The organism is uncultured Devosia sp., assembly GCF_964244875.1.
GTDB lineage: Bacteria > Pseudomonadota > Alphaproteobacteria > Rhizobiales > Devosiaceae > Devosia.
On record NZ_CAXTKA010000008.1, the window covers coordinates 1 to 111,336 of the forward strand.

Genomic DNA, 111,336 nt, shown 5'->3' on the forward strand with positions numbered 1-111,336 from the left:
TCAACCGCCGCTCCAAGCGCGCCTCAAAGACCCTTCAAATGCTCGATATCACCCTGACAATGTTCTTCAACCAATCCCTCATCCAGAGTCCCAAGTGAACACTCCCCTTCCAGGGGGAGGATCAAGGTGGGGGTCTTCGGAGCCCGATATCGGGCTCCCGTACCCACACCACTCTCCTCCGACCGAGGGTTGTTCAACTTCAACTGGTGTCTGGAGCCTCACCCACTTCTTCCTGCTGACACTCTCTCACCAAGACATTTCCTTATAAGACAGGTATAATTCCCTTTCTTATAAGGAAACGATTGGGAAAGGCTGGGTGGCAGATCGAAAAAGTATAGGAGATGGGTCTGCTCATCATCTCTTCCTCTTATAAGGAGTGAAGGATCGAGGTGAAGGCACGAGCACCACACCGGCTTGGCAAAGTCCGATATGAGCAGTCCCCTCGAGGGGATCAGTTTAAGCTGTGCCGCAGCACTACCCCACCCGGTCCAGGTAGCGCTTCTTGCTCGGCTGCAGGTGGTCGACGCAGAGTTGGGCCAGCACCCAGTTGTCGGTGCCCTTGAGCATGTCGATCATCATGCGGTGATGCTCGTGCGCGATGCGCAGCGAGTCGGTATTGCCCATCGAATTAGCCCGTACCGGCAGGCTCAGGCGCATGTAGAGCTCGATCGATTGGACCAGGTGCGCATTGTCGCAGGCGCCGAACAGGGTCAGGTGAAACCGGTCATTGGCTTCGTGTACGCCGCGCAGGAACCCCGCTTCGATATGCTTGCCGTGCTCCTCATGGATGGCGTCGAGCGCCGCGATCAGGCTGGCGGGCGCCGGCAGCGAAATCCAGAGCGCGGCCTGGCGCTGCAGCAATTCGCGCACATCGTAGATTTCGCCCACCTGCTTGGGGGTAAGCGAGCGCACGGTGGCGCCGCGATTGCGTTCGCGCACCACGATGCCCATGGCTTCCAGCTGGACCAGGGCCTGGCGGGCGAAATGCCGGGTCACGGCGAACCGCGCCAGCAGCGTATCCTCGGTCAGCCGCGTACCTGGCGCGAGGCGGCCGAAGATGATGTCCTCTTCCAGCGCCCGCGCGATGCTGAGATCGTCGTGCTCGATAAAGATCTGTTCGGCCTCAGTACCAGTGTCCACGATGGGGTCTCCGTGCAGCAGCGCAGTCTATAGTGGTTTTCGCGCCGGGTCGAACTGCGCCAGGCGATAGATATCCTCCACCAGCCTGAGCGTCTCCAGGTTGTCGGCAGGCGACGTCTCGAACACCCCTCCGGCATCGAGCCCGTCGAGGAAATGGGCGATGGCCGCGTCGTATGACCCCTGATAGCTCGCCTCGGGGTCGAAGACCTCCTCGCGCGGATCGGGCCCGAATGCGCTCAGGCGGTTGCCGTCGAGCGCCAGCGTGCCCTTGCTGCCGAACATATGCAACTGGTCGCGCGGCACCACCGGCTCGCCATGCACCGCCAGATTGCCCGTGACATGGACGAGCACCCCGTCGCTGCGGCGGCGCAGGGTAACGGCGGCAATATCCTCGGCAACGATATCGTCATTGCTGCGCTCGAGCCGGGCCGCGACGACGTCCATTTCCCCGAGCAGCGCCCGCAGCGTATCGAGCTGGTGGATCAGTACCTCCATGACCAGGAGGCGCTGCTGCTTGCGAAAAAAAGGCTGGCGCACCAGGGCGGGACGCTCGCCGTCGCGCATGATCATGCCGCTGGACAAAAATTGCAGGCTGACCTGGCGCAGCTCGCCCGCGAGGCCCTCCGCGAGCCATTGCCCGAGGCGGCGATACCAAACGCGGAACCGCCAGTTTTCATGCACCATCAGCGCGGTACCGGGTGGCAATCCCGCCACCAGTGCCTGCGCCTTGTCCAGGCTCGTGGCCAGGGGCTTTTGGCAGAGGATATCCAGTCCCCGCCCGGCCGCCAGTTGCACCAGTTCGGCATGCACTTCGCGCGGTGCGCAGATATCGACGATATCTAGCTGCTCGGCGGCTAGCATGGCCTGGGCGCTGGCATGAACGCCAGGGATGCCAAACGCGCGCGCCCGCTGTCCGGCCGCTTCCAGCGATGGATCGGCGATGGCCACCAGCTCGATCCGCTCGGACTGTTTTTGCCAGGCCGGCAGGTGATATGCACTGACCCAACCGGCGCCGATTATGCCCAGCCGCCGCTTGCTCATGATTGTCTCCGGCTTTACGCCACATGGTCATTTGTCAATAATAATTCACGGCACCGTCGTGGTGACTTGGACGCACCACTTAATTTCAGCCTATTCGGCCAAAAGCGCAAACCTTCTTTATTGACAATATGCCCAACCACTTTAGGTTGGCCCCCGACAACGACCCGCCCGGCAACGGGCCCGGGCAGGAGAATGAATTGTGTCGAACGGGCTGCGCCGCAAGCTGACGAGTTATGGGGATCAGGGATTTTCCCTGTTTCTGCGCAAGGCCTTCATCAAGGCGATGGGCTATTCCGACGACGCGCTGGATCGCCCAATCGTGGGCATTGCCAATACCTATTCCGACTACAATCCCTGCCACGGCAATGTGCCGCAATTGATCGAAGCGACCAAGCGCGGCGTGATGCTCGGCGGCGCATTGCCCATGGTGTTTCCCACCATGTCGATCCACGAGAGTTTTGCCGCGCCGACCTCGATGTATCTGCGCAATCTGATGGCGATGGAAACCGAGGAAATGATCCGCGCCCAGCCCATGGACGCCGTGGTGTTGATCGGGGGCTGTGACAAGACCCTGCCCGCCCAGATCATGGCCGCGGCATCGAGCGAAATCCCCGCCATTTTCCTGCCCACCGGCCCCATGGCCACCGGCCACCACAAGGGCGAACGGCTGGGCGCCTGCACCGATTGCCGCCGCATGTGGGGACGCTTCCGCGCCGGCGAAATCGACGATGCCGAAATCGTCGAGGTCAACAACAAGCTGGTCAGTTCCGTCGGCACCTGCACGGTGATGGGCACGGCCAGCACCATGGCGAACCTGACCGAAGTCATGGGGCTCTGCCTGCCCAAGGGCGGTTCGGCCCCCGCGACCCATGCCGAGCGCGTGCGCCTGGCCGAAGCCACCGGCGCCGCGGCGGCCAGGCTCGCAGCCGACGGCGGCAACACGGTTCGCGATGTGCTGACCCCCGCCGTCATCCGCAACGGGCTGGTGGCCTTACAGGCCATGGGCGGCTCCACCAATGCGGTGGTTCATCTGGCCGCCATCTGCGGCCGGCTCGGCTTCAAGCTCGATATGAACCTGCTCGACCAATTGGGCCAGCGCGTGCCATTGCTGGTCGACCTGCAGCCGTCCGGGCAGCACTACATGGCCGAATTCCACCAGGCTGGCGGTGTTCCGGCCCTGCTCAAGCAGGTGCGTGCCGAACTCGATACCACCGCCCCCACCGTTTATGGCGGCACGATCGGCGACATGATCGACGCCGTGGTCGACGAGCCCGGCCAGACCATCATCCGCACCATGGCCGCGCCGCTCAAGCCCATCGGCACCCTGGCGGTGCTCAAGGGCAACCTGACCCCGCGTGGCGCCGTCATTAAGCAGTCGGCCGCGTCCAAGACGCTGATGCAGCATTCCGGCCGCGCCGTGGTGTTCGACAGCGTCGAGGACATGGCCAATCGCATCGACAGCGACGATCTGGACGTCAAGGCCGATGACGTGCTGGTGCTGCGCAATGCCGGGCCCAAGGGTGCGCCGGGCATGCCCGAGGCCGGCTATCTGCCCATTCCGCGCAAGCTGGCGCGGCAGGGCGTCAAGGACATGGTGCGCATTTCCGACGCGCGCATGAGCGGCACGGCTTTCGGCACGGTGATCCTGCATATCTCGCCCGAAGCGGCCGATAATGGTCCGCTGGCCATCGTGCGCACCGGCGACCGCATTACCCTGGATGTGCCGGCACGGCGGATCGATCTCGATATCGACGCCGCCGAGTTCGACCGCCGCATGGCGGCGCTGCCCCCGGTCGTCGCCGGCCCCCGACGCGGTTATGGCCAATTGTATCACCAGCACGTCATGCAGGCCGACGAAGGAGCCGATTTCGACTTCCTGCAGGCCCCCCGGTGATTGCCGACGCCACGGCGCCGCTCTGCCTGCCCCCGGTGCCGATGGCGCAGCCGCCATCGAGCCCCCTGCCCGATGGCACGGTCGATACCCATTTCCATGTGTTCAAGGCCGGTGCACCGCTCAACACGACGCGCAGCTACACGCCCCAAATCGTTACCCTGACCGATTGGCGCCACTACGCCAAGGCGAGCGGCATCGCACGGGGTGTCTTGGTGCAACCCAGCGTCTATGGTTTTGACAATGCGGTGCTGCTGGAGGCGCTGGCCAGCGACCCGCAGAATTTGCGCGCCATTGCGGTCTTGCCGGCTGAAACCAGCCTCGATGCCCTACGCCGCCTGGATGAGCTTGGCGTGCGCGGCGTCAGAATCAATACGCGAAACAAGGGCGGTTTACCCTTTGACGCCATTGCCGATTTTGCCGGCAACCTGGCAGCGTTAGGCTGGACGCTGCAGTTTCAGATCCAGCCCGAACAGCTGTCCACCATCTCCAGCATCGCCCCGTCACTCGGCGTGCCGGTGGTGATCGATCATCTCGGCTTCATCGCGCTTGGCACCGATGCGACGGACGGCCATGTCGCCGACTTGCAGCGCCTGCTCGATGGCGGGCGTGGCTATGTCAAGCTGTCGGCGCCCTATCGGCTGACCACCGGCACCGACCATAGGGCCTTTGGCCAAATCGTCAGACGGCTGGTGGCATCCCATCCCGAGCGCCTGCTCTGGGGCAGCGACTGGCCCCATACCGAATTGTGGGAAAACATGCCCGACGACGCCGAACTCATCAACGAGATGCAAAACTGGCTTGGCAACGACCCCGTCAGGCGGCAAGTGTTCGCCAGCACTGCGCAATCGCTGTTTTTCAGCCGCTGAGGCGGCTCAATCTGGAGATCATCATGGCAATCCTCAACGAAGAGGCCAAGGGCGTCTATGTCATCGCGGTGACCCCGTTCACCGCCACCGGCGCGCTTGACCTCGACAGCGTCGACTCCATGGTCGATTTCTACGAGGGCGTCGGCGTGACCGGCATCACCGTGCTCGGCCAATTGGGCGAGGCTCCCAAGCTGACCACCGCCGAATCCGCCCAGGTGGTCGAGCGCGTGCTCAAGCGGCTCAATGGCCGCCTGCCCGTGGTGGTCGGCGTTTCGGCGCCCGGCCTCGCGCCCATGACCGAACTGGCGCAGACCGTGATGGACCAGGGCGCCGCCGGCGTCATGGTCGCCCCGCCCTGGACCACCAAGACGGACGATCAGAGCTTTGCCTTCTACCAGTCGGTCGGCGCAGCGCTGGGGCCGATCCCCTTCGTGCTGCAGGATTATCCGCTGACCACCAATGTGACCATCGCGCCCAAGGTGATCGAGCGCATCATCCGCGAGGTTCCCAATTGCGTCATGCTCAAGCATGAGGACTGGCCGGGCCTGAGCAAGATCACCGCGCTGCGCGCCACCAGCGACAAGGGCGAAACGCGCCGCATTTCGATCCTCTGCGGCAATGGCGGGCTGTTCCTGCCCGAGGAGATGAGCCGGGGCGCCGATGGCGCCATGACCGGCTTCTGCTATCCCGAAATGATGGTCGGCGTGGTCGATCAATGCGCCGCGGGCAATGTCGACCGGGCCCACGAGATTTTCGATTGCTACCTGCCCCTCGCCCGCTACGAGCAGCAGCAGGGTATCGGCCTGGCGTCGCGCAAATATGTGCTGGCCAAGCGCGGCGTGATCAAGTCGGGCGCCTTGCGCAAGCCCCGACCGGTGTTGTCCAATCTCGATATTGCCGATATCGAATTGCTGCTGGCGCGCCAAGGCAAGCGCCTTAAGGAGATCGGCGCATGAAACTGGGCATCGACGGCAAGAAAGCACTGGTGCTCGGCGCCAGCAAGGGACTGGGCGCGGCGATTGCCGTCGCCCTGGCCAATGAGGGCGTGCAGGTCGTCGGCGCGGCGCGCAGCACCGCGGCGATCGAGGCGCTGAACGCGCAGGTGGACACCGCCGCCGGCGGCAAGATCTGGGCGCAGCGGCTGGACCTGGGCGACAAGGCCAGCGTCGCGTCCCTGCTCGAGCAGGTGCTGAAATATGGCGGCGTCGATATCCTGATCAACAATTCGGGCGGTCCGGCTCCGGGCGAAGCGCGTTCGACCCCGCTCGATGCCTGGCAATCGGGCTTCGATGCCATGGTGGCCAGCGTGATCGACATGAGCCAGCAATTGCTGCCCAGAATGGTCGAGCGCAAATGGGGCCGCATCATCACGCTGACCTCCTCGGGCGTGGACACGCCGATCGCCCGGCTGGCGGTCTCCAACGGGTTGCGCCAGGCGCTGGTGGGCTGGAGTAAGACGCTGGCAAGTGAAGTGGCCGCCGATGGCGTCACCGTCAATGTGATCGTGCAGGGCCGCATTCACACCGGCCGTGTCGATCAGCTCGACGAAGCCGCGGCCAAGCGGACGGGCTCGAGCGTCGAGGACGTGCGCAAGGCCTCCATGGCCACTATCCCCGCCGGCCGCTACGGCCGACCCGAAGAACTGGCGGACGTCGTCGCCTTCCTCGCCAGCGAGAAGGCAAGCTATATCACCGGCGCGAAAATCCGGGTCGATGGCGGGATGATCAAGTCGGTTTAGCTAAAGCTCCCCCTCACCCGCCCTTCGGGCACCCTCTCCCACGAGGGGAGAGGGGTTTCAATGGCTACCATAAGAGTGGAGACTCCCTTCTCCCCTGGTGGGAGAAGGTGGCGCGCAGCGCCGGATGAGGGGGATGACCATGGCCGACACCTATGATTTCATCATCGCCGGCGGTGGCTCGGCGGCATCCGTGGCGGCGATGCGCCTGGTGCGGGAATTCGGCTTCTCCGTGCTTATCCTCGAGCGCGGCCCGCGCGACACCGCCAGGCTGATGGCCTTTCCCGCCGGCTACATGAAATACCTGGCGCGCGACGATTTTCTCGAAATGCACCATACCGTGCCCCAGCCCCAGCTTGGCGGGCGTGGACCGATCGTGCCGGTGGCCAAGGCGCTGGGTGGCGGCAGCGCCGTCAACGCCATGGTCTATATGCGCGGCCAGCGCGAGGATTATGACGGCTGGGCCGCCTATCTCGGCAACGGCACCGAATGGTCCTACGCCGATATGCTGCCCCATTTCACCGGCCTCGAAGCCAACAGCAAATTCAACAACCAGTTTCACGGCATAAGCGGCAATCTGCGCGTGTCGGAGCCCGGCCATATCGCCGACACGACGCAGGATTTCCTGTTGGCGGCGCAGGGCCTGGGCCATGCTTTCAATCCCGATTTCAACGGCGCCCGCCAGAATGGCGTCGGCATCATGCAGCATACCTATGGCCAATGGGGCCGCCGCAAGGAACGCTCTGACGCCAAGAAAGCATTCCTCGATCCGCTCGCTGGCGACAAGCGGCTGAGCATCGTCACCGGTGCGCGGGTGGACCGGATCGTTATCGAAAATGGCCGCGCCATCGGGCTCAGCTATACCAGGGACGGGGTGACCCGCACCGTTCATGCGCAACGCGAAGTGCTGATCGGCGCCGGCACTTATAACACCGCCAAGCTGCTGATGCTGTCCGGACTCGGCCCGGCCGATCACCTGCGCGAGCACGGCGTGACCGTGGTTGCCGACCTCCCCGGCGTCGGCGCTAATCTCCAGGATCATCACGAGGTCCCGGTGATTGCGACCACCAGAACCAGGTCCGGCTATTTCGGTCAGGACAAGGGCTGGCCCATGCTGCGCAACGGCCTGCAATATCTACTGTTCAACTCCGGGCCGGTAACCACGACCGGCATCGAGGCCTGCCTGTTCTACGATCCCGACGGCGGCGAGCGGCCGACGATCCAGCTTTACTGTGCTCCCATCGTCTATCTCGACCGCGACGTGTCCTCGGCCAAGCCCACTTACGGGGTGACCTTCACTTCCTGCCTGCTGCGACCCAAAGCGCGCGGCAGCGTCAAGCTGCGCTCGGCCGATCCCGGCGCCCAGCCGCTGGTCGATTGCAATTTCTTCGGCGATCCCGACGATCTGCGGCTGACGCTCGCCTCGGTCAGGCACGCCCGGGAGTTGCTGCAAACCGAACCGTTCAAGTCCAGCATCGCCGCCGAATTGCTGCCCGGCACGGCGGTGCAGGATGACGACGCCTTGAGCCAATTCGCGGGGCAGACGGTCAAGACCAATTATCATCCATCAGGCTCTGCGCGCATGGGCCCGGACAGCGATCCTCTGGCCGTGCTCGATCAGCGGCTGCGCGTTCGCGGCATCGATGGACTGCGGGTCATCGACTGCGCCATCATCCCCTTCATTCCCTCGGGCAATACCAATGCGCCCGCCATGGCGATCGGCTCCAAGGCCGCCGCAATGATCGCAGCCGATCACCGGCAGCAGCTGGTTTGATCACGCTTTGCCGGGTGTTTTTGTCTTGTCGGGAAGGCAATCCCAACCTGCCATCAAATTGCACACGTGCTCATGAAGAGCCCCGCCTTGGAGCTTGGCCAAAGCGCTCTTACGCGGAGTCATATTGGCCACGTAAAAACGCCATCTAGGCGCAATTGTTACAGTGTATATTTATATATATCAGATACTTAGATTGTCATAAATTCGTGGCCTAACTGCAATAAAACTGTCGCCAGGCCCTCATATGGTCTGCCTCGTCACAGGGCGGCAAAGGTTCCAACGGGATCGGCCTGCCACGTATAAAATGAATTCCGAAAGGGAAATCCTCATGAAAATCGCACTCTTCGCCAGTGCTGCCGTCATCACGCTCGCCATGGGCTCGACCGGCGCCTTTGCCCAGTCGCGCGACACCATTCAGGTCGCCGGTTCATCGACCGTGCTGCCCTTCGCTTCGATCGTTGCCGAAGAATTCGGCGCCGCTTTCCCCGAGTTCAAGACCCCGGTCGTGGGTTCGGGCGGCACCGGCGGCGGCTTCAAGCAGTTCTGTGAAGGCGTTGGCGACAACACCATCGACATCGCCAATGCCAGCCGTCCGATCAAGGACAGCGAGCGCGAAGTGTGCACCACCAATGGCGTGACCGACATCCGCGAAGTCCAGTTCGGCTTCGACGGCATCGTCTTTGCCTCGGCCGCCGCTGGCCCCGACTTCGCCCTGACCCCGGTCCAGGTGTACAAGGCCATCGCGGCCCAGGTACCGGTCGACGGCAAGCTTGTTGCCAACCCCTACACCAAGTGGAGCGAGATCGACCCGGCCCTGCCCGATCAGACCATTGCCCTGGCCGTCCCCGGCGCCAATCACGGCACCCGTGAAGTGTTCCAGGAAAAGGTTGTCGCTGCCGGTGCCGAGGAAGCCGGTCTTCCCGAAGGCCTGAGCGACGAGGAAAAGGCTGCTGCCCTGACGACCTATCGTCAGGACGTCGTCACCGAAATCTCCGGCGACTACACCGAAACCCTGGCGCGCCTGAAGTCCGATCCCAACACCGTTGGCGTGTTCGGCCTGTCCTTCTACGACCAGAACAAGGACACCCTCAAGGTTGCGACCGTCGATGGCGTCGTGCCGAGCAACGAGAGTGTCGCTGCCGGTGAATACCCGGTCTCGCGTCCGCTGTTCTTCTACGTCAAGGGCCAGCACCTCGGCGTGATCCCCGGCATCGAGGAATACGTCCAGTTCTTCCTGTCCGACGCGATCTCGGGCGCTGGCGGCACCCTGGAAGCTGCCGGCCTGATCGTGCAGCCGACCGACACGACCGCTGCTGCTTTGTCGGCCTTCGAAGCCGGCGCCGCTCAATAATAGTCTGGGGCCGCGCCTTCGGGCGCGGCCCCATCAATTTTCGGGGGCGTGCAGACGATGAATTCCCTGGTTATTGCCGGCCTGCTGCTGGTGCTTTTGGGTCTTGCCTACCAGAGCGGCTGGTCCAGGAGCCGCGCGCTGGCGACCTCCAATGGCGTCAAGGTTCATTCCCGGTCGCAATATCATGGCTCGCTCGTCGCCATCTGGGCGATTGTCCCGGCTTTGGTCATCGTTGGGCTCTGGGCCTGGTTCGGCGATGGCATCACGCACAACTTCATCATTTCGCAACTGCCCCAGGACACCGTCCTGGCGCTCGATCAGGGCGGCTTGAATGCGACCATCGCACGGGTCCAGGCGCTGGCCTCGGGTTATGGCGTGGCCGGCGAGATCCAGCCGTTCGAGCAAACCGCCGGCGATTCGTTGCGCTCGTTCCAATTCATCACCTTTCTGGCCGTCGTCGTCGCGGCGGCGGTTGCCGGCATCGCGGCGCTGCTCTACGCCCGCAGCAAGATTTCCGCGCGGCTGCGCGCCCGCAACACCGTCGAGCGCGTCATCAACCTGGCGCTGATGGCCTGCTCTGCGGTCGCCATCCTCACCACTGCCGGCATCGTGGCTTCCCTGCTCACCGAATCGATCCGCTTCTTCACCTTCATCAGCCCCATCGACTTCTTCTTCGGCACGATCTGGAACCCGATCAACGGCTCTACCGTCCCGGGTCAATACGGTCAATACGGTCTGCTGCCGCTCCTGGCCGGCACGCTGATGATCACCGCCATCGCCATGCTCGTTGCCGTCCCGGTGGGATTGATGGCCGCCATCTATCTCAGCCAGTACGCGCCGCGCTGGCTGCGTGCCGTCGCCAAGCCCATCATCGAAATCCTGGCCGGCATTCCCACCATCGTCTACGGCTTTTTCGCGCTGGTGACGGTCGGCCCGTTCCTGCGCGACGTGGGCAACGCGGTTGGCCTGTCCATCAATGCCACCAGCGCGCTGACGGCCGGCGTGGTGATGGGCATCATGATCGTGCCCTTCGTGTCGTCCTTGTCCGACGACATCCTCAACCAGGTGCCGCGCTCCCTGCGCGATGGCGCTTACGGCCTGGGCGCGACACGGTCCGAGACCATCCGCAGCGTGTTGCTGCCGGCGGCCTTGCCGGGCATTGTCGGCGCCTTCCTGCTCGCGGTCAGCCGCGCCGTCGGCGAAACCATGATCGTGGTGCTCGCTGCCGGCAACAGCCCGGTGCTGCGCGGCAATCCGTTCGAGCCGGTCGCCACCATCACCGTGTCGATCGTCAATCAGCTGACCGGCGACAGCGATTTCGCCGGGCCCCAGTCGCTGGTCGGCTTCGCGCTGGGATTGACGCTGTTCGTCATCACGCTTTGCCTCAACGTCTTTGCCCTCTTCATCGTCCGCCGCTTCCGGGAGCAGTACGAATAACATGACCGATACGCTCACCCTTGCGCGCCGGCCGTCGCTCGAACGGACCACGCTGATCCGCGCCAGCCTGCGCCGCCGCCATCTCAGCGAAGCCATCTTCAAGGGCCTCGGACTGGGCGCCATCATCCTGGCGCTCGGCTTCGTCGCGCTGCTGTTCGTGGACATCATCGGGCGCGGCGCTCCCGCTTTCCTGCAAAACGATCTGCACCTGTCGGTGACCTATGATCCGGCCATCATCAAGATCGAGCCGGCCCCGGTGCGTACGCAAGGTCAGTCCGATGCCGATTTCCGGGCCGCCAATATCAAATGGCAACGCGAGCTTGCGCTGCTGAACTGGAACAAGGTGGTGGAGGCCTCGCTGCGCGCCGCGGCTCCTGCCGGTTATGATATCGAGAGCCGCGACATCCTGACCATCGCCGAAACCGACGCCCGCCATGTCATTCGCGAACGCTTCGTCGCCGATCCATCGCTGCTGGGCAAGACCACCAGCATCGATCTGCTCGCCTCGGCCAATGCCGACAACTGGATCAAGGGCAATATCAACCGCGACCTGGGCGACGCCCAGCAGCAATTGTCCGCCCCGGCCCGCGCCCTGATCGACCAGTTCGTCGCCAGCGGTACGATCAGCACGGGTTTTGCCTGGTCGATCCTGACCAATGTCGACAGCCGCGCCGCCCCCGCTTCGGCAGGCCTGCTCGGCGCATTCGTCGGCTCGCTGTACATGATGCTGATCGTCATCGTCCTGGCCGTGCCGATCGGGGTGGCGAGCGCGATTTACCTTGAGGAATTCGCCCCCAAGTCCCGCGTCACCGACTTCATCGAGGTCAACATCAACAATCTCGCCGCGGTGCCCTCCATCGTCTTCGGCCTGCTCGGCGCCGCCGTGTTCATCAATTACCTGCACCTGCCCATCTCCGCCCCGCTGGTGGGTGGCCTGGTGCTGACCCTGATGACCCTGCCCACCATCATCATAGCTACGCGCGGTGCCTTGCTCGGCGTATCGCCGGCCCTGCGCCAGGCGGCGCTGGGCATGGGCGCCTCCAAGACGCAGATGGTGTTCCACCATGTGCTGCCCGTAACCTTCCCGTCCATCCTGACGGCCACCATTATCGGGGTGGCCCACGCCCTGGGCGAAACCGCGCCGCTGCTGCTGATCGGCATGAAGGCCTTCGTCGCCGCCGTGCCGGCGACACCCCTGGATCAGGCCACCGCCCTGCCCGTCCAGATCTATCTCTGGCAGGGCAATGAAAACCGCAATTTCTTCGAGGCCCATACCGCCGCGGCCATTATGGTGCTGCTGGCCTTCATGATCGTGCTCAACGGCATCGCCGTGCTGCTGCGCTCGCGGCTCGAACAGCGCGCCTGACCCGGCGGCGGACCAAGACAAAGGAGCTTAAAAATGGACATGATTGCTGGCAAGGTGAAGATGACACAGACCAATGTGAACAGTGCCATGAACCCCACAGATATGCTTGAGCGCCCGATCCGGCTCCACGCCAAGGACGTGACCGTCCACTATGGTCCCAAGCAGGCGCTCTATGGCATTTCCATCGATATTCCCGATCGTGCCGTAACCTCGTTCATCGGGCCGTCCGGCTGCGGCAAATCCACTTTCCTGCGCTGCATCAATCGCATGAACGACACCATCGAAGGCGCCAAGGTCGGCGGCCTGATCGAGCTGGATGGCGAGAACATCTACGATCCGAGCCTGGACGTAGTGGAACTGCGCGCCCGTATCGGCATGGTGTTCCAAAAGCCGAACCCATTCCCCAAATCGATCTACGAAAACGTCGCCTACGGCCCCAAGATCCACGGCCTGGCCAAGTCCAAGACCGATATCGACGAGATCGTGATTTCCTCCTTGCGCAAGGCCGGCCTGTTCGAGGAGGTCAAGGACCGCCTCAATGAGCCCGGTACCGGCCTTTCGGGCGGCCAGCAGCAGCGCCTCTGCATCGCGCGCGCCATCGCCGTGGGCCCCGAGGTCATCCTGATGGACGAGCCCTGCTCCGCCCTGGATCCCATCGCGACCGCCATCATCGAGGAACTGATCGACGAATTGCGCGAAAACTACACCATCGTCATCGTCACCCATTCGATGCAGCAGGCCGCCCGCGTGTCCCAGAAAACCGCGTTTTTCCACTTGGGCAAGCTGATCGAGGAAGGCGTGACCGAAGACATTTTCACCAATCCTGTGAACAAGCAGACGCAGGACTACATCATGGGCCGTATCGGCTGATCCGCGCCGCGGACGAAAGGATTTCGCCATGCCCAATTCCAACCAGGACCATATCGTCACGTCCTATAGTGACGAGCTGACCTCGCTGGCCCAGTTGATCGCCGAAATGGGCGGCCAGGTCGAAGTGGCCATCGAAAACGGCACCAAGGCCCTGCTCAAGCTCGACCGCGAACTGGCCGATGTCACTATCATCGCCGACCAGCGCATCGACGACATGCAGCGCCGCATCGACGACGTGGCAGTGTCGATGATCGCCCGCCGCCAGCCCATGGCCAGCGACCTGCGCGCCATCGTCACCGCCATCCACGTCGCCAGCGACCTGGAGCGCGTCGGCGACATGGCCAAACAATTGGCCCGCCGCTCGCTCAAGCTCGATGGGCTCAGCCTGCAGCCCACCTTCTACAACGGCGTGCGCAACATGACGGGCCTGGTGCTGCGCCAGATCAAGGACGCGCTGGATGCCTATGCCAGCCGCGACTCGGCGGCGGCCATCGAAGTGTGCAACCGCGACGACGAGGTCGATGCCATGCACACCTCCCTGTTCCGCGAATTGCTGACCTATATGATGGAAGATCCGCGCAACATCACCCAGTGCACCCATCTGCTGTTCTGCGCCAAGAATCTGGAGCGCATCGGCGACCACGCCACCAATATCGCGGAGCGCGCCTATTACCTGCAGACCGGCAAGCAACTGAGCAGCGACGTTCAGGAACTGCACCGGACCCAGATCAAGGCGTGACCGGCCGCTTGCCGGTCCACTTTGGGAGCTAACCGATGCCCGCCACCATTCTTGTTGTCGAGGACGAGGAAGATATCTCGATCCTCCTGCGCTACAATCTCGAGGCCGAAGGGTTCAGCGTGCTCACCGCCGAAACCGGCGACGAGGCGCAGCAACACATCCAGGACAAGCTGCCCGATCTGATCCTGCTCGACTGGATGCTGCCCGAAGTGTCCGGCATCGAGTTGTGCCGGCGCCTGCGCGCGCGCGAGGAAACCGCTCGCGTGCCGATCATCATGATCACCGCGCGTGGCGAAGAAGAGGAACGCGTGCGCGGCCTTGCCACCGGGGCCGACGACTATGTCGTCAAGCCGTTCTCGGTGCCCGAACTGCTGGCCCGCATCCACGCCCTGTTGCGCCGGGCCAATCCGAACCTGGTCACCGCCGCGATCAAGGTGGGCGACCTGGAGCTGGACCGCACCACCCACCGCGTCCGCCGTGCCGCCCGCGACGTGCATCTGGGCCCCACCGAATATCGTCTCCTCGAATATCTGATGCGCCATCCCGGCCGGGTCTATTCGCGCGAGCAATTGCTCGACGGCGTCTGGGGCAACGATGTCTATGTCGATGAACGCACCGTCGATGTGCATATCGGCCGCCTGCGCCGCGCCATCAATCGCGGCCGCGAAACCGATCCCATCCGCACCGTGCGTGGCGCCGGCTACGCCTTCGACGAAAGATTTGCCGTTCCGGTATAGCCCGTCGCGGCCCGGCTCCGACGCCGGTTTTCCCGCCGCGCCCGGCACCTCCGGCGTATGCGTGGCATTCAGCAGCCGCGAGCCGAACCGAACTTGTACGAGTCCCCGGCCTACACATCACCGTTACAAACCTTGTCTATCGATCGGAAATGGCCGGCACCCATGCGCGGCAATTTTTCGATGGGACATACGATGATCAAACTTGCACGAACACTTGTATCGACGGTGTCGGCGCTGGCGCTGGTTGCCCCTGCTTTGGCTCAGAGCGCCCTGCCCCAGGCGACCGACAGCTATTTCATGTCGGCGCAGGAAAGCCTGGCTGCCCTGATCGCCCAGCAACCCAATACCGGCAAGGCCAAGAACGTCATCCTGTTCGTTGGCGACGGCATGTCCATTCCTACCATTACCGCCGCCCGCATTTTCGAGGGCCAGGAACGTGGTGTCGACGGCGAAAGCAACAGCCTGTCGTTCGAAAAGCTGCTGCCCTACGTCGCCCTGTCCAAGACCTATACCCATGACAGCCAGGTCGCCGACAGCGCCCCGACCGCGACGGCAATGACCACTGGCGTCAAATCGGTCAATGGCACGATCGGCGTCAACCAGAGCGTTGTTCTCGAGGATTGCTCGACCCAGGCCAAGGCCACCGTCACCAGCATATTCGAGCAGGCCGAAGCCGCCGGGCTCGCGACCGGCGTCGTCTCGACCGCCCGCATCACCCACGCGACGCCGGCCGCCACTTATGCCCATAGCGCCGGCCGCGATTGGGAAAACGACACCAACCTGCCCGAAGGCACCACTGAATGTGCCGACATTGCCAGCCAGCTCGTGAACTGGCCCGCCGGCGACGGCTTCGAGGTCATCCTGGGCGGCGGTCGCGCCAACTTCATGACGGCCGAGACCGCCGATCCGGAATATCCGGAAAAAACCGGCTCGCGCAAGGACGGGCATGACCTGGTCGCCGAATGGCAGGCCAAGTACAATGATGGCGCCTATGTGTGGAACAAGGAGCAGTTCGACGCGGTCGATATCGCCACCACCAAGCACCTGTTCGGCCTCTTTGAAGGCTCGCACATGCAGTATGAAGCCGATCGCGCCAAGGATGCCGGCGGCGAGCCCTCCCTGGCCGAGATGACCGTCAAGTCGATCGAGATGCTGTCGCAGAACGAAAATGGCTTCGTACTGATGGTCGAAGGCGGCCGTATCGACCACGCCCACCATGCCGGCAACGCCGCCCGTGCACTGATGGATACCGTAGCCCTGTCCGAGGCCGTGCAGGCCGCCTATGATGCCGTCAATCCCGAGGAAACGCTGATCGTCGTCACCGCCGACCACAGCCACGTGTTCTCGATCGCCGGCTACCCGGTGCGCGGCAACCCGATCCTGGGCATCGGCGGCACTGCCGACGATGGCAAGGCCTATACCACGCTGGGATATATGAACGGCCCGGGCGCTGCGGTCTATGAAGGCGAAGCGCCGGTTGCTCCCGAGGGTGCCGAGGCCGATGCCCCGCTCACCATCCGCGCCGACCCGGCTGGTGTCGACACCACCGATCTGGACTACCTGCAGCAGGCCCTCGTTCCCCTGGGTTCGGAAAGCCATGCCGGCGACGACGTCGCCATCTTCGCGCAGGGGCCCTGGGCCCATCTGTTCCACGGTGTCGTCGAGCAGAACGTCATCTATCACGTCATGGCCAAGGCCATCGGCCTCGACGGCGCCGCCAAGTAACATTTCTGCCAATCTCTGGCCGCCGGAGCGATCCGGCGGCTATAGTGTTTTCCCAACGGGAGTTTCACCATGGATCGCCGCAGCTTCGTCTGTGCCGCTATCGCCGGCCTTGCACTGCCGGCCCTGGTGCGTCCCGCGTTTGCCGAAACACCCTCGCTCCGCTTCCGCGATCTCTACAGCCGCGGCATGGAGCTCGCGCCCGAAACGGCGGCGCTCGATGGCGCACAGATTGCCATGACCGGCTACATGGCGCCCCCGCTCAAGCCCGAAGTCGGTTTCTTCGTTTTGACCAAGCTGCCCATGGCCACCTGTCCGTTCTGCAACGACGCCGCCGACTGGCCGACCGATCTGGTTGTGGCCTATGCCGCGGACCCGATCGACGTCGTGCGCTTTTCGACGCTGATCCGTGTCGAAGGACAGTTCGAAACCGGCTTCAAGACCGACGCGGACACCGGTTTCGTCAGCTTCCTGCGGCTGATGAACGTCACCTACAATCGCGCCTGAGCCGAGCCGATGTCAGGCCTGGCCCTATCGGCAACCGCGCTGACGCTGCGCTACGATGACCAGCTCGTCCTCGATACGCCCCCTTTAGCCGCCGCTCCCGGCAGCCTGACCGTGCTCTCGGGCGCATCCGGTTCGGGCAAATCGAGCCTGCTCTATCTCCTGTCGGGCTTGGCGAGACCCACGAGCGGCAGCCTGGCCTGGGGCGAGACAGAGCTTTCGGCCTTGTCCGAGGCCGGGCGCGATCGTTGGCGTCGCCGCCATGCCGGCTTTATCTTTCAGGACTTTCATCTCATCGATGAAATGACGCCGCTCGACAATGTGCTGCTGCCGGCCTGGTTCGGGGCCTGGAACGCCGCGCCCCGGCGCAAACGCGCCGAAACGCTGCTTGCCGAACTCGCCGTGCCGCTGGAACGGCGGCAGGCCGGCCTGCTCTCGCGCGGCGAGCAACAGCGCGTGGCCATTGCCCGGGCACTTTTGGCGGATCCGGCTATTATCTTCGCCGACGAGCCAACGGCGAGCCTGGACCAATTGGCCGGGGCCCATGTGATCGCCGTGCTGTCTCGCCTCGCAGCGGAAGGCCGCACGGTCATCGCCGCCAGCCATGACCCCGATCTGCGCGCCGCGGCAACGGCGGAACTGGTCCTCGATCATGGCCGGGTGAACGCATGAACCCCTTGCCCCTCGTTTGGGCGATGCACCGCCGCAACCGCTTCACCAGCGCGCTGTTCCTGGTCATCGTGGCCTTGGCCGTCGCCTTGGGCATCACCATCAGTGCCCAGGAGCGGGCGTTGCGCCAAGGCAGTGCGCGCGCGGCGGATCGCTTCGATCTCGTGGTGGCAGCGCCCGGCAGCGCCAACGACATCCTGTTCTCGGTGGTTTATCTGCGGCCCACCGCCGTCGAACTGCTCGATCCCGCGGTCTTCGCCGACCTGCTGGCGCGCCCGGAGGCCGACTTCGTCGCCCCGATTGGCTTTGGCGACAATATCGAAGGCGATCCGGTGGTCGGCACCATCGCGCCGTTCGTAGACTACCTCTCTGGCGGGCTGGCCGAGGGCCGCATGTTCGCGGCGCATGAGGAAGCCGTCATCGGCGCGCTGTCGCCCCACGCCGTCGGCGAAACGTTGGCCGTGGGTCATGGCGAGATGGATGCAGACGCCGCGGCCGACGCCATCGCGGCGGAGGAACACGCCGACGAACACGACGAGCACGGCCACGTTCATGGTGCCGAGGGTCATGCCGACCTCACCGTGGTCGGCCGCATGCGCCCGACCGGCACGCCCTGGGATCGCGCCGTCATCGTGCCCATCGAATACAATTGGGAAGTCCACGGGCTCGATCTCGGCCATGCGCCGGGCGACGAGCGCATCGGCCCCCCATTCGCACCCGAGCACTTGCCCGGGGTCCCTGCCGTGGTGGTCAAGCCCCACGACGTCGCGGCGGCCTATGGCCTGCGCGGGCAATACCGCAGCGAACGTTCTACCGCCTTCTTCCCCGCCGAAATTCTGGTCGGCCTCTACGACGTTCTGGGCGATGCGACCCGCATCATGAGCGCCCTGACGCTGGTCGCCCAGGTGCTGGTGGTCGCCGCGATCCTCGCGGGTATCGTCGCCATTCTCGACCTGATGCGGCGTCGTTTTGCCGTGTTGCGGGCGCTTGGCGCGGGTCCGCTCTTCGTCTTCCTCACGGTATGGCTCTACGTCGCGGTGCTGATCATTGCCGGCGCGGCGCTGGGGCTGGGCCTGGGTTGGGCCTTGGCCGCAGCGCTTTCTGCCGGTATTGCCGCCGACACGGGCGTCGCCATGCAGGCCAGCATCGGCGGCTCCGAACTGCTGAGCCTGCTGGCCTTCTGCCTCGCAGCGCTGATCCTGGCGACGATCCCGGCTTTGCTGATCTATCGCCGCCCGGTGATCGAGGGATTGCGCTGACCTTTCGACCCCGCACTCGGGGCGGTCATCCCGCCCCAAGCCCAACTTTGCCTGTCAACAAACGCCGCTAACCCGCCGCGGTATAAGCCGTCTTGACCACGGTAAAGAACTCGTTGGCATATTTGCCCTGCTCGCGCGGCCCGAGGCTGGAGGCCTTGCGGCCACCAAAGGGCACGTGGAAATCCACCCCCGCCGTCGGCACGTTCACCATCACCATGCCCGCTTCCGAATTGCGCTTGAAGTGCGTCGCGTATTTCAGCGAGGTGGTGACGATGCCGGCGGAAAGGCCGAACTCGGTGTCGTTGGCGGTAGCCAACGCCTCGTCATAGTCCTTGACGCGGATGACGCTGGCGACCGGCCCGAAGATTTCCTCGCGGGAAATACGCATCTGGTTGGTCGCTTCGGTGAACAGCGTCGGCTGCAGATAGAAGCCTTCGGTTGCGCCCTTGACCAGTTCGCCGCCCGCCGCCAGCTTGGCGCCTTCGGCCTTGCCGATGGCGATATAGTCGGTGTCCTGCTTGAGCTGGCTGGCATCGACCACCGGCCCGATGTCCGTGTCCTTGTGCAAGGCATCGCCCACCCGCAGATTGCGCACCCGCTCGCCCAGCGCCTCGACGAATGCATCATGGATGCCGGCGGTCACGATCACGCGCGAGGACGCGGTGCAGCGCTGGCCGGTGGAGAAGAACGCCGATTGCGCCACCGATTCGACCGCTACTTTCAGATCGGCATCGTCCAGCACCACGGTCGGATTCTTGCCGCCCATTTCCAGCTGGAACTTGCGCCCCACCTCGATCGAAGCCAGCGCCACGCGCTTGCCCGTACCCACCGAGCCGGTGAAGGTGATGGCATTGACATCCTTGGACTCCAGCAGCGTCTGGCCGACGACCGAGCCCTTGCCCATCACCAGGTTCAGCACGCCCTTGGGCAGGCCCGCCCGCACCAAAATGTCGACGATGGCCCAGGTCGAGCCGGGCACCAGATCGGCTGGCTTGACCACGACGGTATTGCCAAACGCCAGCGCCGGCGCGATCTTCCAGGTCGGAATGGCAATCGGGAAATTCCACGGCGTGATGATGCCGACCACCCCGATCGGCTCGCGCGTGATCTCGACGCCCACGCCGGGGCGCACCGATGGCAGGATCTCGCCCGAAAGGCGCAGCACTTCCCCGGCAAAAAAATCAAAGATCTGCGCGGCGCGCGTCACCTCGCCAATGCCCTCGGGCAAGGTCTTGCCCTCCTCGCGGCTCAGCAATTCGCCCAGTTCGGCCTTGCGGGCCAGGATTTCCTGGGAAGTTTTGCTCAGGATCGCATGCCGCTCGAGAATGCCCGAGCGCGACCAGGCCGGAAACGCCGCCTTTGCCGCAGCGATCGCCTGTTTGGTTTCCTCGGCGCTGGCCTGCGCATAAACGCCCACCACGTCGCCCAGATTGGACGGATTGATGTTTTCCTTGCCCTCGCTGCCTACCCAGGCGCCGTCGATGAGATTTTGATGCAATGTCATGTCAAAAAGCCTTTCGGGAGGAATTCAGAGCAAGTTCGCCCCAGCGAGGTCGCGGAGCAAATGGCTGGTGCCATAGGTCCAGGGGGGCGCGATGGTGGACAGGTTCACCCTGTTAGATAGGGTGCCCAGACTCGATGTCGAGATCGAGACAGTGTCGCCCAGCTTGTGGGTGAAGCCTTTGCCGGCCCCGTCGCGATCCTTGACCGGCGCAAACATGGTGCCGAGATACAGAACCAGCCCGTCCGGATATTGATGATGGCGCCCGATGGTCGCCGCAACCAGCGCCTCTGGAGAGCGCGAAATCTGGCTCATCGAGGAATGCCCGTCGAGCACGAAGCCGTCCTCGCCCTCGACCCGCAGCGCGATCTCGGCCCGGCTGATGGTGTCGAGCGTGAAAGCGCCGTCGAACAGGCGCACGAACGGTCCCAGCGACGCCGATGCATTGTTGTCCTTGGCCTTGCCCAAAAGCAGCGCTGATCGCCCCTCGACGTCGCGCAGGTTGACATCATTGCCCAGCGTTGCGCCGACGATCGCGCCGGCGCTCGAGACCAGCAGCGCCACTTCGGGCTCCGGATTGTTCCAGCTCGAAATGGGATGGAGCCCCACATCGGCGCCGAAACCAACCGAGGCCATGGTCGGCGCCTTGGTGAAGATTTCCGCATCTGGACCGAAGCCCACTTCGAGGTACTGGCTCCAGACGCCCTTGTCGACCAGTGCTGCCTTGACCCGCATCGCCGTGTCCGAGCCGGGCACCAGCTCGCTGAGGTCGGTGCCGATCAGCGCCAGAATATCGCCGCGCAATGCATCGGCACGGCCCTTGTCGCCGCGCGCCTGCTCCTCGATCACCCGCTCCAGCAGCGACACCACGAAGGTGACCCCCGAAGCCTTGATCGCCTGCAGATCGATGGGCGATAGCAGCGACGGCGTGCCAGCATCCTGCCCGCGCGCCCAGCTATTGGCGACGATGGCCTCGGCTGAGCCGATCGTCTCGCCCTTGGCCTGCGTCACATAACCGGCCGGATCGGCGCTCTCGGCGATATCGCGCACCGTGGCCATGCCCTTGGCGGTGATATCCACCAGATCGCCGCCGCGCACGGTCACGATGACCGGATAGAGCGTGCCGGGAACTCGCGCCCGGCCCAGCAATACGCCCTCAATTGGATAGATCGCGCTGCTCATGCCATCCCCCTGATCATCCGGGGTGAGTAACCCGCGCCCGCGCATCCTTGCAAGCCTTACCCGGCTCGGCGGGCCTTATTCCTTAGCAGCATGGCTTTCCATAGGCCGTTCAACTGCGGTTCAGCCATGCCCCATTATGGACGCATTGAGTGGCGAAGTGTCCGCCACAGCTCAAGGAGTTTTCCATGCGTCGCCTTTTTGCCTGTTTGCCCTTCGCCCTGCTTGCCGGCTTGTCCCTGCCGGCCTTTGCCGGAACCATCTCCATCGAAGGGCGCGGCGAGGTGACGGCGGTGCCCGACACCGCTTTCGTGAACTCGGGCGTGACCACCCAGGGCGCGACGGCGCGCGAGGCGCTCGATCTCAACAGCAAGGCGATGGCCGATTTGCTGGCCGCGCTCAAAGGCTCCGGCATTGCCGAGCGCGATATCCAGACCTCCGGCTTCTCGGTCAGTCCGAACTACGTTTATACCGAAGATCGCGACGCCAACGGCTATACGCTGCCGCCCAAGATCAACGGCTACCAGGTCAGCAATGCCGTGACCGTTCGGGTGCGCGCGCTCGATACGCTGGGCGCCATCCTCGATAACTCGGTGACGGTGGGCGCCAACACCGTCAATGGCGTAACCTTTGCTGTGGACGATCCGTCCGAGCTGCTGAACCAGGCGCGCAAAAGTGCTTTCGCCGATGCTCAGGCCAAGGCGCAGCTTTATGCCACGGCCGCCGGCTCGGCGCTGGAAGATATCGTGTCGATCAACGAAGGCCAGAGCATCGAGCAGCCGCCGCAGCCTTATATGGTCAAGGCCATGGCCGACACGGCACGCGCCGAAGTGCCGGTCGCCGCCGGCGAGCTCAGTTTTGCCATCAACGTCTCGGTCCAGTGGGAACTCGACGACGCCGGCAACTAAACCAAACCCTCCCAAGGGGCTTGGGCGGTGGGGACGGCCGTCGTAGTCAACCGTCCCCACCAACCTTTTTCATCGTCGCCGGCCTCAGCCGTTGATTACTTCCCACAGCATGTTGAGCCCAACAAATACCAGGAATGCGGCGAACACGTATTTTAGCGTCTGCTGCTCCAGCCGGTGCGCGATGGTGGCGCCAAGGGGCGCGAACAGCGCTGCCAGCCCCGCGACCAGCACCAGTGCCGGCAGGTTGACGTAACCCAGGCTCAGCGGCGGCACGCCCACAACGCCCCAGCCCGAGGCGATGTACCCGATCGTGCCGGCCACGGCGATCGCCACCCCGATTGCGGCCGACGTGCCCACCGCCGCGTGCATCCTGGCGCCGAACGCCACCAGCGTCGGCACGCTCAGCGAGCCGCCCCCGATCCCCATCAGCGCCGAGATGAAGCCGACGACGAACGCCGAAATCCGGTGCGTCGGGGCGGAGCCCCGCAGGTGCCCCATCAGCCGGGTCTGGAAGCCAAGAACGATATTAGCGGCGATCACGAAGGCCATGACCGCGAACACGATGCGCAGCGCATCCCCGGACAGGAACGCCGCCGCCAGCCCGCCGATCAGGGTGCCCGCGACGATGAACGGCACCCAGAGCCGCAGCGTCACCCCATCCAGCGCCCCGCGTTTGTTGTGCGAGCGAGCGCTCATGACGCCGGTGGGAATGATGATCGCCAGGGACGTGCCCACGGCCACATGCTGCACCACGTCGCTATCGAACCCCAGGATCGACAGCGCGGTCGAAAGCGCCGGCACGATGATGGCCCCGCCGCCGATGCCGAGCAGGCCCGCAGCGATGCCCGAACAGATGCCCGTGACCAGAAGCCCGATCACGAACGGCCAGTATTGCAGCACGCCGGCCCAATCCATCACGCCTCTCCTATAATGTGCAGCACGATTTCGCGGCGGTGCGGCCGCGCGCGGTGTTCGAACAGGTAGATGCCCTGCCAGGTGCCGAACACCGGCCTGCCCCGGTGCACGGGAACGGCCAGCGAGGTCTGCGTCAGCGCCGCCTTGATATGGGCGGGCATGTCGTCGGGACCCTCGGTGGTGTGAAGCAGCCAGTCTATGCCCTGCGGCACCAGGCGCCGGAAGAACCCGTCCAGATCGGTCTGGACATCGGCGTCCGCATTCTCCTGGATCAGCAGCGAGCACGACGTGTGGCGGCAATAAACGGTGAGCAGCCCGGTGCCGATCCCCGAACCATCCACGAACCGGCGCAGCGCAGCGGTGAACTCGTAAAGTCCGGCGCCGTCTGTCGAAAGGATCAAGGTGTCGAGCGATTGCAGCATGGCGGGTCCGGCGGTGTGCCGTGGGCCTAGCACGGGCGCCCGCACCATGCCAGCGCCCCAATCGCGCCACGATCGCCACATCTTGCCGGGATGGCGCGGCTCTGGAACTTTGCAGAACTCCAGGCGTTGCGGGCCTTGCGGGGGGGTTAGCGTGATATCATTCGGCCCGACACCGTTCAGTCTCGGTTCAGACTGGTGCCGTGATGCTGATCCCAAGTGTCACTCGACCATAAAAGGAATACCAATGCGCATTCGAAACTGGCTTATGACCGGAACCAGCCTGGGTCTGATGACCTTTGCGCCTGTTCCCCTGTTCGCCCAGGAAGCGGCGCCTCCCGAATTGCCACAGCAGTGCATCGATGCCGGCTTCACCAGCTTCGACGAGTGCGTCGCCGCCCAGTCCGCAGCGCCGGCCGACCAGCCGGCCGCGGAACCCGAAGCGGCGCCCGAGCCTGAGGCAGCGCCGGAGCCGGAAGCCGCTCCGGAGCCCGAAGTTGCGCCCGAGCCCGAAGCCGCCCCGGTTGAGGAGCCCGCCCCCGAAGTAATCGAGGAGCCAGCGCCCGAGCCGGAACCGGAGGTCGCGCCGGAACCCGCAGCCGAGCCGGAAGCGGTCACCGAGCCCGAGGCCGTTACCGAGCCTGAAGCGGCGACCGAACAGAGCGCTGAACCCGAGGCTGCTCCCGTCGAGGAGGCCGCGCCGGCCGAGGAGCCTGCGGCCCAGGCCGCACCGGAAGCTGAACCGGAAGCCGATCCCGCGGTCGAAGAGGCCGCCCCCGCGGAGCCGGCAGTTGAAGCACCAGCTGAAGCGTCTCCAGAAGTCGCGCCCGAGACCCAAGCTGATCCCGCCGTGCAGGCCCAGCCTGAGGCCACTCCTGAAAACGCCAATCTGCAGGCTGATCTGCAGGCGCAGGTCGACGCCTATAACGCCGCCGTCGCTGACATGATGGCCGGTGGCGATGCCACTGAGGCCGGAGCCCGCATGGACGCTGCCCGCGCCCAGATCGGCACTCTCTGCGCCGCCTCCGGCAATTCCGACATCACCGCGTGCCTTGCCGGATACGGCCTGGAACTGGTCGAAGTGCCCGGCCTTGCCCCATCGGAGCAGCCGGCAACCGAGACCCCGGTCGATCCTGCGGCGCAAACGCCCGCTGACCAGCCCGCCGATGGCCCCGTTGCCGGCCAACCCACCGAGATCATCGAGGATTTGCCGGAGGGCATCACCCAGGATCAGGTGGCGCCGGTGCTCGATAGCGCCAAGGATGGCCCCGTGGTCCAGCCCGACGGCGCCGCAGCGCCTGCCGCCGAACCGGTGGCCCAGGAGCCTGCCGGCCCGCCGCCCACCAACGATACGGAAGCCCAGGCGCGCTTTGCACCCCAGGACGCAGCGGCAGTCTCTGCCGTCGAGGAGCAGGGTGAAACCGTGACCGCCGCCGACGTCGCCGCCCCGGTGATTCCGCAGAACGTGACGATCGTCAACCAGACCAACGTCACGAACAACATCACCAACAATACGCAGAACAACACGGTCGACAATTCGCAGACCAATATCGGCCAGCAGACCAATATCGAGCAGAACGATCTGCGTCAGACCACCTATGGTGATCAGCTGACCCAGGTTATCCTGCAGGTTGGAACGCAGCTGATCGTCAACACGCCCGGCCAGGATACCGACCGGTACTTCGACGACCAGCAGGACGAGGTCTTCTACGAAAACCTCAACAATGGCCGCGTCCGCGAAACCATCACCCGGCCCGACGGCACCCAGATCGTCACCGTGCGCAACCGCAACGGCGACGTCCTGCGCCGCTCGCGCATCTCGCCCGACGGGCAGGAATATGTGCTGGCCTATTTCGACGATCGTTACGACGACGAGCTGCTGGAATGGCGCGACCCGGGCCTCGACCTGCCCCCGCTGCGTCTCAATATTCCGGTGCAGGACTATGCCCTGGACGTGGAGTATGCCGACGAAGACCAGGTCGAGACCTTCTTCCGCCAGCCTCCGGTTGAACAGGTGGCCCGTCTCTATTCGATCGACGAGGTCAAGCGCTCTTCCCGTGTGCGTGACAGCGTGCGCAAGCTCGAAGTGGGCGGCTTGACCTTCGATACGGGTGCGGCCACCATCAGTCGCGACCAGGTCGGGGCCTTGAGCAAGGTTGCCCAGGGCATGTTGGCCCTCCTCGCCAACAATCCGGCGGAAACCTTCCTGATCGAGGGTCACACTGACGCCGTGGGTACCGAAATTTCCAACCTGCAGCTGAGCGATCTGCGTGCGGCCACCGTTGCCCGCATCCTGACCGACTTCTATAAAGTGCCGCCGGAAAACCTGGCCACCCAGGGCTATGGCGAGCGCTATCTCAAGATCCGCACCGATCTGGACGAACGCGAAAACCGCCGCGTCACCATTCGCCGGATTACCCCGCTGATCACCATGGCCAGCGACAGCTAGCCCTGGTCACCAAATAGACGACGAGGCCGGGCCCAGCGCCCGGCCTTTTCATTTGGTGCGCCACACCACTTATGAACGCTGCCTGTGACCTTCGTTCCAAAGCCGTTCAGCTTGGCGCTGCCACTGCTCGATCGCCGGATGCGGGGGCCTCCGGCAGGGGTCCGCCAAGGTTGAAGGCGCCAGCTAAATCCATGGCGGACCCTGTCGGTCCCTACGCTACCAAGGCTTTGCGCCGGACCGCCCGCGACAGCGCCGCTCTTGTGCCAACGGCAAAGTTTGCTATTGGCTGGAGGACGGAACGGAGAGCGCGATGAAACAGCTGGAAATTTTCGTCGAACGGGTCATCCTCGCCAGCCGCTGGCTGCTGGTCGTGTTCTACATCGGCCTGGCTCTGGCGCTCGCCATCTACGCCGTGTCGTTTTCCTATAAGCTTTGGGATTTCGGCATCCACGCTATCGGCATGGACGAGACCGAAACCATCCTCAAGGTGCTCGGCCTGATCGATGCGGCCCTGATCGCCAGCCTCGTAGTCATGGTGATCGTGTCCGGCTACGAGAATTTCGTTTCCCGCTTCGATGACGAAGACGACGTGCACTGGCTCGGACAGATCGATACCGGCTCGCTCAAGATCAAGGTGGCGTCCACGATCGTGGCCATCTCATCGATCCACCTGCTGCAGATTTTCCTCAACGTGCCCGAATATACCGATACCCAGATCATGTGGTTCACCATCATCCACCTCGCCTTTGTGGTCTCCGCGCTGTTTCTGGCGATCATCGATCGGATCGCGAAAAAGCCGGCAAAAGGGGAAGACGCGGGCCTTTGACCCGCATTTATTTATCGGCCAAAGCAAACTAAATTCTTCTCGCCTTCGCCAGTCGCTTGAAATTTCAATCGTTTTCCGGCCCAAGACTCCAGTATCAACTCGATCACGCGATTGGGAACGATTCCAAAAAACCTGCGTTTCTTCGCCTTAGCGTGCAACAAAGGAGCGCAATCATGGCTACCCCAGAACGCGATACCGTTTATACCAATGACGGACAGCGGACCGTCTATACTCGTGAAAGCAACGGCACCGGCTGGTTCGTTGGCATCATTGTGGTGCTGGCCCTGCTCGCCATCGGCTACTTGGTGTTCTCGGCCAATTCGGGCACTTCGACCGGTGCTGCTGCGAGCGGTACCCCGGCGGTTGAATCCTCGGCCAATGACGGTGGCGTCGCCCCTGCCCCGATGACCGAAGCGCCTGCGACTGAAACCGCGCCGGCCCCCGTGACCGAAACTCCGGCGGCTCCGGCCCCGGCAGTTGATGCGACGGCAGCCCCGGCTGCTGCCCCGACCACGCCCGCCTCGGCGGCCCCATAACAGTCTCCCCGATGCCTCAGCACTCCCTCTGAGACATCACTTGAAGCCCCGGCCGCCCCGCCGGGGCTTTTTCTTGCTTTCTGCGTCGTGCTGCGACCTGCTGCCTCAGCACCTTGCAATGTTGCCAACTCTCCCCAATTCCGTCGACACCAACCAAAAGGGAGGGATCATGTTCAACATCGACCAGATTCTCAAAGCCTTGCAGACCGACCAGAACACGCAGCGCACCGCGCTCACCGGTGCGGCCGGCATGGCCGCCGGCATGCTGCTGGGCGGCGGCAATCCCGGCAAACTGGTAGGCAATGCCGTTCAGCTTGGCGCTGTTGCCGCAGTTGGCGGACTGGCCTACAAAGCCTGGCAGACCTATCAGCAGAACCAGGCCGCAGCCCCCGCCCCCGTATCGCAGGACGCCTTCATTCCCGCCCCCGGTGACAGTCACGGGCAGGAAGAACTCGGCAAGACCCTGGTGCGCGCCATGATCGCGGCCGCCAAGGCCGACGGGCGCATCGATGGCGACGAGAAGGAAGCCATCTTCACCAAGCTCGAAACCATGTCGCTCAGCCCCGAGGAAAAAGCCTGGGTGTCCGATGAACTCTCGAGCCCGCTGGACATCAACGTGGTGGTCGCACGCGCCGACACCCCCGAGCATGCCAGCGAAATCTATGCGGCGTCCCTTGTCGCCATCTCCGCCGATACGGCCTCCGAGCGCGCCTATCTCGATGCGCTCGCCGTCAAGCTGCGGCTCGAGCCAGGCCTGGTCGCCGAAATTCACAAGGCTGCCGGCGAGCCCCTGCCGCAAACCGCCCCGCCTGCCAACCCTTTCGCCTACGCACCATCCACCAGCAACGTCTGACCGCTTGGTGACCGCGCCAATGGCGCGGTTACACCCATGTGCGTTCTTGATGCGTCAGGCGGCAAGCGCCATCTGTGCGGCAACACGAGGTCATCATGGAACTTGGTCTATATTCGTTTGCCGAAAATACGCCCGATCCGCTCAATGGCGGCGCCCTGCAAAGCCCTGCCGAACGCCTTCGGGACCTTTTGGAAGAGATCGCGCTGGCCGATCAGCTTGGCCTCGACTTCTACGGCCTGGGCGAGCATCACCGGCCCGATTTCGTCGCCTCTGCGCCGGTGACCATCCTGGCTGCCGCAGCGGCGCGCACCAAGTCCATCCGGCTTTCGACCGCCGTCACTGTGCTGAGTTCCGAAGACCCCATCCGCACCTGGCAGCAATTCGCCACGCTCGATCTGCTGTCGAATGGGCGGGCCGAAATCATGGCCGGCCGCGGCTCCTTCATCGAGAGCTTTCCCCTGTTCGGTCTCGATCTGGATGATTACGACACGCTGTTCGAGGAAAAGCTCGAATTGCTGCTGGCCATCCGCGCCGGCGGCAAGATCACTTGGCCCGGCGGCGCCCATACCAGGCCCATCCCCGGCATTGCCATCTATCCCGCGCCCGTACAGCAACCCCTGCCGCTCTGGATCGCCGTGGGCGGTACGCCCAATTCGGTCGCCCGGGCTGCCTATTACGGATTGCCGCTGATGATTGCCATCATCGGTGGCCAGCCCCGCCAATTCGCGCCACTGGTGGATTTCTATCGCGAAACCGCCGAAAAAACCGGCAAGGATGCCAAGACCCTGCCGGTCGGCATTAGCTCGCACGGCTTCATTGCCGCTGACAGCCAGGATGCGCGCAACCTGGCTTTTCCAGCCCATAGCGAATCGATGAGCCGCATAGGCAAGGAACGCGGCTGGCCGCCGACCACCCGCGCCCAATTCGAGAGCGGAGCAACGCCTAACGGCGCTTACTTCATGGGTTCGCCCCAGGAGATCATCGACAAGATCCTGATGCAGCAAGAATGGTTCAGGCATGACCGCTTTGGCCTGCAACTGAGCGTCGGCACCCTGCCCCATGACAAGGTCATGCAAGCCATCGAGCTTTACGGCACCGTGGTCAAACCCGCCATCGACAAGGCCCTGCCGCGCGCTATTTCCCCGATCGCCTGATCGTCTTGATCTGCAAGGGCGGCAGGCCCGATTTTTCCGATATGGCCCGGTCCTGGTCCATGATCGCGGTACGCGCCGGCTCGTCGCCATCAAGGCCACCAAGCAGGTTGGCTTCCACCTTGCGGTTGGAGCGCTGGCTGCCATCCTCATAGATGATGTCGAACATCACGTATTCGCTGCGCGCCGTAGGTTTCTTGGCCATGTCCGTCACTCCTGTGCGGCCAAACGCGGCGGCGGCGCTTGCCCCGGCATCGCGATCGGCATTGTTTATTGCAACTGACCTGGTAATCAGCTGAACATTTTGTCGCCCTGCTCGTCGACGATCTGCCGGCCCTTGCCGAGCGCCATCGAGATCAGGTCGTCCTTGGAACTCATGCGGTCGGCCCGCACGAATTTATAGCTCTTGAGTTCGCCCGCGATCTCTTTTTCGATCGTCCCGGCCAATTGATACTCGCTGCCGGCCCGCATTTCGATCGCCTTGATCAAAAAGCCCTTGTAGCTCTCCTGATCCAGCGCCTTGTCACCGGCCGGCGCGCTCTCGGCCTTGTCGCCCCCGCCAAAAAGCTTGCTCAGAAAAGACATCGCCATCTCCCAGTTCTAGCGCTTGCGTCGCGCCGGCAGCGGCAATTCGAGTTCGCCGCGGTTTGCCATTTCCTCGCGCAGCCAATCCGGCGAGATGTGAAAATAATTCGGCCAGGTCGGCACGCCATTCGCCAACTCCACCAGCCCGAAATAGCGCCGCTCCCGCAGCGCCTCCGTCCCCTCGCCCCGCTCCCCGATCATCGGGCTCGCATCGAACGTCCCAAACGATCCATCCGAAAAACTCACCACCAGCTTGAACGGCACGATGGCGCGAATGGCAGTGACTTTGAGGCGGGGCGTGGTCAATTATTCTGCCGCAATAGGGTGCGACAACCGACCCTGTTTGGCCAATTCCCTATGCAAATTGGTCGGATCCAATTGTAACCCATTTGGCCAAGTCGGCACACCATACGTCAGAAATGCCTTCTCAAACATGACCTTGTCGCGCAGCGGCTGAACCATGGGCCCGGCCTCCGAAAGAATATCCGAAAAATCGCGAATACCCTCATCGCCATTGCTGAACTCGAGATGAAGCTTGAAGCCGGGCAAGACTTTCAAAGAACTTACTGACACATAATCAATCGTCATAGTCGGCTCCTTCGATTGCATTGAAGGGCAGTTGCAGCCTGCCCAGTTCCCAGTTTTCAAGCAATTCTTCTCGATGTCGAGCGGTCCACTCTTTCAAGATTCGCTTGGCGTTTGGCGGCATACTGCCGCTAACCAACTCACCCGTCTCGATTGAAATCGAACCTTCATCGCCCTGATACCGAGCGTGGAAATGCGGCGGAGCGTGGTCACGCCAATACATCTGTATGACCATGCCAAAGAATAACGAAATCGTCGGCATGGTCGAACGTCCTAATTATCCAAAAAGCTCCGCAGCTTCCTGGACCGGCTCGGATGCTTGAGCTTGCGCAGTGCCTTGGCCTCGATCTGGCGGATACGCTCGCGCGTCACCGAGAACTGCTGGCCCACTTCCTCCAGCGTGTGGTCGGTGTTCATGCCAATGCCGAAACGCATCCGCAACACGCGTTCCTCGCGCGGTGTCAGCGAAGCGAGCACCCGCGTCGTGGTTTCGCGCAGATTGCTCTGGATCGCGGCATCGATCGGCTGGATCGCGTTCACGTCCTGGATGAAATCGCCCAGATTACTGTCTTCCTCGTCCCCGATGGGGGTTTCGAGCGAGATCGGCTCCTTGGCAATCTTGAGCACCTTGCGCACCTTGTCCAAAGGCATCTGCAGCTTTTCGCTGAGCTCCTCGGGCGTGGGTTCACGACCGATCTCGTGCAGCATCTGCCGGGACGTGCGCACGATCTTGTTGATCGTTTCGATCATGTGCACCGGAATGCGAATGGTACGCGCCTGGTCGGCGATCGAGCGCGTGATCGCCTGGCGAATCCACCAGGTCGCATAGGTCGAGAACTTGTAGCCGCGGCGATACTCGAACTTGTCCACTGCCTTCATCAGGCCGATATTGCCTTCCTGGATAAGATCCAGGAATTGCAGGCCGCGGTTCGTGTACTTCTTGGCAATCGAGATCACGAGGCGCAAGTTTGCCTCGACCATTTCCTTCTTGGCAATGGCCGCTTCCCGTTCGCCTTTTTGCACCTTGTGCACGATGCGGCGATATTCGGTGACGTTGAGGCCCGCTTCCGTCGCCAGCGTCGCGACATCGCCACGAATCTCGCGCACCGTGTCGGCTTCGCGCCGGGCAAATTCGCCCCAGCCCTTGCCCTCGCGGGTCTCCAGCGATTCTTCCCAGGCCGGGTTCACTTCCTGCCCGTAATAGCTCTCGAGAAACGCTTCCCGCTTGACGCCATAGCTTTCGGCCAGGCGCAGCAGGCGCCCTTCCAGCTTCACCAGGCGCTTGTTGATGTCATAGAGTTGCTCGACCAGGTTCTCGATACGGCCGGCATTGAGCGACAGCGACTTGACGTCGGTGATCACCTCGCCGCGCAGCACATCCAGCTTTTTGGCGTCGGCGGCGCTGACGCTGCCGGCGCGGTTCTCGGCGTGCCGGTCCTGCATGATACGCATCTTGCCATAGGCGTCGGCGATGCGATCGAAGGTCTCCACCACCTGTGGCTTGAGTTCCGCCTCCATCGCCGACAGCGACAGGGCATTCTCGAACTCGTCGTCGTCATCGTCGGCGACGGGGTCCTGCGGCGCCTGCGGCTCGTCGGGCACGTAATCGTCGTCGCTGTCCCCGCTCGGGCGGCGCGGCGCGGGCACGGGCTTGGCCACCACGGGCTCCACCTTGGGGTGGGTATGCATGCTCAGCACTTCGGGCGTCGGCGTCGCCTGCTTGGCATCGGGGCCGGCATAGGTGGCTTCGAGATCGATGATGTCGCGCAGCAGGATTTCGCCCTGGGCAAGCTGCTCGCGCCAGATGATGATGGCCTGGAAGGTCAGCGGGCTTTCGCACAGCCCTTCGATCATGGTCTCGCGTCCGGCTTCGATGCGCTTGGCGATGGCGATTTCGCCCTCGCGGCTGAGCAGTTCCACCGAGCCCATTTCGCGCAGGTACATCCGCACCGGATCGTCGGTGCGGTCGCTGCCCTCGCGGGTATTGGACTTGGAGGCGACGGCGGTGCCGGTCGAGGGCGCGACTTCGCTGCCGGTCTCGTCCTCGTCCTTGTCGACCTCGGTTTCCTCGACCTCGTCTTCGTCCACCACGTTGATGCCCAGATCGGAGAACATGCTCATCATGTCTTCGATCTGCTCGGAGGAGACTTCCTCGGCCGGCATCACCGCATTCAGCTCTTCATAGGTCACATAGCCGCGCTTCTTGCCGGTCTTGATGAGCTTCTTGACCGCGGCATCGGATTGGTCGAGCAACGGGCTGTCATTGGGGGCTTCGGCGGCGCCAGCCTCTGGCTTTTCGGTATCCTTGGTGGTCTTGCTAGCTGCCTTGGTGGCCATCTGGTGCTCCATCGGGACCCGTCTGCGGCCGGGTGCCGGTAAGGTCATAAGTGGTGACAACTCAAGGAAAGATAAAGGCTTGGTAAAGCAGACGTTAACGCCCGCACCCCAACCGGTTCGTATCGGCAGGATTTCACATACTTCGCCATATGCAAAACCGCGCGTACGCGCAGACTTTCAGGGTCATCACCCTAAAAACTACGTGTCGCGCGTCCCGATAGCGAACCAAAGCCTTCGATCAATGCCTCTGTGCCATCGACAGTGGTAATCTGGTTCTTGATGTCCCGCAGCCTTTCAAAGGTTTGTTCGCTCGGGTCTTCGCCCAGCGCCGCTTCGGCTGCTTTGAGGTCCTTATTTAGCTGAACTTTCTTGTTATGCAAGGCCAGCGCATGACTCAATCCGGTCTCGGCGTCGATTTGCGCCGTTTCTGCGGTGATTTGCCAAACCCCCTGCTGGTTCAACACCCGCGCCATCCGGTCCAGCGCCGGCCCGTAGCCCCGCGCGCCCAGGGCACTCATCAGGTCGGCGGGCGAGATATCGTGATGGCGCACCACCACTGCCAGGATTTCGCTCAATACCTTGTGAGCGGCGGGCGTTTCGAAATCCAGCGCTGCCAGGGTTTCGAACTTGCCCTCGACCAAGGGAGGGTGATTGACCAGGCTAAGGATGATCGCCGCCTCGCGCGAGGTCGCATCGGCCCCGGCACTGGGCTTCAACAACCGCGAATTGCGCAGCGTGTCGCTAACCACCAGCCGCGGCGTTCCCCTACCGGGAAAACCATAGGCGCCGCTCTGGCCGTAGCTCTTGCCCTGCCCATAGGCCGGCCTGCCCCCGCGCGGCTCGAACCGCCCTTGCCGCACCGGGGCAAAGAACGCCTTGAGCTTTTCGTCGAACGCCTGCGCATAGTGAAAGCGCACTGAACTGTCCTGAATGCTGTTGGCACGCTCCCGCAGCCGCGCCTGCAATGCCGCCCGCTCCTCGGGCGCTTCAGGCACCAGCCCCCCGGTTTCATGGCTCCAGATCACGTCTGACAGGCTGCGCGCCCGCTCGATCACGTCGGCAAAGGCCTGCCTGCCCTGTGCCTTGATCAGGTCATCGGGATCGAGCCCCTCGGGCAGGGTCGCGATCTTGACCGTGTAGCCGGGCTTGAGATGGGGCAATACCAGGTTGGCCGCGCGCTCGGCCGCCTTCTGGCCCGCCTTGTCGCCGTCAAAGCACAGCACCGGCGTTTCGCTCATGCGCCAGAGCAGTTGCAGATGCTCTTCGCTCATCGCCGTGCCCAGCGGCGCGACGGCGCCTTCGAAGCCCGCTGCCACCGCCGCGACCACATCTAGATAACCCTCGACCACGATGACGGCCTTGCCCTCGCGCGCAGCCTGCCGCGCCATCTGGCCGTTATAGAGCACCTGCCGCTTGGAAAAGAGCTGGGTTTCCGGCGAGTTCAGATATTTCGCCGGCACGTCCGCCGACAGCGCCCGACCACCAAAGGCAATCACCCGCCCGCGAAAATCGGTGATCGGGAACATCACCCGATTACGGAACCGGTCATAGCTCAACGGATCGCCCTCGCGGCTGGTGACCAGTCCGGTATCGACCATGTCCTGCGCCGAAATGCCGTTCTGCGCCAGGTGCTCCTTGAGCCCGTTGCGGCTGTCGGGGGCAAAGCCGATGCGGAACCGCGTCTGGCTCTGCGCCGAAACGCCCCGCTCGAACAGGTATCCCCGCGCCCGCGCCCCGATATTGTGGCTCAGCGCCGCCTCGAAATATTTGGTCGCCAATTCCATGACATCGGTCAGCGACTTCTGCTCGGCCTCGCGCTTTTCTACCCGCTCGTCGCGCGCCGGCATCGGCACCCCGGCCATGCCCGCCAGCTTTTCCACCGCTTCGGGAAAACTCATGCCCGCCTTTTCGGTCAGGAACCTGAAATGATCCCCCGAGACCCCGCAGCCGAAGCAATGGTAGATGCCGCGATTGTCGTCGGCATGAAAGCTCGGGCTCTTCTCGCCATGGAACGGGCAGCAGGCCCACATGTCGCCCCGGCCCGGCTGCGATTTGCGCTTGTCCCAGATGACGTGCTCGCCCACCACCTGCGTGATCGGCAGGCGTTGGCGGATTTCATCGAGAAACTGATCGGAAAAGCGCATGGATGCTAGATAAGCATTTGGCCGCGCGAAGTCACCCAAAAGGGACGCGTTATCCCCTTTGTCCCCTCACCGTCGCGCCACGCCGGTGTTTAAGCCACCTTGCTGCGTTGATACAACCGCCATGCCCAGCCGAAGAGGCCGAACGAAAACACCATCAGCAGGATCCCGCCCAGGACCAGCCCTATCGAAGCGCTGAGCACCGGAAAGAACAGGAACACCAAGCCCAGCAACACGTAGGAAATGCCCGACAGCACCACCGGCCAGATCCGGGCATAATGCTCGCGCTCGCGCGTGATGACGACGATCTGCATCACCCCCACGACCAACGCCGCGATGCCCACCAGCGTGGACAGGAACGTCACCGCCAGAATGGTTGTCAGCAGCGGGCTGAGCAGAATCAGAATGCCAAGAACCAGCGCCAAGGCATTGGAAACAACATCGAACCAGTAATTGCCGCTTTTGCCGCCGCCGAAGGTCAGGCTCCACAGGCCCAGCAGCCCGTCGATGACCAACAGGATGCCGCCCGCCAGCACCAGCACCGACAGCGCCTGGACCGGCCAGATCACCACATAAAGCCCCGCCAGCAGCATCAGTACGCCGCGCACCGCCGTCGCCAGCGCAAAACGCCGCCGTGTGTCTTGAGAAATCGCCATCGAATTGCCCCCGCCAAGCCCAGGTGAAGTGTAGCCGCATTTCGTCGGCAGTCCAGCGCCGCCGGACGATTTTGCGGCCATGCTCCCAATATCGTCATTGTACGATGGAACCAGGTATGATCTGCAATGGCGGTCATCGAGTACCGCACATGTCCCTGCCCCTGATCGCCCTGTTCATTGCAGCCTTCGCTTTCGGCACCACCGAATTCGTCATTGCCGGCGTCCTGCCAGAGGTTGCGGCGGGTCTCGGCGTCACCATTCCCGTGGCTGGCTATCTGGTCTCCGGCTACGCGATCGGGATCGCCGTCGGCGGTCCGTTGTTGACCTTCGTGACCACGAGGGTCGCCCGCCGCACCCTGTTGCTGGGTCTCATCGCCGTATTCACCCTGGGTCAGCTCGGCTGCGCGCTGGCGCCCGATTTCGCCGCCATGCTGGCGCTGCGCATCGTCATTGCCGTGGTGCACGGCACCTTCTTCGGCATCGCCATGGTCGTTGCGATCGGCCTTGTCGCGCCCGAGCGCCGTGGCTTTGCGGTCGCGCTGATCCTGTCGGGGCTGACCGTATCCAACGTTGTCGGTGTGCCCCTGGGCGCGGCGATCGGCACCATCTGGACCTGGCGGGCGACATTCTGGGCCATGGCCGCGCTCGGCCTGCTGGCCAGCGCCGCCATCCTGCTCTTTGTGCCCCGTGCCAGCGGCGCTGCTGCGGTCCGCCCGCCCTTGCGCCGCGAGATCGGCGCGCTCGGCCGCCAACAGGTCTGGAGTTCGCTGATCGTCATGATGATGCTGATGATCGGGCAGTTCGTGCCCTTCACCTATATTTCTCCCCTGCTCCAGGACGTGACCGGCCTTGATGCCAATTGGGTGCCGTGGGTCCTGCTGCTCAACGGCGTCGGCTCCACGCTCGGCGTCTTCCTGGGCGGCCGCCTAGCCGACTGGAAGCTGATGCCCGCCATGATCGCCATGCTGGCCCTGCAATCGGTCGTGCTGCTCGTTCTCTATCTCGCCAGCCCCTACCCGCTGCCGATGATCGCCACGGTCTTTGTCTGGGGCGCGCTCAACTTCGCTATCGGCACGCCGGTCCAAACCCGCATCCTGGGCTGGACCGCCGATGCGCCGAGCCTGGCCTCATCGCTGATCCCCTCCGGCTTCAATATCGGCATTGCCCTGGCCGCCTCCATCGGCGCCGCCATGCTCAATGCCGGCCTCGGCTATCGCAGCCTGCCCCTGATCGGCGCCGCCGCGCTGGCCCTGGCTCTCATTGTCGCGCTGATCTCCTACGCCTGGGAAAAACATAGTCGCGCCATCCCGCCCGTTTCGGCCCAGGCCATAGCTGCGCAATAACGCGCTTCAGCCCAAGGCCGCCTTGACCTTGCCGCTCGCCTTGCCGAAATCGATGCGGCCCGGATAGTCCGTCTTGAGCTGGGCGATCACCTTGCCCATGTCCTTGCCGCCCGCCGCACCTGTGCTGGCGATAGCCGCCTGGATTGCCGCATCGACCTCTTGGTCGCTCAATCCCTTGGGCAGAAATTCGTTGAGGATGTCGATCTCCTCCTTTTCCACCGTCGCCAGGTCCGCGCGGCCCGCCTGCGCATAGATGGCAAAGCTTTCCTCGCGCTGCTTGACCATTTTTTGCAGGATCACCAGGATTTCCGCATTGGTCGCGGGACCGCGATCTTCCTGCCGGATGGCGATATCCTTGTCCTTGATCGCCGAATTGATCAGCCGCAGCGTCGAAGTACGACGCGCATCGCGCGCCTTGAGAGCCGTTTTCAGCCCTTCGCCAAGCTCTTCGCGCATCGCTTCTGCTCCTCTTGCCATGCAATTTGCCGGCCCCATATAGGCACAATAAGCCGCATGCGCCACTTGCGCTGGCCAGTTCGGGCTTCTATGAGGAAGCCTCAATCGACATCGCTCATCTCTCCAGGAGGCTCACCGTGACCGGTTGGCAGCAATCCCCCGCGACCGCCCTCTTGATCCTGGCCGATGGTACGCGCCTCGAAGGCCGCGGCATCGGCGCCGTAGGCCATGCCGCCGGCGAAGTCTGCTTCAACACCGCCATGACCGGCTACCAGGAAATCCTGACCGACCCCTCCTATGCCGGCCAGATCGTCACCTTCACCTTCCCCCATATCGGCAATGTCGGCACCAATGACGAGGATATCGAGACGGTCAACATGGCCGCCCTGTCCGGCGTTCGCGGCGTCGTGCTCAAGGCCGACATCACCAATCCGTCCAATTACCGCGCCGCCGAAAAGCTCGACGCCTGGCTCAAGAAGCGCAACATCGTAGGCATTACCGGCATCGACACGCGCGCCCTGACCGCCCGCATCCGCGAGCACGGCATGCCCGACGGCGTCATCGCCCATGCCGAGGACGGCTATTTCGACGAGCAATCGATCATGGCCGAACTCAAGGCCTTTCCCGGCCTGGTCGGGCTGGACTTGGCGCGCGAAGTCACCACCGCCCAGACCTATCACTGGGACCAGACCGGCTGGACCTGGGGCGAAGGCTATGGCCGCCTGGACAATCCCCAGTTCCACATCGTCGCCATCGACTACGGCGCCAAGCGCAACATCCTGCGGTGCCTCGCCGATCAGGGCGCCCGGGTGACGGTGGTTCCGGCCACGGCGACCGCCGCTGACGTCCTGTCGCACAAGCCGGACGGCATTTTCCTCTCCAACGGCCCCGGCGATCCGGCCGCGACCGGCAAATATGCAGTTCCCACCATCAAGGCGCTGATGGACACCGGCAAGCCCGTGTTCGGCATCTGCCTGGGCCATCAATTGCTCGGCCTGGCGCTGGGCGGCACCACTTCAAAGATGCACCAGGGCCATCACGGCGCCAACCACCCGGTCAAGGACCTGACCACCGGCAAGGTCGAGATCACCTCGATGAACCACGGCTTCGCCGTCGACAAGGCCAGCCTGCCCGCCGGTGTCACCGAAACCCATATCTCGCTGTTCGACGGCTCCAATGCCGGCCTGTCGGTCGACGGCAAACCGGTCTTTTCGGTGCAATACCATCCTGAAGCCAGCCCCGGCCCCCGCGACAGCCATTACCTGTTCACCCGCTTCCTCAACCACGTCCGCCAGCAAAACGGCCTCAAGCCGACGCCGGAATTTGCCGTCGAGCAATAATTTGAACGGCGCACCGGCATGGACCGCAGCACGCCGTCGAATTGTTGACGGCTAAATCGACCCCGAGAACGTATCGCAATCGGCGGGATTGCCGCTGGCCATGCCGCGTTGCAGCCAGGCCTTGCGCTGCTCCGAGGTGCCATGAGTGAACGTGCGTGGAACCGCCTCGCCCTGGGTTTGCCGCTGCAACGTATCGTCGCCGATCGAATTGGCGGCATTGATCGCCTCTTCCATGTCGCCGCTATCCAGCAGGTTCTCGCGCCCCACCTCATGCGCCCACACGCCGGCATAGCAATCGGCCTGCAATTCGATCCGCACCGAATAGGCATTGGCGTCTTCCGCACTCATATTGGCCCGCTCGGCATCGAAACGCGGCAGCGTCCCGTCCAGGTTCTGCACGTGGTGGCCGACCTCATGGGCCAGCACGTAAGCCTGCGCAAAATCCCCTGGCGCGCCGAACTGCTGCCGCAACTGGTCGTAGAACGACAGGTCGATATACACCTTGCGATCCTGCGGGCAGTAGAACGGCCCGCTGTCGGCGCTGGCCTGGCCGCAGCCCGACGCGGTCGCGCCCGAAAACAGCACCACGCCCGGCGGCGTATAGGTCTGCCCGGCGGCCGCGAATTTTTGCGTCCACACATCCTCGGTTTCCTTGACCACCACGCCCACGAAATCGGCCATCTCGTCCTCTCCCGCCGCTGGCGGCGCGCTGGACGATGATGAGCTCGTCGTCGTGCCCGCGCTGGTGCCCCCGGTCAGGATATCGATCGGATTTTGTCCGGTCAGCGCCCAGATGATGCCCAGCACCACCACGATGCCGATCACCCCGCCAATGCCGCCGGACCGTCCGGTGGGCAGGCGCATGCCGCCCCCGCCGCGTCCAAACCCGCCGCCCAGTCCACCGCCGAGCCCGCCGCCGGCCTGCCCGCGCCGATCCTCGATATTCGAGCTGCGCTCGCGCCCCTGCCACTTCATAGCCCGTCTCCCATAGCTATTCTCGCCCAAGATGTTGCACAGGCGTTTCTCCCCGGCAAACGCCAAAGCCGGCGCGCAAGAATTTGACCAAACGGTCCAATTTACCTAACACTGGCTTGCCGTCGTCATTGCAGCGTCACCTGCCAACGGCAAGAGGAGCCCGCCATTCACCTGAAGCATAACCGGCACTGCCGCTTATCGTTCCAGCGCCTCGTCAAACCCCGCGATTGTTCCGGAGACATGTGATGAAATTTGATCCAGCCATTTCCCGCCGCACCTTTCTTGCCGGTTCCGTTAGTATCGGCGCCATGACCGTATTGCACCCCTTCGCCGCCAGCGCCCAGGCCAACCAGGCCCATTTGCGCATCATGGAAACCACCGATCTGCACGTCGCGGTCTTTGCCTACGACTATTTCGCCGATGCTCCCAACGACACCATGGGCCTGGCCCGCACCGCCTCCATCATCGATGCGATCCGCGCCGAAGCCGGCAATTCCATGCTTCTGGACAATGGCGACATCATCCAGGGCAACCCGATGGGCGACTATGTCGCCTATGAAAAGGGTATCGAGGACAATATTCATCCCATGATCGCGGCGATGAACACCCTGGGTTACGAAGCCGCCACCCTGGGCAACCATGAATTCAACTATGGCCTGGAATATCTCGCCATGGCGCTCTCGGGCGCCGAATTCCCGTTCGTTTCGGCCAATCTGGTCGTCGGCGACGCTCTGGGCGCCGACCCCTTGGCCGACGAGACTTATCTCGAACCCTACCGCATCATCGACAAGGAATTGACCGACGGCTCGGGCGCCAAAAAAACCATCAAGATCGGCCTGATCGGCTTCGTGCCACCCCAGATCATGACCTGGGATTCCAGCCACCTCGCGGGCCTGGTCAACACCCGCGATATCGTCGAGACCGCCAAGGCCTATATCCCCAGGATGAAGGCGGAAGGGGCCGAACTGATCATCGCGCTGTCCCATTCCGGCATTGCCGCCGATACCGGCCCGGGCGCCGAGAACGCCTCGCTGCAACTGGCGGCGGTCGAGGGGATCGACGTGGTGCTGACCGGCCACCAGCATTTGGTGTTCCCCAATTCCAAGGATTTCGAGGGCCTTGAAGGCGCCGACCTCGAAAACGGCACGCTGGCCGGCAAGCCCGCCGTCATGGCCGGTTTCTGGGGCAGCCATATGGGCCTGATCGACCTGCTGCTGGAGCAGGACGCTGCCGGCAAGTGGACCATCGTCTCGCATACCTCCGAAGCTCGCCCGATCTTCGAGCGCGTCGATGGCAAGGTGACCGCTCTGGTCGAGGACGAAGCCGGCGTGATCGAAGCCTCCCGGCTCGAGCATGAGGAAACGCTGGACTATGTTCGCCGTCCCGTCGGGGAAACCGCGGCGCCGCTCTATTCCTATTTCGCCCTGGTCGCCGACGATCCGTCGGTGCAGATCGTCAGCCAGGCCCAGACCTGGTACATCGCCCAGATGATGAAGGGCACCGAGTGGGAAGCCCTGCCCATCCTGTCGGCAGCCGCACCCTTCAAGGCCGGCGGCCGCGGTGGTCCCGACTATTACACCGACGTGCCGGTGGGTCCCGTCGCCATCAAGAACGTGGCCGATCTGTACCTCTATCCCAATACCATCCAGGCCGTCGCCATTACCGGCGCCGAAGTCAAGGACTGGCCGGAGCGCTCGGCCGGCATCTTCAATCAGGTCGAGAAGGGGGCCAAGGACGCTTCCCTGATCAATCTGGATTTCCCCTCCTATAATTTCGACGTCATCGACGGCGTGACCTACAAGATCGATCTGACCCAACCCTCCAAATATGCTACCGACGGCAAGGCGGTCGCCAATCCCGATGCCAATCGCATCGTCGATCTGATGTTCGATGGCAAGCCGATCGATCCGGCCGCCAGGTTCGTCGTTGCCTCCAACAATTACCGCGCTGGCGGTGGCGGCAACTTCCCCGGCACCGGCGCCGACAAGATCGTGTTCAAGGGCCCCGACACCAATCGCGACCTGTTGATCCGCTTCATCATCGAGCAGGGCACCATCAACCCCAAGGCCGACAGCAACTGGTCGCTGGCCCCCATCGGGGACACCACCGTGCTGTTCGAAACCGGCCCCAAGGCCGCCAACCACCTGGCCGATGTCACCGCCATCAAGATCGAGGCCACCGGCGACACCAGCGAAGCCGGCTTCGGGGTTTATCGCATCACGCTGTGATGGGCTGCGCCTGACTTTGACGTCAACCATTCACCAATCCCGACTTCCCCCCGGCGGGGGAAGTTCGCCTGGCTACATGTCACGGCGTCATTCCTACGAACGCAGGAACCCATTCTGTCACAGGCCAAAATCCAATAGCGCCACAGCGCGGCCCCTCCCCCTCCCAGGGGGAGGATGGGTGGGGGTGCGAGAGCCCCAATAGCGGCCAGGGCACCCCCACCTTGATCCTCCCACCTAATAGGGAGGCATCGACTGAGACATTCTGCCAAGTCTTGGACTACCCCTGCGCTCCGCGCCTGACCGCTTGAAATAAACCGATAAAATTGCTCTCCTGCACGCCCGCCGCACCCTGTTACGTATGCGGCCACCAGGATTGCGCGTCCCATGACCGACAAATCTGCTATAGCCGCCCTGCTTGCCGATGCAGGCGTCATCGTCGACGGTCCCGACCCCTGGGACATGCAGGTGCACGACGAGCGCCTCTGGAACCGCTTTTTGGCCGAGGGAACGCTGGGCCTGGGCGAAGCCTATATGGACGGCTGGTGGGACTGTGCCGATCTCGCCGAGTTCTTCAACCGCGTCATCGCGCGGACGGTGGACCGCAATTTCAAGCCCTCGATGAACCTGATCTGGCAGACGGTGCAGGCGCGCGTCTTCAACATGCAGACCATCGCCCGCTCGCGCCGCGTCGCCACCATGCACTACAGCCAGACCGAGGCCTATCACGCCTCGCTCGATGATCGCATGACCGGCTCCTGCGGCTACTGGCCCGAAGGCGTCACCGATATCGACGAGGCGCAAAACGCCAAGCTCGACTTGATCTGCCGCAAGATCGGCCTCAAGCCAGGCCAGAAGGTCTGGGATATCGGCTGCGGCTGGGGCGCCTTCATGGGCTTTGCCGCCGAACGCTACGACGCCGATTGCGTCGGCGTCACCGTCTCTCCCGACCAGGCCGAATACGGCCGCGCCCGTTACCATGGCATGAATGTCGAATTCCAGGTCAAGGACTATCGCGAGTTTACCGGCAAGGTCGACCATGTCGTGTCCATGGGCATGTTCGAGCACGTCGGCTACAAGAATTACCGCGCCTATTTCGAGGCAGCGCGCCGCGCCATCGCCGAGGATGGTCTGTTCCTGCTGCACACCGTGGGCGCCGCCGTCACCACCAACACCATCGATCCCTGGCTCGAGAAATACATCTTTCCCGGCGGCGTCATTCCCTCGATCGCCCAGATCGGCCAGGGGATCGACGGGCTGTTCGCCACCATCGACGTGCACAATATCGGCCCCCATTACGACAGGACGCTGATGGCCTGGTCCGCCAATTTCACCGCCAAATGGCCCGAGAACCGCGACGCCGAGGGCGAACGCTTCTATCGCATGTGGCAATATTACCTGCTCTGCTGCGCCGGCGGCTTCCGCTCCCGTGCCTTGCAAGTCTGGCAATTCGTCCTTTCCCCCAAGGGCGTCCCCGAAGGCTACCTCACCCAGCGCTAGTCCGGTCTTTGCACCGAAATTCTCCCACGCACCGGGTCATTGCCAAGCAGGCAGTAACCTCCGTTTCCGTTGGCCAATTATACCAGGACCCCGCCTCAGTTCAGGCGTTCGTCCAGCTCGATCGTCACCATGCTGCCGGCCTCCTTGCCGATTGCCGCTCGTAAATCGGCGGCGAGCGGCAGTTTATGGGTGCCGTCGCCCAGCGCCATGAACGAACTCTGGAATGGATGGCCATCGACCTTGCCGCGGATCTTGACCAGCCCGCGCGTGCCGAAGAACGCGGCGGATCGTGGCCATTTCACGTAGCTCCAGCCGCCCTTGGCATCGCTCTTGACGATCTCGGCATCGAATGTCTCATTGAGTTTGCTTGGCATCTGCTCCTCCAAAATAGTGCATCCTGAATTATGACGTTCGCACTGCTCAATTTTCGACATCACGCCGACGGAGCGCGCTGAATTGCCCACATTCAGGTGCTCCTAACCTTGTCCTTTCATCACCCCTCAATGCCTGCGCACTAGGCTGTCCCGGCCTGATCTTCGGAGCGCGCCATGTCCATGCCTGCCCTAACGATAACCGGCCTGCGCAAAACCTTTGACCGGCCCGTGGTCGACAATCTCGATCTCACGGTCAAGGCCGGCGAGTTCTATGCCCTGCTGGGACCCAACGGCGCCGGCAAGACCACCATCCTGCGCATGGTCGCGGGCCTGCTGCGGCCCAATGCCGGCGCCATCTCCATTTTCGGCATCGACGCGCGCAACGATCCGCTCGCCGCCAAGCGCGTCACCGCCTGGGTGTCGGACGAACCCATGGTCTATGACCGGCTGACGCCGCTGGAATACCTACAGTTCGTGGCCGGGCTCTGGCAGGTCGACCCAAACGTCGCCCAGGCCAAGGCGCATGAGTTGATCGGCTGGCTGGGCCTTGCCCCCCATGCCAACGATCTGTGCGGCAGCTTCTCCAAGGGCATGCTGCAAAAGGTGGCCCTGGCCGGTGCCCTGGTGCACGACCCCAGGCTGATCATCCTCGACGAGCCGCTGACCGGGCTTGATGCCGGCTCGGCCCGCCAGGTCAAGGACGTGCTGCAGGGCCTGGTGCGCGATGGCGTCACCGTCATCATGACCACCCATATCCTGGAGGTAGCCGAACGCATGGCCGAGCGCATCGGCGTCATCACCCACGGCCGCCTGATCGCCGAGGGCACCCTGGGCGATCTGCGCGCCCGCATCGGCCGTGGCCAGACCAGCCTCGAGGATATCTTCCTCGACCTCGTCGCCCGGCAAGATGCCGCCGCCGCATGACTGCCGCGCCCGCCACCCTGGTCTGGTTCGCCCGGCACGAAATGACCCTGGCCTGGCGCGAAGCCATCGCCGTGATGACCGGCGGCCGCCGCACGCGCGGCATCGTCCTGGCGATCGTCCTCGCCATCGTCTTTTTCTTCTTGCACCTGATGGCCTATGGCCTGCTCGCGCCTTGGGCCAGCCAGGCCATTGCGCCCGACAAGCCCACTCTGGTGCTGCTGACCGGCGGCGGCCTGCTGTTCTGGTCGGTCATGCTGAGCCAGTCTCTTGAGTCGGTTACCCGCGTCTATTACGCGCGCGCCGATCTTGACCTCATCCTCTCCTCGCCGGCGTCCTCGCGCCGGCTGTTTGCCGTGCGCACTGCTGCCGTGGCGCTGTCGAGCAGCCTTTTGTCCTGCCTGCTTGCTAGCCCGATGATCGATATGCTGGTCGTGCTCGATGGCCCGCACCGGTTGGCCGCCTATCCCACCCTGGCTGCCCTGGGCGCGCTGTCGACGGCGATCGCCGTGGCCATCACCATTACCCTGTTCCGCACCGTCGGCCCCAAGCGCACACGGCTGGTCGCCCAGATCGTCGCCGCGCTTGTCGGCGCCGGTTTCGTCATCGGCATCCAGGCCGCCGCCATTCTGTACTACGGCAGTTTCTCGCGCTTCTCTCTGTTCCAGTCCGCCGAAGTGGTTGCCGCCGCACCCGATATCGCCAGCCCGCTCTGGCTCGCGGCGCGCGCCGGCATGGGCGACCTCACGGCTCTTGGCCTGCTCGCCGCTATTGGCTTCGGCGCCCTGGCGCTGGCGATTGCGCTGACGGCGTCGGGCTATGGCCGCCACGCCATTGCCGCCACCGGCCTGTCGCACATTCGCAACCGCCGCCGCCCCGCGGCCCGCTCCTTCCGTTTCGCTTCACAGCGCGCCGTGCTGCGCGCCAAGGAATGGCGCCTGTTGCAGCGCGACCCCTGGTTGCTATCGCAAACCCTGATGCAGATTCTCTATCTGCTGCCGCCCGCCCTGATGCTGTGGATCAATTATGGCGACCATGCCGGCGCCTACATCGTCGTCGTCCCGGTGCTGGTGATGGCGGCGGGCCAATTGGCGGGCGGCCTGGCCTGGCTCGCCATTTCTGGCGAGGACGCCCATGATCTGGTGGTCACCGCGCCCGTCGCCCCACGCGCCGTGCTCACCGCCAAGATCGAGGCCGTACTGGCCATCATCGCCGTAGTGCTGACCCCGATGCTCTTGCTGCTGGCCTTGTCCTCGGTGCCCATGGCCCTGGTCACCGCCGCCTGTGCGACCCTGGCGGCAGGCTCCGCCACCACTATTCAATTGTGGTTCCGCGTCGTCGCCAAGCGCTCCATGTTCCGCCGCCGCCAGGTGGCCTCGCGCGCCGCCACCCTGACCGAAGCCTTCGCCTCCATCCTTTGGGCCGGCACCAGCGCGATCTGGGCGGCCGGCTCCTGGCTGGCCATCGCCACCGCCATCCTGGCCCTGGGCGTGCTCGGCCTTGCCCGCCTGCTGGCGCCCCGCCGCTGACATAGGATTGAAATCGCCATGTCCTATCTGATCTTCCGCGACGCCGTTCCTGCCGACATCTCGGTCATGCTGACCCTGAGCCACGCCGGCGACTCACGCGGCAGCGATACCCCGCCGCTCGATCCTGCCACGTTCACCGACTCGCGCACCTTCGCCGCCTTCGCCCAAATCGCAGCCGACCCCGCCCACCGTCTGGTCGTTGCCGAACGCGATGGCGAGGTCATCGGCACGTTGCAGATCACCATCATGCCCGGCCTGCCCAATTTCGGCATGAGCCGGGGCATTCTGGAAAACGTGCACATCCGCGCCGACCAGCGCGGCAGCGGCCATGGCAGCCGACTGGTGCGCTGGGCCATCGCCTATTGCCGCGAACGCGGCTGCGGCACGGTCCAGCTCACCTCCAACAAGGTGCGCACCGACGCCCACCGCTTCTACCGCACCCTGGGCTTCCAGCAATCGCACGAAGGCTTCAAGCTCAAGCTCTAGCAAGGCTGGATAGGTACCCCACCTTCACTCCCTCCGCACAGCCCGTCTAACCCATAAGACTGGGCGCTTGGCTCAACGCCTCAGTCGACCCCTCCCCCTGGAAGGGGGAGGATCAAGGTGGGGGTAGTGGATTGTCCCCATATCGGGCCTCTCTTCCCCAACCTCTCCTTGGCAGGCCAGGATACGCCGGCAGCGGAAACCGAAACCACGGCTCTCCGCATTGCCGCGAAACCATCAAATGCCTAGCCGTGCCCCGCCACCGCATGCGGGACATAAGCCGCTTCCAGTTCCGCCACGTCCGCCGCACTGAGCTTGACCGCCAGCGCCGCCACCGCATCGCTCAAATGCGCCTGCCGCGTCGCCCCCACGATCGGTGCCGTCACTTCGCTCTTGCCCAACAGCCAGGCCAGGGCCACCTGCGCCCGCGGCACCCCCAGCCGCTGCGCCACCTGCGCCACGGCTTCCACCACTTTGCGATCGGCGGCCTCGGTCTCGGTATACATCCGGGTGATCATGCCATCGGTGCCGCTGCGCGCGCTTTGCGCGTCCCAATCGCGCGTCAGCTTGCCCCGCGCCAGCGGGCTCCATGGAATGACGCCCACACCTTCGGCGCGGCAGAGCGGCAGCATCTCGCGCTCTTCCTCGCGATACATCAGGTTGAGATGGTTCTGCATGGAAACGAACTGCGCCCAACCATGCGCCTTCTGCAGATACAGTGCCTTGGCGAATTGCCAGGCATACATTGAAGAAGCGCCGATATAGCGCGCCTTGCCGGCCTTGACCACGTCGTGCAGCGCTTCCAGCGTTTCCTCGATCGGCGTCTCGGGGTCCCAGCGATGGATTTGGTAGAGATCGACATAATCGGTCCCCAACCGGCGCAGGCTGTTGTCGATTTCCGCCATGATGCTGCGGCGTGACAGCCCTGCCCCGTTCGGCCCCGGCCGCATGCGCCCATGCACCTTGGTGGCGATCACCACCGCGTCGCGCGTGCCGAAGTCCTTGAGCGCCCGCCCGACGATCTCCTCGCTGGTGCCGTCCGAATAGACATTGGCGGTATCGAAGAAATTGATCCCCGCCTCCAGCGCCTGCTTGATGAACGGCCGGCTCGTCTCCTCGTCCAGCGTCCATTCATGATTGCCGCGCTTGGCATCGCCATAGCTCATGCACCCCAGGCAAATCCGCGACACTTCCAGCCCGGTCATTCCAAGACGACGATAATCCATGCTCAGTCTCCAGCAACTTGCGGCCCCGACAAACTAGGCCCGGCTTACATCAAAATCAAACACGGTTGACCCCACCCCCACCCCACCCCTACAATCACGCAACAACTGCGTTGGGGTGCTGAAGTGGCAACGGTTCGTATTCGGGATAACACCATTTGGATCAGTCATATTGAAGGCGATCCCAAATTGCGGGAACGGCTGTCGGCTATGCCCGCCGGCCAGGTGATCGAACTTGATGTTCGCGGCGTCATCGGCAAATGGCAACGGATGAAAGCCGGCAAGGATGGCCGCCCGACGCCCGGCATCAAACCGGTAGAACAGATGAAAGAAGCCTGGACCCTCTGGCAGGCCGAGCGTGGCGAAATCGTTGAAATTCGCGAAGTCGTCTCGGCCGATGCCTATTTGACCAGCTTGGCTGCGACGCTGTCGGAATGGGACTCCCCGGAAGACGAACTGGCCTATTCTGATCTGTGATCGCGGCGACATCGCGGTCGTAACCTTCCCATTCATCGACGTGCCGGCCACCAAGCGACGGCCGGCGCTCGTTTTATCGTCACGACAGTTCAATGCCGACAACGGCCATACCGTTTTCGCCATGATCACGTCCGCGCAGCATTCCCGTTGGCCCAGCGACATCCTCATCGCCTCCGGTGACGCTTCCGGCCTGTCGCATGCCTCGCTCATTCGCTGGAAGATTTTCACCTTGAGCAACGACATCGTCATCCGCAAGGCCGGCGTGCTGGACGACCGCGCCCTGGCGATCTCCGACGCTGCCCTGCAAGCCATGCTTGCCCTGCCGATACGATCGCCCCGCTAAAGATTGTTCATCACCGCCGGATTGCTGCCATGCTTGCCGTCCGGCTTGTCCAGTCCGGCAATGGCTGCCATGTCGTCCTCGTCCAGTTCAAAATCGAACACCGCGATATTATCGCCGATGCGCTCGGGTGAGGACGATTTGGGGATGACGATCAGCTCTTCCTGGACATGCCAGCGCAAGATGGCCTGTGCCGGGCTCTTGCCATGCTTGCGCGCGATGCCGGCGATGGTCGGGTCGTCGAGCAGCAAGCCGCGGCCCAGCGGGCTGTAGCTTTCGATGGCGATGCCGTGCTGGCGATGAAACTCGCGCACGTCCCGCTGCTGAAACTGGGGATGCAGCTCGATCTGGTTGACCACCGGCACGACCCCGGTTTCCCCGATGATCCGCTCCAGGTGATCGGGCAGGAAATTGGAAACCCCGATGGATTTGATGCGCCCGTCCTTCTGCAACTGCACCAGCGCCTTCCAGGTCTCGGCATATTTGTCCTGCGCCGGCACCGGCCAATGGATCAAAAACAGATCGAGCCAGTCGACGCCCAGCCGGCCCAGCGTCTCCATGAAGCTGGCCAGCGTCTTGTCATAGCCCTGGTTGCGATTGGCCACCTTGGAGGTGATGAAGATCGCGTCGCGATTGAGCCCGCTTTCAACCACACCCCGTCCCACGCCTTCCTCATTGCCGTAGCCTTGCGCCGTATCGATCATGCGATAGCCCGCCATGATGGCCTGGTTGACCGCCCCGACCACATCGTCATTGGAAATCTGCCATACCCCCAGGCCGAGTTGGGGAATGGCATTACCGTCCTGGAGCTGGATCAAGGGGGCGTCGGCCATGGTCTATCCTTTGTGCTGAAGTTTGTGCTGCAACGGTCGGCAGGGCCAAGGGTTCACTGGCGTTCGCTTTGAACTCATGAATTCCTTGAACCGGGCGCGCCGGTTTGCCATCTGTAGCCCGTCTTGCGGGCGTGCTACACAAGAGCGCCCACATTGGCAGGAGCGCCTCCCAATGGCTGATACCGTTACCAAGAACCGCACCGAGACCGTGCCGAAAACGGCCAAGCCGCCGCTTTACAAGGTTATCCTGGTCAATGACGATTTCACCCCGCGTGATTTCGTGGTGCGCATCCTCAAGGCCGAGTTCCGCGTGCCCGAAGCGCAGGCTTTGGGCATCATGCTGACCGCGCACACCAAGGGCGCCTGCGTGGTGGCGGTGTTCACCAGGGAAATCGCCGAGGAAAAATCCACCCGCGCCACCGAAATCGCCCGTGACAAGGGCTATCCCCTGCTGTTCACCACCGAGCCCGAGGAATAGCCCGCTGCCATCCTAGTCGAGCAGCCCGTGCCGGATCACCTCGGCCACTGTATGGGCCCGGTTTTTCGTGCCCAGCTTGCCCGCCACATTGTCGACATGCTGGTTGACCGTACGGGGCGACATGCCCAGGCGATCGGCGATCTGCTGGGAAGTCAAGCCATCTGCCGACAGCCCGATGACCTCCTTTTCGCGCGGCGTCAACGGTGTCGTCGTGGTGCGAATGCCCACGGCCCGGAACGAGCGCGTCTGCGCAAACAAATTATAGGTCATCAGCTGCAATGTCGTTCTTTGGTTTTCCGACAACAACGAACGACCCGAAAACCCGCCCAGCCCGATGATCGCGCCATCAAAACTGATCGGCACCAGCGCGAGGTCCACCATGTCCATCTTGCGCGCCAACGCCAGCGCCGGATCGTTGGGACGGCTGAACCGATCCTCGCCCAGCACCTGCACGCCGCCCTTGCCCAGCAGCGCCGTCATCTCCCCCGTCCCCGAGCGCAGGCTTTGCGACTCCGGCGCCTGCCACCACGCCTGGCGGTCGCCATTGCTATCGAGGATATGCAGCGCCGATTTCAACTCGCTGACATATTCGATCAGAAAGCCGCTGCCGAACCCCAGCGCCGCACTGAAATTGCGCAAAATCTCGATGATCTCGGCGTCGGTACGCGCTTTGCGAACGCGATCCAGGAATCGCTCCATCAAGGCCAGCACGGCTTCCCCCGCTCCGGCGCCGTGACACGACAGCGCCAACCGCGCAAGACTACCATCTTATCGGGCCTTGTCATTGCCTTTGCGTCGAGAAGGGCCCGGCAAGATTTGCCATCGCGATTTCCCGCAATGGGATTTTTCACGATGGCAGTTCTGCCAGTGATAATCCTTACAATTTTCAGATCCATCAAAGGCTTATAGAACCAGAACCTGGGGCGCGTCGACCGTAAGGCGGCCGTGTTCCACCGGGAAATGGCAGCACCGCATGACGATTTGAACGCGCGCTGACGTTGGCCGACCGTCCAAGGCATCCGGCCGGACCGAACGCCCGCCATTCGGAACAGCCCTGCGTCCACAGGCTGTTCTGACGGGGGGAGAGACGTTGCACCCCGTTACGGGTTGCGTTCCCAACGGCTCTCCCCTCATGACCCCGAATGCAGAGCAGATCGGTCGCCTTTTCCCTAGGGTGCCAGCCCCGGTGGCACGGGCGGGGCTTCATACAAGACCGTAATCTTGATGCGCTCATTGGCCGCCATATAGGGGTCGTTGGGAAAAAACGGGTCGGAGATCGAGCGACCCATCACCGCATGGATACGATCGTCCGCCAGCCCGAATTCGCCCAGGATGGACCGCACCACATTGGCGCGGTCGCTGGACAATTCCCATGAGCCATAGCGCGGATTGTCATACAATGTGCCCGCTGCCGTATGCCCGGAAATATTGATCTGGTTGGGCAGCTTCTGCAGGATCGGCGCGATCGCGGCAATGGCCTCGCGCGTCACCTCGAAGGGATATTTGGAACCCTCGGGAAACATCGGGCGCCCGTCCTGGTCGACGATCTGGATATTGAGCCCCTCGTCGGTTTCCTCGATCAGCAGGTTGTCGGCGACCTCGGTTATGTTGGGCAAAGCCTGCCAGGCCTGCTTGATGCTGGCCGCCGCGCTCTGGAAGGCCAGTTCGTTGCTGGACCGCAGATCGGCGTTGGACGCGCCGACCAGGCCCGCTTGCGCGCCCGCCTGTCCCTCGCTTCCGCCCGCGTTCGTATCGGCGGCACCGAATTCCGAACTCTGCTCGGCCGAGGCATTGTCCTTGGCGCCCATCATCGAGCCGGCCATCTTGGCACCGTCGACATCCATCACCGTGCCGCCCATGATGCCGCCCGAGCCGCTGGTCGAGGCACTGACATTGGGCGGCGCGAAATAATCCGCCAACCCCTGCTTTTGCTCCGGCGTGGTCATGCTGATCAGCCAGAGCAGCAGGAAAAACGCCATCATCGCGGTCACGAAGTCCGCATAGGCGATCTTCCAGGCCCCGCCATGATGGGCGTGCTTGTTCTTCTTGATCTTCTTGATGATGATCGGTTGATCGTAGCCGGCCATGACGTGGTGTCCTTGTCTCTCGCCCTAGCTCACGGCGCTCAGGTCGGCCGTGGCCTGGTCGATTTCGGCGAAAGTCGGCCGGTCTTCCGACATCAGCCCCTTGCGGGCGAATTCGATGGCCATCACCGGCACCTGCCCCGACATGTGCGCCAGAAGGCCAACTTTCAGCGACAGGAAATACTTGGCCTCCGCCTCGTAGATGTTGCGCAGCGCCTGCGCCATCGGGCCGAAAAAGCCATAGGCGATGAACACGCCGAAAAACGTGCCGACCAGCGCGCCGCCGATCATGTGGCCCAGCACTTCGGGCGGCTCGCTGATCGAGCCCATGGTGTGGATCACGCCCAGCACCGCCGCGACGATCCCCAGTGCCGGCGTGCCGTCGGCCAGCGCCTGCACCGCCATGACGACTCGTTCGCGCTCCTGGTGATGGGTCTCCAGCTCTTCGTCCATCAGCGCGTCCATCTCATGGACATTGTTGGAGCCGAGCGAGACCATGCGCAGGTAATCGCAGGTGAATTCCACCGCATGGTGATTGGCCGCGAATTTGGGAAACCGCGCGAACAGCGTCGATTCCTCGGGATTTTCGATATGCGGCTCCAGCGCCAGGATGCCCTTGGCCTGCACCAGCTTGAACAGGCTGAACTGCAGCCCGAGCAGTTCGACATAGGCCGCCTTGTTGTAACGCGGCCCGCGAAAGATGGTGCCGATGACGCCCAGGCTCTGCTTGAGCACGGCCCCGGTATTGCCGATCACGAACGCCCCGATCGCCGCGCCCAGGATGATCAGGAACTCGAAGGGCTGGAACAGCACCGCCAGATGCCCGCCCATGGCGACATAGCCCCCGATCACGGACGCGCAGATAATAACGATACCGACAATGAGACGCATGCGATCCGAGACCTGAGGTTTGAGAGTTCTTCTGAACAACTCGCGGCAGCGCACGCCGCCACCGCCATGGAAACGGCCGGGTCCTGGCTGGACCGTTAAGTCGTTCTCACCGGGTCATTATCGACTGCCCGGCCTTAACAGCCGGTGTATTCGCTCGTCGGTTTTGCACATGCAGGCAATGCAAGAGCAGCACAAGCTGACGCTGCCTTTCACTCGGCCGACGCAAAGCTCGCCCCGCCGGCCTGGCCGCGCATCAATCCGGTTGTGCGCAGCGCCACGATGAACGCCAGTCCCGCCACGCTCGCGCCCAGCACGAACATCGGAACGATGGCGCTGCGGATGTCCCCGCTTGTGGTCGCGCTGGCGTAACCCGCAGAATTTGCCGCCAGTCCCGCCAGCGCCGCCCCGATCGCATTGCCCGCCGATTGCGTGGTGGGCACCAGCGCCGAAGCGCGATCGCGATCGCCGGCCGGCGCTGCTTCCATCACGCTGAGATTGAGATAGCCGAACGCGATGCCGAACCCCGAACCAATCGCCACCTGCCCAACCAGCAGCATGGCGAGCTGGCCGGACAGCAACCCAGCTAACACGCCCAGCAATCCGAGACCGATCAGCGCCGGCCCCGTGCGGATCAGCACCTTGCGCGTAGCGTAGCTTTTGACATTGGCCACCACGATCGCCGAAAAGCTCCACGCCACAGCCATGACCGCCCCGACGCCGCCGGCAATGGCCGGCCCCCAGCCCCACAATTGCTGCAACAACAGCACGAGGTATACCCCCGATATCGCCCCCGCCATGGACATCAACAGGTTGATCAACAGCCCGCCCCCCACCACCGATGTCGGCCAGAACGCCCCCGCCGGCATCATCGGCACGCGGCTGCGCCGATCCAGCAGCACCGCGCCGACCAGCAAGGCCGCGGCCCCCGCCAGCAACGCCGCCGCCAGCAGCGGCTGGGCGACCGCGGCCAGCGCCACCAGCATGATCCCGCCCCCGATCGCCAGCAAGCGAACGCCCGGGAAACCTGGACTGTCGACCACCGCCTGCGTCTTGCCCGGCACCACGAACGCCACCATGGCGGCAAAGATCAGGACCACCGGCACATTGGCAAGGAATGCCGCGCGCCAGGACACCAGTTCGGTCAACAGCCCTGCCCCTACCGGCCCGCCAAACGAGGCCACTGCCCAAATCACCGCCTGCATGCCGAAGATTTTGGGTACCAGGCGCGGCGGAAACAGTTCGGGGATCAGGGCAAAGCAGATCGCCGCCACCACGCCCTCGCCCAGCCCCTGCAGGCACCGCCCCACCAGCACTTGCGGCATGCTCGATGCCTGTGCCGCGACCAGCGTTCCCACCAGAAATACCGCCGCCGATACCAGCAGCGCAGTGCGCGACCCCAGCCGCTGCTTCATCAACGCCGCCCCCGCGCCGCCCATGATCGCCAGCACCAGATACAGCGTCAGCGCCCAGGAGATCAGCGCCACTCCGCCCAATTGCTGCACGGCCGTGGGCAGCGCCGTCGATGCCAAAAACGCATTGAACGCGAACAGCGCGACGCCCAGGCACAGGATCAGCGTCACGGTCGCGTAGCGCGGGGTGAAGATTTCGGCCCAGGTGCCGCTCGACGACTCAGACATGTTCACACCCACCGCGACGAAATGACCTCGCCTTGGTAAGCGGCTTAATAAAACAGGTAAATGCTTGTTTTATTCCGATGTGCCCATTTGCGTCGGCAAGCTGCCCCTGTCGTGTGCGTCGCTCGCGACCGGACCACCGCGTTCCGGGCCAACACCGGACCCAAAATCGCCCCCACGATTGCCACGATCAACCCCAGCCCATCGGCCCCCGGCAACGGCCACACCCCCGGATGGGCCCCGTCCATGTCGATCCGCCAAGGTGCACGAATGCGCGGCCACACCATTCACCCGCAGCACGGGAAATGAGCGTTTCAGGCCAGGATATCGATCGCCCACTTTTCCATGTCGCTGGCGACGCGCACGACCTTGGTGGCGGCCTCGAACTCGAACTTGGACTGCAGCACATTGACCATTTCGCTGGTCACATCGACCTCGCCGAGGCCTGTCCCGGCCCGGGCAATCCTGCCGGCGCTGCCCTCGAACCGCGCGGCCGCCTGCTGCATGCCCGCAATGCCACTCGAAATCGCCGAAATCGCCATCGTACCACCTTCAGGCTCATCGTAACTGCTCCGTCTCGCCGACCCGTTAATCCACACCGACAAACTTTACGGGCACCCGAAAACAGCACTCGGACCTGTAAACCCCCGCCCGCTTGCTGCTAGGATCACTCATTCCTCGCCTGGAGCCCCTCATGTCCCACCGCCTCGACCACGTTTCCATTCGCGTCCGCGATATTGCGCTGAGCACCCAATTTTACATCGATGTGTTCGGTTGGCCCATCGTGCGCACCAGCGGCGATCCGGTGACCGGCCAATGGCTGGCGATCGGCGGCAGCGATACGCTGCATCTCAACCAGGACGACATGGCGGGCACCGCCGTGACCAAGGACAACCACCTGGCCATCAGCGTCGCGGCGTTCGATGATTTTCTCGCCCGCCTGAGCGGCATCGGCATCACCTATTACAACTGGCCCAACACGCCCGACACCATCGGCCACCACCCCGCCGGCTTCCGCCAGGTCTATATCCGCGACCCCGACGGCTATTGGGTCGAAATCAACGACCACGCGCAAAGCTGACGCGGCGCTCTTCCCTTCCCCCCGCTCTTGGGCTAGACAGCCCCCTTAACCACCACGCCCAAGCCTGACCCAAGCGCCGCAGCGCCCCGTTGCCGCGCGCCTCAGGCGCAGGCGGTCCTTTATGGCGCGCGATTCTTCGGCGTGCCGCGAGCCCAGCGAGCCGAGCGCCATGCCAAAACGTACCGACATCAAATCGATCCTCATTATCGGTGCGGGTCCGATCATCATCGGGCAGGCCTGCGAGTTCGATTATTCCGGCACCCAGGCCTGCAAGGCGCTCAAGGAAGAGGGCTACCGGATCATCCTGGTGAACTCCAATCCGGCCACCATCATGACCGATCCGGACCTGGCCCACGCCACCTACATGGAGCCGATCACCCCCGAGGTCGTCGCCCGCATCATCGAAAAGGAGCGCCCCGATGCGCTCCTGCCCACCATGGGCGGCCAGACCGCACTCAATTGCGCCCTGTCGCTGCGCAAGATGGGTGTGCTCGAAAAGTTCGGCGTCGAGATGATCGGCGCCACCGCCGAAGCCATCGACAAGGCCGAGGACCGCGAATTGTTCCGCGACGCCATGAAAAAGATCGGCCTCGACACCCCTCGCTCCATGCTGGCGCACAATACCATCGAGGCGCTGCAGGCGCTCGACGTGATCGGCCTGCCCTGCATCATTCGCCCCAGCTTCACCCTGGGCGGCACCGGCGGCGGCATTGCCTACAATCGCGAGGAATATCTCGCCATCGTCGAAAGCGGCGTCGACGCCTCCCCCACTAATGAAGTTCTGGTCGAGGAATCCGTGCTCGGCTGGAAAGAATACGAGATGGAGGTCGTCCGCGACAAGAACGACAACTGCATCATCGTCTGCTCGATCGAAAACATCGATCCGATGGGCGTCCATACCGGCGACTCGATCACCGTCGCCCCGGCGCTGACCCTGACCGACAAGGAATACCAGATCATGCGCGACGCCTCGCTGGCGGTGCTGCGCGAGATCGGTGTCGAAACCGGCGGCTCCAACGTGCAGTTCGGCATCAACCCCGCCGATGGCCGCATGGTCGTCATCGAAATGAACCCGCGCGTCTCGCGCTCCTCGGCGCTCGCCTCCAAGGCCACCGGCTTTCCTATCGCCAAGGTGGCCGCGCGCCTCGCCGTCGGTTACACGCTGGACGAACTCGACAACGACATCACCGGCGGCATGACCCCCGCCAGCTTCGAGCCGTCCATCGACTACGTCGTGGTCAAGATCCCCCGCTTCGCCTTCGAAAAGTTCCCCGGCGCCGACAATCGGCTCACGACCTCGATGAAATCGGTCGGCGAAGCCATGGCCATCGGCCGCACCTTCCAGGAAGCGCTGCAAAAAGCCCTGCGCTCGCTCGAAACCGGGCTGACCGGGTTCAACGAAATCGGCATTCCGGGCCTCGGCGAAGGCGAGGACGACAACGCCATCCGCGCCGCCCTGGGCACACCCACGCCCGACCGGCTCCTGCACGTCGCCGAAGCCATGCGCCTGGGCACCAGCCTTGAGGATATCCACGAAGCCTGCAAGATCGATCCCTGGTTCATCGAGCAGATAGCCGGCATCGTGGCGATGGAAGCCAAGGTGCGCCAGCTTGGCCTGCCCGACAATGCCGCGGCCCTGCGCAGCCTCAAGGCCATGGGCTTTTCCGACCGGCGCCTGGCCGAACTGGCCGGCGTGCAGCCCGCCGACGTGCGCAAATTGCGCCACACGCTCTTCGTCCGCCCGGTCTATAAGCGCATCGATACCTCCGCTGCCGAATTCGCCTCGCCAACCGCCTACATGTATTCCACCTATGAACAGCCCTTTGCCGGCACCGTGGCCGATGAAGCGCGTCCGTCCGATCGCAAGAAGGTGGTCATCCTCGGCGGCGGTCCCAACCGCATCGGCCAGGGCATCGAGTTCGATTATTGCTGCTGCCACGCCGCCTTCGCGCTCAGCGAGGCGGGCTATGAAACCATCATGGTCAACTGCAATCCCGAGACGGTTTCCACCGATTACGATACCTCCGACCGCCTCTATTTCGAGCCGCTGACCGAGGAAGACGTCATCGAAATCCTCGAGACCGAAAAGGCCAATGGCACCCTGCACGGCGTTATCGTCCAGTTCGGCGGCCAGACCCCGCTCAACCTGGCCGATGCCGTCCTGCGCGCCGGCGTGCCGATCCTGGGCACCCAGCCCGACTCGATCGACCTGGCCGAGGATCGCGACCTGTTCTCCAAGCTGCTCAAGCGCCTGCAGCTGAATCAACCCAAGAACGGCATTGCCTATTCTCTTGAACAGGCCCGCCTTGTTGCCGAACGCCTGGGCTATCCCCTGGTCATCCGCCCCTCCTATGTGCTGGGCGGCCGCGCCATGGCCATCGCCCATGGCCCTGCCGATTTCGAGCGCTATGTGCAGAACACGCTGACCGGCCTCGTGCCGCCCGATATCCTGATGCGCTATCCCAACGACAAGACCGGCCAGATCAATTCGGTCCTCTCCGACAATCCCCTGCTGTTCGACGGCTACCTCTCCGACGCCATCGAGATTGATGTCGATTGCCTGTGCGACGGCAAGGACGTGTTCATCTGCGGCATCATGGAGCATATCGAGGAAGCCGGCATTCATTCGGGCGACTCGGCCTGCTCGCTGCCCCCGCAAAGCCTTTCCCCCGACATCATCGCCGAACTCAAGCGCCAGACCGCCGAACTCGCCTTCGCCCTCAAGGTCGGCGGCCTGATGAACGTGCAATACGCGCTCAAGGACGGGGTCATCTACCTGCTCGAAGTCAATCCGCGCGCCAGCCGCACCGTGCCCTTCGTCGCCAAGGTCATCGGCGAACCGATCGCCAAGATCGCCAGCCGCATCATGGCCGGCGAAACCCTGGCCAGCTTTGGCCTCGTGGAAAAAAGCTTCAAGCACATCGCCGTCAAGGAAGCCGTCTTCCCCTTCAACCGCTTCCCCGGCGTTGATACGGTGCTCGGACCCGAAATGAAGTCCACCGGCGAAGTCATTGGCCTCGATACCGATTTCGCCATGGCCTTTGCCAAGTCGCAAATGGGCGCCGGCTCCAAGGTGCCCTCGTCCGGCGTGGCGTTCGTCTCGGTGCGCGATGCCGACAAGGACCACATCGTGGATTCCATGCGCCACCTCGTCAGCGCCGGCTTCACCATCCTCGCCACCAGCGGCACGCAGCGCTACCTGGTCGAAAACGGCGTCCCCGCCACCAAGATCAACAAGGTGCTCGAAGGCCGCCCGCACATCGTGGATTCCATGAAGAATGGCGGCGTCCAGCTGGTGATCAACACCACCGACGGCGCCAAATCGATCAGCGACAGCCGCGATATCCGCCGCACCGCCCTGATGGGCCGCATCCCCTATTACACCACCATCCCCGGCGCCATCGCCGCCGTGGAGGGCATCGTCGCGTTCCAGCAGGGCAGCCTCACCGTCCGCTCCCTGCAGGACTACTTCGCGGCAAGCGCCTGAACTGCAACCACAATCACGCGCGACAGACGTTTCGTTAGCGATACTGATTTAAATTGCATATGACAGGTCCCCATGCTGTATTCACCGCCATACGGCTTGGGGAGTTCATGATGCGACTGCTCCGTTTATTGTGCGCAGCCTTGCTGTTCCTCGCCAGCCCGAGCACCTTTCTCGTTCCGCTCGCTTTTGCCCAAGCCTACGACAGTGAAGCGCTCTGCGGTCGCGACGAGAATGGCTATCCGCTGCAATGCGCACAGCCGGGTGCCAGCGAAAATCTGGAAAGCGCCTGCCTGACCACGGCGCGGCTGGAAAACTGCCTGCCCTATCACCAGACATCATGCCAGATCCGCGGCTTCGAGCTCGCCTGCCGCGTCTACGCCATCGGCTCCAACTGCTATGGCGGCGATCCTAACCAGTGCAACTATTACATGGCCTTGCTCCAGGCCAACCGCGCCTGCGCGCTGGACAACGACCCCAACGCCTGCACCTGGATGCGCCAGCAAGGCTTCTAGCCGGTCTCCCAATCCTCCAGCCGCAACCCCGGCACCCGCGCAAATTCGCGCGTATTGTGGGTGACGATGATCAGATCGCGCGTCGTGGCTTGTGCCGCGATCAGCAAGTCATAAGGGCCGATCATGCGACCTTCGGCAACCAGATGTGCACGGATTTCGCCGGCCGCAAACGCATCCTCGCTATTGAAGTCGACGATTGGCATGTCGATGCCCCGGACCGATGCCAGGTTTTGGGCGACGCGGCTCGAGTTATAAGCTCCGAAATACAACTCGTGCAGCACGATCGTGGACAGGCCCAAGGTGCCGTTTCCATTTTGCCTGACGCGCTCGCCGACCCGATGATTGCTGCGCATGATGGCGATCATGACATTGGTATCGAGCAGAAATCTCACTTGAAGAATTTCAGCACTTCCGGATCAATATCGTCGTCGGACCAGCCTGGCCGATCGAGAGCTGCCTTGACGAAATCCTCATCCAGTTCCCCCGGCATCGTATCGAGCCAGGCCCAGGGGTCTTTCTCCACAGTCGCCACTGGCTCCAATATCACCGCATTCCCCTCGCGGCGTATATTGACCGCCTCCCCCTCGAAGCGAAATTCCTTGGGCAACCGCACCGCCTGCGAGCGGCCATTCTTGAACAGCTTCGCCATTGTCATGATTTGCCTCCTTGGTATAGACCACTGGTATAGACCATCTCGACGCTATCCCGCAAGGCCACCCGGCTTGACCTTCCGCACTTGGCCGCTATGCTGCAGCCACCATGATGATGACCCGCTCATTCAAATTCGCCGTGCTCCTCTGCGCTTAAGCGCAGCCTGAACCCGCCATTGAGCCGCGCCCCGCGCCGGCTTTTCCGCCATTCCCCGAATGGCACGCGAAACTGCGAGCAATCATGCCCAATTCCCCCCACGCGCTCACGCCAGCGCAGATCGATCAATTCATCGCCGATGGCTTCGTGCGCATCGACAACGCCTTCCCGCGTCAACTGGCCGACGAGGCCCGCGCCTTCCTCTGGCAGCAAACCGGCTGCGATCCCGACGATCCAGCCACCTGGACCAGGCCGGTCATCCGCCTCGGCGGCTATGGTGGCCCCATCTTCGATGCCGTCTGTAACACCCCGCTCCTGCATGGTGCCTTCGACTCTCTGGTTGGCCCCGGCCGTTGGGAACCACGCCACGGGCTCGGCACCTTCCCGATCCGCTTCCCCTCGGAGCAAGACCCGGGCGATGCCGGCTGGCATATCGATGTCAGCTTCAAGTTGCCCGAGGACGACCCCAACGATATCTTCACCTCGCGCGCCAACATCGTCTCGCGCGACCGCGCGCTGCTGATGCTGTTCCTGTTCTCCGACGTCGGCGAAGATGATGCCCCCACCCGCATCTCGATCGGTTCTCATTGGGACACGGCGCGCAAACTTGAGCCGGCGGGTGAACGCGGCATGACTATGCACCAGATGGCCGCCGATGGCTTCGCCGCCAGCGCTTCGCGCCCGCGCACCATCGCCACCGGACCAGCCGGCACCGTCTATCTTTGCCATCCGTTCCTGGTTCACGCCGCCGACAAGAACCGCGGCCAGCGCGTGAAGTTCATGGCCCAACCGCCCTTGGCACCGGCCGAGCCGCTTTCCCTCGACCGGCCCGATGGCGACTATTCGCCTGTCGAAATCGCCATCCGCCGCGCTTTGGGCCACGATTGAACCTTTGGCGGCGGGTTATCCCGCCGCCTGCGTCTCAAAGAACGCCCCCACCTGCCCCAGCGCCGTTTCAACCGCGCTCTCATCCACATCCAGATGCGTCACCCAGCGCTGCTTGCCATAGCTGCCATTGATGCGCACGCCATGCGCATTGAGGTACGTGGTAAACCGGTCGCCAAGCCGCTCGTCCATGTCGACGAAAATGATGTTGGTATCCGGCATCGTCACCGTAAGCGCAGCAAACTGCGCCAGCCCCTCCGCCAGGCGCTGCGCCAGCGCATGATCCTGGGCCAACCGCGCTACATTATGATCAAGCGCATAAAGCCCCGCCGCCGCCAGGATGCCCGCCTGCCGCAGCCCGCCGCCCAGCATCTTGCGATTGCGATTGGCCCGCTCGATCAGCGCGCGCGGCCCCACCAGCACCGAGCCGACCGGCGCACCCAGCCCCTTGGACAGGCAGATCGACACCGTATCGAACGGGGCGGCGAACACGCCGATGTCCACGCCCAAGGCCGTGCAGGCATTGAACGCCCGCGCCCCGTCGAGGTGAAACCCAAGCCCGTGCCGGCGCGCCAACGCCCCCGCCGCGCGCATATAATCGAGCGACAGCACCTTTCCGCCAATCGTATTCTCCAGCGCCAGCAACCGCGTTGGCGCGTGGTGAATGTCGCGATCGCCATGGATCGCGGCAGCCACCTTCTCGAGCCGCAGCGTCCCATCGCGTTCATGCTCGAGCGGTTGCGGCTGGATCGACCCCAGCACCGCCGCATTGCCGCCCTCATAGGCATAGCAATGCGCGTTCTGCCCGGCGATGAACGCCTCGCCCCGCCCGCAATGGCTCATCAGCGCCAACAGGTTCGACATCGTCCCCGAAGGCACGAACAGTGCCGCCTCCTTGCCCAGCATCTCCGCCATCCGCCCCTGCAGCCGGTTGACCGTGGGATCGTCTCCGTAAACGTCGTCGCCCACTTCGGCCGCCGCCATTGCCGCCCGCATCCCGGCGCCGGGCTGCGTCACCGTGTCGGACCGGAAATCGTAGATCGCATTGCTCATAACCGTCTCCACTAGCTCACGCCGGCTTGCGCGCCACGATCAGCATGCCGGCAATCGGCGCGCCGCGGTCCTGGCGCAATGTTGCCAGCTTGAATTGCAGAACCTGCAGCCCGGCATCGGCCAGCGCCAGCCGTGTCGCGTCCACCCCATGCGCATAGCGCAGCGACGGTCGCAGGAACACCGCCTCTTCGCCGTCGTGCACCTCCAGCGAAAAAGCCAACAGTCCCCCCGGCCGCAGCGCCGGGCCCACCGCTGCCAGGACCGGCGGCAACGCCCCGCAATAAATGAACACATCGGCCGCCGTGATCAAATCCGCTTGCGCGTCGCGCCGGGCGAGATATTGGGTCAGTTCGGCCTTTTCGAGATAGTCGTAAATTCCCTTGCGCCGCGTCTCGGCGATCATCGCCGCCGAAAGATCGATGCCTTCCAGCCTGGCAACCTTGGCGCGCAATCGCGCGCCCATCAGCCCGGTGCCACACCCCAGATCGAGCGCCGCCGCAAATTTGTCGATCCCCAGTTCCGCCATGGTCTCGTCCAGCAAGCCATCGAGCAGTTCAGGCACCCGATAGTCCAGTCGATCCACCAGGGCCGCCTCGAACCCCGGCGCATATTGATCGAACAAGGCTTCGACATAGCCTTCCGCCGTGCCCGCTGCAGCGCTTGAAGCGCCATGCACCGCCAGTTTCAAACCGGCGCCAAACACCCCCTCGTCGTCCAGCGCTTCCAGCCTTCGCCAGGCCGCCAGCGCCGCCGCCACGTCGCCGGCCTTCTCATGATAGCCGCCCAGCAGGTCCCAGCCGGCGGCCCAGTCGGGCGCGCGCTCTAGTGCCTGCGCCATCACCTCGGCGGCAGCGCCGAAATCGCCGTCGGTCGCGTAGTTATGGGCATGGCCGGCGCGCCGGTCCGCAATCGCATCGCCAGAGGCACGGATAGATTTGCTCAAGCTCGGCCTCATCCGGCCCAATGGTGGCCGCAAGCCAGCGGAGTGCCGCAAAGCCGCGCCAATTGCAATCGTCGCATGGTCCAATCACGGCTGCTGCGACAAAGCGGACGATGCATTACCGGCCCGCCTGCGTTAAACCCGCCCGTGTTCATCCCGCTGCCATCCGGCGCAGCTATGAGTGAGACGCGCCTGGCAGGGTTTTGCTGCCTTGCCAGGATCAACCTGCGTCGGCGCCGGCCAATTCCAGGTCCGGTGTTTAGTGGTGAAAGCGCTGTCTGCCCCCTGGTTGACCCTCTGGTCAGCCGGGCATTTTGCCATGTGTTAAGACATATTGAACGCACGATTTTTTCGCGCTACGCTGGTTGCATCGAATATTGCGGCCGACCGATCTGATGACGCGAACACCATTCGCCCCTGCTGACGTCACTTTCCGATATTTCGATATCAACCAAGTCACGGTCATTGTGGCCGGGGCAGCTTAGATTAGCGACTGCGAGGGAACGCGCATCATGGCAACTGGCACCGTAAAATGGTTCAACGGCCAAAAGGGGTTTGGCTTCATTCAACCTGACGAAGGCGGGGCGGACGTGTTCGTGCACATCTCTGCGGTCCAGCGCTCAGGCCTCAACGGCCTCGATGAGGGCCAGAAAATCGCCTACGAGATCGTCAAGGACAAGCGCACCGGCAAATCCGCCGCGGACAATCTCGTCCCGTCCTGATCGCTCTATAAAGCTTTGAAACGGCGCGGTTGGGAGGCCGCGCCTTTTCTTTTGCCCAAGCCCTGCTCATCGGCCACGCGCAAAACTTGCAACGGGCTGTGCACACGCCTATCTCCCTGATCGACCCCGCTTGACCGCAAGGCACAGGGCGGGCAACTTGCAGCACTCTTCCCCCAAAGATTATCGTCGCGGTGATGCCGAACGGAGCTTGGCAGGAAGACACTTTATGCCGTGCCGATGGAGGCAAGACGAATGGACAAGATTCCGATGACGATCGGTGGCCACCAGGCCCTGACCGCCGAGTACCAGCATCGCACCGCCAGCGAGCGCCGTCGCATCGTCGAGGCGATTTCCGAAGCGCGTGCGCATGGCGATCTGTCCGAAAATGCCGAATATTCGGCTGCCAAGGAACAACAGAGCCTCAACGAGGGCCGCATCCAGGAGTTGGAATCGCTGCTGGCGCTGGCCGACATCATCGATGTCAGCAAGCTGAGCGGCACCTCCGTCAAGTTCGGCGCTACCGTGACCTATGTCGATGAGGATACCGAGGAAGAAAAGACCTACCAGGTCGTCGGCGATCCCGAAGCCAATGCTTCGGATGGCCGTATTTCCATTTCCTCGCCCATCGCCAAGGCTATGATCGGCAAGTCCGAGGGCGATTCGTTCGAGGTTTCCGCTCCCGGCGGAGCGCGGAGCTATGAGATCCTCAAGATCAAATACGTCTAGCCCGCTATGGCAATATCTGAACGGCGGTAATAGTCATGCCGATGCTGCGCGCCTGACGCCCACTTATTGAGCATTTGCTCACCAAGGGTGTGACATTTCGGTGTATTGAGCCGTCTGAGGCGCTGTGCACGGACTCTTGGCCTTGAAACAACGCCCCATCGCCCCTTAATCTGGGATGAGGGAGCTTCGTCTAAATCGGAGAGCGTCGATGCACGCGAAAGTCATCATCGTTGGGTCTGGTCCTGCCGGCTACACCGCTGCCATTTATGCGGCGCGCGCCATGCTGGAGCCGGTGATGATTCAGGGCATCCAGCCCGGTGGCCAATTGACCATCACCACCGATGTCGAAAACTATCCTGGCTTTGCCGACGTGGTCCAGGGCCCCTGGCTTATGGACCAGATGAAGGCACAGGCCGTTCATGTCGGCACTCGTATGGTGAGCGATTTGATCGTGTCCATCGATTTTGATCGCCGCCCCTTCGTGCTCACTGGCGACGGCGGCGATATCTACACCGCCGACAGCATCATCATCGCCACCGGCGCCCAGGCCAAATGGCTGGGCCTGCCATCCGAACAGAAATTCCAGGGCTTCGGCGTCTCCGCCTGCGCCACCTGCGACGGCTTTTTCTATCGCAACAAGGAAGTGGTCGTCGTCGGCGGCGGCAATACCGCGGTCGAGGAAGCCTTGTTCCTCACCAATTTTGCCTCCAAGGTCATCGTCGTTCACCGGCGCGGCGAGTTCCGGGCCGAGCGCATCCTGCAGGATCGCCTGTTCAAGAACCCCCGCATCGAGGTGCGCTGGAACACCGAAATCGCCGAAATCGGCGGCACGCCCATGCCCCCCTCGGTCAATTCGGTGACCTTGCGCGATCTGTCCACCGGCCGCACCTATGAGCAGAAGATCGATGGTGTTTTCGTCGCCATCGGCCATGTTCCGGCCACATCCATCTTTGCTGGTAAGCTCGACATGAAGCCGGGAGGCTACCTTCAGGTCAAGCCAGGGAGCAGTCAGACCAATATCGCAGGCGTTTTCGCGGCTGGCGACGTGACCGACGATGTCTATCGTCAGGCCGTTACTGCCGCGGGCATGGGCTGCATGGCGGCTCTCGATGCCGAACGGTTTCTGGCCGAACACGCGTTAGCCGAGGCGGCGGAGTAGCCTGCCAAACAACGAGAAAGCGTCAAAATGCTCGATTGGGACAAGCTCCGGATTTTCCACACCGCCGCCGAGTCGGGCAGTTTCACTCATGCCGCCGAAAAGCTGGGGATGAGCCAGTCCGCCGTCAGCCGGCAGATTTCAGCGCTCGAAGATGATCTGGGGCTCAAGCTCTTTATCCGCCACGCCCGCGGCCTGGTCCTGACCGAGGTCGGCGAGCAGTTGTTCCGCACCGCCCACCGCATGCATTGGGAACTCCAGCAGGTGGAAACCCAGATGTCCGAGAGCCAGGACGTTCCCACGGGCCCGCTCATCGTCACCACCACCGTGGGCATCGGCTCGACCTGGCTGTCCTCGCGGCTGGATGAATTCCTCAAGCTCTATCCGCTGATCCAGCTCGAAGTGCGCCTTAACGACGCCGAACTGGACTTGGCGATGCGCGAGGCTGACGTGGCCATTCGCCTGCACCGGCCCAACCAGTCCGAGATGATCCAGCGCAAGCTGTTCACCGTCCATAATTATTTCTATGCCTCCCAGAGCTACATCACCGAATACGGCATGCCCCGCAATATCGAGGATCTCGACAATCACCGCGTCATCAGCTTCGGCGAGCCGGTGCCGTCCTATCTTGGCGATATCAATTTCCTCGAGCGCCTCGGCCGCGCCGACAACAGCCCGCGCCGCGCCGTCCTCAAGGTCAACGCCGTCTATGGCATGATGCAGGCCGCCCGCGCCGGCATCGGCATCGCCATGCTGCCTGCTTATGTCACCGAGGAGGAAGACGGCCTGGTCCAGGTCCTGGCCGAAATTTCCATTCCCGAATACGAAGCCTATTTCGTCTATCCCCCCGCCCTCAAGAATTCCAAGCGCGTCGGCGTGTTCCGCGATTTCCTCGTCGGCAAGGCCCGCGAGTGGAGCTTCTAGAGGTTTCCTGCGCTCCAACCGCGCTCAGCTCTGGTTCATCCACCTCGGCACATTCTGGCCACGCACCATTGGGGGACCTGTCGTGAAACTGCACCTCGCGCTCCTCGCATTCGCTGCCCTGAGCACGCCTGCCTTGGCCCAGACGCGCGGCCTCTCGCCTGAGCAGATTGGCCAGATCTTCTGCTTTGCCAGCCTGGGCGACGACATGGCCCCGGCCCAGGCCCTGCTGACCCCGAAGCTGACTGCCGCCATTGCCACTGCCGAAACCCGCAATGCCGTTATTCAAGCCCGGGCGCCCGACGAAAAGCCGCCTTTGGGCGATGGCCTGCCCTGGCGCAGTTTTCCCGACCACGCCGATGGCTGCCGCGTCGGCACTGTCACCACCCACGCTGCCGAAGCCGGCGTCGAAATCCGCTACAGCTTCACCGATTATCCCGACGCCAACTACACCGATACGCTGTTGCTGGTCCCGGTCGAAACCGAGACGGGCCTGCCCCCGGCATGGCGTATCGAGGACATCGTGCTGGCCAACGACCAAAGCTTTGTCGGCACCCTGACGAGCATCTTTGCCGACTAGCGCCAACAACATTGCATTGATTCGAAACCCGAATTTCGGCCGCCCACCTGATGCATGGCTGACATGCCGGCCATCCGGTTGTGAGCCTGTGGAGGCGCCCCTATATGCATCGGAACACGACGGGTGCTCCCTCCCTGGCGCCTGTTGCGTTCCCTGCTTGCGGGGCTTGCCCTGCATTGTATGGCCTCGCTCTCCCCTCGAGCGGGGCCATATTTTTTGCCCAGCGCGTGAGCAAATGCCTGCGATATATGCATGGCTGGCATACAGCCATGTTAATTGCTCATTCAGTCGGCAGTGCGCATAGTGTGACTGTCGCTGAGACGGACACCGTATCCTCCTCCCTCGGTCTCCTGTATCGCGACACCGAATTCGGATCGTATCCTCCTCCCTCGATCCGGGTTCAACGGCAGAGCGCATATCCTCCTCCCTTGCTCTCTGCCCCACTTTGGATCAGGCTTATGCCGATCGTCAGGCCCCATCTTCGGATGGGGCCTTTTTTCTTTGTCGTCGAAAGCCAAGGGAAATGGACGAAGGGCCTCTGGTCAGGCTGAGTCGAAAACCCTGATCATCGAGCACCGCAAGTGCAGAGGATTGCGGTTTGCAGGCCGGCCTGGCCTGAAGACCGAGTTCATTTGCATAGCTGACATTCCCACCATCCCATTGCTGACCATTCGGTCAAAATATATACATGCTCCTGTCGCTGCGAAGCCCGCCGTATCATCCTCCCTCGGCCGGCTTTACGCGACACCGGGTTCAAGCCGTATCCTCCTCCCTCGGCTTGGGTCCACCGGTTCGGCGCATATCCTCCTCCCTTGCGCTGGGCCCTCACTTTGGATTTGGCTTCGGCCCTATCGTCAGGCTCCATCTTCGGATGGAGCCTTTTTTTTGGGTCCCGGCCAAGCGTCGCCAAATCTGCATGGCTGGCCTTCCCATTGTGCGTTTGCTTGCAACACGGCCCGGGCAGATAATTGCCTCAGCGCGATCGATCGTGGCGATCGCTCCTTCAAGGTCTCGGCTTCGGCCGCGACCCCTGGCCCTGCCCATCCCCTCGGGCGGGGCCTTTTATTGCCCGCTCATTCTTGCCCACATCCCGGCAGCTTTTGCCGCCCGACACCCTCCGTCGATCAGAAACTCCCCATTACCGTCCCTTTCGGCGCGGCACGGCGCTTGCATTGCTCCAGCCAGCGCATCGGTTTCGCCACCTTTGGAGGGCCTTGATCATGGTCAGCGTCAACACCGCCTATTCTGCCACCAGCTATGCCAACTTGGCCGCAACCGCCATTGCCAACAGCGCCAAGACCACCTCGGCAACCACCCCTGCCCCGGCTGGCACCAGCGAAAGCGCCGCCACCAGCGTCACCCTGTCTGATGCCGCCAAGGCTGCGCTCCAGGTCAAGGACCTCGCCACCGTCCTCGGCGAGGCTCGCCAGAAACTGACGGCGTCGCTGACCGGCGCCGGCCGCACCTCGCCCCTGCAAGGCGGCAAGCTGGCGCTGGACATGACCGGCCTGGACGCGCGCGAACTGTTCGCCATCGCCAACAGCAGCGATGACAGCTTCACCGCCGACGAGAAAACCGCGTCGGGCCTGGAGATGCAGCGCCGCTTCGATGCCGCCATGGCCGGCCCCGCTGCCATCGCCGATGTCACCGGCAGCTATGCCGGTCTCTACCAGGCCGCCGCCGACTATCTCGATAAAATGGGCCCCGAGGAACGTGCCGACGCCAAGACCGTCGCCGCCCGCGCGGCCCTCACCGAGGCCGGCAAGCAACTCGCCACCGATCCCAAGACCCTGCCCGACGTCAAGGACGATCCGATCGCGCTCTACCTGGCTCTGGCGGAAGCCGGCGAAACGACAGCACCGCGCGATATCACCGATGTTGCCGGCGACGTGCGCAGCACGCTCGACAAGAAATACGCCGACGCCGTCGCCGGCGGCAAGGCACCCACCTTCAACAAGAACACCAAGGTCGGCACCTATATCGACCTGTCCACCTTCGACAGCCGCTCGCTATCGGCCATGGTGCTCAATTCGGGCAGCCAGTTCTCCCCCGAGGAAGTGGGCGCCGCCAATACCGCCATGCGCGCCAAGAGCGGCGCCGCCTTGCTTGCCGGCTTCCAAAGCGCCGCCAAGTCCAGCGATCCCACCGCCTTCAGCCAGAACATCATCTCCATCTATTCCTCGATGAGCGCCGAGGAACGCCAGGCCGCCGGCTGGAGCGACAGCTTCTACCAGGCCGCCGTGGACAGCTACGCCACCACCACCAAACTCACCCAGATGTTCGCCGACGCCGGCGCCGACACCACCAGCTTCATGAGCTGGATGGGCAAGTAAGACGCTGCATGTCTTGGGCAGGCGTGCTCGCCTCGCGGACCTTTACGCGGCGTCATTCCCGCGCAAGCGGGAACCCATTCTTTCCCGGCGAACCCTCAGCTGATCCCAGCGCAAAACCCCTGGATTCTTGCCACCGCCTCTTCCAGCTCCCCATTGCTTGCCGCATAGCTCAGCCGGAAATGCCCCGGCAGCCCGAACGCCGCGCCATGCACCAGAGCCACCCCGCTTTCCTCCAGCAGCGCCAGCACGAAATCCTCGTCGTTCGCCAACAGGCTCCCGCCCGCGGAAGTCTTCCCCAATAGCCGCTGGCACGATGGAAACACGTAGAACGCCCCCTCCGGCACCAGGCAATCGAGCCCGGTATTGGCATTGAGCCCCTGCACCACCAGGTCGCGCCGGCCCTGGAACACCTTGCGCCACTCGGCCAGGAAATCCTGGTTCCCGTTCAGCGCCTCCACCGCCGCCCATTGCGAGATCGAGCTGGCATTGTTGGTCGATTGCCCTTGCAGCTTGGTCATCGCCGCCAGCAGCGGCCGCGGTCCCGTGCAATAGCCGATGCGCCAGCCCGTCATGGCATGGGACTTGGACACCCCGTTCATCGTCAGCGTGCGCGCCTGCAGCGCCGGCTCCACCTGGGCAATGGTTGAAAACCGCCCCCCGTCATAAACCAGCACCTCATAGATATCGTCGGTCAGGATATGCACATGCGGATGGCGCAGCAGCACCGCCGCCAGCCCCTTGAGCTCGGCGGCGCTATAGGCGGCCCCGGTCGGATTGGATGGCGTGTTGAGGATCAGCCATTTGGTGCGCGGCGTGATCGCCGCCTCCAGCGCCGCCGGGCTCAGCTTGAACCCCGTGGCCGCATCGGCCACCGCGAACACCGGCTCGGCTCCGCACAAGCGCACGATTTCAGGATAGCTGACCCAATAGGGCACCGGCACCACGACCTCATCGCCCGGATTGAGCGTTGCCATCAAGGCATTGAAGATGATCTGCTTGCCGCCCGACGACACGAAACAATCCGCCGCCGTCACCTGCAGCCCGTTATCGCGCCCGAACTTGGCCGCGACCGCTTCCCTCAGCTCGATTATGCCATCCACATTGGTATAGCGCGTCTTGCCCTCGCCCATCGCCCTTATGGCGGCTTGGCGCACATTGAGCGGCGTGTCGAAATCGGGCTCTCCCGCCGAAAGCGCGATCACGTCGCGCCCTTCGCGCTGCATGTCGCGGGCCTTCTGGCTGATCGCCACCGTCGCCGACGGGGCCACGCGCCCCAATGCGTCGGACAAAAATCCCATGCCACCGCCTCCTCAAATCGGGCGCAGTGATAAAACCAGTCGCCCCACCGGGCAAGCCGCTGGGAAAGAGAAAAATCGATGGCTCGCACGAATTGCGGCAACGGTCACGACGACTGTGGCGGCGCCGTGGTTTGGCGGATCGCCAATTGTCCGTCCAGCACGTGCCGGCCGCTGATCTGGGTCCCGCCCAGGATGGCGTCCACGGCGCGGCGGGCGATCTCGTCCATCGGCTGGACCAGCGTAGTCAGCTTGGGCGTGGCCACCGCAGCCTCGGGCACACCGTCAAAGCCCACCACCGACACGTCCCCCGGCACCGTCCGCCCGTGGCGAAACAACCAGTCGACCGCATGCATGGCAATCTTGTCCGACATTGCCAGGATCGCCGTCGGCGGCGCCGGCGCCTTGAACATCAGCGCCATCACGGCATCGGTGCTGGCGCCGTTTTCGCGCGTTTCAAAGATCGGCACGCTGGCGCGATCGACCCCGGCCGCCTCCAGGGCCTGCCAATAGCCGATGGCCCGGTCCCGTGAGGTCGAATAGGTCGCTGCGCGCACCTGCGCCTCCGAGATCGGCCCGCTGTGACCTCGGCTCATTTCGGTCGCAAGGATCGCCAGCCGCCAATGTCCCAGCCCGAGCAGATGCTCGGCTGCCACCCGCGCCCCGGCGACATTGTTCACCCCGATCGCTGGAATCGACTGGTCCTCCGCGCCGATCGCCAGCGCGACATAGGGCAATTGCCGCTGCCTGGTGATCTCGACCAGTTTCTCCCCACCCTCGACGCACAGCAGGATAAAGCCATCGACCAGCGCCGATTGAATGTTCCAGGCCATGCGTTCGTCGTTGAGCGCCGAGACCAGCGCGACACCCGCGCCCCGCGCGTCGCAGATTTCCGCAATGTTGCTCATCAGCTGCCGCGCCCACAGATCTTCGAAGAAATAGCTGAGCGGTTCGATCGCGGCGACGCCGATGGCGTTGACCTTGCCGGCGCGCAGCAGCCGTCCCGTCAGGCTCGGCCCGCCATACCCCATGGCCTTGGCCACGGCCAGCACGTGCTCGCGCACTTCATCGCGCACGATAGCGGGTCGGCTGAACACATTGGACGCCGTGCCCTGCGACACCCCCGCTTTCTTGGCCACGTCCGCCAGCTTGACCTTGGCCTGCGTCGTCCCCGATATCGTCTTTGCTGTCTTGATCATCCCCGGCTCCCTATCACAAGACTTGTATCGGTTCAAATTTCGCTTGACCAAAAGCCGCCCTTGCAGCAGATTGAACCGATTCAACGCCCCGTGCGTTCACCGATTGAATCGTTTCAAAGGAAGTATAGAATGATAATTCCCAGCAGCTACCTGTCCCGTACCCTCTATCAAGACCAATGGGGCAATCCTCAGAACCTGCACGCGGTCGACGCGCCCACCACCCTGCCCCGTCCGCCGCACGGGGTCATCAACCTCATTGCCTCAACCCGGCGCGCCCTGGCCATGCTAATTATCGCGCCACCATGGCAGGGCCGATCCACGGCAAATCGTCCTGTCCATGACGGCGCGGGCCCAACATCACCACGAGCGTCGTGCCACCCGCCCGACGCTCGCCATCGCAACGCTAGCCGGCACAATACGCCAAACCGTGAGGCGCTAAATCCCCACGCCCTCTTCCTTGCGCAGCACCACGCCCTCGACGCGCCAGCCAATATCGGGCTCGTTGGTCATCTGGTACAGCGCCTCGTAAAGCCCTTGGTCCGGGCCGACGAACTTGACCACCTGCATCACCATCGTCTCGCTGACCTTGGTGAAATCGCCAAAACTATGCGAGCGCGATGCCACGATCGGCCCATAGCCCGACGAAGCGATGGCCTTGATGAAATCGTTGGGATCCTTGAACTGCGTCTTGAAGCCCGCGCCTGCCAGATCGAGCGCCGTGACGCCATCCCCCGCTCGGAACGCTTCGATCTGCCCGGTGACCGACGCTTGCCAGGGCGCCTCGTCCAACTGCGCCGCTGCGGGCAGCAGCAGCGCCATCATCAATGCCAGAGCCAATATAACCCGCATGATCGTTTTCCCCTGGATATCGCGGCGCAGTACGCACCATGCGCGCGGCGCCACAGTTCTGCCCTCAAATGGTACGCTCTTGACCCCGATCGATACAAACTCTGTGCGTATTCCGTCTGTTTAGTGACGCTTGCGGCAACAATGAGCGAGACGCGATCCCATGCACAAATCTACGTCTCCAGGGCGGAAAAGTTTCAGGCTCTATGCGATCGTCTCCAGCGCCCTGATCGGCGTGGGAGCGGCTGCGGCCTTGGCGGCGGGCATTACCCCGGCGACCGCGGCAAGCCTGGCGCGCAATGCGGACACCCAGGTGGCCGTGTTCATGATTCCGCTGACCCTGCTCGTTTTGACGGTTTTGCTTGAGGTGACGCGTATTGCCTTGCGTGGCGCCTTGCCGGCGGAAGCTACACCCCGCCGGCGCTCTCGCCTCGACTGGAAACCCGGCAACGGCGAGGGCTGACCTCCCAATTCACCGTCCCGACGACCCTCCGGGCCGGCCCACGCCGGCCCTTTTCTTGCGCTGTGCTTCCCCCCTAGTCCAGTGCCATCAGCCCTGCCGCCGTCGGCCCGAACCCGCAACCCCGATAAAACCCGTCCAGCCGCGGCTCGAAATCGACATGCAGCCATCGCACGCCGCGCGCCCGGGCCGCTTCCACGGCTGCCGCCACCAACCGCGTAGCGATGCCGCGCCGCTGATAGTCCCCGGCGACGCAGGTATCGAGGATGAACGCGTGGCTACCCCCGTCCCACGCCACATTGACGAACCCCACCAGCAGCGCCCCGTCATAGGCCCCGATATGGGCAAGGCTGCGCTCCAGGATCGGCTGGAAGCTTGCCGGCCCCGCCTCGCCCCAGGCCGCCAGCCATAAGGCGCGCAGCGTCTCGTCCGGTGGAAACGGATTGCTAACGATATTGATCAAATGCCGCTCTTTCGCGTTGTGACCTTACCAGCCTGTCCAAGTGTTCATCTCCCCGCAAGGTCGTGAGCAGGTGCGACGGGCTAAGTTTCCCATGCCGGACCGACCGGCTCCCATGCACAAGGACCTACCCCATGAAGACGATCTCCACGACCGCCATTATCGCTGTGATGACGGCCACCATCGGCTTTTCCGCCGTGGCCCCCGTCATGGCCCAGCAGGCCGATCAGCCCAGCTTCGGGCAGTTTCATCAGCAGCGGGGCGATGGCCCCAATGTTCACCAGCAGCGCGGCAATGGCCCCGATCGCCATGCCGGCAATCCAGGCGGCCGTCGCGGCGCCGGCATGCTCGGCCAGATCCTCGATTTCGGCCGCGGTGGCGAAAATCTCGAAATCGCGCTGGTCCGGCTCTCCCACCGCATCGATCTGACCGACGAGCAGAAAACCCTGCTGGAAACCCTCAAGACCGACGCACTCGCCGCCCAGGCCAGTTTCGCCGGTGTGGTGGACGCAACCCGTCCGGCCGCACCCAGCCAAACCGCCCAGCGCCCCGACATGGTGGAACAGCTGGACCAGCGCATTGCTCTGGAAAACGCCCATGTCGATGCCCTGACCGCCGTCCAGCCCGCCTTCGAAGCCTTTTTCGCCAGCCTGAGCGATGAGCAGAAGGCCCAATTGATGCCCCAGCGCGAGCGCCACATGGGCATGAATGGCCGGCCCGACATGGGTCCCGGCCAGCACCATCGCCCGCGCCCCGGCATGATGGCTCCGGCAACCCCGCCCGCGCCGCCTGCCCCCGAAGCACCGGCCGCCGCCGACCCCGCCGCCATCGACGGCTGATCGTTTCGGCCTGCCACGCCCCCGGTCCCGCAAAGGACCGGGGCGTGCCCGTGTTGCGCCCGCCCCTATCATGATCTACCTATCGGCCACCCACCGACTGGACCGATCCCATGACCGCTTTGCCTCTCGACCCGGCCCGCCTGCGCGCCCAGTTTCCAGCCTTTGCCGAACCTTCCCTTCACGGCCAGGCTTTCTTCGAAAATGCCGGCGGCTCCTATATGGCGCGCCAGGTCATGGACAAGCTCGACCACTATGTCCGCGCCACCAAGGTGCAGCCCTATGCCGCCTACCCCGCTTCCCGCGCGGCCGGCGAGGCCATGGATCTGAGCTTCACCCGCCTGGCCCAGGCCCTCAATGTGGGCGCCGACTGGATCCATTTCGGCCCCTCCTCCTCCGCCAACAGCTACGTTTTGGCCAATGCCTTCGGCGCCTGGCTCCAGCCCGGCGATGCCATCATCGTCACCAACCAGGATCACGAGGCCAATTCGGGCGCCTGGCGCCGCCTTGCCGCCCGCGGCATCGACGTGCGCGACTGGCAGGTCGATCCGCAGACCGGCCGCCTGGCGCTGGCCGGCCTCGATGCCCTGCTCGACCCCAAGGTCCGCCTCATCGCCGCGACCCACTGCTCCAACGTCGCCGGCGAGATCAATCCCGTCGCCGAAATCGCCGCCCGCGCCAAATCCATCGGTGCCGTCACCGTCATCGATGGCGTCAGCTACGCCCCCCATGGCCTGCCCGATATCGCCGCGCTCGGCGTCGATATCTATCTGTTCTCCGCCTACAAGGTCTATGGCCCCCACCAGGGCGTTATGGCCGTGCGCCCGTCGCTGGCGATGGACCTGCCCAACCAGGGCCACTTCTTCAACAACGAAAAACCCCGCTATCGGCTGACCCCCGCCGGCCCCGACCACGCCCAGATCGCCGCCGCCTCCGGCATGGTGGATTATCTTGAAACCGTCGCCGACCTCGCCGGTCCCGCCACCCCGGGCGAAACCCCCTTCGAGCGCGCCCACCACGCCATGCGCGCGCAGGAAATCGCCCTCGCCACGCCCCTGCTCGATTATCTGCGTGCCAAAAATGCTGTGCGCCTCATCGGCCCCGACGATCCCGCTTTACGCGCCCCCACCATCGCCCTGGCCCTCAACGAACCCGGCGCCACCGTTGCCGCCCGCCTGGCCCGGCACGGCATCATGGCCGGCGGCGGCCACTTCTACGCCTACCGCCTGCTCGAAGCCCTCGGCATCCCCCCCGCCCACGGCGTCCTCCGCCTCTCCTTCGTCCACTACACCACCCCCGCCGAAATCCAGCAGGCCATCGCCGCCCTCGACGCCGAATTGAAGTAGCGCCCCCTCACTCGGCGCTACGCGCCACCTTCTCCCACGAGGGGAGAAGGGTCGACTGCAGTCTCACGGCTCCTTCCCCTTCTCCCTCGTGGGAGAAGGTGCCCGAAGGGCGGATGAGGGGGTCTCTCGCCCCACACCCCGAACCACCCTGAAAGCCCCCATGCCCCGCCCCCTCGCCATTGCCCTGCTCCTGTTCTGCACCATGCTCTGGGGCTTTGCCTTCGTGGTGCAGAAATCGGCCATGCAATCGATGGGTCCGCTGACCTTTATCGGCCTGCGCTACCTGCTCGGCGGCCTCGTCATCCTGCCCGTCGCCCTGCTCGAACGCCGCCGACAGTCCGTTCATCTCACCAAAGCCAACTGGCTGTTCATCGCCGTCATGAGCCTGGCCTTCTTCATCGGCTCCTGGCTGCAACAGGCCGGCCTGCTCACCACCACCGTCACCAATGGCGGTTTCCTGACCAGTCTTTACGTCCTGTTCGTGCCCGCCATCGCCCTGCTCGTCTTTCGCGCCTGGCCCCACCCGGTCGTCTGGGTGGGCATGCCCCTGGCGCTGGTCGGCATCTACTATCTCAATGGCGGCGGCCTCGACACGCTCAACGCCGGCGACATCCTGGTCATCGTCAGCGCCCTGTTCTGGGCCTGTCACGTGCTGATGCTCGGCCACATCGCCAGCGTGACCGGCCAGCCGATCCTGGTGTCCTGCATCAGCTTCTTCGTCGCCGGCGCCGTCGCCCTGGCCCTGGCCCTGGCGCTCGAAACCCCCAGCCTTGGCGGCATCATGGGCGGCTGGATGGAAATCGCCTATGCCGGCATTTTCTCCACCGCCGTGGCCTTCACCTTCCAGGCCGTCGGCCAGCAATATGTGCCGCCCGCCAATGCCGCCATCATCCTGTCATCGGAAAGCCTGTTCGCCGCGCTCGGCGGCGCCATCCTCCTGGGCGAACGCCTGCCCGCCATCGGCTACGCCGGCGCCGCCCTCATCCTCTTCGCCATCCTCCTGGTCGAAATCGTCCCCGCACTCGGCACCCGCACGACATCCCCGGTCCAGTAACTCATCCGCCCTTCGGGCACCTTCTTCCTCAAGGGGAGAAGGAGACTGAGCCAAGAACTATCAGTCGTCACCCCTCGCCCCCTGTGGGAGAGGGACAGACATTTCTGCGTTCAGCAGAAATGTCAGGGTGAGGGGTCCTGCGTCATAGCATGCTTCAATGCATAAGTAAGAGACCCCTCATCCGCCCTCCGGGCACCTTCTCCCTCAAGGGGAGAAGGAGACAGCACCGATAGTACCCAGTCATCACCCTGACATTTCTGCGTCCGGCAGAAATGTCAGAATGAGGGGTTCTTACCACCAGCGCATCCTACTCACTCCCCATACCGAAACAGCCGATACGTCTTGCAGATCACCAGCGCCACGCAGCCCTCGATCACGATTTCATCGTCGCCCACCTGCGTGATCGTCCCGCCGGCCGTTTGCCCGAACAGGTGCAGGTCGCCCTGCCATTCATTGGGCGTCACTGGCCCGGCATGGTCGATCAGCAGCGTGTTGAGATAGGGCAGGTTCTCCGCATTGTCCGCGCCATTGCCCAGCCAGATCAGCGTGCCGCACAATTGCGTGCCGTCCCCGCACATCTCGACCCGATAGCGCGAGTCGCCCATCTCGATTTCCCAGATCCCCACCGGCGATGCCGCCCAGGCCGCCGGCCCCGCCAACAGGCCTGCCAAAACGATGCCGCTGCGCAATGCCCCATGCCGGCTCATGGGCTGTGCCGCACCATCTGGTAGGTCTTGCACACCACGAGGAACGCACAGCCCGACAGCGTCATCTGGTCCTCGCTCTGCTGCGTGATACTGCCCGACATCTTGTATCCCAACAGCTGCAGCGTGCCCTTCCAGCGCCCCGGGCCCGCCGCCGCCATGCCCGTCGCCACGGGCGTATTCAGGTAGCGCCGATATTGCGCGTTGTAGTCCGCGTCCGACAACCACACCAGCATGCCGCACAATTGGGTGCCGTCGCCACACAATTGCAGTTGAATGCGCGTGTCGCGCGTATCCAGTTCCCACACGCCATTAGGCGATGCCAGGGCCGGCATCACGCTCGCCGCCAGCAACCCCAGCACCACGGCAAACCGACCAAGACCCGACATCCACGCCTCCGCGTTTGTAACCCGCCCCAGCCTGCCGCCGGCAAGCTGAATGCCCGCTGAACGGACACGGCGAACACGCTTTTCCACAGTCACATCCCGGTCATTGCGCTGTCACATCAAGCCCCTAGGCTCCTCCTGGTTCCGGCCTTTACCCCATCGGTCCGAACCGCCCGGCCCCGCGTTGCCCCAACGCCGCGCCCGGCACGTCACGCGAGCCCGGTCGCCAGCCCGGCTCGAGCCGACCCCAATCGGCATTTGGGCCGCCTTTCGGGGCGGCCTCTTTTTGTGTGGAGCAACCGCGTTTGCCTCTCGCGCGCCGGGTCCGGCTCCGGCACAACCGGGCAATCGAAACCTGACGCGCGGACCATGGCCAAACTCTATTTTTCCTATGCGGCCATGAATGCGGGCAAGTCCACCCTGCTGCTGCAGGCTGCCTACAATTACCGCGAGCGCGGCATGCGCCCCCTGCTGTTCACCTCCGCGCTTTATGCCGAGAACAATGTCGGCCTCATCAGCTCGCGCCTGGGCATTTCCGAGCCCGCGGCGCTCTATTCGGCCACCGACGATCTGTTTCAGCTCATCCGCGACGAGGCCGAAACCGCCAAGGTCGATTGCGTCTTCGTCGATGAAGCCCAGTTCCTGTCCCACGACCAGGTGTGGCAGCTCGCCCGCACCGCCGATCGCCTGCGCATTCCGGTGATGACCTTTGGCCTGCGCACCGATTTCCAGGGCAAGCTGTTTCCCGGTTCCGCCGAATTGCTTGCCATTGCCGACGTGCTGCGCGAAATTCGCACCATCTGTTCCTGCGGCGCCAAGGCGACCATGGTGGTCCGCCAGGGGCTCGATGGCCGGGTGCTGACCGACGGGGATCAGGTCGCCATCGAAAAATCCGTCTATCTGTCCCTGTGCCGCCGGCATTGGGAAGAAGCTGTCGGCCGCTGGCCGGTAAAAGGACCCTGATCATGCAAGCAAGCGGCACCGACCCCAAGGGCGAGCTGACCATCCGCACCCTGGCCATGCCCGCCGATACCAACCCTGCCGGCGATATTTTCGGCGGCTGGGTGATGAGCCAGATGGATATCGCCGGCTCCATTGCCGCCCACGAGCGCGCCAGGGGCCGCACCGTCACCGTGGCTGTCGAGGCGATGACCTTCATCGCCCCGGTCAAGGTCGGCGACGTGCTCTGCGTCTACACCACCATCGAGCGCGTCGGCACCACCTCGATCACCGTCGCCATGGAAGCCTGGGCCCGTCGCAATCGCCTCGCCGATCGCGTCAAGGTCACCGAGGCCCGCTTTGTCTATGTCGCGCTCGACGAGCACGGCGCCAAGCGCCCCATCGCGTCCTGATGTCGTTCACTTCCCATTCAGCTGGTGAATGCTGAAAAGGCCGTCAATCCTGCGGGACACAGGAACTCTTCTCCAGCCTGTCCCGTTTCTGCACACTACTAGCGTCATCGCCGAGGAGCGACTTCATGAACCGCCACACCCGCACCATGCTGCTCAATGTAGCGACCGGCATCGCCGTCGCCGCCGCCGCAGCGCTCGTTTTCCTGCCATCCGCCCAGGCGGCGCCTGGCGTCGTGACCTCCAATGTCAACGTGCGCTCCGGTCCCGGCACCAATTTCGCGGTCGTCGACATGGTCCAGAGCGGCACGCCGGTGGATGTGCAGCGCTGCGAAGGCGCGTTCTGCTATGTCCAGAAGCCAGGCCCGGATGGCTGGATTTCCGCCAGCTATCTCAGTGCCCAGGGCGGTCGCCCCGCCGATCCGCGCAATCCGGGCCTGTCCTTCGGCTTCAATCTGGGCGGCAATGGCGGCCCCAGCATCAATATCGGCGTCGGCAACGGCAATCCCGGCGTCTTTCCCACCAATCCCGGCCGTCCGCGCCCGCCGGTCTATGATCCCCCGTCGCGCTCGGCCGAGGTCTGCTTCTACGATCGCACCCGCTTCAACGGCGACAGCCAATGCTTCGAGGAAGGCGATAGCGTCCGCGACCTCGGCCGCAACGCCTATAGCTTCCGCTCGATCGACAACCCCGACGGTCTCGAGGTGCAGGTCTGCGCCGAACGCAACTTCCGCGATTGCCGCACCTACACCACCAGCGCCGCCCAACTCGGCGACTACGACGAATCCATCGTCTCCCTCCGCGTCCGCTAGCCGCACGCACAGCTTAATAGCCAAAATCCCCAGTCGACACCTCCCCCTCCCAGGGGGAGGACTTTGAAGCGGCTCGAAGGGATAAATCGCTCCAGTGGAGCGATTTAAGCGAAGAAGGCCATGAGGGCTACGCCCGAATGGCGGTGGGGGTTCCCCCACCCCAATATCCGGGCCCTCGCCCCCTACCCAGCCTCCCCTAATAGGGGGAGGGCGCCGCCGCTAACACCGACATCATCATCCCAAAATCCCCAGTCGACACCTCCCCCTCCCAGGGGGAGGATCAAGGTGGGGGTCCCTCCTCGCCCCAATACCCCCTCCCTCACCCCAAGCCCAACGCTTTTTACCCACCCCACAACAATGCCGCTTGGATGCCGGCGCTTCGCGCGATAGGATCGCCCCAATTCAGTGCAGTGTACCGGAGTTCCCACCCATGTTGCAGCGCGCGCGCCACTTGCTTATCGCCCTCTCCGGCTTGATCCTGCTGGCCGTGCCTGCGGCTTTTGCCGCTAGCGACACCGGCTATGGCACCCCCGCCTCCAGCACCGCCACCCTGACCCTGTTCGAGGGGCCCGGCGTGCGCTACGACGCCGTCGGCACCATTGGCGAAGACCTCGACGTCACCGTCTATCGCTGCTCCGGCCTCTGGTGCCTGGTGGGCGATCATCAGCCCCGCGGCTGGACCGCACTAGGCAATCTCGATTTCGGCCAGCCCGGCCGCCTGAACTATGCCGCCGGCGGCCCCGGCGAAGTGTGCTTTTATGAAGGGCGCAACTATACCGGTCCTTCCCTCTGCCTCGGCTCCGGCCGCGTCTTCACCGACCTGCTGCTCTATCACCTCGACAACCGCTTCTCCTCGGTGTCGATCCAGGGCGACGTCTCCGTCGCCGCCTGCCGCGACCGCGATTTCAAAAGTTACTGCAACCGCATCCTGGCCAGCCAGCCCGTGCTCGACAAATTCCTCAACGACCACGTCTCCGCCATCCGCGTCTATTGACAGGTTTGCTGGCAGTCTGACGTGACGGCAGGCCCGCCATCGTCCGCTTTGGATCCTGTGCCGCGCGTTCACCCTCAGCCAGAGCGCCCGAGCCCCATGCAATCCGTCCTCGGCATCGACGCGGCGTGGACCACGACCCAGCCCAGCGGTGTCGCGCTGGTTGCCGCCGACGGCGATAGTTGGCGCCTCCTCGCCGTGGGGAGCAGCTACGGCGCCTTCTACCGTCGTGCCGGCCTCGCCGATGCTGCCGATGCATTCGACGCAACCCGCCTGCTCGCCGCCGCTGCGGCCCTGACCGGCCATCCCATCACGCTCGTCGCCGCCGATATTCCCCTGGCCTACCAGCCGATCAACGCGCGCCGCGCCTCCGACAATGCCGTCTCGCGCCTCTACGGCGCCCGCCACGCCAGCACCCACACCCCCAGCGTCACCCGACCCGGTGCCCTTGCCGACCGCATGACGGCCGATTTCGCCGCTGCGGGTTATCCGCTGCGCACCGCCGCGCCCGTCGACTTCGGCCTGATCGAAGTCTATCCCCATCCGGCCCTGATCGAGCTCGCCGCCGCCCCGCGCCGGCTGCCCTACAAGATCGGCAAGACCGCCAAATACTGGCCCGGCCTCCCCCTTGCCGATCGGCGCGCCAACCTGCTCGCGCAATGGCGCATCATCGTCGCGCTGCTCGATGCCCGCATTGCCGGCGTCGCGGCAGCCCTCCCCCTGCCGTCTCCCGACGCCTCTGGCCGCCAGCTCAAGGCCTGGGAAGACGCGCTGGATGCCGTGGTCTGCGCCTGGGTCGGCATGACCGCGCTGACCGGCCGGGCGCTGCCGCTGGGCGATCACCATTCTGCCATCTGGGTTCCGGCGTCCCCTTCCTGACATCAATTGTCAGCAGCCCCGTTCCGTCTCCGTTCATGGGGTGCTAAGCTCGCTTCACAGTTGCAATCCGGCGTCGCAGTCCCCATTTTGGGGTCTCCCCAAATCACGGTGTTCCCATGGCTGAAAAGTCCGCCCGTCCCGGCCAGCCTGACCGGCGCGAGGTCAAACGAAGCTCCGAGTTTTCCATCGACGAGTTCTTCAGCGAAATCGAAAAGGCCGAGGACCTCGCCGCCAGCAAGCCGCTGTATGCCGAGCGGATGAAGAACAAGCGCGCGCTCGATCGCGCCGACCAGAAAGTTGCCGCCGACGCCGCCGAAGCCGAAGCCGCCGCCACCAAGGCCGAGGCGAAAAAGACCGCCCTGGAAAAGCGCCGCACCACCAAGTCCAGCCACGACTCGGTCACCGGCATGGCCCCGCGACCCAACAAGACCAAGATCAATTCCGTCGTCCGCCCCGATTTCTCCGGCATGGGCGAGGCCCCTCAGGCCGGTTTCGGCCACGTGCCCTCGCAGGCCGCGATGACCGCGCGCGAACTCAGCCGCGCCGCCGCCAAGGATCCCGAAACCGTCGGCAAGCTGCGCGATGCCCTCTCCAGCGCCCGCTCCAAGTCCGGCTCCAGCCGCACCGTCGAGGACGCCACCACCGTCGGCGTCACCGCCACCGTCAAGGCGCTCGAACAGATCATCCTGCATGGCCGCAAGGAAGTCGAAGGCTCCTCCCCCTGGATGCCCCATCGCCCCGCGCGCCCCACCCGCGGCGCCTCCATGCCCTTCCGCATGGTGACCCCCTATACCCCCGCCGGCGACCAGCCCACCGCCATCGCCGAGCTGGTGGAAGGCGTCACCAATGGCGAAACCGACCAGGTCCTGCTCGGCGTCACCGGCTCCGGCAAGACCTTCACCGCCGCCCAGGTCATTGCCAAGACCAACCGCCCGGCGCTGATCCTGGCGCCCAACAAGACCCTCGCCGCCCAGCTCTACGGTGAGTTCAAGTCCTTCTTTCCCGACAACGCCGTCGAATACTTCGTGTCCTACTACGATTACTATCAGCCCGAGGCCTATGTGCCGCGCACCGATACCTATATCGAAAAGGAATCCACCATCAACGAGCAGATCGATCGCATGCGCCACTCGGCCACGCGCTCCATCCTCGAACGCGACGACGTCATCATCGTCTCCTCGGTCTCCTGCATTTACGGCATCGGCTCGGTCGAAGACTATACCGCCATGACCGTCGACCTCTCCAAGGGCCAGAAGATCGACCAGCGCGAACTGCTCGCCAAGCTCGTTGCCCTGCAATACAAGCGCGGCGATACCGGCTTCGTGCGCGGCACCTTCCGGGTGCGCGGCGACACCATCGAGATTTTCCCCGCCCATTACGAAGCCGCCGCCTGGCGCGTCGCCCTCTTTGGCAACGAGATCGAATCCATCGCCGAGTTCGATCCCCTCACCGGCAAGAAGTCCGCCGACCTGACCTTCATCCGCATCTACGCCAATTCCCACCACGTCACCCCCCGCGCCACCATGAACCAGGCGCTCAAGCTCATCCGCCAGGAGCTTGCCGGGCGCCTGCAGGAGCTCAACGGCGCCGGCCGCTTCCTCGAAGCCCAACGCCTCGAGCAGCGCACCCTGTTCGATCTGGAAATGATGGAAGCCACCGGCTCCTGCGCCGGCATCGAGAATTATTCGCGCTACTTCACCGGCCGCCGCCCCGGCGAGCCGCCGCCGACCCTGTTCGAATATCTGCCCGACAATGCCCTGGTCTTCGTCGACGAATCCCACGTCACCATCGGCCAGCTCGGCGCCATGTATCGCGGCGACTTGCGCCGCAAGGCGACCCTGGCCGAATACGGCTTCCGCCTGCCCTCCTGCATGGACAATCGCCCGCTGCGCTTCGAGGAGTGGAACGCCATGCGCCCGCAATCGGTCTATGTCTCGGCCACCCCCGGCAAATGGGAGATGGACCAGACCGACGGCGTCTTCGCCGAACAGGTCATCCGCCCCACCGGGCTGATCGATCCGCCGGTCGAAATCCGCCCCGCCAAGGCCCAGGTCGATGACGTGGTCGACGAAATCCGCGAGACCAACAAGAAGGGCTACCGGACCCTGCTCACCGTCCTCACCAAGAAAATGGCCGAGGACCTGACCGAATACCTGCACGAACAGGGCATTCGCGTGCGCTACATGCATTCGGACGTCGACACCATCGAGCGCATCGAAATCATCCGCGACCTGCGCCTGGGCGCCTTCGACGTCCTCGTCGGCATCAACCTGCTGCGCGAGGGCCTCGACATCCCCGAATGCGGCCTCGTCGCCATCCTCGACGCCGACAAGGAAGGTTTCCTCCGCTCCGAAACCAGTCTGATCCAGACGATCGGCCGCGCCGCCCGCAACGTCGACGGCAAGGTCGTCCTCTACGCCGATCGCACCACCGGCTCCATGGAACGCGCCCTCGCCGAAACCAACCGCCGCCGCGAAAAGCAGGTCGCCTACAACGAGGCCCACGGCATCACCCCCGCCTCGGTCCGCTCCAACATCCACGACATCGTCGACTCGGTTTACGAACGCGACCACGTCACCATCTCCATCGGCAAAGGCCGCGACGGCAAGGAAGCCACCCAAATCGGCGCCAACCTCGCTGCCGTCATCAAGGACATGGAAGCCCAAATGCGCGAAGCCGCCACGAACCTTGAGTTCGAGAAGGCCGCACGGCTGCGCGACGAGGTGAAGCGGTTGCGGGAGATGGAGTTGGATACGCTGAGTGGGGAGGTAAGCTAACTAAGTGCGAGGGAAATAGAATGCATGTCCGGGCATTGTTGGCGCGGACCAGATGGCCTCGAAAACTAGAAGACTCCTGCTTCCCAAGGTAAGGGAGCGCGGTACGCGAGACATCCCTCTACATGAATAGTCCAAACCATCTGCGGGTCTGCGCCCACGCATGGTATCTGAAAGCGTGATGCATTCACAGTATAAGCTCTATCGAACAGCTCTGACGACAGGCGAATATTTACATTACTTAGTCCGCCGCTATGCGGATATGCCAGTGTAACGTGGATGTTGCCTTCGCTGTAATAAAGTTCTCTAATATAGGTCCCACGTTTTTGAAAAACGGAAGACTGACGTTCTACTCGCAGTGGAAGCTGCGACGCTAAATCCGGCAAGGCTTGCTTCAGAGTTGCCAGATCATGCACGGTCCGACATATGATAGCATTTATCAGCCCGGTAGAAACTTGGCCCTCAACAACCACTTCGGACATTCGCGCTTCTCTGATGGCGTCACCATCACTCGCTGTTGGGGCGTCGTGATAGATTTTGCTGAAGTCTAATTTGTTAAAATCAACATCACCCGTTAGAACTTGCGCGCCAAGGTGCGCAAAATTTCCGTAAAGAAATCCACTCTCCGGCAGGGTAATGACTTTGGCGAAATCAAATGCCAACATGATCGGGATGGACATGTGCGGGTCTACACGATAGGGGTCGCCAATCCGCTTGATGCCTTCGGTCTTTAGATGGAAGGAATTTCGGGGGCGGAAGTATAAACGCGCATAGTTGTGCGCTACTGGATTGTTCCACAACGCCCCCTGATTAGCTACGTCGCAGAGCAGTTCGCCAGCTTCATTCCTGCACCGGAGCGCTCTAGCACGTAGGATTGCAACCGCAACATCGAGCTGACAGGCGTGGAAAAGGTGCCTTGCCCACATGTGGCGAGGAAAAGGGCGCAACTTCGTGCCCCAGTCGTCTACGTGCTTGTTTGCTCTAGCTAAAGAGATAGGCACCCTTGCACCTGATCAGCGGGTGCAGAAAACCCTTCATAGCTTTCACGATTGATAAATAGACCCTCAGACTTAGCAGAGCCTTCACCAGCACTTCGAATGGAAGCCTTATGAACATAGGGGAGCTCAGCGATGATGGGAAACAGGTAACTTTTTAGTTTCCTTGTATTGTCATCGGTGAAGCTACGGTTGGTCAGGCACCTATCGCGGAGGGTCAGCCAAGAATCTTCTACCAAATCTCGATCAATCCTGCGTCGATGGCCGGCCCTGTTAATAACGATACAGTCACGCTCCAGTGCTTCTACAGAATAAGACCCATCTATGCTAGTATAGAATTGCCCCTTGTTCTTCCGTACAGCTCCGGAAAGATCGGCCCAAAACTGGGCAAAGTCATCTGGGGCACGGGTATCGTCAAAATGCTCCGGAACAAAACCTTCTTTCACCTGCACATCGTGAATGTAAACCGGAATATTGACCCGTTTCAGGTAGTTTTCCATGACCGGCCTCACCTCAAGCCATTTTAGATTGCCATTCCCACAACCTAGTGGCGGGAACGAAACCGAAGTTATGCCTAAACGTGAATACGAGCTTACAAATTTCTCGAGTCCCGCCGAGATGTATTCCAACTTCGAGGGTTGCTTCCAATTCGTTTTGGTTGGAAAATTCAGCACCCAACGTTTGTCGTTTCGCCAAAGGTGCAGCTTCCCGACACTCAATTCATGACTATCGCATAGGCGCTTGTACTCATGAAACATAGTCGGGTAGCGAGACTTGAACTCCTTAGCTATCCCTTTGCCCATAACCCCTACGGTGTTCACGGTGTTGACCAGCGTCTGCGCTGGTGAGTCAAAGACACTCGTTTCCAAATAGGTGATCATGCCGGCCTCCGAATCTAGGTTATCAAAAACAGTTAACCTTTCATCCCTATCATACAGAACAAAAAGAGAACATACCAGAAAATATGATGGGCAATTTCCACCCATCTGACAGAGAGTCAACGCAAAACTCGATGAACGGACCTATAAGTCATCAATCGTGCAATAGTATGTTGATCAAATTCCCACCAAAGACTGTGGCCCTGCGCCATTCGGCCCCGCCCTCGGGGCCTTCTTGCCTCCAACCGCTCTGCTGGTGCAACTGGCCCTGCGGAACGGCAAGAAGCCCCTCGCCTCCGACTGCTGTTGGCTACTCACCCCGCTACCCCCACCCGGCCTCCCCCAAATAGGATGAGGAGTAGCGTGACATCTATCGTCCAACGCACTCGATTCAGTCCCTCCCTTCCCAAGAAAGGTTAAGTGGGGGTCCTTCCCGCGCACCAGAGCACCCCCACCCGGCCTCCCCCTGGCAGGGGGAGGAGCAGAGGTGATCAACCATGGTCCAGCATACGCGATCAGTCCCTCCCCCTCCCAGGGGGAGGTTAGGTGGGGGTCCTTTCCACGCACCGCACCACCCCCATCCGGCCTACCCCTGCCAGAGGGAGCCCCCAAAAATCTTCTCCCCGCCCCTGCCCCCGCGCTTAAACTTCTCCGCCCATTCGGAGACCACATCCATGCTCGATCCTGACAAGCGCGCCGCCTATCCCCTGGTGATCCGCTATCTCGCCCTGCAATCGCGCTTCGAGCCGGCGCTGCGCGATCTGGCGGTTCGCGCCCGCGCGCATCCTGAAACACCCGCACCGCCGGTGCTGATCGCCTTGGCTGCCGAGCTGATCGACGCGACCTTCCGCGTCGTCTCGCGCGAGCGCTTTGGCCGCCGCCTCGCGCGCCTCAAGCCCGGCAGCGCGCTGAGCTTTGCCGAACTGTTGCTGCGGCTGGAAGAGGCCGATGCTGCCCTGGGCGCCTTCAAGAGCCTCTATTACAAAGAGTCCGAGGATGATGATGGCGATTGGTGGACCTTTGGCGAGCCTTGATCCGTCCATCTTGTCCCCGCCGCCAAATCCGATGCCATGATGCCCCCGTTCCCGCCACACACGCGGCGCCGACGAAGCGCCGGGCGGGGAGACGGTGGAGTCGGGGTCGCCCGGCTCATGCGTGGACGCTGACAACCGGCCCGGCCGGGCGCGCCAACCATCGGAGCCCTCTGCTCCCAGGGCGAACGCGTCCGATAGCCAGCCCCAAAAGGGTGGCCGCTCGAAGCGCATGCAGCAAAAACCGGTCGTGGTGAGCGGCTCTCGCCTCACTCTACCAAAATCCCAGAGGCGAAAGCCGCTCACCGCCGTTGTCCCCGCAGGCCCCCGCGCCGTGCGGCCCTTGCCGCTGCCGCAAATTTGCCGCGCCCCGGTGCCATGCTCGGGGCACATGGAGTTTCCGTCATGCGCGCCGTCCTCGTCCTTGTCCTTGCCCTGCTCGCCACCCCCACGCTGGCCGCCTCCACCGCCCGCGTCACCGGCGGCGATATCAATGTCCGCTCCGGCCCCGGCTCGCGCTATGCCGTCATCGATAGCCTCCCCAACGGCACCGAAGTGATGCTGGAGCGCTGCACCCGTTCGGGCCGCTGGTGCCTCGTGGCCGATACCGGCTGGGTCAATGCCAGCTACCTGGTCGGCTGGTCCGCCAAGACCCGCGCCACGCCCCCGCGGTCCATCGGGCCCAAGCTGTTTCCCGGCTCAGGCATCTTCGGTGACTAGGCAGGGGACGGGCGGGAAAAGCCCCTGACCGACCCCTATTTAGGCAACCCGATCGCTGCCGGCTCGTTCGCCTTTCTCACCAAGGAGACCAGCCATGTCCAAAGCCCAACCCCATTCCGATCAGACCCCCGAAGAGGTCGAGGACCGCATCTGGGAGCTGTCCAAGAAAATCGACATCTGCATGTTCACCACCTGGGATGGCGAACGCCAGCGCGCCCGTCCCCTCTCCGCCCGCGTCGATCGCGACAAGCACGCGATCTATTTCCTGGTCGACCAGGATGGCCACAAGAATGGCCAGATCGAGCGCTTCCCCATTGTCACCATGACCTGGACCGATAGCGGCGGCCACAAATACGTGACCATGACCGGCGAGGCGACGGTCGCCAATGACCGTGCCCTGATCAAGGATTTGTGGAGCAATTTCGACAAGGCCTGGTGGGAAGACGAAAACGATCCCTCCATCCGCGTGCTGACGGTCATCCCCGATGACGGCGAACTCTGGGATAGCCCCAACCAGCTCGTCGCCAGCACCAAGATGCTGGTCGCCGCCGTCACCGGCGCCTCCCCCGACTTCGGCGACAACGCCAAAGTCCAGCTGTAATCCGAAGATCGATGCAGCAAAGAGACTGTTTGGAAACTCGTTCTGGTGAGTCAGCTGCGGTGGTTTTCGAGAAGTGATGAGCTTCTGAGTAAAGGTCCGGTGGACCTTTACGGCGAAGAACGCCCGTAGCGCTATGCAGGGCTATGGCGCAGCGTACGTTGGTACGTGAGCACCGGAAGCGCAGAAAGCCGGCGCAGATGGCCGCCGGAGTAGAGTTTACAAACAGTCTCTAAAGCCAGCCCGACAATTCGCGGCGCACCATCGCCTCGATCATGTCCATGCCGCCGGGGCTGTCATTGAGGCAGGGGATATAGGCAAACTGCTCGCCCCCTGCCTCCATGAAGGTTTCCCGCCCCTGCATGGCGATTTCCTCCAGCGTCTCGATGCAGTCCGCCGAAAACGCCGGCGCCAGGATCGCGACTTTCTTTATCCCCCGCCCCGGCAGCGCGGCTAAAGTCACGTCTGTATAAGGCTCCAGCCATTTGGTGGGCCCGAACCGGGACTGGAACGTCAGCATGATCCTGTCCTTCTCCCAGCCCAGATATTCGCGCACCAGTCGCGTCGTCTTGTAGCACTGGCAATGATAGACATCGCCACGCTCCAGGTAGCTGACCGGCATGCCGTGATAGCTGGTGATCACCAGGTCCGGCTCGAAATCGAGCGCCGCCACCCCCTCGCGGATCGAATTGCCCAGCGTCTCGATATATTTGGCGTCCTCGAAATAGGCCGGTGCCGTGCGCACCGCCGGCTGCCACCGCATGGTCTTGAGCACGTCGAAGGCCTTGTCGTTCGCCGTCGCCGTGGTGGTCGCCGAATTTTGCGGATAAAGCGGCACCAGCAGGATCTTGCTGCACCCCGCGGCATGCAGCGCCTCGAGCCGCGAGCGGGTCGAGGGATTGCCGTAGCGCATGGCAAAGTCCACCATGACGTTGTCATGCCCCGCCAGCCGCTGCCCCAGGTTTTCCGCCTGGTTGCGGGTGATCACCAGCAGCGGGCTCTCGTTGCGGTCCTTGTCCCAGATCTGGGCATAGGCATGCCCGCTTTTCTGCGGCCGCACCGAGAGGATGACCAGGTTCAGCAATGGCCACCACAGCCAGGGCGGCGTCTCGATCACCCGTCGATCGCTCAGGAATTCCTTGAGATAGCGCCGCACGCTCCAGTAATCGGTCGCATCCGGCGTCCCCAGATTGAGCAGCAGCACGCCGATCTTGGGCGTCAGGACGGCCGGATGGTTGGCAGGCAGGTGATCGGACATGAAACGCCGCAGTTTGGAAGACTTCTAGTTTGCCCGCACCATATCCACTCCCGCCCCCGCCGCAAGGCGGCGATGGGTCGCGTCTGGGGGACACAGCATCTGCGGCCGCCCCCCCTCATCCGCCCTTCGGGCATCGTCTCCCACGGGGAGAGAAGGAAGACTCCGTGAATCGACTAAACGCGATGCCAACCCTCGCCCCTTGCGGGAGAGGGTGGTTTTCCGCGTCCAGCGGAAAACCGGGTGAGGGGTTATCGGTGCCAACTCCGGCCGTCCGTTGCCTACAAACTCGCTATCACCAGCAACACGCCAAACCCGAATACCGCCACCGCGCCCGCCAGTTCCGCCCACCACACCAGTGCGCCCGTCACCCTGTTGTCCGCCCCCCCAATGCGCCGCGCCAGCCCCTTGGCCGTCACCGCGATCGTTGCCAGTACCGCCACCGTGATCGCCGTCCCCGCACCCATCAGCAAAACCGCCAGGATCCCCGCCGCCAGCAGGCCCTGCGACAGCGCGAATGCCAGCACCACCAGCGCCCCCGAGCATGGCCGCAATCCGACCGCCAGCACCACGCCCACCTGCTCGCGCCAGCTCCCCGTCGCCGCGCTCGCCGGCACGATATGCATGTGCTCGTGGTGCTCATGCCCGGCTTCGGCATGGTCCGCATGATGATGCCCGTGTCCATGATCATGATCACGATCATGCACCTCCGCCCCATGCAGATGCCCATGCGCCTTGGCCGCCATGTCGTCCCCATGGTGCTGATGCCCATGACCAACGCCGAAAACCTTGCGGATGATCAGCCACAGTCCCAGCAGCGCCACCATGCTGTAGGAGGCGATGCCGATCCAGTTGGCCGCGACATCCATGGCCATGCTGGTCAGGCCCAATATGCCGGCAGCGACCAGCACGAACGCCACCGCCACCCCCGATTGGATCATCGCCGAAATCACGCTCAGCACGATCCCGCGCCGCACCTGCGTTTCATTGGCCAGCATATAGGACGAGATCACCACCTTGCCGTGCCCCGGCCCCGCCGCATGGATCACACCATACAAAAAGCTCAGCCCACCCAACAGCCAGAATGCCGTCCAATCGGTCTTGAGCCCGGCCAAGGCCGTGTTCATCGCCTGGTAGAATTCGCGCTGCTGGGTTTGCAGCCACAGGAAAAACCCGGTCCGCGGCAGGTTCAGCCCCGGCTCCTTGGGCGGCCCGCCAAACGGCAGCGCGGGCGAATGGGCCTGCCCCACCTGGTTGACGGCATCCAGCGCCGAGACTGGCGCCGGCGGCGCCACCCCATCGCAGGTGATCACGATCATGCCCTGCGTGCCCCGCATCGCCGCGGCCAGATCGGGCGGCAAGGCCACCACGTCGGGCCCCAGCGAATAAAGCCGGTCCTGCAAGGCCTGGTCCATCTCCTGGGGCGGATCGAGCGTCACCCGGCATCCGTCGGGCGCATTGTCCAGCGTCACGTCGCTGGCATCGGCAAAGGTGATCGCCACATAATATTCGGGATCGTAAACCCCCAGCTCGAACCGGTTGGCCAGCGGTTGCGGCGTCACCGCCGTCAGCCCATAGCTCAGCGTCGTCCGGCCATCGGCATAAACCATGCGCTGGTCGCCGTCGGGCGTGAACTGCAGCGGCGCATCCTGGGCGCCGGCATAGGTGTAGAACCCGTATTCGCTCAGGCCCTTCAGATTGTCGTCGGCCAGCGGCTGCAATTCCTCGGGGCTGGTCTCACGGTCGCCATCGGTATCGAGCCCCTGCACCACCCAGGCGGAAAATGCCGCGTCGAACGTCCAGTTGTGCTTGAGCCCGACAATCGCCCCGCTGTCGTCAAAGACCACCGTCACCTTGGCATCGATGAAAATATGCGGATGCGCCATCGCCGGGATCACCAGCGCCAGACCCATCACACCCAGCGCCGCCAGCCGCACTGCCGCCCGGTGTCCAAACTGCACGATGCCCAACTACCGCCCCTAAGAAATCGGATGGCTGGCAAACCACTCGACCAGGTGATCGATCAACGCGCGCACCTTGCCGGCGAGATGCCGCCGATGCGGATAAACCACCTGCAGCGTCTGCCCGGTGGGCACGAAATCGGTCAACACCGGTACCAGCTCGCCCGACGCCACTTTCGGATCGGCGAGATAGGACGGCAATGCGGCAAAGCCAAGGCCCATCATCGCTGCCTGCCGCGCCGCCAACGGCGAATTGACCCGCACCGGACCGGTGACCGGCACCGACACCGTCTTGGCATCCTCGAAAAACCGCCAGTTCGATTGCCCCTGCAGATTGGTGTCCACGATGCACGGCAGGCCGCGCAGATCATCGGGGTGCTTGGGCGCTCCATGCGCCGCGATCAGCGATGGCGCACCGCCGATGACGATATGCATGTCGGCGATCTTGCGGGCGATCAGCGCGCTGTCGGCCATGGTCGAGATGCGCAGCGCCACGTCGATCCCCTCATCGACCAGGTCGACGTAGCGATCTTCCAGCCGCAGATCGAGCGTCACCTTGGGAAACTTGGCCAGATAGGCAAAGATCGCCGGCGCCAGCGTGTCCTCCCCGAAATTGCGCGGCGCCGAAACCCGCAGCAATCCACGCGGCTCGGAGGTCTGGTCCGTGATGGTGGCGTCCAGATCGTCCAGCTGCTGCAGCAGCGCGCTGGATTCCCGATAATAGGCCTCGCCGGCCTCGGTCAGGCCCAGCTTGCGCGTCGTCCGGTTCATCAGCCGCACGCCCAGATAGTCCTCGAGATCGGTGACATATTTGCTGAGCAGCGCCTTGGAGCGTCCATGCTGGCGCGCCGCCGCCGAAAACCCGCCGCTGTCGAAGACCTGCACGAAGGCGCGGATGCGGGCGAGGTCTTGCGTCATGTCCAACTCCGCGATGCGGCCTGCCGGCAGGCGTTTGCGACGCATAACGCATCTGTGTCCGGCGAACAACAACGGGCCTTGGTCGTGTCACGATTAACGATAGGATACATGCGCAATCGACGCGTACCCGGAGTTCAGACTATTTTCCCGCCTATGTCCCGCCCCTCATCCCGCTCCACGCTCTACCGGCTCATCGAGGCGGGCCAGTTGGCGCATCAGGCGCTGCTGGTACCCCTGCGCGAACGCGGACTCGAGCCGGGCGACGATGCCGTCCTGTTCGAGCTGGCGCGGTCTGCCACCACCGGGCCGGCCTTGGCCGCCCAGCTTGGCCTGCCCGATGATGCCCTGGCGCCGCGCGTCGAACGCCTGATCGAGCGCGGCCTCGTGGTGCGCCAGGCCGTTGGCTCGGACCTGACGCAGGGATTGGCCCTGACCGAGCGCGGCGTCCGCATCCGCAATGGCCTGGCCGATCACTGGACCCAGCTCGAGGAAGCCCTGATGGGCGAGCTCAAGCCCAGGCAGCGCAAGAAACTCTCCGACACCCTCAAGCGCTTCGTCGAGCTGTTGCGTCTCTAGGCAGGCCTGCATGACCGGATCATTCAGCTTGGGTTCAGGCGAAAAGCGGTTAACTGGGATCACAGGCGAAGAACGCCCCAGAACAACGCCTTATGAGTTAGGAGTTCAGATCATGGCTTTGAACAGGAAAATACTGGCCGCTGGCCTGGCAGCCCTCGCGCTGCTCGGCACCAGCGTTGCGGCCTCGGCCTCTCCTGCTGTCGTCACCGGCAACATCAACGTCCGCTCCGGCCCCGGCACCTATTATCGCGCCATCGACACCATCCGCCGTGGCGAGCGCGTCGATGTGCAATATTGCGAGGGCAGCTGGTGCTTTGTTGAAAAACGCGGCCCCGACGGCTGGGTCTCGGCCAGCTACCTCGAGCGAGGCCGCCCCGGACGCCCGGATTGGGACCGCCCCGGTCGCCCCGACTGGGATCGTCCTGGCCGTCCCGATTGGGACCGTCCCGGTCGCCCGGGCTGGAATGGTCCGGGTCGACCCGGTTGGGACCGTCCCGGCCGCTCCGACGGCAGTGTCTGCTTCAACGGCCCCGATGGCTACATCTGCCTCGGCAACTGATCCACTCGGCGCCGCCCTTCGGGGCGGCGTTTCGTTCGATATCAACGCTTTGCAGCGCCAGCCAATCAGCCACGCAACCGGGACGTGGCGTCGTTCGTTGTTCAGGCAACCCTGAAAGGATTTTGCCATGGCCAGCACGGCTGCACCCACTCAGACCACCCCCATTACTGCGGACGACAAACCGGCAGCGCCCAAGGCCGGTCCGGCGAAAAAGCCGGCGGCCAAGCGGACGGCTCCAGCCAAACCCGCCGCCGTCGCCAAGCCCGCAAAACCCGCAGCCACCGCTAAACCGGCCGCGCCCGCCGCACCGGCCACAGCCGCCAAGTCGCGCGATACCAGCAAAAGCCTCAAGGCCCATGGCGAGCATGTCGAGCGGATTTGGGACCTGGCCAAGCGGATCGGGGTCTGCATGTTCGTGACCTGGGATGGCGAACGCCAGCGCAGCCGTCCTTTGCAAGCCAATGTCGACCGCGGTGAGCAAGCGATCTATTTCCTGACCGATGTCGATAGCCACAAGGACGACGAGGTCGGCAATTTCCCCATCGTGACCCTGGCCTTCGCCGATATCCCCCACAGCAAATATATCTCGATCACCGGCAAGGCGGTCGTTTCCAACGATCGCGCCAAGATCAAGGAACTCTGGTCCCCCTTCGCCCAGGCCTGGTGGGACAATGCCGACGATCCGGCGATCCGGCTCATCACCGTGTCCCCGCAGGATGCCGAACTGTGGGACAGCCCCGGCCGCGTGATCTCCGCCATTTCCATGCTCGCTGCCGCGGTCACCCGGCGCTCGCCCAAGATCGGCGAAAACGCCAAGGTCAAGCTCTAGTGCCAGCGGGGAGCTTCGGCTCCCCTCCTATCCCTCATGTCCCACATTGGTCTCGCTCGCGTCCTGCGCTCGCCTGCTGCGTTCGCGCGCCATCACCACCAGCCCCGCCCCCACGATCACCGCCGCGCCCAGCAGCGATATCGGATCGATCAGGTGCCCGAATATCGTCGCACTGAGCAAGATCGCCCAGGGTAGCGAGAAATAGCTGAAGGGTTGCAACACGCTGGCCGGCGCCAGCGACAATGCAAACGTCATCAGCCCGTGCCCGGCGCAGGTCGTGCCCATGACCACCACCACCATGGCCACGCTCTGCCAGTCCATGGTTTGCCAGAAGAACACGCCCACCGCGCTCGACATCACCAGTCCCACGACCCCCGTAAAGGCCAGGCTCGTGGCTGCCGTATCCACCGCGCTCACCTTGCGCGTGATGACGATGTAAAGCGCATACAGCGCTGACGAAGCAACGGCGTAACCCACGCCCAGATCCAGCGGCAACCCGCCGGGCCGCACGATGACCATGGCCCCCGCAAAACCCACTGCTACCGCCACGAAGCGAAACACACCGACCTTTTCCCCCAGGATCGGAATGGCGAACAGCGTCACCAGCAGCGGCGCCACCAGCGAGATCGCCTGCAATTCAGCCAAAGGCACGCTGCGCAGCGCCAGTGCGAACAGCCAGATATCGGCCATCAGCAACACCCCCCGCGCCACCTGCAAGCCCGGCGCGCGCGAGTTGAACGCCTGTCGCAGCGGCGCTTGCCGGCTCACCAGCAGCAGCGAAAACGCCGCAAACCCCCAATAGCGCATCATGGTGATCTGGAACGGCGAATGGTGCTGCACCAGCACCTTGGACACCGCGTCCTGCACGCCGAAAATGCCGATGGCCAGCAGCGTCAGGATAATGGCCCGCGCGATGTTGTCGCCGCGCCTCGCGACAATTGGAATGGTCATGAAACAATGCTGGTCAGAACAAAAACGCCGCCTTGGCCCTGATCGTTCTAGGCCATGCTCGGTCGGACTGCAACAAAGCAGCACCCTGCTGACACCCCTTGTCCACGCCGCGGTGTTCCCTATCTGTGCAGGGCGTTGCTGCCGCCGCCCAAAGCAGCTTAAGGTCCGCTGCGCTTTCCAAACCGACAGATCATGACGAATCAGACCGCCTCATCGCCAGCCCATTCCGTCGCCCTGATTACCGGTGCCAGCGACCGCATCGGCGCGGCCATTGCCCACCATCTTGCCGGGGCCGGCCATGCCGTGGTCATCCACTATCGCGCCAATGCCGAAGGCGCCCGCGCCGTGCGCGCCGACATTGTCGCTGCCGGCGGCAGGGCCGCCATCGTCAAGGCCGACCTGGCCCGGCGCAACCAGCGCGCCACCCTGGTCGAGCGCGCCACCAGGCCTTTCGGTCCGCTGACCGTCCTCGTCAACAACGCTTCCCTGTTTGACCCCGACAGCGCCCGCGACCTCGATGAAGACCAGTGGGACCGCCATTTCGCCATCCATGCCGAAGCGCCCGTCTTCCTTGCCCGCGATTTCGCCGCCCAGCTTCCCGCTGGCGCCAAGGGCAATATCGTCAACATCATCGACGAGCGGGTGCTGCATCTGTCGCCCGCCTATTTCAGCTATACGCTGTCCAAATCGGTATTGTGGACCGCGACCCGCACCCTGGCCCAGTCGCTGGCTCCCGATATCCGCGTCAACGCCGTCGGCCCCGGCCCGGTCCTGCCCCATTCCCGGCAGGATCAAGCCGCCTTCGACAAACAGGTTGCCACCCTGCCCTTGCAGCGTCATGCGGGGCCTGACGAGATCGCCACCGGCGTCATGATGGTGCTGCAAATGCCCTCGATGACCGGCCAGATGCTGGCGCTCGACGGCGGCCAGCACCTCGACTATGCGGCCCGCCGCGGGCCAACCCCACGCTCATGACGGACACATCACCCACCAGCGGTCACGAAGCCATCCGCGCCTTCGTGCGCACCCTGCCATCATCTCCCGGCGTCTATCGCATGATCGATGCCGCCGGCGAGGTCATGTATGTCGGCAAGGCCCGCAATCTCAAGGCGCGCGTCACCAATTACACCCGCCCCGAAGCGCTCGAAATGCGCCTGCAGCGCATGATCGCGGCCACCGTGACCATGGAGTTCGTGCGCACCGAAACCGAGTCCGAAGCGCTGCTGCTCGAAGCCAACCTGATCAAGCGCCTCAAGCCCCGCTTCAACGTGCTGCTGCGCGACGACAAGAGCTTCCCCTATATCCTGATCGCCACCGATCACCCGGCGCCCGAACTGCTCAAGCATCGCGGCACCCGCCGCCGTCCCGGCCATTATTTCGGCCCGTTCGCCTCGGTCACCGCCGTCAACCGCACCATTGCCAGCCTGCAAAAGGCCTTCCTGCTGCGCAATTGCTCGGACAGCTTTTTTGCCGCCCGCACCCGCCCGTGCCTGCAGCACCAGATCAAGCGCTGCTCGGCGCCCTGCACCCAGGAAATCACCCCCGCCGACTATGCCGAACTGGTCGCCGAGGCCCGTGATTTCCTCAGCGGCCGCTCCAAGGGCGTGCGCGACCATATGCAAAAGGACATGAACGCCGCCGCCGAACAGCTTGATTTTGAACGCGCTGCCCTGCTGCGCGACCGCCTCGGCGCTCTCGCCCTGATCCAGTCGCAGGGCGATGCCACCGCCAAATCCGTCGAGGAAGCCGACGTCTTCGCCATTCACCACGAAGGCGGCCAGTTCTGCGTCCAGGTGTTCTTCTTCCGCGCCTTCCAGAACTGGGGCAATCACGCCTTCCGCCCGCGCGCCGACGCCTCGCTTTCCGACGCCGAGGTGCTCGAAGCCTTTATCGGCCAGTTCTACGAAAGCCGCACCCCGCCCCGCCTGGTGCTGATCAGCCACGACTTGGCCGAGCATGACCTGATGGAAGAGGCGCTGACCTCGCGCGCCGATCGCCGCGTCTATGTCGAAGTGCCCCGGCGCGGCGAAAAGCGCGATCTGGTCAACCACGCGCTCAACAATGCCCGCGAGGCCCTGGGCCGCCAGCTCGCCGAAGGCGCCACCAACCGCACCCTGCTCGAAGGCGTCGCCGAATGCTTCGGCCTCGATGAGCCGCCTCGCCGCATCGAAATTTACGATAACTCCCATATTTCGGGCACTAACATGGTCGGCGCCATGGTCGTGGCGGGCGAGGAAGGCTTTTCCAAAAAGCACTATCGCACTTTCAACATCAAATCCGACATCGCTGCCGGCGACGACTTCGGCATGATGCGCGAAGTGCTCACTCGCCGCTTCACCCGGCTCGCCAATGAAAGCGACGAAGAGGCCGAAGATGAAGGCACCGGCATGCCCGACTGGCCCGATGTCGTCTTCATCGACGGCGGCGCCGGCCAGATGAGCGCCGTGCGCGGCGTCATTGCCGAGATGAACCTGTCCAAGGAAGTCATCTTCATCGGCATTGCCAAGGGCGAGGAGCGCGATGCCGGCCGTGAAAAATTCTTCATGGAAGGCCGCGAAGCCTTCATGCTGCCCCATCGCGACCCGGTACTCTATTACGTCCAGCGCCTGCGCGACGAAGCCCACCGCTTCGCCATCGGCACCCACCGCGCCAAGCGCAAGAAGGAGGCCGTGGCCAACCCGCTCGACGAAATCGAAGGCATCGGCCCGACCCGCAAGCGCGCCTTGCTCAACCACTTCGGCTCCGCCAAAGCCGCCGGCCGCGCCTCCCTGCAGGACCTCTCCGCCGTCCCCGGCATCTCCGACCAGATGGCCCAGCTCATCTACGACCACTTCAACAAGGGCGGTTGAGATAACCCAACCCATCAGTCGTCACCCCTCTCCCCTTGAGGGAGAGGGACAGACTATTCTGCGTTCAGCAGAATAGTCAGGGTGAGGGGTCCCGCGCCCGCCCATGCTTTGATGCTCGCAAAAATAGCCCCCGCATCCTCCCATCAAGAGGAAGTCGCCGTCCTCTGGTTGTGTTTCGATCCCGTCCCAAGAGCGGCGAGAAACCTCCCCCTTGATGGGCGAGGTAGGGGTGACCTGCCGCCCGACGGGAGACCCGCCGAAAGTCACACTCGACTCCACCCCGCCCCCGCGCTATACCGTCTCCATGATCCGTCCCCTCGCCACAGTTTCGTTTTGGTATTTTAGCTATCCGAAGCTGGCGGAGGCAGGGACGCGCTTGATCTAGGTTCAAGTTCAAAACAACCCAAAAAGCCGCCGCCAGCTCAACCTGGCGGCTTTTTTGTGCCGCCGGTTGATCCCCACCCCGAGGAGACCACCCGTGCTGAAATCGACCGACGACCTGCGCATCACCCAGATTACCGAATTGACCCCGCCCATCGAGGTGATGCGCCAGCATCCGCGCACCGATGCGGCCACCCGCACTGTGCTCAGCGCTCGCCACGCCGTCCATTCGATCCTGCACGCGCAGGACGACCGTCTCGCTGTGATCGTCGGTCCCTGCTCCATCCACGATCCCATCGCCGCAATCGACTATGCCCACCGCCTCGCCACCCTGCGCGCCGAACTCGGCGACCGCCTCGAAATCGTCATGCGCGTCTATTTCGAAAAGCCGCGCACCACCGTCGGCTGGAAGGGCCTGATCAACGATCCCGATCTTGATGGCAGCTTCGACATCGACCTCGGCCTGCACACCGCGCGCGGCCTTTTGCTCGAGATCAACAATCTCGGCCTGCCCGCCGCCTGCGAATTCCTCGACATGACCACCCCCCAATACATTGCCGATCTGGTCTCCTGGGCCGCCATCGGCGCCCGCACAACCGAATCGCAAATCCACCGCGAACTGGCCTCGGGCCTCTCCTGCCCGGTCGGCTTCAAGAACGGCACCGATGGCAATGTGCAGATCGCGCTCGATGCCGTCGCCTCCGCCGGTCAGCCGCATCACTTCATGGCCGTCTCCAAGACCGGCCACTCCGCCATCGCCACCACCACCGGCAACGCCGATTGCCACATCATCCTGCGTGGCGGCAAATCCACCAACTACGACGCCGCAAGCGTCGCCGACGCCTGCGCCCAAGCCGAAAAATCCAGCCGCTCGCCTGTCGTCATGATTGATGCCAGCCATGCCAACTCCGCCAAGAAACCCGAAAACCAGCCCCTGGTCCTCGCCGATGTCGGCGCCCAGATCGCCGCCGGCGACCGCCGCATCATCGGCGTTATGCTCGAATCCAACCTCGTCGCCGGCCGCCAGAACCTCGTCCCCGGCCAAAACCTGGTCTACGGCCAATCCATCACCGACGGCTGCATTGACTGGGAGACGACGGTCACCGTGCTGCAGGATTTGGCGGATGCTGTGACGTCACGGCGGGCTGCGACCAACCAGGCTGTGGCCTAGGTCCGGGAACGCCCTCGTGGTTCGAGGGTCGCTACGCTCCCACCTCACCATGAGGGCTACTCACAGTATGTCGATCCCCCAGTAGCCCTTATCCAAGAGGCTCACTACGCGCCTCATCCGAGACTATCCCCCGAGTAGCCTTCATGGTGAGGTGCGAGTTCTTCAAGAGCCTCGAACCACGGGGCGTGCCACAATCGCGCTGCCTCGCCCCTTGACCCCCTCCCCCCATTCCTGTTGTCTCCGCCCATGGCCCAATCTCCGCTAACGCAGATCCCCAATCTCATCACCATCGCCCGTATCCTGGCGATCGCGCCCGTTATCGCCCTGGTGATGACCGGCGACCCCAACCTGCGCCTGCTTGCCCTCATCCTCTACATCCTCGCCGCCGCCAGCGACTGGCTCGATGGCTATCTTGCCCGCAAGTGGAACCAGACCTCACCACTCGGTCGCATGCTCGATCCCATCGCCGACAAGCTGCTGGTCGGCCTGCTGGTCGTCACCCTTGCCTGGGACGGCAGCCTCTCGGCCTGGGACATGATCCCCGCCCTCGCCATCCTCTTTCGCGAGCTGTTCATCTCCGGCCTGCGCGAATTTCTCGGCAACACCAAAGTCGTGCTCAAGGTGACCCAACTGGCCAAGTGGAAAACCACAGTCCAGCTGGCCGCCCTCGCCATCATCCTGCTCGATCCCATCGTGCCCGGCCTGGCGCTGGTCAGTGACCTCTTGCTCTGGCTCGCCGGCATTCTGACGGTCTGGACCGGCATGCAATATCTGCTCGCCTCTTGGCCGCATCTGTCGGACGACGTGCTGTGAAAGTGCTCTATTTCGCCTGGCTGCGCGAACGATTGAACCGGAGCGAAGAAGATATCGTTTTTCCGTCCACCGTGATCACCACCGGCGACGTCATCACCTTCCTCGCCGCCCGCGACGAAGCCGGCACCTTCGCCTTCGAACGCCCGGCGATCTTCAAGACCGCCCTCGACGCCCGCATCGTGCCCCACGACACCCCCATTGCCGGCGCTACCACCATCGCGCTGCTGCCCCCCATGACCGGCGGCTGACATGGACATCCGTGTCCTTGCAACCGCCTTCGATCCCGGCGGCGAAACCACCGCCTTCCTCGGCCGCGGCAGTGGCGCCGGCGCCGCGGTGACCTTCACCGGCCTGGTCCGCTCCCTGCCTGATCATCCCATCCTGGCGCTGACCTTGGAGTGCTATTGGGAACTGGCGATCAACCAGCTCTCCACTATCGCCGCCACCGCTATCGCCCGCTTCGCGCTTGCCGACATCACCGTGATCCACCGCTACGGCCGTATGCTGCCCGGCGACCCGATCGTCCAGGTCATGACCCTTTCCGCCCACCGCCAAGCCGCCTTCGATGGCGCCCAGATGGTCATGGACACCCTCAAGACCGACGCGCCCTTCTGGAAAAAGGAAACCACCGCGGCGGGGGAACATTGGGTGGAGGCCAAAACCGCCGACGACCACGCCAAGACGCGCTGGGACTAGACCTCGCTGGCCGCTTTCAGCCACGCCCTCGTGGTTCAAGGCTCGTGAAGAACTCGCACCTCACATGAGGGCGACCGACAAATTGCGACCTAGCAGTAGCCCTGATGGTGAGGTGGGAGCGCAGCGACCCTCGAACCACGAGGGCGTGCCAGAATATCACCACCACAAAAAAGCCGGGCTTCACCGCCCGGCTCTTCTCATCTCACTCAATCCAACAACCCTGCTCCGCCGCCGCCCGCCTGGGCTGCACCTCGGCGCTATACGCATCGATCAGTGTGCGGCAGGCCTCGCCCGGCTTAAACCGGAACTGCCCGATTTCGCTGACCGGCGTAACTTCCGCCGCCGTGCCCGTCAGGAAACACTCATCGAACTGGCTCAGTTCCTCAGGTTTCATATGCCGCTCGGTCACCGTGTAACCATTGCGCCGCGCCAGATCGATCAGCGTCTGCCGCGTGATGCCGTTGAGGAAGCAATCGGGTGTCGGCGTGGTGATCTCCTTGCCCTTGATGAAGAACACGTTGGCCCCGGTCGCCTCGGCCACATAGCCGCGATAATCCAGCATCAGCGCATCGGCATAGCCATTGGCCATCGCCGCGTCCTTCGATAGCGTACAGATCATGTAAAGACCCGCCGCCTTGGCCGAAGACGGAATGGTCTCGGGCGACGGCCGCTTCCATTTGCTCCATTCGAGGCGAATGCCCTTGAGCCGCTCCTCGATCGAGAAATAGCTCGGCCACACCCAGGCGGCGATCGCCAGATGCACCGTATTGTTGCGCGCCGGCACGCTGAGCTCTTCCGAGCCGCGCCATGCTATGGGACGCACATAACCATCGGTCAGCCCGTTCTTGGTCAGCACGTCGCGGCATGCCGCGTCGATCTGGTCGGCCGAATAGGGAATGGTGAAATCCAGCGTCTTGCCCGATTGGATCAGCCGCTCGGTATGCTCGCGCAGCTTGAAGATTTCCCCGCCATAAGCGCGCTCCCCCTCGAATACGCTCGACGCATAATGCAGCCCATGTGTCAGCACATGGATCTTTGCGTCTTTCCAGGGTGTGAATTCACCGTCAAACCAGATCCAGCCTTCCCGCTGGTCCATGGGCACGCCCGCCATCAGATCCTCTCCCAAATCCATAAAGTGCCGCTTCGCCTTGAGCGTAAGCGCCACCACGCCGATCATGCATCAGCCTCAAGCCCTTGGCAAACCTCGACGGCTTTGGGATAAGACTGGCTGGCGTTCCTGATGGGAAGACAATGGCAGCGAACCAAAACAATGTCAACAAGGCTGACATAAATTTCAGCGCTTCGCTGACGGCCGACATGCCGCTGGACGTCATGGGATTGTTTTTCTTCGCCTATCGCGATTTCGTCGGCGGCGCCGATGCCTTGCTGGAGCGCCAGGGCTTCGGGCGGGCCCATCATCGGGTGCTGTACTTCGTCAATCTGCGGCCGGGCATGCCGGTGGCCGACCTGCTCGATATCCTCAAGATCACCAAGCAGAGCCTGGCCCGCGTGCTGCGCCAATTGATCGATAACGGCTATATCGAACAAAAAACCGGCCACAATGACCGGCGTCAGCGCCTGCTCCACGCCACCGACAAGGGCCGGGTGTTCTTCGCCACGCTCTCGGAAACCCAGGCCAGCCGCATTGATGCCGCCATTGCCAACCTGCCGCCCGATGCCGGCCGGATCGTGCGCGGCTTTCTCGTCGGCATGGTCGACCCCGGCGACCGCCCCGTGCTCGATCGGCTCACGCTGACCAAAGCCTTGTAACCGCAGTCTAACCCCGGCCGAGTTCCTCGCTGCGCCGCCGCGCCGCCGCCACCGTATCCCCGATCAGTGCCGTCAACCCGGCAGGCCCCATCAACACGGCCAGTCCGGCCGCTGTGGTGCCGTTCGGCGAGGTCACGTTTTGCCGCAAGGTCGCGGCCGGTGCCGGATCGGCCTCCATCAACGCGGCCGAACCGATCACCGTCTGTCGCGCCAATTGCACCGCGATAGCGGCAGGCAGGCCCTGCTCGATCGCGGCCGCCGTCAGCGCCTCGACGAGGTAAAACACATAGGCCGGCCCCGATCCGGATACGGCAGTCACCGCATCCAGATCGCTCTCGACCTCAAGCCAGATCACCGGCCCCGCGGCGGCCAGCAGCGCATCCACTGCAGCCCGCTGCTCGCCCGCGACACCCGGACCGGCCACCGCTCCGGTAATGCCCTTGCCGATCTGCGCCGGCGTGTTGGGCATGGTGCGCACCACCCGGTCGGTATCGAGCCCGCGCATCAGCCGCGCAATATCGATCCCCGCGGCAATGGAGACCACGAGCGTCTGCGGCCCAACGACGGGTCGCAACGATCCCATCACGGCATCGATGATCTGCGGCTTGACCGCCAGCACCAATATATTGGGCAACAGTCCCGCCGCCTCGGGATAGATCTGCAGCTCGAAATCGTCGGCCAGCGCCTTCGCGGCGTCGCCGGGTGCCGGATCGACCAGCACCAGATTGCTGGACGCCAGTCCGGCCTCGAGCCAGCCCTGCGCCAGCGCCAGCCCCATCTTGCCGGCACCCACCAGCATGACCGGGCCGATCCTGGACAATGCCGCGCTCACGCTTCGCCCACGGTTTCGAACATGACGTGACTCAGCGCATCGGCGGCCGTCTTGCCGGCCCACACCACGAACTGGAACGCCTGGTAATAAAGGTCGCAGCTATCGGTTGCCGAGCGCAGCAGCGCCTCGCATTGCTGCGGCGACACCTCGGCGCCCCCCGTCAGCAGGTGCGAATTACGGAACAGCACGACGCCTTCCTTGTTCCAGATGTCGAAATGGCCGATCCACAATTGCTCGTTGATCAGTGAGATCAGCTGCCGGATTTCCCCCCGCCGTCCCTCGGGCACCTTGAGATCGAACGCGCAGGCGATATGCAACGACTCCAGATCCGCCATCCAGTTGAACGACACGTGATAGTCGCTCCAGCCGCCACGCACTGAAATCGAGATCTCATCGGCATCCTGGCGCTCGAAGGTCCAATCGTTGATTGAAGCGATGTGCTCGATGATGTCCACCGGATGCACCATGCGATCGGGCTCGACCTGTAGCAGAGACATGACGTTTCCTGGCTTGGCAACGTGTAAAAGGGCGGCCGCTGGGCCGGCAAGAACGCAAGGGTACCGGCCGCACGCACTCAAGGCTTACGAATCGTCCCGAAGCTCGACCCTACACTGCCCCGCTGATTCAGGGGACGACCGGAGCACCGGACCGGCCAATCTCTTGTGGATGATCGGACCGATTGTGTTAACACTTGGTTAAAGCTATCAGCCCCGAAGGGCCTTTGCCCCGCCCTGTGTCTGGCGTGCATCGCTTCTCAAGACAGGCCGCTAAAATAATCCGTCCGCGTCCGCCCAGCCCGTCGAGATCGCCTCCACCCACTGACCAAACCCGTTGGCCCGCGCCTGCTCTGCGGCCGCGTCATGCGCATAGGGCACCATTCTTATGCTGGTGAACCATTGCCCGTTGCGCCGCTCCACCAGGCCATAGCGCGCGTCGGGCGAACCATGCACCAGTTGTAGTCCCACGCTCCCCGGATTGAAGATCACCCGCCCGTCGCGCAACCGCACCGAGCGCGCCACATGCGTATGCCCGCACAGGATCAATGGATAATCCAGCCCCTCCGCATGCCCCACGATGCTCGCTTCGCTGGGCAGCGTCGTCTGCCGGTCGTGCCAGTAATTGTCCAGCCACACCGTCTCGTCGCTGCCCGGCGTGCCGTGACACAGGAACACCTCGCCCCCGAACACCGCCGTCGCCGGCATCGCCTTGAGCCAGGCGCGCTGCTCCGCACTCAACTGCGCCAAAGCGAACCGATCCACCGGATCGAGCGCGGCGTCCGCCCGCTCCACCAGCCAGCGATCGTGATTGCCCCAGATGACCGGGCCATCAAGCGCCATCAGCCGCGCAGCCGATCCAGCCGGATCGAGCGGCCCGCTCACATGATCGCCCAGGCACGCCACGGCATCGACACCCTGACGCGCAATATCGTCCAGCACCGCATCCAGCGCCAGCCGATTGCCATGCACGTCCGAAATGACGGCCAGTCGCAATTACTTGGTCTTGGGTTTGGCCGTCAGCACGGCCAGTTCCTGGCGCAGCGCGTCGATTTCCTCGCCCTGCACCTGCACCAGTTCGCGCAGTGCATCGAAATCCTCGCGCTTGACCAGGTCCATGTCGGCGACGAAGCGCTGCGCCTGAGACTTGACCGCGGTCTCGACCTCCCGGCGCACGCCGTCGGCGACCCCGGCGGCTTCGTTCATAACCCGGCCGATATCGTCGAAAATCCTGCTGCTCTGGCTCATGGCGTCATCCTTGACTATGGGGACCGCTAGGCGGCGCGTTAGCCTGATATGTAGGCCAGCCATGCCGACTTGACCAGAGCGGGCGAAGCGGCAATGGTCCGGCCAGTCAGTGCGGAGCCCATTTTGCCGTTTCCCGATATCGATCCGATCGCCTTCTCCATCGGCCCGCTCGCGGTGCGCTGGTATGCGCTGGGCTATCTGTTCGGCACCGGCCTTGGCGCGCTTTATGCCTATACCCTGCTGGCCCGCCGCTCGCTCTGGGCCGACAATTCCCCGCCCTTCAAGCCCGGCGAAATCTGGGACTTCGCCTTCTGGACCATGCTGGCCATCGTGGTCGGGGGGCGCGTTGGCTATGTTCTGTTCTACAATCTGCCCATGTATCTGGCCAATCCGCTCGAGATCATCAATACGCTCGATGGCGGCATGTCCTTCCACGGCGGCGCCATCGGCCTAATGCTGGCGGCCATCCTCTTTACCCGCTCCAAGGGCGGCAATTGGCTGTCTTCGCTCGACATGATCGCGGCGGTCAGCACCATCGGCATTTTCCTCGTCCGCATCGCCAATTTCATCAATGCCGAACTCTATGGCGCCCCCACCGCCCTGCCCTGGGGCGTCATCTTCCCCACCGATCCCCAACAAGTGCCGCGCCATCCCAGCCAGCTCTATGAAGCCGCCCTCGAAGGCATCCTCCTCTTCCTCGTCATCCGCATCGCTACCCACGTCTTCTTCGCCTTGCGCCGCCCGGGCCTGGTCGCCGGCATTTTCGGCATCGGTTACGGCCTCGCCCGGATCGCCGTCGAATTCGTGCGCCTCCCCGATATCCAGATCGGCTATCTCTATGGCGGCTGGCTCACCATGGGCATGGTTCTGTCCATCCCCTTCGTCGTCTTCGGCCTCGCGCTGATTCTGTACGCCATGAGGCGGCGCCGTGTTCGGTAACATTCCGGTCCACACTGCCCCACCAATCATCTCGGCGTCATTCCCGCGAAAGCGGGAACCCATTCTTTCTGGCACGTCCTCGCGGTTCGATTGTCGGCTACGCCTCCCACCTCATGATCAAGACTGCTGGCAAATCTGTGCAATGAAAGTAGCCCTCATGGTGAGGTGCGAGCGCTTTGCGAGCCTCGAACCACGAGGGCGTGGCACGATCTTGGCCGCTGCGGGAATGACGTCGCGGCATGGTCAATTAGGGGACGGTGCACACCATGCCTGACTCCCCCACCCTCCCCGACCTGATCGACATGCAGATCCGCACCACCGGCCCCATGTCCGTGGCCACCTATATGGGCCTCTGCCTCACCCATCCCCACAAGGGCTACTACAAAGGCGCCGACCCGCTCGGCGCCGCCGGCGATTTCATCACCGCCCCCGAAATTTCCCAGATGTTCGGCGAACTGGTCGGCTTTTTCGTCGTCAATCTCTGGCAGCAGATGGGCCAGCCCAAAGCCTGCACCCTGCTCGAACTCGGCCCCGGCCGGGGCACGCTGATGGCCGACATGCTGCGCGTCGCCTGCCGTGCCGAAGGCTTCCGCGACGCCCTCGACCTGCGCCTGTTCGAAACCAATCCCGCCCTGATCGCCGAGCAGAATGCCCGCCTCGAGGCCTACGATCCCAACTGGATCCAAGGCTTCGACACGGTCGGCGACGGTCCGCTGCTCGTCGTCGCCAACGAATTCTTCGATGCCCTGCCTATCCGCCAGTTCGTGCGCACGACCCAGGGCTGGCACGAGCGCGTGGTCGGGCTCCTCGAGGGTCGGCGCGCCTTCGGCCTCTCGCCCACCCCGCTGCCCCCCAGCGTCATGCCCGACGCCGTTGCCGATGCTGCTCCCAATGCCATCTACGAAGCCGCCCTGGCCGGCACCGAGGTCATGTCCCGCCTAGCGCACACCGTCTCGACCCAGGGTGGCGCGATCCTTGCCATCGACTACGGCTACGCCATGACCCAGACTGGCGAAACCCTCCAGGGCATCAGGCGCCACGCCTATGCCGACGTGCTGGCCTCCCCCGGCGATACCGATCTGTCCGCCCATGTCGATTTCAACGCCCTTGGCGATGCCGCCGGCAAGGCCGGCCTCACGGTTCATCCCCTGGTGTCCCAAGCCCGGTTCCTCGACCGCCTCGGCATCGGCGATCGTGCCAAGGCGCTGGGCCTGGCCAATCCCGGCGCCGCCGCCGACATTGCCGCCGCCCGCCGCCGCCTCACCGCTCCCGACCAGATGGGCGATCTGTTCAAGGCCTTCTGCGCCGCCAGTCCCGGCCTGGTTCCACCCGGATTTTCCCCATGACTGTCCCATTTGAGTCCAGTCCACTGCTTGACGCCATGCCGCATGGTTTTTTCGGGCGCAAGGGTGGCAGCTCGAACGGCCATTTTGCCGAAAACAACATGTCCATCGCCATCGGCGACACGCCGCTGCTGGTGGACGAAAACCGTACCGGGGCGGCCGCGGCCATCGGCTTTCGACGCGCCCAGCTCTATTTGCTGAAGCAGGTTCATTCCAACCGCGTCCACACCCTGGCCGAACGGCCCACCGGCGACCAGCCGATCGAAGCCGACGCCATGGTGACCCGCCTGCCGCTGCTGGCGCTGGGCATTCTGACCGCCGATTGCGCACCGATCCTGCTGGCCGATCCCCGATCGGGCGTCATTGGCGCTGCCCATGCCGGCTGGCGCGGTGCCGTCGACGGCATTGTCGGCAACACCATTGCCGCCATGGTCGACCTGGGCGCTGACCCGGCCACGACCATCGCCGCCATCGGCCCCACGATTTCCCACCAGAATTACGAAGTGGGCCCCCAGTTCATGGCCGATTTCATCGAGCTCTGGTCCAATGGCTGGCGCTATTTCTCGGCGCCCCACGGTGGCCGCGCCCATTTCGATCTGCCGGCTTTCGTCGCCGACCAGTTGAAAATCGCCGGCGTCGGCCAGATCGATCGCGTCGGCACCTGCACCTATGGCGCGCCCGAGCGCTATTTCTCGCATCGCTACGCAACGCACCACGGCACGATAACCGGCCGGCAAATCGCCATCATCGGGCGCGCATAGCCAATATTCGCCAATCATCGATTTGTCACATTGCGCCCCCTGTCCGCAGGGGCTAAAGAACCGGCGAAACTGGGGTATCCTCCGGATACGTTGAGACAGGATCGTGCAATGAAGCTGGTCACCGGCAATTCCAACCGTGCCCTCGCCCAAGCCGTCGCCAGTTACCTCGAACTTCCCCTGACCGATTGTACCGTCAAGCGCTTCGCCGATAAGGAAGTCTATGTCGAGGTGCACGAGAATGTGCGCGGCGAGGATGTCTTCATCCTCCAGTCCACCAGCTTTCCCGCCAACGACAATCTGATGGAATTGCTGATCCTGACCGACGCGCTGCGCCGCTCCTCGGCCCGCCGCATCACCGCCGTTCTCCCCTATTTCGGCTATGCCCGCCAGGATCGAAAATCGGCCTCGCGCACCCCCATCTCGGCCAAGCTGGTGGCCAACCTGATCACCGAAGCCGGCGTCAACCGCGTCATCACGCTCGATCTGCACGCCGCCCAGATCCAGGGCTTTTTCGATATCCCGACCGACAATCTTTATTCCGCCCCGGTGATGACCCGCGATATCAAGGACAATTACGACAATTCCAATGTCATGATCGTCTCGCCCGATGTCGGCGGCGTCGCCCGTGCCCGTGCCATCGCCCAGCGCATCGGCGCTGATCTCGCCATCGTCGACAAGCGCCGCCCCAAGGCCGGGGTGTCCGAAGTCATGAACATCATCGGCGACGTGGCCGGCCAGCACTGCATCATGATCGACGACATCGTGGATTCGGGCGGCACCCTGGTCAACGCCGCCGAAGCCCTGCTCAAGGCCGGCGCGCTCGAAGTGTCCGCCTATATCACCCACGGCGTCCTTTCCAACGGCGCCGCCGCCAGGATCGCCGCCAGCAAGCTCAAGGAACTGGTGATCACCGACTCGATCGA

General features: G+C 63.7%; 113 protein-coding genes (1 of these 113 only partly in view). 68 read left to right on the top strand and 45 right to left on the bottom strand.

Features of this window, described 5'->3' with window-relative positions; all coding sequences use genetic code 11:
* Positions 1–474 precede the first annotated feature (474 nt).
* Entirely contained in the window at positions 475–1,140 is a 666-nt protein-coding gene (locus ACFE8X_RS10670) for a GntR family transcriptional regulator (protein WP_375451453.1), read from the bottom strand.
* A 27-nt stretch (positions 1,141–1,167) separates the two neighbouring features.
* Positions 1,168–2,181 (bottom strand): Gfo/Idh/MocA family protein, encoded by a 1,014-nt coding sequence (locus ACFE8X_RS10675; RefSeq protein ID WP_375451454.1) that lies wholly within the window; start codon positions 2,179–2,181, stop codon positions 1,168–1,170.
* 199 nt (positions 2,182–2,380) lie between these two features.
* Between ACFE8X_RS10675 and ACFE8X_RS10680 the strand changes: the two genes are divergently transcribed.
* The 15 genes from ACFE8X_RS10680 (at position 2,381) to ACFE8X_RS10750 (ending at position 19,104) form a co-directional block, all read left to right on the top strand.
* Complete coding sequence (locus ACFE8X_RS10680; RefSeq protein WP_375451455.1) at positions 2,381–4,075, top strand: IlvD/Edd family dehydratase; 1,695 nt, start codon at positions 2,381–2,383, stop codon at positions 4,073–4,075.
* A complete protein-coding gene (locus ACFE8X_RS10685) occupies positions 4,072–4,941 on the top strand; it encodes an amidohydrolase family protein (RefSeq protein ID WP_375451456.1) in 870 nt (289 codons plus the stop codon). The genes ACFE8X_RS10680 and ACFE8X_RS10685 overlap by 4 nt, the downstream gene beginning before the upstream one ends.
* Before the next feature lie 23 nt (positions 4,942–4,964).
* Positions 4,965–5,897, top strand: a complete 933-nt coding sequence (locus ACFE8X_RS10690; RefSeq protein WP_375451457.1) for a dihydrodipicolinate synthase family protein — start codon at positions 4,965–4,967, stop codon at positions 5,895–5,897.
* Positions 5,894–6,679 carry an SDR family oxidoreductase gene (locus ACFE8X_RS10695; RefSeq protein ID WP_375451458.1) on the top strand — a complete coding sequence of 262 codons (786 nt, stop codon included), beginning with the start codon at positions 5,894–5,896 and terminating at the stop codon, positions 6,677–6,679. Before ACFE8X_RS10690 ends, ACFE8X_RS10695 begins: the two co-directional genes overlap by 4 nt.
* Before the next feature lie 139 nt (positions 6,680–6,818).
* A complete protein-coding gene (locus ACFE8X_RS10700; RefSeq protein WP_375451617.1) occupies positions 6,819–8,450 on the top strand; it encodes a GMC family oxidoreductase in 1,632 nt (543 codons plus the stop codon).
* A gap of 328 nt (positions 8,451–8,778) precedes the next feature.
* Positions 8,779–9,801, top strand: a complete 1,023-nt coding sequence (locus ACFE8X_RS10705) for a substrate-binding domain-containing protein (RefSeq protein ID WP_375451459.1) — start codon at positions 8,779–8,781, stop codon at positions 9,799–9,801.
* A gap of 57 nt (positions 9,802–9,858) precedes the next feature.
* Positions 9,859–11,238 carry a phosphate ABC transporter permease subunit PstC gene (gene pstC / locus ACFE8X_RS10710; RefSeq protein WP_375451460.1) on the top strand — a complete coding sequence of 460 codons (1,380 nt, stop codon included), beginning with the start codon at positions 9,859–9,861 and terminating at the stop codon, positions 11,236–11,238.
* Between the two features lies 1 nt (position 11,239).
* A complete protein-coding gene (gene pstA / locus ACFE8X_RS10715; RefSeq protein ID WP_375451461.1) occupies positions 11,240–12,604 on the top strand; it encodes a phosphate ABC transporter permease PstA in 1,365 nt (454 codons plus the stop codon).
* 87 nt (positions 12,605–12,691) lie between these two features.
* Complete coding sequence (gene pstB, locus ACFE8X_RS10720) at positions 12,692–13,474, top strand: phosphate ABC transporter ATP-binding protein PstB (RefSeq protein ID WP_375451618.1); 783 nt, start codon at positions 12,692–12,694, stop codon at positions 13,472–13,474.
* Positions 13,475–13,502: 28 nt separating this feature from the next.
* Positions 13,503–14,213 (top strand): phosphate signaling complex protein PhoU, encoded by a 711-nt coding sequence (phoU, locus tag ACFE8X_RS10725; protein WP_375451462.1) that lies wholly within the window; start codon positions 13,503–13,505, stop codon positions 14,211–14,213.
* A gap of 35 nt (positions 14,214–14,248) precedes the next feature.
* A complete protein-coding gene (gene phoB / locus ACFE8X_RS10730) occupies positions 14,249–14,950 on the top strand; it encodes a phosphate regulon transcriptional regulator PhoB (RefSeq protein ID WP_375451463.1) in 702 nt (233 codons plus the stop codon).
* Between the two features lie 192 nt (positions 14,951–15,142).
* Positions 15,143–16,675, top strand: a complete 1,533-nt coding sequence (locus tag ACFE8X_RS10735; RefSeq protein ID WP_375451464.1) for an alkaline phosphatase — start codon at positions 15,143–15,145, stop codon at positions 16,673–16,675.
* Between the two features lie 69 nt (positions 16,676–16,744).
* The gene (locus ACFE8X_RS10740; protein ID WP_375451465.1) at positions 16,745–17,179 is read left to right on the top strand and encodes a hypothetical protein; all 435 of its coding nucleotides are present in this window, start codon (positions 16,745–16,747) and stop codon (positions 17,177–17,179) included.
* A 9-nt stretch (positions 17,180–17,188) separates the two neighbouring features.
* On the top strand, positions 17,189–17,848 hold the full coding sequence (locus ACFE8X_RS10745) for an ABC transporter ATP-binding protein (RefSeq protein WP_375451466.1): 660 nt from the start codon (positions 17,189–17,191) through the stop codon (positions 17,846–17,848).
* Positions 17,845–19,104, top strand: a complete 1,260-nt coding sequence (locus tag ACFE8X_RS10750) for an FtsX-like permease family protein (protein WP_375451467.1) — start codon at positions 17,845–17,847, stop codon at positions 19,102–19,104. The genes ACFE8X_RS10745 and ACFE8X_RS10750 overlap by 4 nt, the downstream gene beginning before the upstream one ends.
* A 67-nt stretch (positions 19,105–19,171) precedes the next feature.
* On the opposite strand, the gene ACFE8X_RS10755 is transcribed toward ACFE8X_RS10750, so the two are convergent.
* Both ACFE8X_RS10755 and ACFE8X_RS10760 read right to left on the bottom strand, forming a co-directional pair.
* A complete protein-coding gene (locus tag ACFE8X_RS10755) occupies positions 19,172–20,608 on the bottom strand; it encodes an aldehyde dehydrogenase family protein (protein WP_375451468.1) in 1,437 nt (478 codons plus the stop codon).
* 24 nt (positions 20,609–20,632) lie between these two features.
* Entirely contained in the window at positions 20,633–21,787 is a 1,155-nt protein-coding gene (locus tag ACFE8X_RS10760; RefSeq protein WP_375451469.1) for a fumarylacetoacetate hydrolase family protein, read from the bottom strand.
* A gap of 185 nt (positions 21,788–21,972) precedes the next feature.
* Between ACFE8X_RS10760 and ACFE8X_RS10765 the strand changes: the two genes are divergently transcribed.
* Complete coding sequence (locus ACFE8X_RS10765; protein WP_375451470.1) at positions 21,973–22,692, top strand: SIMPL domain-containing protein; 720 nt, start codon at positions 21,973–21,975, stop codon at positions 22,690–22,692.
* Positions 22,693–22,776: 84 nt separating this feature from the next.
* Here the strand turns inward: ACFE8X_RS10765 and ACFE8X_RS10770 are convergent, their stop codons facing one another.
* Together ACFE8X_RS10770 and ACFE8X_RS10775 are read right to left on the bottom strand one after the other, a co-directional pair.
* Entirely contained in the window at positions 22,777–23,607 is an 831-nt protein-coding gene (locus ACFE8X_RS10770; protein ID WP_375451471.1) for a sulfite exporter TauE/SafE family protein, read from the bottom strand.
* Positions 23,607–24,029: a secondary thiamine-phosphate synthase enzyme YjbQ gene (locus ACFE8X_RS10775; protein ID WP_375451472.1), complete on the bottom strand. Its 423-nt coding sequence runs from the start codon at positions 24,027–24,029 to the stop codon at positions 23,607–23,609. Before ACFE8X_RS10775 ends, ACFE8X_RS10770 begins: the two co-directional genes overlap by 1 nt.
* A 244-nt stretch (positions 24,030–24,273) precedes the next feature.
* On the opposite strand from ACFE8X_RS10775, the gene ACFE8X_RS10780 reads away from it, so the two are divergent.
* The 5 genes from ACFE8X_RS10780 to ACFE8X_RS10800 all read left to right on the top strand — a co-directional run bounded on the left by ACFE8X_RS10780 (position 24,274) and on the right by ACFE8X_RS10800 (position 29,844).
* On the top strand, positions 24,274–26,475 hold the full coding sequence (locus tag ACFE8X_RS10780) for an OmpA family protein (protein WP_375451473.1): 2,202 nt from the start codon (positions 24,274–24,276) through the stop codon (positions 26,473–26,475).
* A 310-nt stretch (positions 26,476–26,785) separates the two neighbouring features.
* The gene (locus ACFE8X_RS10785; RefSeq protein ID WP_375451474.1) at positions 26,786–27,301 is read left to right on the top strand and encodes a TIGR00645 family protein; all 516 of its coding nucleotides are present in this window, start codon (positions 26,786–26,788) and stop codon (positions 27,299–27,301) included.
* A gap of 173 nt (positions 27,302–27,474) precedes the next feature.
* Entirely contained in the window at positions 27,475–27,837 is a 363-nt protein-coding gene (locus tag ACFE8X_RS10790; protein WP_375451475.1) for a hypothetical protein, read from the top strand.
* Positions 27,838–28,006: 169 nt separating this feature from the next.
* The gene (locus tag ACFE8X_RS10795) at positions 28,007–28,690 is read left to right on the top strand and encodes a tellurite resistance TerB family protein (RefSeq protein WP_375451476.1); all 684 of its coding nucleotides are present in this window, start codon (positions 28,007–28,009) and stop codon (positions 28,688–28,690) included.
* Between the two features lie 95 nt (positions 28,691–28,785).
* A complete protein-coding gene (locus ACFE8X_RS10800) occupies positions 28,786–29,844 on the top strand; it encodes an Atu2307/SP_0267 family LLM class monooxygenase (RefSeq protein ID WP_375451477.1) in 1,059 nt (352 codons plus the stop codon).
* Here the strand turns inward: ACFE8X_RS10800 and ACFE8X_RS10805 are convergent.
* The 8 genes from ACFE8X_RS10805 to ACFE8X_RS10840 all read right to left on the bottom strand — a co-directional run bounded on the left by ACFE8X_RS10805 (position 29,825) and on the right by ACFE8X_RS10840 (position 36,145).
* The gene (locus ACFE8X_RS10805; RefSeq protein ID WP_375451478.1) at positions 29,825–30,046 is read right to left on the bottom strand and encodes a hypothetical protein; all 222 of its coding nucleotides are present in this window, start codon (positions 30,044–30,046) and stop codon (positions 29,825–29,827) included. The genes ACFE8X_RS10800 and ACFE8X_RS10805 overlap by 20 nt on opposite strands.
* Positions 30,047–30,132: 86 nt before the next feature.
* Positions 30,133–30,426: an HlyU family transcriptional regulator gene (locus ACFE8X_RS10810; protein WP_375451479.1), complete on the bottom strand. Its 294-nt coding sequence runs from the start codon at positions 30,424–30,426 to the stop codon at positions 30,133–30,135.
* A gap of 15 nt (positions 30,427–30,441) precedes the next feature.
* Complete coding sequence (locus ACFE8X_RS10815) at positions 30,442–30,732, bottom strand: DUF2442 domain-containing protein (protein WP_375451480.1); 291 nt, start codon at positions 30,730–30,732, stop codon at positions 30,442–30,444.
* Complete coding sequence (locus ACFE8X_RS10820) at positions 30,733–31,014, bottom strand: DUF2442 domain-containing protein (protein ID WP_375451481.1); 282 nt, start codon at positions 31,012–31,014, stop codon at positions 30,733–30,735. It lies immediately after the preceding gene.
* Complete coding sequence (locus tag ACFE8X_RS10825) at positions 31,004–31,273, bottom strand: DUF4160 domain-containing protein (RefSeq protein WP_375451482.1); 270 nt, start codon at positions 31,271–31,273, stop codon at positions 31,004–31,006. Before ACFE8X_RS10825 ends, ACFE8X_RS10820 begins: the two co-directional genes overlap by 11 nt.
* Positions 31,274–31,284: 11 nt before the next feature.
* Positions 31,285–33,348 carry an RNA polymerase sigma factor RpoD gene (gene rpoD, locus ACFE8X_RS10830; protein WP_375451483.1) on the bottom strand — a complete coding sequence of 688 codons (2,064 nt, stop codon included), beginning with the start codon at positions 33,346–33,348 and terminating at the stop codon, positions 31,285–31,287.
* A gap of 191 nt (positions 33,349–33,539) precedes the next feature.
* Positions 33,540–35,492 carry a DNA primase gene (gene dnaG, locus ACFE8X_RS10835; protein ID WP_375451484.1) on the bottom strand — a complete coding sequence of 651 codons (1,953 nt, stop codon included), beginning with the start codon at positions 35,490–35,492 and terminating at the stop codon, positions 33,540–33,542.
* Positions 35,493–35,581: 89 nt separating this feature from the next.
* Positions 35,582–36,145, bottom strand: coding sequence for an HdeD family acid-resistance protein (locus ACFE8X_RS10840; protein ID WP_375451485.1), 564 nt, complete (start codon positions 36,143–36,145; stop codon positions 35,582–35,584).
* A gap of 149 nt (positions 36,146–36,294) precedes the next feature.
* On the opposite strand from ACFE8X_RS10840, the gene ACFE8X_RS10845 reads away from it, so the two are divergent.
* Positions 36,295–37,488, top strand: a complete 1,194-nt coding sequence (locus ACFE8X_RS10845) for an MFS transporter (protein WP_375451486.1) — start codon at positions 36,295–36,297, stop codon at positions 37,486–37,488.
* Positions 37,489–37,494: 6 nt separating this feature from the next.
* On the opposite strand, the gene ACFE8X_RS10850 is transcribed toward ACFE8X_RS10845, so the two are convergent.
* On the bottom strand, positions 37,495–37,944 hold the full coding sequence (locus ACFE8X_RS10850) for a GatB/YqeY domain-containing protein (protein WP_375451487.1): 450 nt from the start codon (positions 37,942–37,944) through the stop codon (positions 37,495–37,497).
* A gap of 137 nt (positions 37,945–38,081) precedes the next feature.
* Between ACFE8X_RS10850 and carA the strand changes: the two genes are divergently transcribed.
* Positions 38,082–39,284, top strand: coding sequence for a glutamine-hydrolyzing carbamoyl-phosphate synthase small subunit (carA, locus tag ACFE8X_RS10855; RefSeq protein ID WP_375451488.1), 1,203 nt, complete (start codon positions 38,082–38,084; stop codon positions 39,282–39,284).
* Positions 39,285–39,335: 51 nt separating this feature from the next.
* Here the strand turns inward: carA and ACFE8X_RS10860 are convergent, their stop codons facing one another.
* Complete coding sequence (locus tag ACFE8X_RS10860) at positions 39,336–40,259, bottom strand: neutral zinc metallopeptidase (RefSeq protein WP_375451489.1); 924 nt, start codon at positions 40,257–40,259, stop codon at positions 39,336–39,338.
* A 245-nt stretch (positions 40,260–40,504) separates the two neighbouring features.
* Between ACFE8X_RS10860 and ACFE8X_RS10865 the strand changes: the two genes are divergently transcribed.
* Together ACFE8X_RS10865 and cfa are read left to right on the top strand one after the other, a co-directional pair.
* Positions 40,505–42,487: a bifunctional 2',3'-cyclic-nucleotide 2'-phosphodiesterase/3'-nucleotidase gene (locus ACFE8X_RS10865; protein ID WP_375451490.1), complete on the top strand. Its 1,983-nt coding sequence runs from the start codon at positions 40,505–40,507 to the stop codon at positions 42,485–42,487.
* Between the two features lie 384 nt (positions 42,488–42,871).
* Entirely contained in the window at positions 42,872–43,984 is a 1,113-nt protein-coding gene (gene cfa, locus ACFE8X_RS10870) for a cyclopropane fatty acyl phospholipid synthase (RefSeq protein WP_375451491.1), read from the top strand.
* A 95-nt stretch (positions 43,985–44,079) separates the two neighbouring features.
* Here the strand turns inward: cfa and ACFE8X_RS10875 are convergent, their stop codons facing one another.
* Positions 44,080–44,358, bottom strand: a complete 279-nt coding sequence (locus tag ACFE8X_RS10875; RefSeq protein ID WP_375451492.1) for a DUF1905 domain-containing protein — start codon at positions 44,356–44,358, stop codon at positions 44,080–44,082.
* 174 nt (positions 44,359–44,532) lie between these two features.
* On the opposite strand from ACFE8X_RS10875, the gene ACFE8X_RS10880 reads away from it, so the two are divergent.
* From ACFE8X_RS10880 to ACFE8X_RS10890, 3 genes are read left to right on the top strand one after another with little or no spacing between them, the layout of a single operon-like run.
* Complete coding sequence (locus ACFE8X_RS10880; protein ID WP_375451493.1) at positions 44,533–45,282, top strand: ABC transporter ATP-binding protein; 750 nt, start codon at positions 44,533–44,535, stop codon at positions 45,280–45,282.
* Positions 45,279–46,808 (top strand): permease, encoded by a 1,530-nt coding sequence (locus tag ACFE8X_RS10885; protein ID WP_375451494.1) that lies wholly within the window; start codon positions 45,279–45,281, stop codon positions 46,806–46,808. Before ACFE8X_RS10880 ends, ACFE8X_RS10885 begins: the two co-directional genes overlap by 4 nt.
* 18 nt (positions 46,809–46,826) lie before the next feature.
* The gene (locus ACFE8X_RS10890; protein WP_375451495.1) at positions 46,827–47,294 is read left to right on the top strand and encodes a GNAT family N-acetyltransferase; all 468 of its coding nucleotides are present in this window, start codon (positions 46,827–46,829) and stop codon (positions 47,292–47,294) included.
* Positions 47,295–47,536: 242 nt separating this feature from the next.
* Here ACFE8X_RS10890 and ACFE8X_RS10895 read toward each other — a convergent pair whose 3' ends face one another.
* Positions 47,537–48,517, bottom strand: a complete 981-nt coding sequence (locus ACFE8X_RS10895) for an aldo/keto reductase (RefSeq protein WP_375451496.1) — start codon at positions 48,515–48,517, stop codon at positions 47,537–47,539.
* 123 nt (positions 48,518–48,640) lie between these two features.
* On the opposite strand from ACFE8X_RS10895, the gene ACFE8X_RS10900 reads away from it, so the two are divergent.
* The gene (locus ACFE8X_RS10900; protein ID WP_375451497.1) at positions 48,641–48,991 is read left to right on the top strand and encodes a hypothetical protein; all 351 of its coding nucleotides are present in this window, start codon (positions 48,641–48,643) and stop codon (positions 48,989–48,991) included.
* 10 nt (positions 48,992–49,001) lie between these two features.
* The gene (locus ACFE8X_RS10905; RefSeq protein ID WP_375451619.1) at positions 49,002–49,334 is read left to right on the top strand and encodes a type II toxin-antitoxin system PemK/MazF family toxin; all 333 of its coding nucleotides are present in this window, start codon (positions 49,002–49,004) and stop codon (positions 49,332–49,334) included.
* Here ACFE8X_RS10905 and ACFE8X_RS10910 read toward each other — a convergent pair.
* The gene (locus ACFE8X_RS10910; protein WP_375451498.1) at positions 49,331–50,164 is read right to left on the bottom strand and encodes an aldo/keto reductase; all 834 of its coding nucleotides are present in this window, start codon (positions 50,162–50,164) and stop codon (positions 49,331–49,333) included. The genes ACFE8X_RS10905 and ACFE8X_RS10910 overlap by 4 nt on opposite strands.
* A 172-nt stretch (positions 50,165–50,336) precedes the next feature.
* On the opposite strand from ACFE8X_RS10910, the gene clpS reads away from it, so the two are divergent.
* On the top strand, positions 50,337–50,642 hold the full coding sequence (gene clpS, locus ACFE8X_RS10915; protein ID WP_375451499.1) for an ATP-dependent Clp protease adapter ClpS: 306 nt from the start codon (positions 50,337–50,339) through the stop codon (positions 50,640–50,642).
* A gap of 12 nt (positions 50,643–50,654) precedes the next feature.
* Here the strand turns inward: clpS and ACFE8X_RS10920 are convergent, their stop codons facing one another.
* The 5 genes from ACFE8X_RS10920 to ACFE8X_RS10940 form a co-directional block, all read right to left on the bottom strand.
* A complete protein-coding gene (locus ACFE8X_RS10920) occupies positions 50,655–51,392 on the bottom strand; it encodes a LuxR C-terminal-related transcriptional regulator (RefSeq protein ID WP_375451500.1) in 738 nt (245 codons plus the stop codon).
* Between the two features lie 419 nt (positions 51,393–51,811).
* Positions 51,812–52,729, bottom strand: coding sequence for a flagellar motor protein MotB (locus ACFE8X_RS10925; protein WP_375451501.1), 918 nt, complete (start codon positions 52,727–52,729; stop codon positions 51,812–51,814).
* A 24-nt stretch (positions 52,730–52,753) separates the two neighbouring features.
* Positions 52,754–53,617 (bottom strand): flagellar motor stator protein MotA, encoded by an 864-nt coding sequence (motA, locus tag ACFE8X_RS10930; protein ID WP_375451502.1) that lies wholly within the window; start codon positions 53,615–53,617, stop codon positions 52,754–52,756.
* Between the two features lie 209 nt (positions 53,618–53,826).
* Positions 53,827–55,254 (bottom strand): MFS transporter, encoded by a 1,428-nt coding sequence (locus ACFE8X_RS10935; RefSeq protein WP_375451503.1) that lies wholly within the window; start codon positions 55,252–55,254, stop codon positions 53,827–53,829.
* Positions 55,255–55,565: 311 nt separating this feature from the next.
* The gene (locus tag ACFE8X_RS10940; protein WP_375451504.1) at positions 55,566–55,793 is read right to left on the bottom strand and encodes a flagellar basal body rod C-terminal domain-containing protein; all 228 of its coding nucleotides are present in this window, start codon (positions 55,791–55,793) and stop codon (positions 55,566–55,568) included.
* Between the two features lie 152 nt (positions 55,794–55,945).
* Between ACFE8X_RS10940 and ACFE8X_RS10945 the strand changes: the two genes are divergently transcribed.
* From ACFE8X_RS10945 to ACFE8X_RS10955, 3 genes are all read left to right on the top strand, one after another.
* On the top strand, positions 55,946–56,332 hold the full coding sequence (locus ACFE8X_RS10945) for a VOC family protein (RefSeq protein WP_375451505.1): 387 nt from the start codon (positions 55,946–55,948) through the stop codon (positions 56,330–56,332).
* Positions 56,333–56,501: 169 nt separating this feature from the next.
* The gene (carB, locus tag ACFE8X_RS10950; protein ID WP_375451506.1) at positions 56,502–59,819 is read left to right on the top strand and encodes a carbamoyl-phosphate synthase large subunit; all 3,318 of its coding nucleotides are present in this window, start codon (positions 56,502–56,504) and stop codon (positions 59,817–59,819) included.
* A gap of 107 nt (positions 59,820–59,926) precedes the next feature.
* Positions 59,927–60,331: a hypothetical protein gene (locus tag ACFE8X_RS10955; RefSeq protein ID WP_375451507.1), complete on the top strand. Its 405-nt coding sequence runs from the start codon at positions 59,927–59,929 to the stop codon at positions 60,329–60,331.
* On the opposite strand, the gene ACFE8X_RS10960 is transcribed toward ACFE8X_RS10955, so the two are convergent.
* Complete coding sequence (locus ACFE8X_RS10960) at positions 60,328–60,723, bottom strand: type II toxin-antitoxin system VapC family toxin (RefSeq protein ID WP_375451508.1); 396 nt, start codon at positions 60,721–60,723, stop codon at positions 60,328–60,330. The genes ACFE8X_RS10955 and ACFE8X_RS10960 overlap by 4 nt on opposite strands.
* The gene (locus tag ACFE8X_RS10965; protein ID WP_375451509.1) at positions 60,720–60,986 is read right to left on the bottom strand and encodes an antitoxin; all 267 of its coding nucleotides are present in this window, start codon (positions 60,984–60,986) and stop codon (positions 60,720–60,722) included. Before ACFE8X_RS10965 ends, ACFE8X_RS10960 begins: the two co-directional genes overlap by 4 nt.
* A 236-nt stretch (positions 60,987–61,222) precedes the next feature.
* Between ACFE8X_RS10965 and ACFE8X_RS10970 the strand changes: the two genes are divergently transcribed.
* Positions 61,223–62,026 (top strand): phytanoyl-CoA dioxygenase, encoded by an 804-nt coding sequence (locus tag ACFE8X_RS10970; protein ID WP_375451510.1) that lies wholly within the window; start codon positions 61,223–61,225, stop codon positions 62,024–62,026.
* A 15-nt stretch (positions 62,027–62,041) separates the two neighbouring features.
* On the opposite strand, the gene ltaE is transcribed toward ACFE8X_RS10970, so the two are convergent.
* Positions 62,042–63,076 carry a low-specificity L-threonine aldolase gene (gene ltaE, locus ACFE8X_RS10975; RefSeq protein ID WP_375451511.1) on the bottom strand — a complete coding sequence of 345 codons (1,035 nt, stop codon included), beginning with the start codon at positions 63,074–63,076 and terminating at the stop codon, positions 62,042–62,044.
* Positions 63,077–63,092: 16 nt separating this feature from the next.
* Positions 63,093–64,019 (bottom strand): class I SAM-dependent DNA methyltransferase, encoded by a 927-nt coding sequence (locus ACFE8X_RS10980; protein ID WP_375451512.1) that lies wholly within the window; start codon positions 64,017–64,019, stop codon positions 63,093–63,095.
* Between the two features lie 509 nt (positions 64,020–64,528).
* On the opposite strand from ACFE8X_RS10980, the gene ACFE8X_RS10985 reads away from it, so the two are divergent.
* The 6 genes from ACFE8X_RS10985 to ACFE8X_RS11010 all read left to right on the top strand — a co-directional run bounded on the left by ACFE8X_RS10985 (position 64,529) and on the right by ACFE8X_RS11010 (position 70,454).
* Positions 64,529–64,738, top strand: a complete 210-nt coding sequence (locus ACFE8X_RS10985) for a cold-shock protein (RefSeq protein ID WP_375451513.1) — start codon at positions 64,529–64,531, stop codon at positions 64,736–64,738.
* Between the two features lie 252 nt (positions 64,739–64,990).
* Positions 64,991–65,464: a transcription elongation factor GreA gene (greA, locus tag ACFE8X_RS10990; protein ID WP_375451514.1), complete on the top strand. Its 474-nt coding sequence runs from the start codon at positions 64,991–64,993 to the stop codon at positions 65,462–65,464.
* 208 nt (positions 65,465–65,672) lie between these two features.
* On the top strand, positions 65,673–66,623 hold the full coding sequence (gene trxB / locus ACFE8X_RS10995; RefSeq protein ID WP_375451515.1) for a thioredoxin-disulfide reductase: 951 nt from the start codon (positions 65,673–65,675) through the stop codon (positions 66,621–66,623).
* 27 nt (positions 66,624–66,650) lie between these two features.
* Positions 66,651–67,544, top strand: coding sequence for a LysR family transcriptional regulator (locus tag ACFE8X_RS11000; protein WP_375451516.1), 894 nt, complete (start codon positions 66,651–66,653; stop codon positions 67,542–67,544).
* An 82-nt stretch (positions 67,545–67,626) separates the two neighbouring features.
* Complete coding sequence (locus ACFE8X_RS11005) at positions 67,627–68,121, top strand: hypothetical protein (protein WP_375451517.1); 495 nt, start codon at positions 67,627–67,629, stop codon at positions 68,119–68,121.
* 1,220 nt (positions 68,122–69,341) lie between these two features.
* Entirely contained in the window at positions 69,342–70,454 is a 1,113-nt protein-coding gene (locus ACFE8X_RS11010; protein WP_375451518.1) for a hypothetical protein, read from the top strand.
* Positions 70,455–70,549: 95 nt separating this feature from the next.
* Here the strand turns inward: ACFE8X_RS11010 and ACFE8X_RS11015 are convergent, their stop codons facing one another.
* The 3 genes from ACFE8X_RS11015 to ACFE8X_RS11025 all read right to left on the bottom strand — a co-directional run bounded on the left by ACFE8X_RS11015 (position 70,550) and on the right by ACFE8X_RS11025 (position 73,797).
* A complete protein-coding gene (locus ACFE8X_RS11015; protein ID WP_375451519.1) occupies positions 70,550–71,752 on the bottom strand; it encodes a pyridoxal phosphate-dependent aminotransferase in 1,203 nt (400 codons plus the stop codon).
* Between the two features lie 104 nt (positions 71,753–71,856).
* Positions 71,857–72,948, bottom strand: coding sequence for a LacI family DNA-binding transcriptional regulator (locus ACFE8X_RS11020; RefSeq protein ID WP_375451520.1), 1,092 nt, complete (start codon positions 72,946–72,948; stop codon positions 71,857–71,859).
* A gap of 435 nt (positions 72,949–73,383) precedes the next feature.
* Complete coding sequence (locus ACFE8X_RS11025; protein WP_375451521.1) at positions 73,384–73,797, bottom strand: DUF4864 domain-containing protein; 414 nt, start codon at positions 73,795–73,797, stop codon at positions 73,384–73,386.
* Positions 73,798–73,957: 160 nt separating this feature from the next.
* Between ACFE8X_RS11025 and ACFE8X_RS11030 the strand changes: the two genes are divergently transcribed.
* Positions 73,958–74,257 carry a hypothetical protein gene (locus ACFE8X_RS11030; RefSeq protein WP_375451522.1) on the top strand — a complete coding sequence of 100 codons (300 nt, stop codon included), beginning with the start codon at positions 73,958–73,960 and terminating at the stop codon, positions 74,255–74,257.
* Between the two features lie 73 nt (positions 74,258–74,330).
* Here the strand turns inward: ACFE8X_RS11030 and ACFE8X_RS11035 are convergent, their stop codons facing one another.
* Complete coding sequence (locus ACFE8X_RS11035; protein ID WP_375451523.1) at positions 74,331–74,717, bottom strand: GNAT family N-acetyltransferase; 387 nt, start codon at positions 74,715–74,717, stop codon at positions 74,331–74,333.
* 131 nt (positions 74,718–74,848) lie between these two features.
* On the opposite strand from ACFE8X_RS11035, the gene ACFE8X_RS11040 reads away from it, so the two are divergent.
* From ACFE8X_RS11040 to ACFE8X_RS11050, 3 genes are all read left to right on the top strand, one after another.
* Entirely contained in the window at positions 74,849–75,553 is a 705-nt protein-coding gene (locus ACFE8X_RS11040; RefSeq protein WP_375451524.1) for a Spy/CpxP family protein refolding chaperone, read from the top strand.
* 110 nt (positions 75,554–75,663) lie between these two features.
* Positions 75,664–76,896 carry an aminotransferase class V-fold PLP-dependent enzyme gene (locus ACFE8X_RS11045; protein ID WP_375451525.1) on the top strand — a complete coding sequence of 411 codons (1,233 nt, stop codon included), beginning with the start codon at positions 75,664–75,666 and terminating at the stop codon, positions 76,894–76,896.
* A gap of 160 nt (positions 76,897–77,056) precedes the next feature.
* Positions 77,057–77,950 carry a DMT family transporter gene (locus ACFE8X_RS11050; protein ID WP_375451526.1) on the top strand — a complete coding sequence of 298 codons (894 nt, stop codon included), beginning with the start codon at positions 77,057–77,059 and terminating at the stop codon, positions 77,948–77,950.
* A 311-nt stretch (positions 77,951–78,261) separates the two neighbouring features.
* Here ACFE8X_RS11050 and ACFE8X_RS11055 read toward each other — a convergent pair whose 3' ends face one another.
* Together ACFE8X_RS11055 and ACFE8X_RS11060 are read right to left on the bottom strand one after the other, a co-directional pair.
* Positions 78,262–78,657 (bottom strand): hypothetical protein, encoded by a 396-nt coding sequence (locus ACFE8X_RS11055; protein ID WP_375451527.1) that lies wholly within the window; start codon positions 78,655–78,657, stop codon positions 78,262–78,264.
* Entirely contained in the window at positions 78,654–79,043 is a 390-nt protein-coding gene (locus tag ACFE8X_RS11060) for a hypothetical protein (RefSeq protein WP_375451528.1), read from the bottom strand. Before ACFE8X_RS11060 ends, ACFE8X_RS11055 begins: the two co-directional genes overlap by 4 nt.
* A 366-nt stretch (positions 79,044–79,409) precedes the next feature.
* On the opposite strand from ACFE8X_RS11060, the gene ACFE8X_RS11065 reads away from it, so the two are divergent.
* From ACFE8X_RS11065 to uvrB, 6 genes are all read left to right on the top strand, one after another.
* A complete protein-coding gene (locus ACFE8X_RS11065) occupies positions 79,410–80,003 on the top strand; it encodes a thymidine kinase (protein WP_375451529.1) in 594 nt (197 codons plus the stop codon).
* A 2-nt stretch (positions 80,004–80,005) separates the two neighbouring features.
* Positions 80,006–80,392, top strand: coding sequence for an acyl-CoA thioesterase (locus tag ACFE8X_RS11070; RefSeq protein WP_375451530.1), 387 nt, complete (start codon positions 80,006–80,008; stop codon positions 80,390–80,392).
* Between the two features lie 125 nt (positions 80,393–80,517).
* Entirely contained in the window at positions 80,518–81,201 is a 684-nt protein-coding gene (locus tag ACFE8X_RS11075; protein WP_375451531.1) for an SH3 domain-containing protein, read from the top strand.
* Positions 81,202–81,631: 430 nt separating this feature from the next.
* Entirely contained in the window at positions 81,632–82,195 is a 564-nt protein-coding gene (locus ACFE8X_RS11080) for a peptidase inhibitor family I36 protein (RefSeq protein ID WP_375451532.1), read from the top strand.
* Between the two features lie 96 nt (positions 82,196–82,291).
* A complete protein-coding gene (locus tag ACFE8X_RS11085; RefSeq protein ID WP_375451533.1) occupies positions 82,292–83,071 on the top strand; it encodes a DUF429 domain-containing protein in 780 nt (259 codons plus the stop codon).
* A 257-nt stretch (positions 83,072–83,328) separates the two neighbouring features.
* Positions 83,329–85,848: an excinuclease ABC subunit UvrB gene (uvrB, locus tag ACFE8X_RS11090; RefSeq protein ID WP_375451620.1), complete on the top strand. Its 2,520-nt coding sequence runs from the start codon at positions 83,329–83,331 to the stop codon at positions 85,846–85,848.
* Positions 85,849–85,913: 65 nt separating this feature from the next.
* Here the strand turns inward: uvrB and ACFE8X_RS11095 are convergent, their stop codons facing one another.
* Together ACFE8X_RS11095 and ACFE8X_RS11100 are read right to left on the bottom strand one after the other, a co-directional pair.
* A complete protein-coding gene (locus ACFE8X_RS11095) occupies positions 85,914–86,771 on the bottom strand; it encodes a DarT ssDNA thymidine ADP-ribosyltransferase family protein (protein WP_375451621.1) in 858 nt (285 codons plus the stop codon).
* Between the two features lie 59 nt (positions 86,772–86,830).
* The gene (locus ACFE8X_RS11100) at positions 86,831–87,721 is read right to left on the bottom strand and encodes a macro domain-containing protein (RefSeq protein WP_375451534.1); all 891 of its coding nucleotides are present in this window, start codon (positions 87,719–87,721) and stop codon (positions 86,831–86,833) included.
* A 671-nt stretch (positions 87,722–88,392) separates the two neighbouring features.
* On the opposite strand from ACFE8X_RS11100, the gene ACFE8X_RS11105 reads away from it, so the two are divergent.
* From ACFE8X_RS11105 to ACFE8X_RS11115, 3 genes are all read left to right on the top strand, one after another.
* Complete coding sequence (locus tag ACFE8X_RS11105; protein WP_375451535.1) at positions 88,393–88,752, top strand: hypothetical protein; 360 nt, start codon at positions 88,393–88,395, stop codon at positions 88,750–88,752.
* 402 nt (positions 88,753–89,154) lie between these two features.
* A complete protein-coding gene (locus tag ACFE8X_RS11110) occupies positions 89,155–89,469 on the top strand; it encodes an SH3 domain-containing protein (RefSeq protein ID WP_375451536.1) in 315 nt (104 codons plus the stop codon).
* 94 nt (positions 89,470–89,563) lie between these two features.
* On the top strand, positions 89,564–90,070 hold the full coding sequence (locus ACFE8X_RS11115) for a pyridoxamine 5'-phosphate oxidase family protein (protein ID WP_375451537.1): 507 nt from the start codon (positions 89,564–89,566) through the stop codon (positions 90,068–90,070).
* A gap of 229 nt (positions 90,071–90,299) precedes the next feature.
* On the opposite strand, the gene hemH is transcribed toward ACFE8X_RS11115, so the two are convergent.
* The 3 genes from hemH to ACFE8X_RS11130 form a co-directional block, all read right to left on the bottom strand.
* Positions 90,300–91,325 carry a ferrochelatase gene (gene hemH / locus ACFE8X_RS11120; RefSeq protein ID WP_375451538.1) on the bottom strand — a complete coding sequence of 342 codons (1,026 nt, stop codon included), beginning with the start codon at positions 91,323–91,325 and terminating at the stop codon, positions 90,300–90,302.
* A gap of 278 nt (positions 91,326–91,603) precedes the next feature.
* Positions 91,604–93,283: a DUF1007 family protein gene (locus ACFE8X_RS11125; protein WP_375451622.1), complete on the bottom strand. Its 1,680-nt coding sequence runs from the start codon at positions 93,281–93,283 to the stop codon at positions 91,604–91,606.
* An 18-nt stretch (positions 93,284–93,301) separates the two neighbouring features.
* Positions 93,302–94,201 carry a LysR family transcriptional regulator gene (locus ACFE8X_RS11130; protein WP_375451539.1) on the bottom strand — a complete coding sequence of 300 codons (900 nt, stop codon included), beginning with the start codon at positions 94,199–94,201 and terminating at the stop codon, positions 93,302–93,304.
* A gap of 153 nt (positions 94,202–94,354) precedes the next feature.
* Here ACFE8X_RS11130 and ACFE8X_RS11135 point away from each other — a divergent pair, with 153 nt between their 5' ends.
* The 3 genes from ACFE8X_RS11135 (at position 94,355) to ACFE8X_RS11145 (ending at position 96,165) form a co-directional block, all read left to right on the top strand.
* Entirely contained in the window at positions 94,355–94,777 is a 423-nt protein-coding gene (locus tag ACFE8X_RS11135) for a MarR family winged helix-turn-helix transcriptional regulator (RefSeq protein ID WP_375451540.1), read from the top strand.
* Between the two features lie 112 nt (positions 94,778–94,889).
* Positions 94,890–95,336, top strand: a complete 447-nt coding sequence (locus tag ACFE8X_RS11140) for an SH3 domain-containing protein (RefSeq protein ID WP_375451541.1) — start codon at positions 94,890–94,892, stop codon at positions 95,334–95,336.
* A gap of 127 nt (positions 95,337–95,463) precedes the next feature.
* On the top strand, positions 95,464–96,165 hold the full coding sequence (locus tag ACFE8X_RS11145; protein ID WP_375451542.1) for a pyridoxamine 5'-phosphate oxidase family protein: 702 nt from the start codon (positions 95,464–95,466) through the stop codon (positions 96,163–96,165).
* Between the two features lie 27 nt (positions 96,166–96,192).
* On the opposite strand, the gene ACFE8X_RS11150 is transcribed toward ACFE8X_RS11145, so the two are convergent.
* Positions 96,193–97,116, bottom strand: a complete 924-nt coding sequence (locus ACFE8X_RS11150) for a DMT family transporter (protein ID WP_375451543.1) — start codon at positions 97,114–97,116, stop codon at positions 96,193–96,195.
* 192 nt (positions 97,117–97,308) lie between these two features.
* On the opposite strand from ACFE8X_RS11150, the gene ACFE8X_RS11155 reads away from it, so the two are divergent.
* From ACFE8X_RS11155 to ACFE8X_RS11180, 6 genes are all read left to right on the top strand, one after another.
* Positions 97,309–98,091 carry an SDR family oxidoreductase gene (locus ACFE8X_RS11155; RefSeq protein WP_375451544.1) on the top strand — a complete coding sequence of 261 codons (783 nt, stop codon included), beginning with the start codon at positions 97,309–97,311 and terminating at the stop codon, positions 98,089–98,091.
* Positions 98,088–99,965, top strand: a complete 1,878-nt coding sequence (gene uvrC / locus ACFE8X_RS11160) for an excinuclease ABC subunit UvrC (protein WP_375451545.1) — start codon at positions 98,088–98,090, stop codon at positions 99,963–99,965. The genes ACFE8X_RS11155 and uvrC overlap by 4 nt, the downstream gene beginning before the upstream one ends.
* 478 nt (positions 99,966–100,443) lie before the next feature.
* Positions 100,444–101,517 (top strand): 3-deoxy-7-phosphoheptulonate synthase, encoded by a 1,074-nt coding sequence (locus ACFE8X_RS11165; RefSeq protein WP_375451546.1) that lies wholly within the window; start codon positions 100,444–100,446, stop codon positions 101,515–101,517.
* Between the two features lie 246 nt (positions 101,518–101,763).
* On the top strand, positions 101,764–102,330 hold the full coding sequence (pgsA, locus tag ACFE8X_RS11170) for a CDP-diacylglycerol--glycerol-3-phosphate 3-phosphatidyltransferase (protein ID WP_375451547.1): 567 nt from the start codon (positions 101,764–101,766) through the stop codon (positions 102,328–102,330).
* The gene (locus tag ACFE8X_RS11175; protein WP_375451548.1) at positions 102,327–102,578 is read left to right on the top strand and encodes a MoaD/ThiS family protein; all 252 of its coding nucleotides are present in this window, start codon (positions 102,327–102,329) and stop codon (positions 102,576–102,578) included. Before pgsA ends, ACFE8X_RS11175 begins: the two co-directional genes overlap by 4 nt.
* Before the next feature lies 1 nt (position 102,579).
* Positions 102,580–103,026 (top strand): molybdenum cofactor biosynthesis protein MoaE, encoded by a 447-nt coding sequence (locus ACFE8X_RS11180; protein ID WP_375451549.1) that lies wholly within the window; start codon positions 102,580–102,582, stop codon positions 103,024–103,026.
* 202 nt (positions 103,027–103,228) lie between these two features.
* On the opposite strand, the gene ACFE8X_RS11185 is transcribed toward ACFE8X_RS11180, so the two are convergent.
* Positions 103,229–104,137, bottom strand: a complete 909-nt coding sequence (locus ACFE8X_RS11185) for a branched-chain amino acid aminotransferase (RefSeq protein WP_375451623.1) — start codon at positions 104,135–104,137, stop codon at positions 103,229–103,231.
* Positions 104,138–104,277: 140 nt separating this feature from the next.
* On the opposite strand from ACFE8X_RS11185, the gene ACFE8X_RS11190 reads away from it, so the two are divergent.
* The gene (locus ACFE8X_RS11190; RefSeq protein WP_375451550.1) at positions 104,278–104,796 is read left to right on the top strand and encodes a MarR family winged helix-turn-helix transcriptional regulator; all 519 of its coding nucleotides are present in this window, start codon (positions 104,278–104,280) and stop codon (positions 104,794–104,796) included.
* 7 nt (positions 104,797–104,803) lie between these two features.
* On the opposite strand, the gene proC is transcribed toward ACFE8X_RS11190, so the two are convergent.
* The 4 genes from proC to ACFE8X_RS11210 all read right to left on the bottom strand — a co-directional run bounded on the left by proC (position 104,804) and on the right by ACFE8X_RS11210 (position 107,370).
* Positions 104,804–105,628, bottom strand: coding sequence for a pyrroline-5-carboxylate reductase (gene proC, locus ACFE8X_RS11195; protein ID WP_375451551.1), 825 nt, complete (start codon positions 105,626–105,628; stop codon positions 104,804–104,806).
* Complete coding sequence (locus ACFE8X_RS11200; protein WP_375451552.1) at positions 105,625–106,125, bottom strand: YbjN domain-containing protein; 501 nt, start codon at positions 106,123–106,125, stop codon at positions 105,625–105,627. The genes proC and ACFE8X_RS11200 overlap by 4 nt, the downstream gene beginning before the upstream one ends.
* Before the next feature lie 270 nt (positions 106,126–106,395).
* A complete protein-coding gene (locus ACFE8X_RS11205) occupies positions 106,396–107,118 on the bottom strand; it encodes a metallophosphoesterase family protein (protein ID WP_375451553.1) in 723 nt (240 codons plus the stop codon).
* Entirely contained in the window at positions 107,119–107,370 is a 252-nt protein-coding gene (locus ACFE8X_RS11210; protein WP_375451554.1) for an accessory factor UbiK family protein, read from the bottom strand.
* 93 nt (positions 107,371–107,463) lie between these two features.
* On the opposite strand from ACFE8X_RS11210, the gene lgt reads away from it, so the two are divergent.
* The 4 genes from lgt to ACFE8X_RS11230 form a co-directional block, all read left to right on the top strand.
* The gene (gene lgt / locus ACFE8X_RS11215; protein ID WP_375451555.1) at positions 107,464–108,309 is read left to right on the top strand and encodes a prolipoprotein diacylglyceryl transferase; all 846 of its coding nucleotides are present in this window, start codon (positions 107,464–107,466) and stop codon (positions 108,307–108,309) included.
* A gap of 266 nt (positions 108,310–108,575) precedes the next feature.
* Positions 108,576–109,655, top strand: a complete 1,080-nt coding sequence (locus tag ACFE8X_RS11220; RefSeq protein WP_375451556.1) for a class I SAM-dependent methyltransferase — start codon at positions 108,576–108,578, stop codon at positions 109,653–109,655.
* Entirely contained in the window at positions 109,652–110,413 is a 762-nt protein-coding gene (gene pgeF, locus ACFE8X_RS11225; protein WP_375451557.1) for a peptidoglycan editing factor PgeF, read from the top strand. The genes ACFE8X_RS11220 and pgeF overlap by 4 nt, the downstream gene beginning before the upstream one ends.
* A gap of 108 nt (positions 110,414–110,521) precedes the next feature.
* Positions 110,522–111,336 carry the 5' portion of a ribose-phosphate pyrophosphokinase gene (locus tag ACFE8X_RS11230; RefSeq protein WP_375451558.1) on the top strand. Its footprint extends 118 nt past the window's final position, so only the first 815 of its 933 coding nucleotides appear in the window; its start codon is at positions 110,522–110,524; the stop codon falls past the right edge of the window.

Coding starts and splice junctions, on each gene's coding strand:
- ACFE8X_RS11025 (WP_375451521.1), bottom strand. CDS start 73,797: ATGCGGGTTATATTGGCTCTGGCATTGATGATGGCGCTGCTGCTGCCC.
- ACFE8X_RS11050 (WP_375451526.1), top strand. CDS start 77,057: ATGCCCCGCCCCCTCGCCATTGCCCTGCTCCTGTTCTGCACCATGCTC.
- ACFE8X_RS10825 (WP_375451482.1), bottom strand. CDS start 31,273: ATGCCGACGATTTCGTTATTCTTTGGCATGGTCATACAGATGTATTGG.
- ACFE8X_RS11105 (WP_375451535.1), top strand. CDS start 88,393: ATGCTCGATCCTGACAAGCGCGCCGCCTATCCCCTGGTGATCCGCTAT.
- ACFE8X_RS10955 (WP_375451507.1), top strand. CDS start 59,927: ATGATGCGACTGCTCCGTTTATTGTGCGCAGCCTTGCTGTTCCTCGCC.
- ACFE8X_RS11190 (WP_375451550.1), top strand. CDS start 104,278: ATGGCAGCGAACCAAAACAATGTCAACAAGGCTGACATAAATTTCAGC.
- ACFE8X_RS11065 (WP_375451529.1), top strand. CDS start 79,410: ATGGCCAAACTCTATTTTTCCTATGCGGCCATGAATGCGGGCAAGTCC.
- phoB (WP_375451463.1), top strand. CDS start 14,249: ATGCCCGCCACCATTCTTGTTGTCGAGGACGAGGAAGATATCTCGATC.
- ACFE8X_RS10760 (WP_375451469.1), bottom strand. CDS start 21,787: ATGAGCAGCGCGATCTATCCAATTGAGGGCGTATTGCTGGGCCGGGCG.
- ACFE8X_RS11220 (WP_375451556.1), top strand. CDS start 108,576: ATGCCTGACTCCCCCACCCTCCCCGACCTGATCGACATGCAGATCCGC.
- ACFE8X_RS11030 (WP_375451522.1), top strand. CDS start 73,958: ATGCACAAATCTACGTCTCCAGGGCGGAAAAGTTTCAGGCTCTATGCG.
- ACFE8X_RS10745 (WP_375451466.1), top strand. CDS start 17,189: ATGTCAGGCCTGGCCCTATCGGCAACCGCGCTGACGCTGCGCTACGAT.
- ACFE8X_RS10795 (WP_375451476.1), top strand. CDS start 28,007: ATGTTCAACATCGACCAGATTCTCAAAGCCTTGCAGACCGACCAGAAC.
- clpS (WP_375451499.1), top strand. CDS start 50,337: ATGGCTGATACCGTTACCAAGAACCGCACCGAGACCGTGCCGAAAACG.
- trxB (WP_375451515.1), top strand. CDS start 65,673: ATGCACGCGAAAGTCATCATCGTTGGGTCTGGTCCTGCCGGCTACACC.
- ACFE8X_RS10750 (WP_375451467.1), top strand. CDS start 17,845: ATGAACCCCTTGCCCCTCGTTTGGGCGATGCACCGCCGCAACCGCTTC.
- ACFE8X_RS10800 (WP_375451477.1), top strand. CDS start 28,786: ATGGAACTTGGTCTATATTCGTTTGCCGAAAATACGCCCGATCCGCTC.
- ACFE8X_RS11130 (WP_375451539.1), bottom strand. CDS start 94,201: ATGACGCAAGACCTCGCCCGCATCCGCGCCTTCGTGCAGGTCTTCGAC.
- ACFE8X_RS10970 (WP_375451510.1), top strand. CDS start 61,223: ATGCCCAATTCCCCCCACGCGCTCACGCCAGCGCAGATCGATCAATTC.
- ACFE8X_RS11210 (WP_375451554.1), bottom strand. CDS start 107,370: ATGAGCCAGAGCAGCAGGATTTTCGACGATATCGGCCGGGTTATGAAC.
- ACFE8X_RS10965 (WP_375451509.1), bottom strand. CDS start 60,986: ATGACAATGGCGAAGCTGTTCAAGAATGGCCGCTCGCAGGCGGTGCGG.
- ACFE8X_RS10775 (WP_375451472.1), bottom strand. CDS start 24,029: ATGCTGCAATCGCTCGACACCTTGATCCTTTCGACAGACGGCGCCGGA.
- pgeF (WP_375451557.1), top strand. CDS start 109,652: ATGACTGTCCCATTTGAGTCCAGTCCACTGCTTGACGCCATGCCGCAT.
- ACFE8X_RS11070 (WP_375451530.1), top strand. CDS start 80,006: ATGCAAGCAAGCGGCACCGACCCCAAGGGCGAGCTGACCATCCGCACC.
- ACFE8X_RS10700 (WP_375451617.1), top strand. CDS start 6,819: ATGGCCGACACCTATGATTTCATCATCGCCGGCGGTGGCTCGGCGGCA.
- ACFE8X_RS10985 (WP_375451513.1), top strand. CDS start 64,529: ATGGCAACTGGCACCGTAAAATGGTTCAACGGCCAAAAGGGGTTTGGC.
- ACFE8X_RS11180 (WP_375451549.1), top strand. CDS start 102,580: ATGGACATCCGTGTCCTTGCAACCGCCTTCGATCCCGGCGGCGAAACC.
- ACFE8X_RS11080 (WP_375451532.1), top strand. CDS start 81,632: ATGTTGCAGCGCGCGCGCCACTTGCTTATCGCCCTCTCCGGCTTGATC.
- rpoD (WP_375451483.1), bottom strand. CDS start 33,348: ATGGCCACCAAGGCAGCTAGCAAGACCACCAAGGATACCGAAAAGCCA.
- ltaE (WP_375451511.1), bottom strand. CDS start 63,076: ATGAGCAATGCGATCTACGATTTCCGGTCCGACACGGTGACGCAGCCC.
- carB (WP_375451506.1), top strand. CDS start 56,502: ATGCCAAAACGTACCGACATCAAATCGATCCTCATTATCGGTGCGGGT.
- ACFE8X_RS10805 (WP_375451478.1), bottom strand. CDS start 30,046: ATGGCCAAGAAACCTACGGCGCGCAGCGAATACGTGATGTTCGACATC.
- hemH (WP_375451538.1), bottom strand. CDS start 91,325: ATGTCCGATCACCTGCCTGCCAACCATCCGGCCGTCCTGACGCCCAAG.
- ACFE8X_RS10910 (WP_375451498.1), bottom strand. CDS start 50,164: ATGGCCGACGCCCCCTTGATCCAGCTCCAGGACGGTAATGCCATTCCC.
- ACFE8X_RS10895 (WP_375451496.1), bottom strand. CDS start 48,517: ATGGATTATCGTCGTCTTGGAATGACCGGGCTGGAAGTGTCGCGGATT.
- uvrC (WP_375451545.1), top strand. CDS start 98,088: ATGACGGACACATCACCCACCAGCGGTCACGAAGCCATCCGCGCCTTC.
- ACFE8X_RS10810 (WP_375451479.1), bottom strand. CDS start 30,426: ATGTCTTTTCTGAGCAAGCTTTTTGGCGGGGGCGACAAGGCCGAGAGC.
- ACFE8X_RS11055 (WP_375451527.1), bottom strand. CDS start 78,657: ATGAGCCGGCATGGGGCATTGCGCAGCGGCATCGTTTTGGCAGGCCTG.
- lgt (WP_375451555.1), top strand. CDS start 107,464: ATGGTCCGGCCAGTCAGTGCGGAGCCCATTTTGCCGTTTCCCGATATC.
- motA (WP_375451502.1), bottom strand. CDS start 53,617: ATGCGTCTCATTGTCGGTATCGTTATTATCTGCGCGTCCGTGATCGGG.
- uvrB (WP_375451620.1), top strand. CDS start 83,329: ATGAAGAACAAGCGCGCGCTCGATCGCGCCGACCAGAAAGTTGCCGCC.
- pstA (WP_375451461.1), top strand. CDS start 11,240: ATGACCGATACGCTCACCCTTGCGCGCCGGCCGTCGCTCGAACGGACC.
- ACFE8X_RS11060 (WP_375451528.1), bottom strand. CDS start 79,043: ATGTCGGGTCTTGGTCGGTTTGCCGTGGTGCTGGGGTTGCTGGCGGCG.
- ACFE8X_RS10840 (WP_375451485.1), bottom strand. CDS start 36,145: ATGGCGATTTCTCAAGACACACGGCGGCGTTTTGCGCTGGCGACGGCG.
- ACFE8X_RS10770 (WP_375451471.1), bottom strand. CDS start 23,607: ATGGATTGGGCCGGCGTGCTGCAATACTGGCCGTTCGTGATCGGGCTT.
- pstC (WP_375451460.1), top strand. CDS start 9,859: ATGAATTCCCTGGTTATTGCCGGCCTGCTGCTGGTGCTTTTGGGTCTT.
- ACFE8X_RS11145 (WP_375451542.1), top strand. CDS start 95,464: ATGGCCAGCACGGCTGCACCCACTCAGACCACCCCCATTACTGCGGAC.
- ACFE8X_RS10845 (WP_375451486.1), top strand. CDS start 36,295: ATGTCCCTGCCCCTGATCGCCCTGTTCATTGCAGCCTTCGCTTTCGGC.
- ACFE8X_RS10875 (WP_375451492.1), bottom strand. CDS start 44,358: ATGCCAAGCAAACTCAATGAGACATTCGATGCCGAGATCGTCAAGAGC.
- ACFE8X_RS10790 (WP_375451475.1), top strand. CDS start 27,475: ATGGCTACCCCAGAACGCGATACCGTTTATACCAATGACGGACAGCGG.
- ACFE8X_RS11135 (WP_375451540.1), top strand. CDS start 94,355: ATGTCCCGCCCCTCATCCCGCTCCACGCTCTACCGGCTCATCGAGGCG.
- ACFE8X_RS10675 (WP_375451454.1), bottom strand. CDS start 2,181: ATGAGCAAGCGGCGGCTGGGCATAATCGGCGCCGGTTGGGTCAGTGCA.
- ACFE8X_RS10765 (WP_375451470.1), top strand. CDS start 21,973: ATGCGTCGCCTTTTTGCCTGTTTGCCCTTCGCCCTGCTTGCCGGCTTG.
- pgsA (WP_375451547.1), top strand. CDS start 101,764: ATGGCCCAATCTCCGCTAACGCAGATCCCCAATCTCATCACCATCGCC.
- cfa (WP_375451491.1), top strand. CDS start 42,872: ATGACCGACAAATCTGCTATAGCCGCCCTGCTTGCCGATGCAGGCGTC.
- ACFE8X_RS11020 (WP_375451520.1), bottom strand. CDS start 72,948: ATGATCAAGACAGCAAAGACGATATCGGGGACGACGCAGGCCAAGGTC.
- ACFE8X_RS10735 (WP_375451464.1), top strand. CDS start 15,143: ATGATCAAACTTGCACGAACACTTGTATCGACGGTGTCGGCGCTGGCG.
- ACFE8X_RS10925 (WP_375451501.1), bottom strand. CDS start 52,729: ATGGCCGGCTACGATCAACCGATCATCATCAAGAAGATCAAGAAGAAC.
- ACFE8X_RS11155 (WP_375451544.1), top strand. CDS start 97,309: ATGACGAATCAGACCGCCTCATCGCCAGCCCATTCCGTCGCCCTGATT.
- ACFE8X_RS10880 (WP_375451493.1), top strand. CDS start 44,533: ATGTCCATGCCTGCCCTAACGATAACCGGCCTGCGCAAAACCTTTGAC.
- ACFE8X_RS10820 (WP_375451481.1), bottom strand. CDS start 31,014: ATGACGATTGATTATGTGTCAGTAAGTTCTTTGAAAGTCTTGCCCGGC.
- ACFE8X_RS10865 (WP_375451490.1), top strand. CDS start 40,505: ATGAAATTTGATCCAGCCATTTCCCGCCGCACCTTTCTTGCCGGTTCC.
- ACFE8X_RS10935 (WP_375451503.1), bottom strand. CDS start 55,254: ATGTCTGAGTCGTCGAGCGGCACCTGGGCCGAAATCTTCACCCCGCGC.
- ACFE8X_RS10885 (WP_375451494.1), top strand. CDS start 45,279: ATGACTGCCGCGCCCGCCACCCTGGTCTGGTTCGCCCGGCACGAAATG.
- ACFE8X_RS11010 (WP_375451518.1), top strand. CDS start 69,342: ATGGTCAGCGTCAACACCGCCTATTCTGCCACCAGCTATGCCAACTTG.
- ACFE8X_RS11115 (WP_375451537.1), top strand. CDS start 89,564: ATGTCCAAAGCCCAACCCCATTCCGATCAGACCCCCGAAGAGGTCGAG.
- ACFE8X_RS11140 (WP_375451541.1), top strand. CDS start 94,890: ATGGCTTTGAACAGGAAAATACTGGCCGCTGGCCTGGCAGCCCTCGCG.
- ACFE8X_RS10945 (WP_375451505.1), top strand. CDS start 55,946: ATGTCCCACCGCCTCGACCACGTTTCCATTCGCGTCCGCGATATTGCG.
- ACFE8X_RS10690 (WP_375451457.1), top strand. CDS start 4,965: ATGGCAATCCTCAACGAAGAGGCCAAGGGCGTCTATGTCATCGCGGTG.
- ACFE8X_RS10755 (WP_375451468.1), bottom strand. CDS start 20,608: ATGACATTGCATCAAAATCTCATCGACGGCGCCTGGGTAGGCAGCGAG.
- ACFE8X_RS11015 (WP_375451519.1), bottom strand. CDS start 71,752: ATGGGATTTTTGTCCGACGCATTGGGGCGCGTGGCCCCGTCGGCGACG.
- ACFE8X_RS11185 (WP_375451623.1), bottom strand. CDS start 104,137: ATGGCGGGCGTGCCCATGGACCAGCGGGAAGGCTGGATCTGGTTTGAC.
- ACFE8X_RS10860 (WP_375451489.1), bottom strand. CDS start 40,259: ATGAAGTGGCAGGGGCGCGAGCGCAGCTCGAATATCGAGGATCGGCGC.
- ACFE8X_RS11200 (WP_375451552.1), bottom strand. CDS start 106,125: ATGTCTCTGCTACAGGTCGAGCCCGATCGCATGGTGCATCCGGTGGAC.
- dnaG (WP_375451484.1), bottom strand. CDS start 35,492: ATGCGCTTTTCCGATCAGTTTCTCGATGAAATCCGCCAACGCCTGCCG.
- ACFE8X_RS11075 (WP_375451531.1), top strand. CDS start 80,518: ATGAACCGCCACACCCGCACCATGCTGCTCAATGTAGCGACCGGCATC.
- ACFE8X_RS11045 (WP_375451525.1), top strand. CDS start 75,664: ATGACCGCTTTGCCTCTCGACCCGGCCCGCCTGCGCGCCCAGTTTCCA.
- ACFE8X_RS11040 (WP_375451524.1), top strand. CDS start 74,849: ATGAAGACGATCTCCACGACCGCCATTATCGCTGTGATGACGGCCACC.
- ACFE8X_RS10850 (WP_375451487.1), bottom strand. CDS start 37,944: ATGCGCGAAGAGCTTGGCGAAGGGCTGAAAACGGCTCTCAAGGCGCGC.
- ACFE8X_RS11085 (WP_375451533.1), top strand. CDS start 82,292: ATGCAATCCGTCCTCGGCATCGACGCGGCGTGGACCACGACCCAGCCC.
- ACFE8X_RS11110 (WP_375451536.1), top strand. CDS start 89,155: ATGCGCGCCGTCCTCGTCCTTGTCCTTGCCCTGCTCGCCACCCCCACG.
- ACFE8X_RS11095 (WP_375451621.1), bottom strand. CDS start 86,771: ATGTGGGCAAGGCACCTTTTCCACGCCTGTCAGCTCGATGTTGCGGTT.
- phoU (WP_375451462.1), top strand. CDS start 13,503: ATGCCCAATTCCAACCAGGACCATATCGTCACGTCCTATAGTGACGAG.
- ACFE8X_RS10785 (WP_375451474.1), top strand. CDS start 26,786: ATGAAACAGCTGGAAATTTTCGTCGAACGGGTCATCCTCGCCAGCCGC.
- ACFE8X_RS10705 (WP_375451459.1), top strand. CDS start 8,779: ATGAAAATCGCACTCTTCGCCAGTGCTGCCGTCATCACGCTCGCCATG.
- ACFE8X_RS11150 (WP_375451543.1), bottom strand. CDS start 97,116: ATGACCATTCCAATTGTCGCGAGGCGCGGCGACAACATCGCGCGGGCC.
- greA (WP_375451514.1), top strand. CDS start 64,991: ATGGACAAGATTCCGATGACGATCGGTGGCCACCAGGCCCTGACCGCC.
- ACFE8X_RS10740 (WP_375451465.1), top strand. CDS start 16,745: ATGGATCGCCGCAGCTTCGTCTGTGCCGCTATCGCCGGCCTTGCACTG.
- ACFE8X_RS10940 (WP_375451504.1), bottom strand. CDS start 55,793: ATGGCGATTTCGGCGATTTCGAGTGGCATTGCGGGCATGCAGCAGGCG.
- ACFE8X_RS11000 (WP_375451516.1), top strand. CDS start 66,651: ATGCTCGATTGGGACAAGCTCCGGATTTTCCACACCGCCGCCGAGTCG.
- ACFE8X_RS10890 (WP_375451495.1), top strand. CDS start 46,827: ATGTCCTATCTGATCTTCCGCGACGCCGTTCCTGCCGACATCTCGGTC.
- pstB (WP_375451618.1), top strand. CDS start 12,692: ATGAACCCCACAGATATGCTTGAGCGCCCGATCCGGCTCCACGCCAAG.
- ACFE8X_RS11100 (WP_375451534.1), bottom strand. CDS start 87,721: ATGATCACCTATTTGGAAACGAGTGTCTTTGACTCACCAGCGCAGACG.
- ACFE8X_RS10695 (WP_375451458.1), top strand. CDS start 5,894: ATGAAACTGGGCATCGACGGCAAGAAAGCACTGGTGCTCGGCGCCAGC.
- ACFE8X_RS10780 (WP_375451473.1), top strand. CDS start 24,274: ATGCGCATTCGAAACTGGCTTATGACCGGAACCAGCCTGGGTCTGATG.